A 112871-nucleotide genomic window follows, 5' to 3' on the forward strand; every position below is an offset into this window, starting at 1 on the left:
AGTAGGTGAAGCCGGAGCCCTCATCCAGGGAGAACCAGGTGATCACCTGGGCCATCTTGATCAGGTAATCGGTGAACAGGCCGGACTTGCCCATCACGCTGCACAACCAGGTGGGCGCATTCTCGTGGCGCACACCGCGGAAGCTGGGGGAGTCCAAGTGGCCGGGATCGCGGTTGGCGCACGGACCGTTGATGTTGAACAGCATCATCTCGGGCTTGGCGTACTCGGCATTCCAGTAGCCCTTGGCGTGCTCGATGAAGGCGGCGTTGTAGAAGCAGTCATGCAGTTCGGGATAGAGCACGGTGCCGTAGTTGGCGAGGAACCCTCGGAACGTCGGCGTGAGGAACAGGTCAAGAGACGGTGTGAAACCCTCCGGGAAGGCACCGCTCATGGTGGCCATCAACTCGTCCGCCGAGGCGAAGTGCTGAGCGATGATGAGCTTCCATGGCCCCTGGGTGTGTGCGACGTCGAGAAGTCTCTGCTTTTGGTCGTCGGTGTATACGTCCGTGATCTCCCGCGGAGGCGCGGCGGGGCGCAGGATGTCGGACAGCTCGAGGCGCCGTTCATCGGTCAGCATTGTCGTCTCCTAAAAGGCATTCCATGATCTCGCTGGTGCGAGTCTGGTGGCACCGCGAGACATCGAAAGTGACGGTGACCGCTGATCGGGAGACCAATTCAAGGCGCCACCAGCAAACGCCGGCGCCTGCAGTTACTCGGAGCCTGTTGCTGGGCTGCGGGGAACCGTCGTTGCGCGGCACACCAGCGTCACAAGCGAGTCGATCTCCTCCCGGGTCAGTGCTCGTCCGTCGAACAGAAAGACGGACACGGCCGGCGCTAGCATCATCTGGAGCACGATGGCCGGATCCACATCAGGACTACCTCGCGGTCGGCGTCGCACTCGACCGGAAGCGACAACGCACGGACGAGCGCGTGAGGTACTCGGTATCTAGCCCGACCTTACGGTCGGGAACCCTCGAGACGACAGGAACTCTCGGTGCCACTACGGCTGGGCGGACGCTGACAGTCAGATAGGGACCAGACGGGGTCACCGCTCAAAACTGAATTGGGTGTGCAAACTTGGCCTGCAGCAAAGCACCTACTTCGGCCAAGGCCAACCGCCCGCGCGCGGTGGCGTCGGAGCGCATCAGAAAGCCGTGGTACATACCGGGATACCGGGTCACGGTGGTTTGCACACCCGCGTCTCGCAGACGACCGGCATAGCGCTCGCCCCAATCCCGGATCGGGTCGCACTCCCCGGTGACGACGATCGCCGCCGGAAGGCGGCTCAGGTCGGTCGCATACGCCGGAACCTGATACGTGTTGTGCGGCGATCCGCTGCTGCCGTCCACCAATTCGTGCATGTAGACGATGTCTTCGTGGCGCAGCAGCGGTGCATCGGGCATGGCGACGATCGACGCGGCGCCCATGTCCCGATCCAGGCCGGGGTAGAGCAGCACCTGGGCGCAAATCGATGGACCGGCCCGGTCGCGGGCCGCCAATGCCACTGCGGCAGCCAGTGATCCGCCGGCACTGTCGCCGACAACCGCCAGGCGGTCGGCGTCGAGGTCGAGGTGGCCGGCGTGGCCGGCAATCCATTCAGTGGCCGCGTAGGCATCATCGAACTGTGCCGGTGGCGGCGATTCCGGTGCCAGCCGGTAGTCGACAGCCGCGACAGCGGCGCCGCTGGCGCATGCCAGTTCACGTGCGAGGGGCTCGAACGAGTGGTTGGAGCCCATCACCAGCCCACCGCCGTGCAGGTACACGAGCACGGGCGGACGAATCTCAGCCGTGGGTCGATACAGCCGCACCGGAATCGGTCCGGCCGGACCCGGCACCGTCACGTCGTCGATGCCGGCCATGGGCGGCATATCGGGCCGCGGTGCGGCCTCGATACCGGCGCGTACGGCCGCCAGGCCCCGGTCTCCCATGGGCGTCATCTCACCGAATGATGCCACCCGTGCGGCGGCGTCGGGATCGAGTGGTGGATAGACCATTTCAGTTCTTTGCCGGGTCGAATCGGCGCTGGGTGCGCAGACGGGGAGGCTCTTGGCCGCTCAAGACGCGAGCCCGTTCCACCATGGCCGACCCGACATAGTCTGGTTGGGTGAGCAGGTAGAACCGGCCTTCGGCGGCCTGGTCGAAGACCACCTCTGCTGCGGCCAGCGGGTCCATTGCCTCGGCTTTGATGTCGAGCATCGCCGTGCGTTGTCCTTCGGCCGCGCCGGTGTCCCCCGAGTCCACCCCGCCTGCGGATTCGAAGATGCTCGACACCACAGCGCCCGGCAGGACGGCCTGGACGTGCACGTGGTGGTCATGGCCGGCGGATTGCACTTCCAGATCCAGGCATTCGGTCAGTGCGAGTACCGCGTGCTTGCTCATGATGTACGGCGCCTGCAACGGAACCACAGCGACACCGCCGATCGATGACAGATTCCATACCCACGCCGGGGCGTCGGTGGCCATCATCTTGGGCAGGAATGCTCTGATGCCGTGGAAGACGCCGCTGACGTTGATGTCGACAACACGTTGCCAATTCGATACCGGGATGTCCCACAGATACCCGAACTGCTCGATGCCGGCATTGTTGACCAATAGTCGCACCGGCCCGAGGTCGCGACAGACCTCGTCGGCCAGTGCCTGTACCGCGTCTGCGTCACGAACATCGCAGACCACGTCCCTCGCCGATCCGCCTGCGGCGTTGATTTCTTCGCGGAGGCCCGCGATGGCCTCGGCGTTGATGTCGACCAACACCACCGTCATACCCAACCGGCTGGCATACCGGGCCAGGCCGGCGCCGATTCCGGCGCCGGCCCCCGTGATGACGGCGACGCCGCCGCCGAAGATTTCTCGGGCGCTCACGCGGATTGCGCCGCCGCGGCCTTGGCGGTGTGCTCGGCGAGCGGCACCGAGTCCTCGGCGTCGAGGATCACGTTTAGCGAGGTGAACACCAGTCCGTCGTCCGAGCGTCGGATCCCGGCATCGACGACTCCACTGGACACCGCGAACGGCACATTGTTGGTGATCTGGTTGACGAACAGATAGAAGCGGACAGTGGTGACCTCGCCGTCGGTTCCGGTGCGGAACACGTTCGTCGCGTGATGACGGCACGGGTACGGGTTCTCGTTGCGATGCTCGATGAGCCAGGCCAATGTTTCGGCCTTGCCGTGCAACTCGGCCGCCAGCAGATGCTCGAACGGGCACGCGCCGGAATCGGAGCGGCTCAAGTACTCCATCTCGTCGGCAAGGCGGATGTCCAGCTCGTCGAAGTGGCCCTGGTCGTAGTGGTACCAGAAACCGGAGATGAATTCCTGGACGTCAGGCAGGGTGATCTCGTTGCTCATGTCAGGCAGTCAACCCGGGTTGTGGCGCCGGTAACAGGACCCGTGACCGGTCAGCGGAACACGGCCTGCTCATCATCGGCAATGAGTGCCCAGAGCTGTCGTCCGCCTGCCGCAACGGCTGCTCTGGCCACCTGGCCATCCCAGAAGCGCACCGAGCCGTACTCGGAGCGCCAGGCCAGAGCGGCGCGGGTGTACTCGTGCAGCCGATGCTCGTGGGTCGTGCCGATCGCACCGTGCACTTGGTGCGCGTTGCGGGTCACGACCGAGGCGGCATGGCCGGCGCAGGACCGGGCCGTGGCGATCTGGAAGTCGAGATGCGCTGCTGCCCAACCGGTTCGAATAGCAGTGTCGAGCGCAGCTTCGGTCGCGGCACGGGCGAGCGCGGACTCTGCGGCGGCATCGGAGATCAAATTCTGGATCGCTTGAAATTTCGCCAACGGCCGTCCGAACTGGACACGTGAAGCCACGTGCTCGACGGACATCGCCACCGCACGATCGAGCGCCGCGCAGACTTGGATCGCCCGTGTCATCGCCGACTTCCAGCGAAGCTGGCTCACCAACTCGGCGGACACCGGGTGTCCCTCAAGGTGCTCGGTGTCGAGGGTGATCGTGTCGCGCGGCTCACCGATCAGGTTTGTCCCCGTGCTGATGGACACGTCTGAGGTATCGAGCTCGGTGAGCCGGTACCCGTCGCCACTGGGCAACAGCACGACGATCCGGTCGGCCTCGCCGGCCCACGGGACAGGCGCGGCGGCATCGCCGCTGCGCGGTGCCACGTACACCGTTCGGATGGCATCGTCGGCCGGTTGGCCGGCGGCATCCAACAACCAGCACGCCAGCAGGTCGTGTTCGGCGAGGGGGATCCGCACGCCGTGACGAACTGCGGCACTGAGCAACTCGGCGGCCTCGTGCCAGCCCGCACCGCTGCCGCCGGATTCCTCTGCTCCGGTGAGACGAACCAGTCCGAGGGAGGCGAGGCGTTTCCAGAGGGTGCGGTCACTGGTGATGCGCTCGCCGGGGCCGACGGGTGGGCGGTCCTGACGGTAATCGGCGAAGACCTCGTCCATCATGGTCACCAGAGCGGGATCCACCGTACTCATCGCAAACCCAATCCCCGCGCGATAACACCGCGCAGCACTTCGTTGGTACCGCCGCGCAACGTGAAGCCGGGGCGCTGGTCCACTGCGGTGGCCACCAGTTGAGCCCACTGCGCCTCCGGTACAGCCTCGTCTCCGGTCTGCCGGTCGGCGAAGTCGGCGATGTCGCCCTCGACCGTGGTGCCGAGAACCTTGACGATGGCGGCCGGCACATCCGGACTCTCACCGCGTTGCAGTGCGCCGGCCACCGCGGTCGACATGTGATGCAGGCCGGCGACGCGGGCGATCAGGCGTCCCAGTTCGGCGTCGGGTGACCCATGTTGTGCGGAAGCAGCGCGACTGAGGAGGGGGAACGTGGACAGGAAGCGTTCGGGGCCGCTGCGTTCAAAGCTCAGCTCGGACGTCACCTGTGTCCAGCCCTGGCCGATCGCTCCGAAGACCATGGCATCGGGGATGAACACCTCGTCGAGGACCACCTCGTTGAAGTGGTGTCCGTCGTTCATCGAGATGATGGGACGGACATCCACCCCCGGGGCGCGCAGGTCGACGATGAACTGACTCAGCCCGGCATGGCGATGTGCGGGATCCACCGGTTCGGTGCGGGCCAGCACGATGAACGCGTGAGCGCGGTGAGCTCCCGACGTCCAGACCTTGGTGCCGGTGATGGACCAGCCACCCTCGACCCGCACTGCACGCGTGCGCACGCTGGCGAGATCTGAACCCGAATCCGGCTCGCTCATCCCGATTCCGAAGAAACACTCACCACGCACGATGCGCGGCAGGAATTCTGACTTCTGTTCTTCGGTACCGTACTTCAGCAGCGAGGGCACGATCTGGCGGTCGGCGATCCAGTGTGCGGCGACCGGGGCACCTGCGGCCAGCAGTTCCTCGGTCACCACGAACCGCTCGTGGAAAGAGCGGCCATGACCGCCGTAGTGCACGGGAACTGTCATGCCCAGCCAGCCACGTTGCGCCAACGAGGTGGTGAAGTTTTCGTCCCATCCGCACAACCATGCGTCGACTGATGGTGTGAACGCCCCGGCGGCCAATTGCTCGGCCAGGTATTCGCGTACCTCGTCACGCAGAGCGGTCAGGTGCGAGCCGGTCACGCGGTTCGCCACTTCGCGATGCGCTGTTGGTGCTCGGTATCGTGGTGGGCCAGCGGTTGCATGGCGGCAGCCATGGAGAGCGTGGACTCCAGGGATCCGGTTGTCGATTCCTGCAGCAGTCGCTTGGCCATCCGCAGCGCATGCGCAGGGTTCACCGCGATCCGATCGGCCAACGCACGTGCTTCGGGCATGAGGTCTTCGTGTGGCACGACCCGGCTGACCAGGCCCCACTCCTGTGCGGTGGTCGCATTGATCCGCTCGCCGGTGAAGGTCAGCTCCGCGGCCCGGGCGTAGCCGACGGCGCGAGGAAGGAACCAGGTACCGCCGTCACCCGGGATCAGCCCGAGCTGGACAAAGCTTTCGGCGAAAGATGCGCGTTCGGAGGCGATTCGGATATCGCACATCATCGCCAGGTCGCACCCGGCGCCGATGGCTGCGCCGTTGACCGCGGCGATGAGCGGAACTTCCAAGCGTCCGAGCGCGCGTGGAATCCGTTGGATGCCATCGATGTAGGCCCGCCGTTGGTCGATCGCGTCCAGGCCGAACATGCCCTGTCGATCGGCCATCTCCTTGACGTTGCCGCCGGCGGAGAAGATCTTGCCGGCACCGGTGAGGATGACGGCGCAGACTGTGTTGTCGCAGTTGGCTGCATCGACCTGGGTTTCGAACGCGGCGATGACGTCCTTGCCGGTGATGGCGTTGCCGACGTCGGGCAAGTTGATCGTCCAGAGTTGAACCGGACCGTCGGTGCGGATGTCCAGCGGTGAACTCACACGCGCTCCTTGAGCTGAAGAGATTTGGTCTGCAGGTATTCCTCGAAGCCGAACCGTCCCAGTTCGCGGCCGATCCCGGACTTCTTGTAACCGCCGAACGGGGCGGCCGGGTTGTAGGCCCCGCCGTTGATGTCGAGCTGACCGGTCTGTACCTGCCGGGCGAATGCGATGGCCTCATCGTCGCCGGCGGCCCACACCGCACCGGAAAGCCCGTATGGCGTGCCGTTGGCGATGCGCAATGCATCGTCGGCGTCGGAGTAGGGGATCACGGCCAACACGGGACCGAATACTTCTTCCTGACCGAGTTCGGAGTCCGGGTCGACGTCGGCGAAGACCGTTGGGGCGATGAAGAACCCAGTGTCGCGGACCGGATCGGCGCCGCCGACCAGGAGCCGGGCGCCGTCACGCTGGGCGCGCTCGATGAAACCACGCACCGTCTCGAACTGCGACTGCGACGCCGACGGGCCGATGCGGGTAGCGGGATCCCGCGGGTCGCCGACGGTATAGCGGGACACAGCGGCCTCGATCAGATCCAAGGCCTCGCCGTAGCGGCTCTGCGGCACCAGCATCCGCGTCCACGCCATGCAAGTCTGGCCACCGTTGAGGAATGCGTTGGCCACCCCGACCTTCACTGCGGTGGTGAGGTCGGCACCGTCGAGGATGACGTTCGCCGACTTGCCGCCGAGTTCCAGCGCGACCTTCTTGATCGACTGGCCGGCGAGTTCCCCGACGCGGGCGCCAACCCCGGTGGAGCCGGTGAACGAGACGAAGTCGACGTCTGGGTGCGATGCGAGCCGCTCGCCGATGACCCGGCCCGGCCCGGAGACGACGTTGATTGTTCCGGGTGGCAGGCCCGCCTCCTCGCAGGCTTCGACGAACGCGAACACCGACAGGGGGGCTTCGTTGCTGGGTTTGAGCACGACGGTGCATCCCGCGGCGATGGCCGGCAGTACCTTGGCGACCACCTGATACAGGGGGTAGTTCCACGGCGTGATGGCCCCGACGACGCCGTAAGGCTCCCGCAAGATCAACGAATTGCCGATGCGCTCTTCGAAGTCGAATGTGTCCAGGACGTCGGCGAAGCCTTTGGCCACCGCCAGCGGCACCTGCGTCTGCACCGTCTGGGCGATGCGCACCGGTGCACCCATCTCGGCGGTGATGAGATCGGCAATGTCGGGTAGCCGCTTCTCCATCGCGGCGATCACCCGCTGCAGCCGGTCCCGCCGTTCGGCAACGGTGACAGAGGGATCGAACGCGCGGCGGGCCGCGGCAATGGCGGCGTCGACATCGGCGGCATTGCCATTGGGTACGTAGCCGATCACCGCTCCGGTGGACGGGTCGACGACTTCGATGGCACCGTCGCCCGAGGGCGTGGCCCATCGGCCGTCGATGAACAGTGTGTCGTGTTCGTATGTGGGCACGGTCATCCTTGGTGTGTTCAGGGAGTGATGCTGGCGCGGATATCGCGCTTGCCGTCGGCGGCAGCGAACGCATCGTTGATGTCATCGAGCGAATAAGACGCCGCGGCAAGCCGCTCGAATGGCAACCGGTGTTGATGCCGTTCGAGGAAGCCCAATGCGCGCGACAGCACCGCGGGGTCATACAGGGAGACCCCGACCATGGTCTTGTTGGTGAAGACAAACCGGGACGGGTCGAACGCGAACGTCTGGCCGATGTTGATGTTGCCGATCTCGACGTAACGTCCGAACTGCGCAAGCATCTGCAGACCCTCGTCGATGGCCGATGGATGGCCGACAACCTCGACCACCACGTCGGCGCCCTGGCCGCCGGTCAGCTTGCGCACCGCTTTCGCGCGGTCCTTGGGGGTAGCGACCTCGTTGAGGTCCAACACCGCGTCGGCCCCGAATGCGGTGGCGAGCTCGAGACGTTCGGGCACGCCGTCGATGGCGATCACGTTGGCGGCGCCGCGTGCCTTGGCGACCGCGACGGCGTAGAGGCCGAGTGCGCCTGCGCCTTGGACCACGACGTGTTCACCGAGCTGCAAGTCGACACGTTCAAGTCCGTACATGACCTGTGAGAGAGCGCAATTGGCACCGGCGGCAATCTCGTCGCTCACGCTGTCGGGAACGCTGTAGACCACTGCCCCGGCCGGGATCAGGTAGTAGTCGCCGTAGCCACCGACGAAGTACGGTGGCTCGTCGGCGCGGCCGAGCATGGCCATTTTCAGGTTCAGGCAGGCGTTGCGTCGCCCGGCAAGGCAGTGGCGGCACCGGTGGCAGCAGTAGAAGTAGGGGAACACCACTCTGGTGCCCGCGCTCAGCGGTTTGCCGTTGGAGTCGGTGCTCACTCCGTCGCCCAGTACCTCGACCGCACCGACCATCTCATGGCCCAACACAGTGGGCAGCTGTCCACCCAAGCCGCGAGTGGCGAATGTGCCGTGCCAGGCATGTACGTCCGATCCGCAGATATTGGCGCGCGTGACGCGGATCAGGATTTCGCCCGGCCCCACCTCGGGCAGGGTGACCGTTTCGATCTGGAATGGCTTGCCGGGTTCATCAAAGCGCGCGATGCGGCCCTTATACACGTTGTGTCCCTTCAGTTGTTGTGGCTTCGAGGCTGAACCGCTGTCGCAGATCACGTTTGAGCAGTTTGCCGCTGGGGTTCTTCGGCAGGGAGTCGACGAAGAACACCTGTTTTGGGGTCTTGAAGCCGGCGAGGTGGTCGCGGCAGTGACGAAGCACGTCTTCTTCGGTCAGGCCGCCGCCGGCTCGCGGCACCACCGCGGCGACGACCGCCTCTACCCATACTGGATGGGCCAGACCGAACACCGCGGCCTCCTCGATTCCGCTGTGCCGGTAGAGAACCTCTTCGACCTCGCGGCTCGCGACGTTCTCACCGCCGGTCTTGATCATGTCCTTCTTGCGGTCCACCACGTGCAGCAAGCCATGCTTGTCGTAGAACCCCAAATCACCGGAATGAAACCAGCCGCCGGTGAATGCCTGCGCGGTCTTCTCCTCGGCATCGAGATACCCCAGCATCAGATGTGGGCTGCGGTGGGCGATTTCGCCGACCGTCCCAGCCGCTACTGGCACGTCGTTCTCGTCGAGGATGACAGTCTCGACGTTGACCACCGGCCGGCCGGCTGACCCCGCATGGGCATCCTGCTCATCGGGACCCAGGGCAGAAGCTAGTGGAGCCATCTCTGTCTGGCCGTAGAAATTCCACAGTCGTAGGTTGGGTAGACGCCGGCGCATCTCGTGCAGGATCTCCGTCGGCATCGCAGAAGCGCCGTAGTAGCCCTTGCGCAGACTGGACAGGTCCACCTCATCGAACACCGGGCTGCGTAACAGGCTGATCCATACTGTCGGTGGCGCAAAGTAATTGGTGACACCGTGGCGTTCAATCGTGCGCAGCACCAATTCCGGGTCGGGCCGCGGCACGATGATGCTGGTTGCGCCCAGGTAGATGTCGGTCGCCAGGAAGTTGTCCAGTTGCGCGCAGTGATACAGAGGCAGGGAGTGGATTTCGACATCGTCGCCGGACATGGAACCGGCGACGATGGTGCTGATGTACTGCCACATCAAGCTGCGGCTGCTGTGCATCACGCCTTTGGGTCGTGACTCGGTACCACTGGTGTACATCACCCGCACCAGTTGGTCGTCGTCGGGCCGGCAGTCGGGAGTGGGGGAGGTGGTGGTCAGCCATTGCGCGAAGTCGGGCCAGCCGTCCGGACTGGACTGGCCTGCAGGCATCAGCGCTGCCTTGGTCGTCACCACCGCGAGCTGCATGGCCTGCTCGGCGACCGGAACCAGCTCGCCCTCGACGATGAATCCAGTCGCTCGGCTGTGACCCAGGATGTACGAAATCTCTTCTGGTGTGAGCATGAAATTGATCGGCACCAGCACAGCGCCGGCGCGCGCGGTGGCGAAGGCCAGCACTGCGTATTGCCAGCAATTGCGGGACAACAACGCGATGCGGTCACCGGCAGACAACCCGTTGTCGTGCAACGCGGCTGCCGCGCGATCCACCAGGTGATCGAACTCGGCGAAACTCAGGACGACGTCGCCATCGATGATGGCTGTCTTGTCGGGTTGCTTGCGCGCCGACCGGCGGGGGATATCGGCGAGGCTGTGGCTGCGGGCCTGGGCGATGACGGCGGCGAGGTCGTCAGAATGCATGATCCGGAGGGTAGGCATGTCCGCGATTGGTTCGGGGTTCGTCTCCCGCTCAGTAGACAGGGTGGGGGCGGTTTGCGCCGAAATCCTTCGATACTCGACGCCATGACCGCTATCACTGAATCGTCGTCACTCGCGGATCGCGCTCCAGACCCTGACGTTCTGCGCGCCCATCTCCTGGAGGCTGACCCCGGTGTACTGGTCGCGGTGTTGGCGCAGATGACCGGTGACGCGGCGGTGATCGACCGGTACGCAGCCAAGATCAACCACATTCCCGCTCCCCCCGAGCGGACCGGGGAGACTGACCCGCAGACCGCCGAGGAACTGGCCGACGAGATCATTGCCGCGCTGGGCCGACCGCGCCCGGACGACGCGATCGCTGTCGATGACCGTGATTTCTTCGCCCGGTGTTTGCCGGTCGCACTGGGCGGCGCCGTCGACGACGAACAGGTTGACCTGCTGCTGGAGCAGAGCGGCTTCCGCCCCTCGCAGCCCACGTTGCCGCGCACGACGCCGATTCCCCAGTCCGCCACTGTCGCGATCATCGGTGCCGGCATCGCTGGCCTCGCCGTGGCGCTGGCCGCCGCCGAGGAGGGTGTGCAGTTCGAGATCTTCGACCGCAACGACGAGGTGGGCGGGACCTGGCTGACCACCACCTACCCCGGCATCGGTGTAGACACCCCGTCGGCCTACTACTCGCTGTCGCGGGATGTGAACCCGGACTGGTCGAACTACTATCCGCAGGGCGCGGAATACCAGGCATATCTGGTCTCTCTGGCCGACAAACACGATCTGCGTCGCCACATCCGCTTCGGCACCGAGGTCGAGGCACTGTGGTGGGACGAGCAGCGCGGGCAGTGGCGGATCCAGTCACGCTCCGCCGACGGAACGCAGAGCATCGACTACGCCAGTGTCGTGGTCACCGCTGCCGGCTATTTGAATCGTCCGCGCTTCCCTGACCTCAAAGGCCGAGATACCTTCGCCGGTATCAGCGTTCACTCGGCGCAGTGGGATTCGTCGTTGGATCTGGTGGGCAAGAGGGTGGCAGTCATCGGCGCAGGCTGCACCGCAGTGCAGATCGTCGATGCCTGTGTCGACGAGGTCGAAAACCTGACGGTGTTCCAACGTCAACCGCACTGGGTGGCCCCTCGCAAGCGCCTGACCGATGCGGTCCCAGAACACCGTCGCTATCTGGGACGAGTGCTGCCCTACTACTCGATGTGGCATCGGGCCAAGTCGTACTGGGGTACGGCCGACAACAACTACCCGATCATCCTGCAAGACCCCGAGTGGTCCAAGACTCACCTGTCGATTTCGCCGGCCAACGACGTGCTGCTGCAGATGTGCCTGGACTACATCGACCGGACATTCGGTGCCGGAACCGAATTGGCGCAGAAGGTCACACCTGATTTCGCGCCGTACGGTAAGCGCATCATTCGCGATCCGGGTGGCTACTACGCGGCGTTGACCCGCGACCACGTCGCCGTGGAGGCCAGTGAACCGGCCGAGGTCAACGCAAACGGCATCGTCACCGCTGACGGCCGGCAGATCGACCTGGACGTCATCATCTACGCCACCGGTTATCATCTCGACTTCTTGTCAACCGTCGATATCCGCGGCCGTGACGGCAAGACCCTGGCCCAGGAGTGGGGTGACAGTCCGCGTGCCTACCGGGGCGGGACCGTCGCAGGGTTCCCGAACTTGTTCATCACCTCGGCACCGAACTACAGCCCGGGACACGGTGCAGGCGCCAATTTCTCGATGGAAGTGCTGGCGCATTACATCGTGGAGTGCCTGCAACTGATGGCTCTGCGTGGCGCGTCGACGATGGAAGTCACGCAGAGCGCTTACGAAGATTACGTCGCGGAGATCGACGAGGCGATGCAACGCACCGTCTGGTGCCACACGCCCAATGCCCACACCTACTACCGGTCGGACTCCGGCCGCGTCGTGGTGTCCACACCGTATCGGCTGGTGGACCTCTGGCAACAGCACCGAGCACCGATCGAACAGGACTTCACTCTCCGATGAGCCAGATACTTGCCGGCAGAACGGTATTGGTAACCGGAAGTAGTCGTGGGATCGGTCGGGCGATCGCGCAGCGCCTGGCTGCAGAAGGTGCGACGGTCGCGGTGACCGCGCGCTCCTACACACCCACCCCATCCACGCGTGCCGGCGTCAGCGAGGCAATTCCAGGCACGATCGAGGAGACCGTCGCGCTCATCGAACGGGCAGGCGGGTCGGCATTCGGTCTGGCCGCCGACCTGGAGGACGGTGCTGCCCGCGACACACTGGTCGAGTCCGTCGTCGAGCGCACAGGCCGGCTCGACATCCTGGTCAACAACGCGGGTTTCGCCGACTACGGGGTGGTCGTGGACATGCCCGTGGAGACGTTCGATCGCACTGTCGAGCACTACCTGAAGACGCCGTTCGCATTGACGAAAGCCGCCGTGCCGCACATGCGTACCCAGGGCGCAGGGTGGATCGTCAACATCGGCTCGGTGACCGGGGTGGCCCCGGTGCGGCCGTACCGGGACTACAACAAGACGGCGGGCGACGTGATCTATGCGTCGTGCAAGGCTGCGCTGCACCGGTTCACCCAAGGGGTGGCCGCCGAACTGCTCGATGCCGACATCGCGGTGAACTGCGTCGGACCCTCGACGGCGGTGCGTACGCCCGGTGCGGCGTCGCTGATTCCGGACAGCTTTCCGACCGAACCGGTCGAGTACCTGGCCGAAACAGTATTGGCGATGTGTCACCTACCCGCCGCGGAGCGGACCGGTCTGGTGGCGTTCAGCCTGCACTACCCGTGGTCGCAACAACTTCCGGTGCACTCGCTCGATGGCGCTACGGTGTTACCGCCATTGCAGCCTCCGGCAACGGCGAATCCGCATGTCCTGCCAGCGGGAGTGTAGTAGCGGTTTGTTCGGCGCCGATTTTTGTCGGTGGTCGGTGCGATGATGGGGGCATGTCCTCGGTGACAGCTTCTTTGGACGGCTCCCCGGTGTTGCCGGGTGACCGTTTGGAGGTGCTGTTCGAGGAGTTGTCGCAGCTCTGTGGGCAGCGTAACGCCATCGACGGGCGCATCGTCGACATCGTGGCCGAGATCGACCGCGACGAACTGTGCGGGATCACCGGCGCTCGCTCGGTACCGGCCATGGTGGCCTGGAAAACTGGTGTCTCACCGGCCAACGCCGAAACCCTGGTGGCTGTGGCGCGGCGCCGCGAGGAATTCCCCCGCTGCACCGATGCTTTGCGCGAGGGCCGGCTGTCCCTGGATCAGGTCGGGGTGCTGGCCAAGCGCGCCGCGCCCGGTTCGGATACGCACTACATCCAGTTGGCCGAGAACGCCACCGTGCAACAGCTCCGTACCGCGGTCAAACTCGAGCCATGCTCCGAACCCGAAGCCAAACCTGAACCGCAGTGGTTCTTCAACAAGGCTGAGGGCGACGGGTACACCACGTGGCGGATCCGGCTGCCTCGGGTGGAAGCAGCGAAATTCGACGCCGCGATGCAATCGCACCGCGATGGGTTGATCGCCGACTGGAGACGTGACCACGGCGAGGATGACCGGGACACCGACGGGGATCGCGGCGAGGGTGTTCAGGCGCGACCGTTCCCTGACAATGTCGACGCCTTCATGAGCCTGATCGAAGCCGGCTGGGACACCGAAGTGGCGCGCCGCCCGCACGGTCAACACACCGCCGTCGCGGTGCATCTGGACATCAAGGACCGCATCGCCGCACTACATCTGGGTCCGGTGCTCACCGACGAGGAACGCCAATACCTCTTGTGTGACGCCACCTGCGAGGTATGGCTGGAACGCAACGGTCAGCCCATTGGCGCGGGACGGGCCACGCGGACCATCAGCCGCCGACTGCGCCGCGCCCTGGAACACCGCGACCATTGCTGTGTGGTTCCCGGCTGTGGGGCAACACGCGGCCTTCATGCCCATCACATCGTGCACTGGGAAGACGGCGGCGCCACCGACCTCGAGAACCTCGTGCTCGTCTGCCCGTATCACCACCGGGCACACCATCGTGGCCTCATCGTCATCGCCGGGCTCGCTGACCATCTCGTCGTCACCGATCACACCGGAAAACGATTACCCGGCGGGTCACTGGCCCGCCCGCCGACCACACCCTTACCCGACGTCCCGTCTTACCGCGGCCCGACGGGCGAACGCGCCGACTGGTGGTGGTACACACCGTTCGAACCACCCCCACCCGCAGCCGCTTAGGCGGGAGGTCAGGAGAGCACGGGAGCGGGAAGGTCGCAGAAGCTGTGGCAGACGCGATCACGGACGATGATGTCGGTGGTCTCGGGATCGAACCAGCGGTCGACCACCGCCCAGTGGATCGGGTGCATGAGGTAGGGACCCATCAGTCCGTCGACGTCGGTGAATTCCTGTTCGAAGACGTGGGTCCATTCGCTGGTCCCGATTGCCTGCTCGACCCGGCTGAGCTGCCATGCGGCGATGGTGGGGACGTATCGGGGCATCATCGACAGTTCACTCTCGAATGCTGCGACGGTCTCGGCATCCACCTCCGCGGGTACACGCAGTAGCAGTGCGCGGTACACGGTGCCACTGCCGCGGCGGAGCGGAGCTCCCTGGTAGGTCACACCGTTGACCCGGGAGATCGCCGGGTCGCTCAGTGCGTCGTCGAAATCGCTGTTTTCCCAGGCATCGTCGTCGGCGAAGCGCAGATGCACCAGGATATCGCCACCATTGCGGGATCCCGGTGCGGTCGGCTCGACCAGCACCCGCGACGCCCCGCTGCGCTCGGCCGCCGCGCGCAGTGCGCCCAGCACCCGGCCGCTTTCGGCCTCGGCGACGTCGACCAGACGGGTGACCGCGAGCGTGGCTGCGCCCGGTGCCGGGTCGGGGTTGGAGGCTCCAGGCTCGGCGACGTCGGCAGCGGCGGCGGCAACGCTGCGGCTGCGTTCGACGACCAGATCGGCGATGCTGTGCCACCACTGAGCGATGCCCGGGTCGGGGCGGCCCTGCCAGGTCATCTCCCACCAGGCCTGTGGACTGGGCAGGACCCAGGTGATCGTGACGACGTTGGGTTGGTCGTCGAACCAGATGGGTGGACTGACCAGGACATCGCGCAGGGTCATGCCCCGTGCCCGAGCGCCCGGGGCATATCCGGCCAGGTAGGCGTCGATGAATTCCTGGGCACAGCCCGGGGCGGTGACCACTCGGTCGATGACGAAAACCTCAGCCATGGCGTGAGATTACGACTCGTCACCATGGCGGACCGGCCGCGTTCCCGGCCATCGGGAAACCACCGTTGACGATCGGCAGTGGCAGCGCGAAAGTGTGCCGATGACCGATCCGTTCAGCCCCGCCCAGCTCGGCCCAGTGCGGTTGCGCAACCGCGTGATCAAGGCCGCGACATCTGAAGGTCGATCACCCGACGGACTGGTCACCGATGACCTCATCGCGTTTCACCGGAGTTTCGCCGAAGGCGGGGTCGGCATGACCACCGTGGCCTACTGCTGTGTTTCGCCGCAGGCCGCCAGCGCTCCCGGACAGATCGTGATGGACGCCAACGCGTTGCCCGGCCTGCGCCGGCTCACCGAAGCAGTGCATGCCGCCGGGGCGGCGATCTCGGCGCAGCTGGGGCATGCCGGTGTGGTGGCGCAGAAGAAGCTGACCGGCGTGACGGCCTTGGCGCCGAGCCGGTTCATCAACCCCACCTCATTCGCCTACTGCCGTGAGATCACCCGCAGCGAAATCGACATGGTGATCGATCAGTTCGGTGACGCCGCCAAGATCGCGGTCGATGCCGGATTCGATGCCGTCGAACTGCACTTCGGTCATCTCTACCTACCGAGCTCGTTCCTGAGCCCACTGATCAATCGCCGTAAGGACGAGTACGGCGGTGATATCGACAACCGATCGCGGTTCGTGCGGGAGATCGCGGCGCGGGTGCGCGAGGTGGTCGGCGATCGGGTCGCGGTGATCGCCAAACTCGATATGGACGACGGGCTCCCGGGCAGCATCTGGATCGACGAGGCCCTGCGGACCGCGCAGCTGCTCGACGCCGATGAAACGCTGGATGCGATCGAACTCACCCAGGGTTCGTCGGTGTACAAGCCGATGTACCTGTTTCGCGGTGACGTGCCGGTCAAGGAGTTCGCCAAGGTGATGCCGTCGGCGTTGCGCCCGGCGATCCGGCTGCTCGGGAAACAGACGATGGGTGTCTACCCCTATCAAGACCTCTACATGTTGGAAGCCGCACGACAGTTCGTTCCCGTCATGCGCAACACCAAACTGATTCTGCTGGGCGGCATCACCGACCGAGGGCATGTCGAGACGGGGCTGAGTGAAGGGTTCGATTTCGTCGCCATGGGACGGGCGTTGCTGCGCGAGCCTGACCGGGTCAACACCATGATCGACGAGCCGGCGTCGCGTAGCCGCTGCAACCACAACAACAAGTGCATGGTGACGGTGTTCGGCCGTACGCACTGCGTGCTGGACCCCGACCAACGTTACGGCGTCTCGTCAACGGCCAAGCAGATCACCTAAGGCGCGGCTGGCCTGTCGTCGTGCGCGGTGGGCGATATCGAGCATCGGCATCGTCATGAAACCGTGAATGCCGCCCTCGAAGGCACATCGCACGGTCGGTACACCGGCAGCTTCGAGGGCCTCGGCATAAGCGATGCCCTCGTCGCGTAATGGGTCGTGGCCGGCGATGACCGTGATTGCAGGCGGAAGTCCGGCCAGATCGGCGCGCAGGGGGGATGCGTAGGGGTCTGTGCGATCGCCGACCACTGGCACGTACTGGTCCCAATACCACTGCAGCGCTGGGCGTGGGTTGTAGAAGCCCCGGCCGAACGCCCGGTAGGAGTCGGTGTCGAAATCTGCGGCGATCACCGGATAGAGCAGCAGCTGGGCGGCCAGTGCCGGCCCGCCACGGTCACGAGCCATCAGGGTGGTTACCGCGGCGAGATTGCCGCCTGCGCTGTCGCCGCCCACTGCGATGCGGGACGGGTCGGCGCCGAGTTCGACGGCATGGTGGGCGGCCCAGCAGGTGGCGGCGTAGAGGTCTTCAGCCGCCGTGGGCCAGCGGTGTTCGGGCGCTAATCGGTAATCGACCGAAACCACCACGGCTGGAATGAGATTGGCCAGGCTTCGGCATAATCCGTCGTGGCTGTCGAGATCGCAGAACACGAATCCGCCACCGTGGGCGTAAACCAGCATGGGCAGTGGTTCCGGAGAGTCCGGGCGGTAGACCCGGACACCGATGCTCCCGTTGTCGAGGGCCACTTGGTGGTCGACAACGGAAGCAACCGGCTCAGGCTGGGGGTTGGCGACAAAGCGGGCGCGGATCTCGGCGCGGGCTTGTGCGCCGGTCATCGTGTGTACGGGTGGGAAGCCCGAATCGAGGGCCTCGATCAGACCTGCGATCTGAGGGTCGAGGGTCATGCCGGCAGCAGGGTCGCCGCGGGCCGCGGCCCGGCAGGGGCGGTGCCGCGCAGCGGTCGTAGCGGCTGCAAGGTCGGCACCACTCGGTGGGGGCCGTCTTCGGCGTTGCGCCAGATGCCCATTGCCGTCATCCGCACCGGGGCAGCCAACCGCTGATCGAATGTCATCCGGCTCATCGGGCCACACACCGACACCGCTGCCACGGCTGCCCCGGCCGGGCCGACTGGCGCTGCCACGCAACCGAATCCGGCTAGGGATTCTTCCCGCTCGAACGCCACGCCGTGGGCGCGAACCTTTGCCAGCTCGGCCGCCAGCTGCCGTTCCGTGCTGATCGAGAATCGCGTCTTGCGTACGGTCAAGTCGACCTCGACCGACGAGTTGTCGGCCAGGATCGCCTTGCCGACGGCCGTGCAGTGCGCGGGCTGGCGTCCGCCGATGCGCGTCGGGATGGCAGCCACCATCTGATCGCCGATCTTCTCCAGGTACACCACGTCGGAACCGTCGAGTACCGCCAGCTGGACCACGAGCCCGGTGGCTCGGTGCAGATCGCGCAACAGTGGAATCGCGGCCCGATGGATGCGGTCCTGGTGTAGCGCCAGCGATCCCAACTCGACCAGCCGCATTCCCAGCTCGTAGTCGCGACCGTCACGACGAAGCCAGCGCAAATGCACGAGGCGCTCGAGGATGCGGTGGGCCGACGAGCGCGGCAGGCCGGTGCGGCGGACGATCTCGGCCAGAGTCAGTCGGCCAGGACCGTCGAAGACATCGAGGACCAGGGAAACCCGGTCGATGACGGCGCTGGGCGTCTCGCCCGACTTCTCGACAGCCATTGTCATGAGAGACCTCCAACCCTGAGTCATATACCCGAGCGGCATATGACTATTAGTCATATGACTGTTTGTAGCATAGGAGTGTGGGTGTTGTCACATAAACGGCTGAATGCGAGTCACGACACGACGAAGACCCCCACCCGAGGGCGGGGGTCACGCGGCGCGATGCGCCAGATTTACCGTCGTGAACTGCGGCTATCCCTTGGCAGCGGCCTGCCCGGCGCGGCGACCGTAGAAGCTGCCGTCACCGAGCGAAACACCGCTGGCGTAGCCCCAGGCCGCCAAACCGGCGGTGCAGCGTCCGGCAGCGAAGAGCCCCGGGATCGGGTTGCCGCTGACATGGAGCACCTCGGCATTGAGCGTGGTGTGCAGGCCACCGAGGGTGAAGCCGCCAGTGCTCTCGCGGAGGTCGATGGCAGCCACCGGGGAACCGATTGGGCGCAGCCACTGCTCCTTCTTGTGCAGCAGCGGATCCTCGCCCCGTGCGGCGCCTTCGTTATAGGCCGCGATGGTGGATTGCAGCGACCCGGCAGGCAGGCCGATCTCGGCCTCCAACTCGGCGACCGTCTCGCAGACCCAGGTTGGCGGGCGCATCATCAGCAGCGGCGTCAACGAGGATTGAGCTTCCTGTTGAGCTATGTCGTCGATGATCAGGTATGCGGTGTTGTTCTGGTGGTAGAGCGTGAGCTGGCCGGCCCGGCCGGGGTAGGTGTCCTCGGCGACGTAGCGCTGGCCGCGTTCGTTCACCAGCACCCCACGTACCAGTTGTTGCGGGTCGATGAACAGCGCCACCTCGGTCGCGTCCATATGAGCCAGATCAGCACCCAGCGCTTGAGCCATCCGGATGGCCTGCCCGTCGTGTTGCTCGATCGAGGCGGCCGGCCGGCCGGCGATGCGGGGAGCGTACTGAGCCACCATGGCGTCGTTGTAGGCAAAGCTGCCGGTGGCCAGGACCACGCCCCGACGCGCTCGGATATCGACCGTGGTGCCGTAGCGCCGGGCCCGGATGCCGACGACGCGGCCTTCGGGCTCCACGATCAGAGACTGCACGCGCACGTCGTAGAGCGCACGCGCCCCGGCCGCGGTCGCAGTGTCGACGAGGCCCTTCATCAGCATGAAGCCGGCGCTGGCCTCGCCCTGCTTCTTGTTCTGCATCTGTGGCACGTGGCCACGGGGCGCGGGGGTGGCGATGGTGTTGAACGGGTAGGAATTCTCGCCGCCGCTGTACATGAGTCCCTGATCGCCCATGGGTTCCCAGCCGGGCTCGCCGAAGAACTCGGCTTTGAACGGGACGCCGCAGCCCACGAGCCAGTCGAAGTGCGCGACGCTGCCCTCGCAGTAATCGGCGATGCGGTGCTCATCGGCACCGGGGCCCATGGCGGTGTTGAGGAAGGCCGCCATGTTGTCGACCGAATCCTCGAAGCCGCAGGCCTTTTGGATGTCAGTGCCACCGCCGAGGTAGATGAAGCCGCCCGCCATCGACGCGGCGCCACCCCACGATCCGCTGCGTTCGAGGACCAGGACATCGGCGCCGGCGTGCGCCGCTTCGACCGCGGCTGCTGCGCCGGCCACCCCGTAGCCGGCGATGACCACGTCAGCCTCGTGGTCCCAATTCGCCACGTCGGTCGCAGTGATTGGGTGGGGATCAAATGCCGTATTGGTCACGGCCGCATCGCTTTCGGAAGATCGCTGACCCAATGATGTCCCCAGTAGCTGTCGGCGGTGATCTCTTCTGCGGTGTAGTAGGCCTCGTCGACGCGCATGCCCTCGGTGCCGAACTCGATGTCCCAGTCGCCGGGTGCCCGCACATAGAAGGACACCATCTTGTCGTTGGTGTGCCGGCCCAGCGTGGACGACAGCTGGAAGCCCTCTTCGTTGACCCGATCCAGTGCTTGGCCAACCGCATCGAGGGTGTCGACCTCGACCATGAGGTGGATCAGCCCGGGGTCACGCAGATTCTGCGCGGGGCAGATCGCCAGGCTGTGGTGACGTTGATTGACGCCCATGAACCGCACCCGCACCGGGCCGAACTCCGGTGGAACCGGGACCCGGAAAGCGCCGCGCGACTTGAATCCCAGTACTTCTGTGTAGAACTCGAACAGGCCGTTGACGTCGAGTCCTGGCAGCACGACGTGCCCCAGCCCCTGCTCGCCGGTCACGAACGTCGCGCCGTGCGGTGTGACGACGGGGGAGTGGTCCAGGACCGCGCCGTGGAACACCTCGAGTGCGGTGCCTGCCGGATCCTCGAAGGCGATGACCTCCTCGACCCGGCGCGCGTCCGCCTCGTCCAGCGACAACTGCTTGAACGGCACACCGGCGGCCTCGAGCGCGCTCTTGACCTGCTCCAGGTCCGCGTGGTCGCGCACCTCCCAGCCGACGGTCATGATCTTGTCGACGTCTCCGGGTACGACGATGATGCGGGCCGCGCGTTCGTCCATCCGCAGGTAGAGCGCAGCCTCGTCAGGGCCCTTGCCCTGTGCGAATCCCAGTACGTTGAAAGCAAAGTGGCGCCAGCGTTCGATATCGGAGGCGGCGACGGTGACGTAGCCGAGGCTCTTGATCAGTCCCATGTGTGCTGTCCTCTCAGATCATTGCCCGCAGCGGACCCTGCGGATCGATACCCAACGAACTCAGAGCGGAAGCGTGATAGACCGTGCTCGGAACGTGGATGGCGTGCGCTTGGCCGACGTGCACATCGCGCCAATACCGCTGCAGCGGCTTGTCCATCCGTGCGGCGTTCCCGCCGCAGCGCGCGAAGATCTCGTCGACCGCTGACACGGCCCGCCACACCGCCCGCACCTGAGTGCGCCGGCCGGCGGCGCGGTCCTCGAAGGACACCTCTTTACCCGAGTCGACGATGTCGTAGATGCGGTCGACATTGGAGAGCAATTCCTGTCGGGCGGCATTGATGTCCGCGGCGGCCTCGCCGATCGCGTACATGACGTAGGGGTCGTCCTTGATAGCCACACCGCTGGAGTTCACGCGCTCCCGTTGGTAATCGAGTGCGGCCGCCAGGGCACCCTCGGCGATGCCGATGGTTGCCGAGCTGATGCCGAGCGGGAACATCGTCGACCATGGCATCAGGTAGAGGGTTTCGGTCATCCCAGCCTCGCGCTGCGCGGTTCCGTCCATCACCTTCATCGCGTCCATCGTCCGGTACGACGGCACGAAGGCGTCCTTGACGATGACGTCCTTGGAGCCGGTGCCACGCAGGCCCACGACATTCCATGAGTCATCGACGATCTCGTAGTCCTTGCGCGGCAGGATCATGTGCAGCATCTGTGGCGGCATCAACGGCTTGCCGTCGGCATCGCCGATCATTGCGCCCAGGAAAATCCAGTCGCAATGGTCGGTGCCCGAGCTGAACTGCCAGCGGCCGTTGAAGATGTAACCGCCGTCGACGGGCTTCGCCACGCCCTGCGGCGCGTACGGCGACGCGACCCAGGTGTCGACATCATCGGCCCAGATCTCGGCGGCGACCCGAGGGTCGGCGTACGCCAGCTGATAGGGATGCACACCCACCACGCCGTTGATCCAGCCGGCGGACGGGTCGAGCGCAGCGGTCGCCATCACGGTCTCGGCGAACTCACGCGGATGGACCTCCAAGCCGCCATGAGCCTTGGGCTGCAGCAGGCGGATATTGCCCGCCGACTTCATGAACTTGACCGTCTGGTCAGTGAGCTTGCCGATCTTCTCGGCTTCGGCGCCCTGGTCGCGCAGCTGTTCAGCGTTGTCGCGCACCCGGTCGATTACCTGCTCGGTCATTATTTGGTCCTATCGTCGAGGGCTCTCTTTGATGATGTACCGACTCGTTGCCCGCGATGCGGACAAATCCCGGTCAGCGGAAATCTGGGTGCACATACCGGCTCAGAACTCGATGTGAATGTCGTCGGAGACCGGTCTGGCCTGGCAGCCCAGGATCACACCGTCGGCGATATCCTCCGGCTCGAGGATGTCGCAGGTGGCCATCTCGACCTTTCCGCGCACCACGGTGGCTGCGCACGATCCGCACTGACCTTCTTTGCAGGAGAACGGCACATCCACGCCAGCGGCCACCAGGGCGTCGACCAGGGTCGCGTCCCGGGTCCACCGCAACCGGTGGCTTGCCCCGTCAAGATCGACTTGCAGGGCGGCGTTGTTCCCGTCGTCGGAATCACTTGCAGCGGAAGGAGCATCATCGGTGAACGGGTCGCCGGACAATGACTGGAACACCTCGAGATGGATCTGTCCACGCGGCACCCCGGCCTCGGTGAGCGACTCCTTGATGACCGCCATGAACGGTGCGGGTCCACAGACGAACGACTCCAAGCCCGCAGACCCCGCGAAAACAGTTTGGGTGAATCCGCTCAGCTGAGCGCGGGTCGGCAGGCCCTGGATCGATTCGAGCCAGTGCAGCACCGTCAACCGGCCGGCATAACGGGCCGCGAGTTCACGTAGTTCGCCGGCGAAGATCACCGAACGTTCGTCGCGGTTGGCGTAGCACAGAATCACCCGCCCGGTGCCGGCCGCCAACACCGATTTCAGGATCGACATCACAGGCGTGATACCGCTGCCCGCCGCCCACAAGAGGAAGTCAGCGTCGAGGCCGGCGGGGGTGAACACACCCGATGGTGGCAATACCTCGATGGTGTCACCGACTTTGACGTTGTCGCACAGCCAATTCGAGCCGTAGCCATCGGCGGTGCGCTTTACGGTCACCTTGGGCGCGGGATCGGTGTGCGGCGAACTGGCCAGCGAGTAGCAACGGGCCACCGACCCGGTCAGCTCACTGGGCACCCGCAACGTCAAGAACTGTCCGGGTTTGTACGAGAACCGGTCGCGCTGATCCTCAGGAACGGTGAATACCAGCGACCGGGCGTCGTGGCTCTCGTCGATGACATCGGCCACCGTCACCAGCACACTCCGGCTGCGACCGAGGCCCGCCCCGTCGGCCGCGCCGACTGTTTTGTTGTTGAATTCGACGTCGGTCATGGGCGGAGATTGTGGCGGGCAAGGCTGACGGCGCCAACCCGGCAGTTCCGGTGGCCGGGAGGATCACGGTCGGCGTCCGGTGACCGGGAACAGTTGCGGGCACGCCTGTGAACAACACCTACCGTTCGCGGGGTGAGCAGTGGATCGATGAGCATTACGGATGCCGCCGTCGTGGACGTCGTCGTGGTGGGTGCTGGTTTCGCCGGCCTGTACGCATTGCACAAGTTCCGGTCACAGGGACTGTCGGTACGGGTCTTCGAGGCCGCCCCGGATGTGGGCGGAACCTGGTACTACAACCGCTATCCGGGCGCACGTTGCGATGTCGAGAGCGTGGACTACTGCTACTCGTTCTCCGACGAGCTTCAGCAAGAGTGGACCTGGACCGAGAAATACGCCACCCAGACCGAGATCCTCAAGTACATCAACTGGGTCGCCGACAAGCTCGATCTGCGCTCCGGCATCACTTTCAATACCAGGGTGACCGCCGCAGTGCTCGATGAGCAGAGATTGCGCTGGACCGTCACGACCGACGCCGGAGAGACGGTTGACGCGCGGTTTGTGGTGATGGCCACTGGCCCGCTGTCGGCGGCCATGACTCCCGACATCGCCGGGCTGGACACCTTCGGCGGCGAGATCTACCACACCGCACACTGGCCCCACGAGGGTGCCGACTTCACCGGCAAACGCGTCGCCGTGATCGGCACGGGATCATCTGGGATACAGTCGATTCCGATCATCGCCGAGCAGGCCGAGCGGCTCTACGTTTTCCAGCGGACCGCCAACTACAGCGTGCCGGCCGGTAACCGGCCGCTGACCGGCGACGAGGTCGCCGATATCAAGACGAAATACGCCGAGCGACGCCGGATGTCATGGCGCAGCGGCGGCGGCTCGCCCCACGTGGCGCACCCGAAGCTGACCTTGGAGGCCACCGCCGAGGAACGGCATGCAGCCTTCGAAGAGCGTTGGGAGCTGGGCGGTGTGCTGTTCTCCAAGACGTTCAGCGATCAGATGATCTCCCTGGAAGCCAACGAAGAAGCCCGCAAGTTCTATGAGGACAAGATTCGTGCCGTCATCGACGATCCCGATGTCGCAGAGAACCTGATCCCCAATGACCATCCCATTGGCACGAAACGAATCTGCACTGATTCCAACTACTTTCAGACGTTCAACCGACCCAACGTGACATTGGTGAACGTCCGTAAGTCTCCGATCGAGTCGATATCGGAAACGGGAATCAGCACTTCCGGCGAACACTACGGTATCGATGCGTTGGTGTTGGCAACCGGATTCGATGCGATGACGGGCACTCTGGCCAAGATCGACATCGTCGGCCGCAGCGGAGAAAAGCTGGTTGACGACTGGGCCGACGGACCACGCACTTACCTGGGGTTGGGCACCGATGGCTTCCCCAATCTGTTCCTGGTGTCCGGTCCCGGCGCGCCGGCCGTGCTGGCGAACATGGTGCTGCATGCGGAGGCACACGTGAATTGGATCGCCGACGCCATCAGCTATCTCGACGGACATGGCTACGCCGCAATGGAACCGACCGCCGACGCTGTGGACAGCTGGATCGCCGAGTGCGCCCAGCGCGCCGAAGCAACGTTGTTCACCAAGGCCAACTCCTGGTACATGGGTGCCAACGTGCCCGGCAAGCCGCGGATGTTCATGCTGTTCATCGGAGGCTTCGCGGTCTACCTCGATATCTGCAACGAGGCAGCGGCGGCCGGATACAAGGGTTTTGATCTGCGGAAGACGCCCTAGTGCTGGACCTGCTGGGCAAGGTCGTGCTGGTCACCGGCGCCGGCCGTGGTACCGGGCGGGTGCATTGCGAACGATTCGCCGACGCCGGAGCTGACGTCATCATGCTCGACCGTTCCGATGTTGCCCAAGACCTGCGCGAGACAGCTGCCCGTGTGCAGCAGCGAGGCAGGAGCTGTGTCACCGGCCATGCCGACGTGAGTGAACTCGCGGATGTCACCGCGGCAGTGGACGCGGGCGTCCAGGCGCTGGGCCGACTGGACGTCATCGTCGCGAACGCTGGTATTCACACCACCGGCGGGCCGGCGTGGACGATCAGTGCGCAGGAATGGCAGCGCACCATGGACGTCAATCTCACCGGAGTCTGGCACACCGTGAAAGCGGGTGTTCCGCACATCGGGCCGGATGGGGGATCAGTGGTGATCATCAGCTCCACCAACGGCTTACGAGGTACGAGCGGTACCGCCCATTACACCGCCAGCAAACATGCCGCGGTTGGACTGGCGCGCACGCTGGCAATCGAGCTGGGGCCGCGACGTATCCGGGTCAACACCGTGCATCCTGGTGCCGTCGCCACACCGATGGTGCGAAACGCCGCCACCTACAAGCGTTTGCGGCCAGATCTGGACGACCCCACCGAAGCCGACGCCGTGGAAGTACTCACCGCCCGCAACCTGCTTCCGGTGCCATGGGTGGAGCCCGTCGACGTGGCCAACGCCGCCGTCTTCCTGGCCTCGGATCACGCGCGCTACATCACCGGCACACAACTCGTGGTCGACGCCGGCCTCACCCAGAAGACGACATGACCGGCAGGCTGGCGAACAAGACCGCATTGATCACCGGCGCCGCCCGCGGCATCGGTCGCGCGCAGGCGGTACGTTTCGCTCGGGAGGGCGCGACCATCGTCGCAGTCGACGTGTGCGGACCGATCGAGTCGGTGCAGGTACCGCACAGCACGCCGCAGGATCTCGACGAAACCGCCCGCCTCGTCGAGCAGGCGGGCGGACGGATCGTCACCGACATCGTCGACGTTCGCGACCTCCCGGGATTACAGGCTGCCGCCGACCGCGGCGTAGCGCAGTTCAGTGGGATCGACATCGTCTGCGCCACCGCAGGAATCACCTCCCGAGGTGCTGCCATCGAGCTGTCCGAAGAGGCCTGGCGCACCATGCTCGACCTCAACCTCACGGGTGTGTGGAACACCTGCACCGCCGCGGTGCCTCATCTGATCAACCGTGGTGCGGGCTCGGTGGTGCTGATCAGCTCGATCGCCGGACTTCGTGGCTTGATCGGCGTCGCGCACTACACCGCCGCCAAGCACGGCGTCGTCGGCTTGATGAGAAGCCTGGCCCATGATTTGGCGCCGCACAATATTCGGGTCAACTCCGTGCATCCCACCAATGTCGACACTCCGTTGATCCAGAACGACTCCGTCCGAAGTGGATTCCGACCTGACCTGGACCGGCCACCGACCCGTGACGAGTTCGCCGAAGCCGCCATGGGGATGAACCTGCTCACCGTGCCGTGGGTGGAACCCGTCGACGTCGCGAATGCCAGCTTGTTCTTGGCCTCCGACGAAGCGCGCTACATCACCTCCGTCAGCCTGCCCGTTGACGCGGGAAGTACCCAACGATAGGAGAAGCAATGCCGGATCTGAACAAGTATGGGCCGTGGGCCGTCATCGCCGGAGGTTCCGAAGGGGTGGGTTCCGAGTTCGCCCGTCAACTCGCGGAGTCCGGATTCAACCTGGTGCTCATCGCCCGCAAACCCGAGCCGCTGGAAGAGACTGCGCAGCAGTGCCGGGAGCTCGGTGCTGAGGTGCGCACGATCTCCGTGGACCTGCTGGATCCACAATCGGTTTCGCGCATCGCAGAAGCCACCGCCGATCTCGATGTCGGCCTGTTGATCTACAACGCGGGTGCCAGCACCTGCAACGAGCTGTTCCTGGACACGGACCTCAGTGAGTTCCAGAAGGTCACCGATCTCAACGTGACCCGGATGCTGGAGATGGTGCAGCACTACGGACGCCCGATGGCCGACCGCGGCCGGGGCGGCATCATGATCGTCGGCTCGCTGTCGGGTTACATGGGTGCCTGGCGCCACTCCATCTACGCCGGTGCCAAGGCGTTTTCCCGGATGTTCGCCGAAAGTTTGTGGCTGGAACTGCGCGAGCACAACGTCGATGTTCTAGAGCTGGTGCTCGGTGTGACGCGCACGCCGGCGATGGAGCGTGTCGGTCTGAACTTCGATGCGCCCGGGATTCTGGTGAACGAGCCTCCGGAGGTCGCCGCCGAGGGGCTCGCCCATCTCGCGGATGGCCCGGTGTGGGTGGCCGGCGGGAACGCGGACCGCGCCGAGGCCAACAGTGCCCCGGACCGATCTCGCGTGGTGCTGGAAACACATCAGGCGATCGCGGCGCTCATCGCGGGAGCGCACTGACTGTGCGGCTGGGCCTGTCGACACCGGTTGTGGTACAGGTCCCCGGCGTCGCGTCGCACTGGGAAGCCGACGCCGGGACCGATGATCTGGCCCGGATCGCCTCAGTCGCAGATAATCTCGGCTTCGAATACCTGACGTGTTCTGAGCACGTGGCAATTCCATCCGCCGTTGCCCCCACCCGGGGTGCGGTGTACTGGGACCCGCTCGCCACCTTGGGCTTCCTCGCCGCGCACACCCGACGGATCCGGCTCGCTACCTCGGTGCTCGTGCTGGGCTATCACCACCCGCTCGAGATCGCCAAACGCTACGGCACCCTGGACCGGGTGAGCGGAGGGCGACTGCTTCTCGGTGTCGGTATTGGTTCTCTCACAGAGGAATTCGATCTACTCGGCGCACCGTGGCCACGGCGGGCGGCGCGGGCCGATGATGCTCTTCGCGCGCTACGGACGTCGTTGTCCACCGCCACGCCGCGTTATCACGGGCTGTTCTACGACTACGACGGAATCACCGTCCTTCCACACGCCGAGCAGGAGCGGGTACCGATCTGGGTCGGCGGCAAAAGTTCCGGATCATTGCGCCGGGCTGTCGAGCTTGCCGACGGCTGGATGCCGTTCGGGCTGTCACCCGGCGAAGTGGGTGACATGCTCGCCGACGTCGACCCGCCCACCGGATTCGAGGTATTGCTCTCGGCAATGGTGGATCCCGAAGCTGATCCGGCGGGTACCCGGACACGGCTGGCGACACTGCGCGATGCCGGGGCCACCGTCATCACCTGTGTGGTTCGCGCCGACAGTGCCCACCACTATTGCGACCAACTTGCCCGGTTGCGCGACATTCAGGAGCAGAAATGAGCATCGAACAGCAGGTCCTTGCCCGGCTGCAACGCCTCGAAGACGAACTCGCGATTGCAAAACTCCTTGCGTCCTATGGCCCTTCGGTGGACGCGGGGAATGCCGACAACGCAGCGGAGCTGTGGGCGATCGATGGCACCTATGACGTCGAAGACTGGTTGATGACCGGCCGGGGTGGCGTGCACCAGATGGTCAGCTCGGCCAGCCATCAGGATCTGGTGGCGGCGGGCTGTTGTCACTTTCTCGGCCCAGCCGTGGTCACTGTCAACGGAGACTCCGCAGTCGCCGTCTGTGAATCGTTGGTACTGCTACGCGATAGCGAGGCCGGCTATCGGGTCTGGCGGGCCACCGCCAACCATTTCGCGCTGGAGCGGGTTGACGGACGGTGGCAGATCACCACCCGCACCAGCCGGCTGCTCAGCGGGAATCCATACGCGCATACTCTCCTCAACCTGGGGTTGGCCGGGTCGACAGTCCACGAACAGATCTGAGAGGCCGTCATGTCCGCTGCCGAGTGCCCGCTCGTGTTCTTCTCGTTCGTCGCACTCGATGGGGGAGGAGAAGAGGAACACCGCCGCTACAACGAATGGCATCAACTCGACCACAGGCCGGAAAATCTCGCGCTACCCGGAGTTGCCTGGGGAGACAGGTGGAGCCGTCCAGCCGCGTCCCGTGCGATCTCGAGGGCCGAGCCTGGACAGGCCGATACCGACTATGTCGCGATGTACTGGTTCCGTGCTCCGGTCGAACAGTCGGTGCGGGCGTGGGAGCAACTCGGTGCCGACTCGTTCCAATGGGGCCGCGGACCGATGATCCCCGGTGTGCGCCGCACGGTGCTGGCATTCTTCCGGCCGGTCAAGGGCTACGCGGCGCCGTCGGCGCTGGTGTCACCAGGGGTCATCCCGTACCGGCCCAATCGGGGTCTGCACCTGACGATGACCCGGTTCGCCGACCCGTACGGTGCCGATGCCCACCAGCACCACCAATGGGAGGACCGGGTCGCAATTCCCGCGTTGCTGGATCTTGACGGGGTGGCCGGGGCGTGGACATTCGCACTGCATCACCACCAGGACAACGGACTGGGGCTCCGGTCACTCGAGGCCGCGGACCCGCCCGGCGGGCTGCGTATCCGGCTGCTCTACCTCGACGACGAACCGGTTCGCGTCACCGGGCGGATCACGGACTGGCTGGCCGACAATGCGGCTGAGACCACAGCCGGAGAATGCGTCATCGACACGCCACTGAACACAATCATCCCCTGGCAGGACTGGTGAACATGGGTATCTATGCGGTGACGGGTTCGGCGTCCGGGATGGGGAATGCGGCGGCACGGCGATTGCGGGCCGACGGGCATCGGGTGATTGGTGTCGACCTGCGCGATGCTGACGTGATCGCGGACCTTTCGACAGTGCAAGGCCGTTCGGAAGCGGCCGCCACTGTCCTTGCGCTGGCTGACGGGCGCCTCGACGGCGCGGTTCTGGCCGCAGGCGTCGGGCCATTGCCCGGGGTCGACCAGGTAGGGCTGATCTTGTCGGTCAACTATTTCGGTGTGGTCGACCTATTGCAGGCCTGGCGGCCGGCGTTGGAGTCGCATGGCAACGCGAAAGTTGTGGTCGTCGGTAGCAATTCGAGCACAACGATGCCGATGGTCCCGCACCGCGCGGTGCGGGCATTGTTGCGTGGCGACCTCTCCAGCGCGGTCAAATGTTTGCGACGATACCGTTCGGTCGGGCCGTCGTTGGCCTACGGAGCGTCCAAGATCGCGGTCTCGCGCTGGGTACGCCGCAACGCGGTCCTGCCCGATTGGGCGGGCGCCGGGATCAGGCTCAACGCGATTGCGCCGGGGGCGATCAGGACGCCGCTGCTGGAGAAACAACTGGCCTCACCGCGAGAGGCTAAGGCGGTGCAGTCCTTCCCAGTTCCCGTCGACGGGTTCGGCAACCCTGATCACCTCGCAGAATGGATGGTGTTCATGCTGTCTGACGCAGCAGAGTTCCTCTGCGGCAGTGTCATATTCGTCGACGGCGGGTCTGATGCATATTTCCGTGCCGACGCCTGGCCGCGCCGGGTACCGACCTCTCGACTTCTCGGCTATGCCCTGCGGTACTTGAGGGGTTAGCCTTCGCGCTATTGGTAATCGGCCAGCGCTTCGAGCAGCGGTGCGATCTCGTCGAAGTCGGCGGCGCCGAAGTCAATATAGTTGAGGCCCAAAGTATCGCGCCGATGCACCAGTTGTTCGATACACTCCTCGACCGTGCCCACCAACAGCCCGACGGTGCGCCTCCCGAGGTCGGGGTCCACCCCGTAACGGGCGCAGACCTCGGCCAGCACCTTCGGCGTCTGCGCGATACTGTCCACTACGCGGCACGTCCACGCGATCGACAGGTAGTCCAGCGCATCAGGGTCGCGCCCGGCTCTCTCCGCGGCACCACGTGCCCATTCGATCTTGCGCGCCATTCGGCTGGGCATCATGTCTTCGAGAACGCCTGCATCATAGGCAGTTCCGCGCTTCAGGCTGGCGTGCACGCCCACGATGTCGGCGCGCCGGCCGGCCAACTCGAGCATCCGCCGCCCACCTCCCCCGATCACCAACGGTGGGTGGGGCCGCTGCACCGGTGACGGTGAACCGGCCAGTCCATTGATGCGGTAGTGCTGCCCTGCGTGATGGACGGGCGCGCCAACGAACAGCGCGCGGATCACGTCGACCGCCTCCTCAAGACGGTCGACTCGGGTGGCCGGTGGGTCTAATGCGATACCGGCAGCGGCGTATTCGGACGCAAGGTAGCCGGCGCCTAAGCCGAGATCGAACCGACCGCCCGAGATCACGTCGATGGTTGCGGCCGCCTTGTGGGTGATCACCGGATGGCGATAATCGTTGGCTAGGAGCAACGACATCACGCGCACCCGGTCGGTGTTGGATGCGATGGCCGCGAGCGCAGGTAGTGGGTCCTGACTGGCCACCATGAAGTGGTCGGACACCGTCACCGCGGTCAGTGGGCTCACGTCCATCCGTTGGATGAGATTCCGCCAGCGCACCATGTCAGGTTCGACCGGAGGCGCATACAGCGCAGTCTTGACAGGACGCAAGGGTTCAGCTGGCCATCTCGTACCGGATCGGCACGTTCTCTGGACCGGCGATGACGCCGCCGGCAGTCACGTCCACTGGACCGTCGAGCCGGACGTTGCGCCACCTGCGGGTAAGGACAGCCAGGCCCTCCTCCATCTCTGCCTTGGCCACCGCGTGTCCGAGGCAGTAGTGACCGCCATAGCCGAAACCGATGTCGAACAGCGGCGACTTGCGGTGGCAATTGAACCGGTCAGGTTCACGGAAATGTGCTGGATCGCGCCCTGCACCGGTGATGTTGAGGGTGACGGTCTCGCCTGGCGAGAAGTCGATGCCCTCGACAGTCATCGGGTGCTGTACCACCTTGACCTGCCGCGGGGTGGCCGGGTAAAGGCGCAACGACTCGTTGATGGCGGGGCTGATCAGCTCCGGCTCGTCACGCAGCGTTTCCCATTGGTCCGCCTCGACGATCACACGCACCGCCGAGGCAAGCTGGTAGCGGGTAGTGTCGTGGCCGGCCAATAGCACTCCTGCGATGTGCCAGATGATCTCGGCGTCGGAGATGTCTGCGTTCTCGGACTCCTTGACCGCGATGAGGTCGCTGATGAAGTCTTCGCGAGGCTCTGCCCGACGCTGGACGACCAGTTCCTCGCAGTAGGCGTGCACAGCCGACAGCGCGTCTTCGAGGTCGGCGACTCCCGGCCAGATGGGCTCCTGGCCAAGCAGGCGCAGCTTTACCGTGGCGTTGGCGAACGCGTCGATCTCGTCGAATGGAATGCCGATGAAACCGGCCACCACGCCGATGGCCAGGTGATGGCTGTAGTCGGCGACGAAGTTCATTCGGTCACCGCCCGCGAGCCGGTCCACCAACTGCTCTGCCAGATCGCGCATCATCTCGCGGGCCGCCGCAATGCGACTGGGCCGAAAGCCCTTCATCAGGATCGGTCGTAGCCGGTCGTGGCTGGCGGTCCATGTCAGGTTCAGGTTTCCGCCCACCAGGTAGTCGATGATCGGGCCCGTCGTCAATCCCTTGTCCAGGAAGAACTGTGGGTCGCGCGGGGTGACCCGCGCATCCCGGTACAGCTTCCGTACGGTGTCGTAGGCATAGAATTCCGCGCCCGTGCGCCCGTCGGACACGCGGCGTCGGTCGGGCCCGGAACCCAAGAGGCCGTTGGGGTGCTCGAGGAATTCCGGAACGTGGGTGTCGATGTAGGGCAACTGCTCTGAGGTCAATGCGTTGGGCATCGTGGCGCCCCTATCGGGATACGGGGGTGTAGCGGGCCGCGAATGCGTGGATAGACGCGACGACGTGCTCGAGTTCCTCGTCGGTCATACCGTGACTCATACCCAACGACATACCGCGCTCGAACACCTCGTCCGCGTTGGGCAGACCGTCGTCGGGCACGCGGTGCTCGACGCCAGCCATCATCGGGTGGCGAGTGATGTTGCCACTCCATACCGTTCGGGTGTCGATACCGGCCGTTTCGAGGTGAGTCTGCAGGTCAGCTCGGTCAAAACCGGCGTCTGGCTGCACCGTGATGGGATAGCACAGCCAGGCGGTGTGGAAGTCGGGGTTCTGTCGGGGCAGCCGGAACAACTCGGGGTAGCTGCCGAACGCCGAGCTGAACGCCTCGAAAATCTCTGCGCGGCGGGCATAGTTCTTGCCCAGCTTGGCCAGCTGCACCAGCCCGAAGGCCGCACCCAGTTCGGACGGTTCGAAGTTCCACGGCAACACGTCGAAGATGAAGTCGTTGTCGTAGGCAACGCCGTCCAGCTCTTCGCGGAACACCCGGCCGGCGCCCGCTGACCCGAACAGGTGCGGTTCCGAACGACGGCCCCACCGGCGCAGCATCAGACCCCGATCGCGCAAGGCTTCGTCATTCAGGCACACCATTCCGCCGTTCCCCGCGCAGGTGATGATGTGCGACATGGCAAAACTCGTCACCGTGATGTCCGACCGAGTACCGGTCTTGGTGCCCCGCAACGTCGTACCGATGCAGTCGCAGGAGTCCTCGATGACTTTGAGACCGTGCAGGTCGGCGATCGCGCGTACCCCATCCCAATCCGGCGCGTTGCCAGCCAGGTTGGGCAGCAGGATTGCGCCGGTCTTGTCGGTGATCAGCTCTTCGATCTTCGACGCGTCGACGTTGTACGTGTCGGGTTCGACGTCGACGAAAACCGGAACCCAACCGCCACGCACAATCGGCGCAACGTCGGTCGAGAACGTAAGCGGAGAGGTGATGACCTCAGCACCCTTGGGCAACCCCAGCAGCTCGAGCGCCAGATATAGCGCCGACGAACCCGAATTGCACATCAGACCAAGCGTCTTGCCGTAGAGCTCGGCGACTGAACGTTCCATCTCGGCAACGTTCTTGCCGATCTTCATCGCGTACGGCCCGCCGCGAAGTACCTCCAGACAAGCCTGGATTTCAGCTTCGTCATGGACGCTTCTGGCATAGATCACACGGGTCACGGTGGAGTCCTCCTCTAGATGGCGCACGCCGCCCGGAGTGGCACCGGGCGCCTCACCATCCCAGTCTGGATCTATGAAAGTGGCTGCAGGAGAAACGTTCCGCCAGGCGGACGGTCAAGTCTTGGCCATCAACCCGGCGTCGACGACGAGCTGCGTGCCGGTGACGTACCGGGCGCCGTCGGAAGCCAGAAACACCACCGCATTGCTGACGTCGACCGGGTCTACCCAGGGCACCGGGAGCAGATGCCGCGCCGCGAGCACGTCGGAGACGTCCTCGGCGGTCGGGTTCTGCAGGTCGGGGCGCAGCCGACGGAACGTCTCCTCGTTGATCACCATCCCGGTGCCTACTGCGCCCGGGTGAACTGTGTTGACGCGGATCATTTTGGGACCCAGTTCATTCGCCAACGATTGCATCAGACCCACGACTGCGTGCTTGGTGGCCGAGTAGTGCGCAGAGTTCGCACTGCCCCGTAACCCACTGGTGGAACTGACCAGCACGATCGAACCGCCGTCGGCGCCGATGTGCTTGACCGTTGCCGCGACGGTGTGCCACACGCCGGTGAGGTTGACGGCCACCGTCTGGTCCCACGCCTGCTCGGTCAACTCCGAAGCTGGGGCCCGGCCGATGTGGATGCCGGCGTTGGCCACCACCACGTCCAGACGGCCCAACTCCGCGACTGCGGAGTCGATGGCGTGTTTCATGGCGGCCAGGTCCCGTACGTCCGTCACAGCGCTGACGCAACGGCTGCCACGGCGACGGACCTCGGCCGCTGTCTCGTCTAAACCTTCTGCGGCCGAGCCGATGTCAAGGGCGATCACGTCGGCGCCCTCATCGGCGAATCGGGTGCAGTGCACCCGGCCGGTGCCGTGTGCAGCCCCGGTGACGACGACAACCTTGCCTCGTAAGCCAGTCGTGTCGTACTCGTGCGCAGGGTTGGCGGAGGTATCCATGCTTCGGAAGCTAGCCGCCGAAGCCGCGCCGGAGGGCTTCATGTTCCGGCCACTGGACGCCGCGTTCAGACCCGAAATCCGCCTACACGTGCGGCCATCCGCCGCGCCGCCGAACCATCCATGAGCTCGATGACCTGCCCCAGCGGATCCCGGTGGTAGACGGCGTTGTTGCCCGCGCCACCGTCCTTGGCGCCACGCATCCACAGTGGCGCTCCGCGACGGGCCAGGGCGGCCGAGGCGGCGGGCACGTCGACGGCGACGAAGCCGATGTGATGAATGCCTGTGGTGGGCCGCCACACCGGGGAGTCGGGCACTGCCCGGATGAGTTCCACATGCGGTGGGCCGCTGGATAATCCAATGCGCTGCACGGTGTCGTGCAGCACGCCGTCGATGACGCAGGGATAGTGCGTCTCGTCGAATAGCGTGACCGCGACGCCGTGCACGTGAAGCATGTCCCGAGCGGCGCGCTCGAGATCCTCGACGACGAAGCCAAGATGATGAGGGGTACCCAATCCATACATTGTGGTCACCTACCTCCGATGGCAGCCACGGTGGCCTCACCGGGCCGTTGGACCATGGTCGGCGTCACCGCGCGGTGCGCTGCTCGCGCCTGGCTTGCGCTGTTGCGCGGGACGTCTGACAGGGCGTGCCAGATTGCCCACGACGCGCTGCGCACCGTGGCGATGACAGGTTCGACGCGCGTCGACCTGGCGGGTCCGCACAGTGACAGCGTGAACCGGTTGCCGCCCTCGGATACGCCGATGGCGGCGGCCACGACGGTGACGCCTAGTTCACAGCCCTCAGCATCGACGGCGACCCCGCCGCGGGCGCGCACCTTGTCCAGGTTTCGATCCAACTCCGTCCGGTTCCGAATTCCGTATGGTGAGGTCACCGCGTACCGCAACTCCGGCCATGCTGACTCGTCGATCTGCGCCAGCAGCGCACGGCCGGGTGCACTTTGTTCCACGGCTTGTTTGAAACCGGCCTGCCAACAAGCGCCGGTGCTGGGCCACACCCCGAAGCGTTCGACGTGCAGCACGTGCGCATTCGCGAGGATGCTCAGATGCGCCGTCAGCCCGGTGCGCCGGTGCAGGTCCGCCATTACCGGCAATGCGGCATCGGGAACCCGACGTTGTCGCACGGCTTGGCTGCCGAGTTCGAACATCCTCAGCCCCAGCGCGTATTCGACGCCCTGACGTTCGACCCAGCCGAGCTGGACCAGGCCCTGCAGGATGCGATGAGCCGACGAGCGGGGAACGCTCGAATAACGGCTGATCTCCGCCAGCGTGAGCGTTTGCCGTGCACCGAAGACCTCCAGAAGCGAAGCCACCCGATTGAGCATCGCGATGGGAGCCCCGTCGTCGTGCGACGTTGACACAACACCCTCCGTACCTGTCATAATATGTACATGTGGCGCAAACTGACAGGTGTGAGTCTAAGCACAACGAGGCGGCGAAGTAAAGTGGTCCAGCACCCGGCGGGCGGCGGACCGGCTCGACGCGGCACCACGTCGAATGCCCAGAGGTAAAGGGCCGACGCTCACCGAGCGTCGTGCAGAGGAACTGCGGCTGAGCATCGCTACGGCCGCCCGTGACATCTTTATCGCTGACGGTGACACCTCGGCCACCGTGGAGCGCATCTGCGCCGAAGTCGGCATCGCGACGCGTACGTTCTACCGGCACTTCCCGGTCAAGGAAGACGTGCTGGGACCGTTGTTCCGGCGAAGCGAGGGCGAGATGCGCGGCGTGTTGGCCTGCGCTGCAGCGGACGCTGATCCCGTAGACGTCCTCGTCGACATGTTCACGGGCGAGGTCCAAAACCGGCAGACGGTCGAAATGGACCGAAAGTTCATGTCGCTCATGGCCGATACTCCGCAGTACCGCTTGCGCTGGATGGAATGGAGCGGAAACCTCGCCGAGGCCGTCACCGAGTTTCTGGCGGGACACTTCGAACTGGGTGACGACGCGTTCACCCGGTCGTTGCCGGCCAGGCTTGTTCTCCACGTCAGCAGCAATGCGTACGTCTGGTGGACCGACGCCAAGGAACCGCACGAACTCGACGAGTTGGTGGTCGCACACCGGCGCGGAATTGACTTGGCGCTGGCGGGTCTTCAGCGGTTGGGCGCAGCCTGACGGTCAGTCCCGCACGCCCATCGCCCCGCACACCGGTGCCGACCAGGCCAGGCGGCTGGAGGTTGCAATGCTTCGGTCGATGGCCGCCGCGATGTTCTCAGGCATTTCGACGGGCCGCCGCGAGTCCAGGTTCACGTGCACCAGCACGATCTCCAACGTGCAGGCCAACTGCTGACGGGCGCAGTCCACTACGAACGTCATCAGGTGCACCACCTTGGCACTGCGTTTGAGGAACCTTCCGTGGATGGCGAATTCATCGCCTTCAAGCAGTTCGCCGTAGTAACGCAGATGGTGCTCGGCGGTGAACACTCCCATCCGTCGATCTGACCGGTACTCATCGTCGATCCCGATACGGCGCACAGCCCTGTCCGCACCCAACGACGCGAATTCCAGATAGTGCAGCACGTTCATGTGGCCGTTCGAGTCGATAAAACTACTGGTGACGGTAGCGGTCATCGGGTCAGGCAGGGCGGCGATCTCCGCGGCGGTAGGCAAGTGCTTCATTCCCTCTACTCATACTCGTCCGGCCCGTCTCTCGATCCGCGCGTTCCGCACAGTGAGACCGGAGTTGCCGTTTACGCCAACATGTTCCAGCCTGCGGACACCTCGCCCCTGCGGTCGCGCCTGCGGCGTTCAATCGGGAACACCAACCCTCGGGCTAACACAGGAGGTATCGACTCGATGACTACCACGCAACTCGACGACGACCACATCCGGCACATCGAAGCCGCCGCACTGCCACAGCGCTTCGCGCGGGGCTGGCACTGCCTCGGCCTGAGCAAGCACTTCGAGGGCGGAAAGCCGCAAGCTGTAGCGGCGTTCGGGCAGCGGCTCGTCGTGTTCCGCGACCGTGCCGGCGTGCTGCAGGTGTTGGACGCCTACTGCAGGCACATGGGCGGTGATTTGTCCGAGGGTGAAGTGAAGGGCGATGAGGTGGCGTGCCCCTTCCACGATTGGCGATGGGGCGGAGACGGCCGCTGCAAGGCAGTACCGTACTCGAAACGCACTCCGCGCCTTGCCCGTACCGCCAGGTGGCAGACCATGGAGCAGGACGGCATGGTGTTCGTCTGGAATGACCCGGAAGGCAACCCACCGTCGGCCGACGTGGCCATCCCGCGCATTCCCGGTGCGGGTACCGGAGGTTGGACCGACTGGTACTGGCACTCGACCGTCATCGAGACCAACTGTCGCGAGATCGTCGACAACTTGGTCGATATGGCGCACTTCTTCTACATCCATGGCAGCGTCCCCGACCAATTCAAGAACATCTTCGAAGGCCACGTCGCGACGCAGTTCATGTCCAGCGGGATCCGCCAAGACTTCGCCGCAGATACCGACGCGCCGATGATGCTGGGCACCACGTCCGTTGCGTCGTACTGGGGTCCGTCGTTCATGATCGACGATCTGACCTACCACCTCGAGCACGGCGACCAGAAGACGGTGCTGCTGAACTGTCACTACCCCATCGATGCGAACTCGTTCGTGCTGCAGTACGGCATCATCGTCGAGAAGTCACCTCTGGTTCCTGACGAGCAGGCGGCAGCGACGGCCGTCGCGCTCGGCGATTGGGTGAAGAAGGGTTTCGACGAGGACATCGAGATCTGGCGCAACAAGGCCCGCATCGACAATCCGTTGTTGTGCGAGGAGGACGGCCCCGTCTACCAGCTGCGCCGGTGGTACGAGCAGTTCTACGTCGATATCGCGGACGTCACACCCGACATGGTGGACCGGTTCGAGTTTGAGGTCGATGTGACACATCCGCGCGAGGTGTGGACGCAACATATGGCTGCGGGCGAGGCTGTGCCTGCGCTGGGCTGAGGGGTTCCAGGCGGTGCCGACGCCGATGAGCTCGGCACCGCCAGTCCCGCTAGTCCGCGCGGTTCAAGAATGCAGAAACCACCGACTCGAAGGCATCTTTTGCCTCGATCATCGCCCAGTGCCCGCAGTTGGGGAACACGTGCAGCTCTGCGTTGGGGATGGTGCGCATCGGAATCAGGGCCATATCAAGCGGACTCACGCGATCGTCGCGTCCCCAGGTCAGCAGCGTGGGCGCAGAAACCTTGTGCATCCGTGCCCACGGCATAGGCAGATCCGACGCGGCCATCGATGCCATCATCGCCGCGAACGCGGCCTTTCCGTACATGCGGCGCGCGGCGGTCAATGTCTCCGGATCGGTGGCCAGTGTCCACCGCTCCTCGATCAATTCCTCGGTGACCAGCGATTGGTCATAAACCATGGAGTGCAGCCAGTCGATGAGGCGCTGCCGCGTCGGGTCCTCGGTGAACTCCTGGAGCAGACGGATGCCTTCGCTGGGCCCGGGGGAGAAGATGGTGGTGCCGATCCCGCCGATCGTCACGAGCCGGCCGACCCGTTCAGGTGCAGTGATCGCCGTGTTGATGCCGACGCCGCCGCCCATCGAGTTGCCGACGATGTCCACTCGTTCGACCCCGAGTGCGTCCAGGAACGGCGTGACTGTCCCTTGAGCGGTCACCATGGGGTGCCCGCCCCAGTCATCTGAGACGCCGAAGCCGGGGAACTCCAGGACCAGACACCGGAAGCGTTCGGCGAAGGTCGGCAGCACTCCACGGAAGTTGCGCCAGCCGGTGACTCCGGGTCCCGATCCGTGCAGGAACAGGACGGTCGGACCGTCGCCGACATCGTAGTAGCGCAAATTGCCGGCACTGGTCTGGATCTCACGCAGCGCGTGCCCCGTACCGGCGCCATTGGTGACCGAAGCGGAATTCGACACAGGCCTTCTTTCGTCTCGCTGACTGGTTGCGTCCACCATCACACGCTCGCGCCGGAGCGGCAATGGCGCGTTCCGCTGACCGGGTGGCCGCCGAGATTTGACGCGCACGGAGTCAAACTCCCGGTGGGTGGGACACCCGGTGGCGCGACCGGTGGCGAACTGTGAGTGTTCCCGGTCGAGGCGTGTGGTCCGGGTCATACCAACCCGCGGATGTGTTTCAGGCAAAGAACGGAGAACCCGATGTTGCAGCGACAACTCGCCGGCCCACTCGAGGGGGTGGGTGGGTTGTTCGCCATGTCCGTGGACGCCGCACGGTTCGTGGTGCGCCGGCCGTTCCAATGGCGCGAATTCCTTGACCAGTCCTGGTTCGTGGCACGGGTATCCGTGGCACCGACGCTCCTGGTGGCGATCCCGTTCACCGTCCTGGTGTCGTTCACGTTGAACATTCTCCTTCGCGAACTGGGTGCGGCGGATCTCTCCGGGGCAGGTGCGGCGTTCGGCGCCGTGACCCAGGTCGGGCCGATGGTGACGGTGTTGATCGTCGCCGGCGCCGGAGCCACCGCGATGTGTGCCGATCTGGGATCGCGCACCGTCCGTGAAGAGATCGACGCCATGGAGGTTCTGGGCATCAACCCGATACAGCGTCTGGTCACTCCACGGATGCTGGCCTCGGGTCTGGTGGCGCTGCTGCTCAACAGCGTCGTGGTGATCATCGGAATCCTTGGCGGATACCTGTTCTCGGTGTTCGTCCAGGATGTCAACCCCGGCGCGTTCGCCGCAGGTATCACCCTGCTCACCGGCATTCCGGAGGTCGTCATTTCCTGCGTCAAAGCGGCACTGTTCGGCCTGATCGCCGGACTGGTCGCCTGCTACCGCGGTCTGACCGTCTCGGGCGGGGGCGCCAAGGCGGTCGGTAATGCCGTCAACGAGACCGTCGTCTACGCGTTCATGGCGCTGTTCGTGGTCAACGTGGTGGTCACCGCCATCGGCATCCAGATGACGACCCGATGAGCGCAGCACTTCAATCGGCCTACCCGCGTCTGTCCCGAGCTGTACGACGGCCCGGTGCCGTGCTGAGCGGCATCGGTGACCACGTTCTGTTCTACGGCCGGGCCCTGGCGGGCATGCCCTTCGCCGCCGCGCACTACCGGAAGGAAGTTGTCCGGCTGATCGCCGAAATCAGCATGGGTGCAGGAACATTGGCCATGATCGGCGGAACCGTCGTCATCGTCGGATTCCTGACCCTGGCGACCGGCGGGGTGCTGGCCATCCAGGGCTACAGCTCGCTGGGCAACATCGGCATCGAAGCGCTGACCGGATTCCTGGCGGCCTTCATCAACGTCCGGATCTCGGCGCCCATCGTGGCCGGCATCGGTCTGGCCGCCACCTTCGGCGCCGGCGTGACCGCCCAACTCGGCGCGATGCGGATCAACGAAGAGGTCGACGCGCTCGAAGCCATGGCGATCCGGCCTGTCGAGTATCTGGTGTCCACGCGCATCGTGGCCGGGATGATCGCGATCACGCCGCTGTACTCGATCGCGGTCATCCTGTCGTTTGTGGCCAGCCAGTTCACCACCGTCGTGCTGCTCGGGCAGTCCGGTGGTCTGTACGGGCACTACTTCAGCACGTTCCTCAACCCGATCGACCTGCTCTGGTCGTTCTTGCAGGCACTGCTGATGGCGTTGGCGATCCTGCTGGTGCACACCTACTTCGGCTTCTTCGCCACCGGCGGCCCGGCCGGGGTGGGGGTGGCGGTCGGAAATGCAGTGCGGACGTCGCTGATCGTCGTCGTCTCGATCACCCTGCTGATCTCGCTGGCCGTCTACGGCTCCAACGGCAACTTCAACCTCTCCGGCTAAAGAAGGCATCCGATGTCGCGTGACGCTAAACGTCAACTGGCCGGTCTGGCCACGGTCGTGGTGATCGCCGCGATCGTCGCCGGCTCCATCGTGCTGTTCCGCGGAGGAGTGGCGCCCACCGCTTCGGTGACCGTCATCTCTCCACGGGCCGGTCTGGTGATGAACCCCGAGGCCAAGGTCAAACTGCACGGTGCGCAGGTCGGCAAGGTCGTCGCCATCGACGCGCTGCCCGACGGACAGGCGGCGCTGCGGCTGGTGATGAATCCCGATGACCTGCAACTGATTCCCGCCAACACCGGGGTGGAGATCGCATCGAGCACGGTATTCGGCGCCAAGTTCGTCCAGCTTGTCCCGCCGCCGGAGCCGTCGCAGAAGGCGATGTACGCCGGCCAGGTCCTCGACGCCACTCACACCACCGTCGAGATCAACACGGTGTTCGAGCAATTGGTGTCGGTGCTGGCGCAGATCCAGCCGGAGAAGCTGAACCAGACACTCGGCGCGATGGCTCAGGCCATCGACGGCCGCGGCGACAAACTGGGTCAGACCCTGGTCGACCTCGACGCCCTGCTGGCCAAGATCGCCCCCAGCCTTCAAACGATGAGTCATGAGATTGCCGTCGCGCCACAGGTGTTCAACGCCTACGCCGACGCCGGACCGGATCTGATGGACACCATTCGCAATGCGACGCAGCTCAGCGACACAGTCTACGATCGCCGCGACGATCTGGACGCGTTGCTGATCAGCGCGATCGGGCTGGCCGATGTCGGCAACGACGTGGTTGCGACCAACAGTGCCGCGGTGACCGACGCGATGCGGCTGCTGGTGCCGACGACGAACCTGCTCAATCAGTACAACCCGGCGCTCACCTGCGCACTCAAGGGAATGGAGCCACTTGCTCTTGGCCCGCCGCAGCCATTGCCCGGCGTGATGCTGCTGGACTCGTTCCTGTTGGGCACCGAACGGTACCGCTATCCGGGGAACCTGCCGAAGGTAGCCGCCACTGGTGGCCCGCAATGCATGGGCCTGCCCGACGTCGGTTTCCAGAACCGGCCACCGTTCCTGGTGACCGATATCGATGCCAACCCAGCGCAATACGGAAACCAGGGAATCCTGTTGAACTCCGAGGGGCTCAAGCAAGCGCTGTACGGCCCGCTCGACGGCCCGCCCCGCAACACCATGCAGATAGGACAGCCGGGATGATGCGCAGCAGCGGCACCGCCATCAAGTTCGGCGTGTTCGGAGTGACGATGTTGCTCTTGACCGGAGCGCTGTTCGCCATCATGGGGCAGTACCGGACTGGGTCGACCAACGGCTATTCGGCGGTGTTCACCGACGCCTCCAGCCTGAAGGCCGGTGATTCTGTCCGGGTGGCCGGTATCCGCGTCGGCACGGTCAATAACGTTGCGCTGCAACCCGATAACACGGTGCTGGTGCACTTCGATTCGGACCGTGAAGTCGTCATGACGACCGCCACCAAGATTGCGGTGCGTTACCTGGACCTGGTCGGCAACCGCTATCTGGAACTGCTCGAGGGCCCGGGATCGACCAAGATCCAGCCGCCGGGTTCGCAGATCCCGCTCGGGCGCACCGAGCCGGCGCTGGATCTCGACCTCCTCCTCGGCGGGCTCAAGCCGGTCATCCAGGGTCTCAACGCCCAGAATGTCAACGCCTTGACGAACTCGTTGATCCAGATACTGCAGGGCCAGGGTGGCACGGTGGAATCGCTGATGTCCCATACGACGTCGTTCACCCAGGCTCTCGCCGACAACGGCCAGACAGTGCAACAGCTGATTGACAACCTGAAAACCACCGTGGCAACGGTTGCCAAGGACGGCGACAAATTCTCGGGCGCCGTCGAACAACTTCAACAGCTGGTCACCGGTCTGTCGCAGGAGCGAGATCCCATCGGAGAAGCCATCACCGCTCTGGACAACGGGACCGCGTCCCTGACGGATCTGATGACGCAGGCCAGACCGCCCCTGTCGGGCACGGTGGACCAACTGACACGCCTCGCACCCCTGCTGTCCAATGAGGACGACATGGCGCGGATGGATCTGTCGTTGCAGAACGCGCCCAAGAACTACCGCAAGCTCGTCCGGCTGGGCGCTTACGGCAGTTTCATCAACCAGTACCTGTGCGGCATGAATGTCCGGGTCACCGACCTGCAGGGGCGCACCGCGTACTTCCCGTGGATCATGCAGAACACCGGCCGCTGTGGGGAGCCCTGATGCTGAAATACCGTGGATCGCATCTCATCCGGAGCGGACTCATTGGCATCGTGCTGATCGCGATGATCATCGCGGTCGGACTTCAGCCGCAGGCGCTGTGGTCCTGGGGCACGTCGGTCAAATACCACGCGGTGTTCGCCGAGGCAGGTGGGCTCACCACCGGTAACGACGTCAAGGTCTCCGGGGTCACCAAGGGCCTGGTCACCGATGTCAGTTTGAGCCACGGCAAGGCTCTGGTGACCTTCACCCTCGACAGCAAGGTGCGCCTCGGCTCCGACACCACCGCGCACATCCGCACCGGGACAATGCTCGGTGCCCGGATGCTCACCCTGGAACCGGCCGGTGCGGGCACCCTGCACTCGTCGGGCACCATCCCCATCACCAGGACGGCGTCGCCGTATTCGCTGACCAACGCCGTCGGTGACTTCACGAACAACACCGCCGGCACCGACACCGCGGCGCTCACGCAGTCCCTGGATACGTTGTCGGACACCATCGATCGGATGGCGCCCCAGCTGGGGCCGACGTTCGAGGGCCTGTCCCGGTTGTCGGAGACACTGAACAGTCGCAACGAATCGCTGTCCAACCTGCTCAAGAGCGCCGCCGACGTGACCGGCATCCTGTCGAAGCGCAGCGAGCAGGTCAACACGCTGCTGCTGGACGCGAACGCGTTGACCGGGGTACTCGACCAACGCCGGTACGCGATCGTCAACCTGCTGGCCAACACCTCGGCGCTGTCCCAGCAGCTCTCCGGACTCGTCCACGACAACGAAGAAGAGCTCGCACCCACCCTGAAGCAGCTCAACGCCGTGACCGCGATGCTGGAGAAGAACCGCGACAACATCGCCGGCGCCCTGGCGGGTCTCGCCAAATACCAGGTCACCCAGGGCGAATCAGTGAACAACGGGTGGTACTACAACGCCTTCGTCGGGAACCTGCTGCCCTCGCAGACACTGCAGCCCTTCCTCGACTATGCGTTCGGATTCCGGCGCGGTACCAACGCCGGGCAACCACCGGACAACGCCGGCCCCCGCGCCGAGTTCCCCTGGCCCCACAACGGCATTCCTGGAGGAAGTCGATGATCGCCCGTAATCGGAAGCGGATCAGCCGCACCGTGCTGGTGCTGCTGGCCGCGTTGGCTCTGGCCGCAACGGTGGTGGTCGTGCGGCAGACCGTCTTCAAGCCGACCACCATCACCGCGTACTTCACCTCGGCCACCGCGGTCTACCCCGGCGACGAGGTTCGCGTCGCCGGGGTCAAGGTCGGCTCCATCAAGAGCATCGACCCGGTCGGCGGTCAGGCGCGGATGACCCTCGCGATCGATCATGACGTGTTGATCCCGGCCGATGCCAAGGCGATCCTCATGGCGCAGAACCTGGTTGCCGCACGGTATGTGCAGCTGACGCCGGCCTATGAAGACGCTGGGCCGACGATGGCCGACGGTGCGCAGATCGGGGTGGAGCGCACGGCTGTGCCCGTGGAGTGGGACCAGGTCAAGGACCAGTTGATGCGCTTGGCGAGCGATCTGGGACCGATCAACGGCGCGTCGGCCACCTCGCTGAGCCGCTTTGTCGACAGTGCCGCCGCAGCCATGAACGGCAACGGCGAGAAACTGCACGAGGCGATCAGCCAGTTGTCCGGTGTCGCAAAGATTCTGGGCCAGGGGAGCGGCGACGTCGTCGGCATCATCAAGAACCTGCAGGTCTTCGTCACGGCCCTGCGCGACAGCAACGCCCAGATCGTGGAATTCCAGGGGCATCTCGCCAATGTCACCAGTGTCGTCGACGGTAGCCGCTCCGATCTGGACGGGGCCCTGACGAACCTGGCGGATGCCGTGGGCAACGTTCGGAGATTCATCGCCGGCAGCCGCGACCAGACCGCCGAGCAGCTGCAGCGGTTGAACAACGTCACCCAGAATCTGGTGGACAACAAGACCAAGCTCGAGAACGTCCTGCACGTCGCACCCAATGCGATCGCCAACGGCTACAACATCTACAACCCCGACAGCGGCACGGCAGTCGGCGCGTTCGCACTGTCAAACTTCTCCGATCCGGTGTCGGTGGTGTGCTCGGCCATCGCTGCGGTGAAGAATGCCACCGCAGCGGAATCGTCGAAGCTGTGCTCGCAGTACCTCGGACCCGCCCTGTCGTTGATCAACTTCAACTACATGCCGATGCCGTTCAACGCCTATCTGAGGAAAGCGCCCAGCCCGGAGAACCTGGTGTACACCGACCCCAACCTGGCACCTGGCGGGACCGGCGGGCGTCCGCAGCCGTACGCAGATCAACCGCCGGCCGTGTCGGCCTACACAGGTGCTGGTGACGTGGCACCGCCGGCCGGCTGGGGCACGCCCCCCGGGGCGCCCGGTGCGTACGCACCCAACGGATTCCCTGCGACTCCCGCTCCCGCGTTGTTCCCGGGCGCACCGATTCCTCCCGGCCCGCCCGCGCCGGGCGGTGCACCGAAGACGTTGCAGGACATGTTGCTTCCTGCAGAAGCCGCCCCGAACCCCGCACCGCCGGCCCCAGGAGGCAACCCATGATCACTCGGCGGTCGCTGACCCGCCTAACTGCGGTAGCCGCCTGTTCGGTGGTGGCGCTGACAGGCTGTGCGTTCCACGGGCTGAATTCACTGCCGCTGCCCGGCACCGTGGGCCGCGGGTCTGACGCGACGGTCTACCACGTCGAACTCGCCAACGTCGGTACGCTGGAATCTAATTCGCCCGTCATGATCAGTGACGTCATCGTGGGCAGTGTCTCCCGGATGGTGGTGAAGGGCTGGCACGCGGATGTGGAGGTGTCGGTCAAACCCGACATCGTCATTCCGGCCAACGCCGTCGCCACCGTCGGGCAGACCAGTTTGTTGGGCTCCATGCACATCGCGCTCGATCCTCCGGCGGGACAGTCCCCGTCGGGTCGGCTGGCTCCGGGGACCACCCTCGAGCTCAACCGCACGTCGACCTACCCATCGACCGAACAGACCCTGTCGTCACTGTCGGTGCTCGTCAACGGTGGAGGCCTGGGCAAGATCGGTGACCTGGTCACCGAATTCAACGCCGCGCTCAGCGGGCGCGAAGACAAGATCCGCGATCTGCTCACCCGACTCGATGACATCGTCGGGATGTTCGCCGACCAGCGGGACGACATCAACGCCTCGGTCACAGCACTGAACCGGTTGGCCGGCACGCTGTCCGGACAACAGGAAGTGATCACCACCGCGCTGCAACGGATCCCTCCGGCGCTGGACATCCTGGTCAAGCAGCGCCCCCGCATCACCACTGCGTTGGAGAAGTTCGGTCGGTTCAGCGACACCGCAACCAATCTCGTCAACGCCACGCGGGACGACCTGCTGACCAACCTTCGCAACCTCGAACCGACGGTGAAGGCACTGGCCGACGTTGGACCGAACCTGGGCACCGTGCTGGCATATGCGCCGGCGTATCCCTACCCGCAGAACTTCATCGACCGGGCGATCCGCGGGGATTACCTCAACGAGTTCATCACCTTCGACTTCACCGTTCCGCGGCTGAAGCGGGGATTGTTCCTGGGCACCCGATGGGGCCAGGAGGGAATGCCTCTGACCCCGGCGCCGGGCGATCCCTGGTTTGCCAACTACACGAAGGACCCGCTGGGCATGCCGCTGACGCCGACACCGCCGGCGGTCGCCACGATGCCGCCGCTGGTCGACCCCGCGCCGGCGGACGGACAGTCCGCTCAAGCGGCTCCGGTTGCGCAGTCGGCAGCCCCTGCGGATCCGGCGGCAGCGCCTGAACCGCAGCCTGACTTGCCTGTCGCCGCTGTGCCTTCCGAACCTGTAGCGCCAAATGAAGGTGGCAACTGATGCTCACCCGTTTCATCCGAATCCAGCTGGGCATCTTCGCGGTGGCCTCAGTCATCGGCATGGCGCTGATGGGCATCGTCTACATGCAGGCCCCCACTCTGCTGGGGATCGGGCGGATGACGGTGACCCTGCAACTGCCCGGAACCGGTGGGCTCTACCAGTTCTCGAACGTGACCTATCGCGGCGTACAGATGGGGAAGGTCACCGAGGTGCGGCCCACCCGCGAGGGAGCGGAAGCCACCCTGTCGCTCAACACCTCACCCAAGGTGCCCGCTGATCTGCACGCCGCGGTGCTCAGCGTGTCGGCCGTCGGCGAGCAGTACGTCGACCTGCAGCCCCGCAACGAATCGGGACCGTATCTGCACGACGGCTCGGTGATCCCGGCTTCCAACACATCGATCCCTCAGGCCGTGGGGCCGATGCTCGATCAGGTCTCCTCACTCATGGGCAGCATCCCCAAGGACAAGATCAGCCCGCTGCTCGACGAAACCTTCAAAGCCTTCAACGGTTCTGGAAACGACATGGGGTCGTTGCTCGATTCATCGTCGAGACTGATCGCCGAGGCGAGCGCCGCCTCCGACCAGTCCCGTGCCCTCATCGACGACGGTGCGCCCCTCCTCGACGGGCAGGCCGAATCGGTTGACGCAATACGTACCTGGGCGCGCAGCATGGCCGGCATCACCAAGCAGGTCGCCGACGACGACCAGCACGTGCGCACCCTGCTCAAAGATGGGCCAGGTGCCGCCGACGAAGCGTCCCGTCTGTTCAATCAGGTCAAGCCCACCTTGCCGCTGCTACTGGCCAATCTGTCCAGCCTCGGCCAGGTCGGGGTGACCTATCGCCCCGCGCTGGAGCAGCTCCTCGTGCTGCTGCCGCCGTCCATCGCCGCCACACAGTCATACGGTGCGCCGAAGAACAACCCGGTCGGAATGTCGTTGGGCGACTTCACCCTGAACATAGGTGACCCGCCGGCCTGCACCGTCGGTTTCCTGCCGCCGTCGTCGTGGCGGTCTCCGGAGGACACCAGCGACATCGACACCCCCGACGGGCTGTACTGCAAGCTGCCGCAGGATTCACCGATCGGTGTGCGCGGCGCACGCAACTACCCGTGCATGGGTAAGCCGGGAAAGCGCGCTCCCACAGTCGAAATCTGTGACAGTGACCGGCCCTACGAGCCACTGGCGATGCGCCAGCACGCCCTCGGTCCCTACCCGATCGATCCCAACCTGCTCGCCCAGGGGATCGCGCCGGACTCCCGCGTCGACCGGGACACCTTCATCCACGGCCCCATAGAGGGCACACCGGGTCCCCCTGCCGCCCTGCCGCCGGGTGAAGCGCCGCCAGCCGCACCGACTGGGGAGGCGCCGCCGAGCGACGGCGGAGCGCCGACGATGGCGCCGAGTGCGTTCACCCCCAACGGATCCGGCGGACCCTCGGTGGCCATCGCCACTTATGACCTGCAGACGGGCCGGTACGCCACACCGGACGGGAAGGTGTATCGGCAGGCCGATCTCGTGCCGCGCACCGGTGAGGAGACCTGGAAGGATCTGTTCACCACCTGATCCGGGGTCGATCACAAACACCCACGCACAGCCACTTTCCTATCGCAACGATGATGCAGGCCAACCTCAACTGCGCTGCAACAGTTCTACGATCGAGGATCGGTGGTCCGATGTGTATCCGCCGGCAAACAGGTCGGCAGCGAGATCAGGCTTGCGGGTGAACTGTTGTAGCGCAGGGTATCTGGACCGTTGTGATCAGGCCGTTTTCACCAGCTTGAACGGCATCGTGATGAACACGACCCGGCTGCTGCCGCATGACCCGCTGACGCCGGTCGTCGAATCCTCACCCAGCAATGTCGTCGACGCCGGGTCGGTTGCGGTGGCGTCCGCATTCGATGGGAAGAAACGGAACACTTGCAGACCCGGGCCCGAAGTGCCGTCCCCGCATGGCTGCCAGTTGTCTACCGTCTTCTTGACGAACCAGACGCCGCTCTTCTGGTAGATCGGGGCGCTCCAGCCCCAGTCGGTGTCGACCGTGCCGGTGCACTCGCTCGGGTAGCTGCAGGTCGTCGAGATGGTCCAGGTGCCACGAATGCTGGCCTCATCGTGGAAGATGTCGTTCGTCTTCGCCCATTCACCGTTCGACGTCGCGACGTAGGTGCCGTTGAGCCCCCAACTCGGGGACGCTCCGGCGACGGGGCTGCCGATACTGCCCATTGCAACGGCGGTGAGTAACCCTGCGCCAACAAATGCCGTCGACACCCGCATGACCCTGCTCCTCTGAACGCCGGCCACGGGCGGTCGCCGTGGCAGTGTTCACTGTCCAGCTTCTGGCGTGTTTTTACAGTCGATGTCCCACCCAGTGGGTTATCCACCGGCAGGTGGATTCAGTCGTGCCACAGTGTCGTTCGTGCGGATACCGGTGGCAGCCACGGCAGGGCTGCTTGTCGCGGCGGCGATGGTCGCCCCAGCCCCAGCGGGTGCAGAACCTGTCGGATGCAGTGAACCCTCGTGCGTGCCCGGGATCACCGGGGGAGTCGTGCTCGGTGCGCCGTGTGCGGATACGGCGTACTACGTCTTCGGCACCACCTCGTGGGGCCGGTTGGTCTTCTGCGGGTCGCCGCGCCGATACGAGCCCCGTTATTTCCGGTCACCGCCGATGAAAGGCATCCGTGAGGAGAGCGCGCCATGCACAGCGGCCGAAAAGAGCTCTGTCGCACAGGCGCCCGACGGGCTCTTCTTGAGCTGCGTGGCAAGTGACGGATCGAGCAGGTGGCTTCGTGGCGACCTCTGACGCGCGGGACCGCGCGGTGTTGAAGCGGCGGCGCAAGGGCGCGGTCGGCGTGTTGATTGCTGTCGCACTCGGCGCCGGCGTTCCCTTGGCGACACCAGCACACGCGGACGAGGACCCGATGCTGCATCGGGTGACCTACACGGTCACCGCCGAGCAGCCGACGACCGTCGGCATCTATTTCCGTGAGGTTGATCCACCGACGTGGGCGGACTACAGCCACAACCCGTACGAGTTCAGTCCCAAGGACGATCTCACGCTGGAACCGGGCAAGCCATGGATCCGCGAGACCACGCTCGCCGACCCCATGAAATGGGCCATGGTCACGGTCACCACGGCCGGACTGGCTCCCCACGACGCAGGCACCTTGCGGTGCGAATTGGCCATCGACGGAATCGTCGTGCACCGTGCCGCCGGTTCCAAGGGAGCTTTGTGTTCGCTGCGGACCTGGTGACGGTCGTCAGTTCCGTCGGGAGCCGATTTGTCCACTGGGTGGGACGGCTGCGTCGACGTTGATTGCTGCCGCACTAGCGTGTGGCAGCAATCACATCGGCCTTGAGGCGGCGGCAGTAACTGGTGCCATCCGCGACTGGCCGAGACAACCGGAGGTGCACTATGCGGTTACTCAGCCGCTCCGACGAGGCAACTGAGGCAGCCGTGCTCGATGACGCCGACTCGCAGCTGAGCGACGACGATCTGGAATCCTTGGATCAGGCTGAACCCGATGCTGACGGGACCGACCCCGAGTGTGACGGCAACACCGAATCTACGGGCGAGGACGGCAACCAACCGTCGGACGCAGACGAGAAGCGTAGGTGGCGTCCGAAACTCGCGACGGTGCTGGCAGGTCTGGCCATCCTCGTCAGCGCCGCTCTGCTGGCTGCCGGCGGATACATGGTCTGGTTCCACCTGCAGGTCGACCGTGAGCAACAGCGCCGCGCGGAATTCTCGGCAGCGGCGTCGCAAGCCGCCGTCACATTGATGTCGATCGACAGCGCCAAGGCGGAGGAGAACGTCCGGCAGATCGTCGACAACTCGACCGGACAGTTCAGAGAGGACATGGAATCGTCGGCCGAAGACCTGGTGAGAGCCGCGCAGGATTCGAAGGCGACGACGAAGGCGACGGCAAAGGCCACGGCGGTTCAGTCGATGGACGCGGACTCCGCAGTCGTTCTCGTCAGTACGGCGACCACGGTGAGCAACTCGGCCGGCGCCAATCAGCAGCCGCGCAACTGGCGGCTGAGCGTCACGATGGTCAAAGACGGAGGGCAGATCAAGATGTCGAAGGTGGAGTTCGTCCCGTGAGTACCAACACAGCAGAACCAGACGTCGAAATCCCTTCGGACACCGAATCAATCATCGAGGAACCACAGGCCGGCGCAGTCGACGCGCATGCCGACAACCCGGAGCGGTGGACCCGACGCATCGCGCGGCGGTGGCGACCGATTGCCGTTGTGTGCGTACTGTTGGCGTCGGCAGGTTCGGCAGCGGCACTTTACTTCGGCGCCTATCGGGCCGAACATCAGGCCGCCCAAGCGTCCACGACGGTGATTGACGCGGCCAGCGAAGGTTCGGTGGCGTTGTTGTCCTATGCACCAAACAGTTTGGATCAGGACTTCGCTACGGCGAAGTCCAAACTGACCGGTGACTTCCTGGATTACTACAGCGCGTTCGCCGACAAGTTCGTTGCGCCGGCAGCCAAGCAGAAGGATATTCAGGCCACCGCCGCGGTCGTTCGCGCTGCCCCGGTCGACGTGCAATCCGACACCGCGGAGGTGCTGGTCTACCTTAATCAGGCGACTACCAGCCGCGACAATCCTGAACCGGCGCAGGCTGCCAGCGCCGTGAAGGTCGGGCTTACGAAAGTCGATGGTAGTTGGCTGATCTCGTCCTTCGATCCGATCTAGCTACCTCGACCTCAAAAAGGCTTTTTCAGGTCGAAGTAGCTAGGGTCCGCGTACTCGCGTGACTTCGTCAGCGCAGTCGTTGCCGATGGGTTGCCAGGGGTCGGGGTCGTCGTATGTGTATGTGTCCTCGCGGGATTCGATCGGCGGTAGGCCGTCATCGAGCAGCATCCACTCGGGCGGTAGGTCTGGGTCGCACGCTTCTGTGTCCCAGAGGTGTTCGACGTTGGGTGCGATGGGTGTGGGTTGGTCGAAGTCGTTGAACCACTCCAGGTTCCACTCCGGGTCCCAGTGTGTATCCCACTCCGGGACGCGCTCGAGGCTACATTCCAGTTCCCACTCCGGGGCGTGCGCTAGGTTCCATTCCAGTTCCTGTTCAGGGTGCAGTGTCAGGTCTGGCTCCGGTTCCCATTCGGGGCCTGGCTGCGGGTCCCGCGCCAGTTCCTGTTCTGGTGCGCGCGTCGATTCGGGCGCGGGATCGTGGGTCGGGTTCTGCGCCGGTGGTGCCGGTGCCGGTTCCGGGCCTGCGTCTGATTCCGGCTCCTCGTCGGGTGGTGGTTGGTCCTCGGGTGGGGCCAGGAGCAGTTCGGGGCGGTGGTGGTAGTTGATGCGGTTCTGGCCGTGGTCCAGCCCCGGCGGCGGCTGCCATTCGACTTCCCCGCGGTCGTTGATGGTGGTGGTGTAACCGCCGTCGGCGTCGACCAGGCGATTGTCGGGCCCACACGCCAGGGCCATCTCATCGACGTTGGTATGCCCGCCGGCAGCCCAGTCGGCCTCGCCGTGATGGGCCTGGCAGCCGTAAGCACCGACGGTGCAGCCCGGTTTCGTGCAACCCCCGTCACGAGCGATCAACACGATCCGCTGCGCCGGGCTGGCGACACGGCGGGCCCGGAAATAGTCGAGAGCTGATCCGGTGGCCTGGTCGAACACCACCAGATGATGATTCGCGTGCGATCCCATCCGGATGACGTCCTTGATCGGAACCTTGGTGCCGCCACCGCTCACCCCGATCCCGGCACGCGATTCCAGATCCTGCAGAGTCGTGCGAATGATGATCGACACCGGTAAACCGTTGAGCTGACCCAGATCACCGCTCATCAACGCGATCCGCCCGACGACGATCAGCGCGTCGTGCTGGCGTTGGGCCAGGGTGCGCTGATCGTTGTCGATCTGCGCCTGGGTCGGGGTGCCGGAGGTGCAGGGTTCCTCATCGTCGGGGTTGCACATGCCGGGGGCAGCGAACTTGGCGAACAGCACCTCCCACACCGCAGCAGCTTCCGGGGTCAGATTCGCCGTCAGCGCCGTCATCGCATCCCGGCCCTGCTTGCCGACACTGGCCCCGCGTTTGCGGGCACGTTCGGTGTCGTCGGGTTCGGGGCCGTCCTGATCGAGCAGGAACAGGCGCAACTCCGCGGTGTCTTTGAGTTCCTTGGGCCCTACCCCGACAGCGACCCGCACCAGGTCGCCTTCGAACTGCTCGCGGGTCACCTGGTCGACGAACCCCGGAAGCCGGTTGATCGCATCACGCAGCACCCGCACGTGATCGGCGTTGATCTGCCCGGCCGACTGTGCGGCGGCGACCGCCGCCAGTACCGGGGGCAGGGCTTCACCGGTCAGCGCGCGGCGCGGCCCCAGTTCGGCGGCCTCTGCCAGGCGCCGGCCGGCGTCCGAGCCCGACAACCGCCAGCGGATCCGCAGCACCTCATTCCACGACTTGGCGCCCATCTCGCGGGGTGTGGTCTCGGCCTGCAACTGCGCCAACATCCGATGGGACAGCGCAGGCAGCTGACACGTCAGGGCCTCGTACTCGTCCATGACCGCGACCAGTTCGGCCCGGGTCAGCGAGGAGAAGTCACCGGCGGCGAACGCGTCGAACGCGGCCCGCAACGCCGCTACTGCCTGGACCGCACCCGCCTGCATGATTCGAACATACATTCGACCACCGACAAGTATGGCCGCAGTCTTCTAGGCCCGCAATCGACTCAGGGTCAGTGCGTGTCGTGCTTGGGCAGCAATGTCTCGTGTGCCGAAGACGTTGCGGCGCGGAACAACACCGCGATCAGGGCTAGCGCCCCGACTGCGACAACCGGGATGGTCCACAGCCGGCGGGTCATCACGGCCGACCCGCACTTGTCCGCGTACTCCTGGCCGGCGGCGTTGGCCTGCACCAGGTGCGCCGAATACCCGGAACCGCAGGGGATCTGCATACCGAACTGATCGAAGTCATCGAGGTAGACCGGCAGGCTCAGCAGGTACAGCCCGATGGCGAGCACCACTGCCCCGGCGATTCCGATATAGACGGCACGAAAACTCACCGTTCCCCCTTCACGTCATACATACGTCGGTGAACAACAACACCGGCCACGAGACGATCGCCCCCAGGAAGGACACCACCGCGTCGAGGCCGCCCATCGATGGCAGATGGTCGGTGTGCGTGCCGGACCAGACGGTACCGATCAACAGGTAGGGCACGCCGAGCACCACAGCTACGACGATCAGTTCGCCGAGAGCGACGCGGTGGGCCAGCAACCTCCGTAACTTGGCAAACACGTGACCCCCGTCTGGCCTCAACGCCATCTATGTTAACGCCTATTCTCTACCGAACTACCATTTTGACCCGGCTGTTCGGTCCGTTAGTGTGACGGAATGGCGCGCATCTCGCCCCGGTCGATCGGCAGCGGTGGCGATGGTGTGCGGCGTCGCCCCAAAGACCGAAAGGCGCAGATAGCGCGGGCCTCGGCGGAGTCTTTCAGCGCTCTGGGCTATCACGGCGTGAGCATGGAGGCCATTGCCTCGCGGGTCGGGATTTCTGCGGCCGCGTTGTACCGGCACTATTCGAGCAAGTACGAACTGTTCCGCGACGCCGTGCTGAACCTCAGTCAGCAACTTGTCGACGGGACGGCGTTCGCCGACGACGCCGAGGGCGACCCGCGGGAGCGGTTGCGCCTCATCGTCGCTGCGCTCAGTGACACTGCTTTGGTTAATCGCGAATCCGGCGGTCTGTACCGCTGGGAGGCGCGTTATCTGCGTGGCGACGACCAGAGCACCCTGGACGCGCAGGTGCGGACGGTGCACCGGCGGATTCACCGCCCGCTGATGGAATTGCGGCCCGAAATGAGCTCGCGGGCCCGCTGGACCCTGTCGACTGCGGTGCTCGGCGTAATCGGCAGCGTCGTCGACCACAGGTCCAAACTGCCCGCCGGCCAGGTCCGCGCACTGCTCGCCGATATCTGCGACACCGTGCTGGCAGCCGAGCTGCCAGAGTTCCCCAACGCGACGGACCCCGTGGTGACGCCGCCGCCGGTCGTGACGGCGACGAAATACGAAGCGCTGCTGACCGAATCGATGCGGCTGTTCAATCAGAACGGCTATCGCGACACCACGATGGAGGACATCGCCGCAGCGGTAGGCATGCCCGCCTCGGGGATCTACCGGTATTTCTCCGGCAAGTCCGACATCCTGGCGGCCGGGTTCCGCCGCGCCGCCGACCGATTGTCGGGCGACATGGCCGAGGTGCTCGGCGCGGCGACGGACCCGGAGCAGGCGCTGGGTGCCCTCATCGACGGCTACGTGGCAAGATCCTTCGACCGCCCCGAGCTCGACTACGTCTACTACACCGAACGCCTCAACATGACGCCCGCCGACCAGAAGATCCTGCGCGACCTGCAGCGGGCGGCCGTGGAATCGTGGGTCGAGGTGGTCATGCCGGTACGCCCGCTGTGGAACGCGGGGCAGGCGCGCTTCGCCGTTCATGCGGCGATGGCGTTGGTGATCGACTTGGGCCGACTCATGAACTATGAGAATTCGGAGCAGGCCCGAGCCGTCGTCGCGGTCATGGTCGATATGACGCTGCTGGGCCGTTACCGGTTACGAACGGCGTTGCCGGCCAGGTAGGCCAGATAGCCGAGCGTGCCGACGGCGGCCAGCTTGCGGGTCTTGGGCAGCAGGAGACCCAGGCCGATGGCGGTCTCGATACCGCCATTGGTGTAGATGTGCTTCTGCGTGTCCGTGGGGAACGCCGACTTGGTGACCGACTCGAACAGCTGCGGCTTCACAAAATGTGAGACGCCAGCGCCGGCCACGCTGAGGCCGACGAGCTTGGTCAGTTTGGAGTTCTTGCCCTCTGCCATGTGTGATCCTCTCTGATCAGGCAAATGTGTAGTCGCTCAACGGGAACCGCGAAGCTTCGGAGACGGCCCGGCGGGTCGTCATCGGCCGGAGCAGCGTTGCCTCGCCGCTCGGATTGAAATAGTACGACCGTGCCGATGCGCAGTTTCCGAGGGTGAACAGGGAGTCGCCCAGCGCCTCGGTCATCCGATCCAGATATCGGGAGTTGGCCTGTTCGGTGACCTCGAACGTCGTCGCCTTCCGGCGCTTGAGTTCGCCGAACAACCGGTCCATCAGGTGCATCTGATACTCCATGGTGTTGAAGAAGTTCAGACCCAGGAACGCGTATGGACTGGCCAGGCTCAGGTAATTCGGAAAGTTCGGCATCGAGACGCCCTGGTAGGCCTGGAACCGGGTTTCGCGCCACCACTTTCCGAGATTGCGGCCGTCGCGTCCGATCACCTCGATGGCCGGGAAGTTGGCGTCCCACAGATCGAATCCGGTCGCCAGCACCAGGGTGTCGATGTCCGTCCGGGTGCCGTCTGAGTTGACGATCGCCCCTGGTTCTATCCGGTCGATTCCGCTTGCCTGCAGGTGCACGTGCGGTTTGGTGAAGGCGCGGTAGTAGCCGTTGGAGAACGTCGGGCGCTTGCAACCGAAGTCGTAGTCGGGGGTCAGCTTGCGGCGCAGTTCGGGGTCGCGGATCGAGGCGAACCGATGCAGCTTGGCGAGGTCGGCCGCGGCGATGTTGAACCGCCGGAAGTACCGGTGCTTGAGCACGGCGGTATCGACCATGAATGCGTAGATGGCGTCGGTGACCGCACGCACGGCCCGCTGGGTCAGCGGGACCCGGGCGAACAGCGCCTTGACCCGCTCGGAGAATCGCAGGTCGATCTTGGGGACGACCCAGATCGGCGTGCGTTGGTAGACCGTCAGGTCCGCGGCCTTGCGGGCCAGCTCTGGGATGAGCTGCACGGCAGTGGCGCCCGTGCCGATGATCGCGATCCGGCGGCCGTCGGGCTGGTAGCCGTCATCCCAGTCGGTGGTGTGGATGACCTTGCCGGTGAAGTCGGCGATACCGGGGATGTCGGGCGTGTGGGGCTGGGACAGGAAGCCGGTGGCGGTGAGCAGGAAGCGTGTACTCACGGTCTCGCCACCGGCCAGGTTCACGTGCCAGAGGGCGGCCTCGTCATCCCAGTGGGCACCCTCGACGGTGGTGTTGAACCGGATGTGGCGGCGCACGCCGTACTTGTCGGCGACATCGTCGGCGTACTGCTTGATCTCGGTGCCGGTGGAGAACAGCCTCGACCAGTTCGGATTCGGCTCGAAGAAGTACGAGTACGTCGTGGTCGGCACGTCCACGGCCAGGCCGGGGTAGTGGTTGACGTACCAGGTGCCGCCCAGGTCGTCCTCGCGATCCAGGATCACGAAGTTCTCGATGCCCAGCCGTTTGAGCTGGATGGCGGCGCCGATGCCGGCGAATCCCGCGCCGACGATTACTGCCTCATACCCCGGGCTCATGCTGCAGACAGTACCGCAGGTATCGGGTACTTTGTCGAGGGCCTGATCGTGGCTGGTCAGGTACTGGCGGCGGACTGGCTGGCCATCCCGGCCACCTGATGCGCGGCACGCACAAAGGCCGGCTTCACCGTGTTGATCCCGTCGAGATAGCTGCCGACCAGGGCGGCGTCGCGCAGCAGCATCAGCGATGCGGCGATCTCATCCGGCTTGCCACGGCCGGTGGCCGCCTGTTCCAGGGCGCCGCGAAACCAGTTGCGGTGGGTGGTGATGAGTCGCCGGATCCGGCTGTCGGGGTCGGGATATTCGGCGGCGGCGTTGATGAAGGGGCAGCCGCGCGTGTGATAGCGCGCGACATCTTCCGCGATGCCCTCGATCACCAGCTCGAGCATGTCGGTGTCCGGCCCGGCGTGGGCCGCGGCCTCATCGAAATAGCCGCGGATAGTCGCGTCCTCGGCGGCGAGGTAGGCCTCGACGAGGTCCTCCTTGCCCCTGAAATGCCGGTACATGGTCGCTCGAGTGACCTTGGCCTCGGCGAGGATGCGGTCCACGCCGACGGAGTGGATGCCCTCGCGATAGAAGAGTTCGGTGGCGACGCGCAGGAGGCGCTCCCGCGCCGCGGAGGTCGGCGTCGATGTGGTCATGCCCACCACGGTACGCCGGGCTAGAACGTTCTTTCTGATCGCCGGGAATAGTTCGTCGGCGGCAGCGGTTAAGGGGAGAAGAACGATCGTTCTTTCTATGTAACGAGGAGACCGTAATGACCACCATCACCGCCCGCGAGCTGGCCGAACTGCAACGAGCCAATGCCTCCGATGCCCAACCGGTCGTCTTCGTTCACGGCCTCTGGCTGCTGCCGAGCAGCTGGGACACCTGGCGGGCGCTGTTCGAGGACCGTGGTTACGTCACTCTCGCACCGGGCTGGCCCGATGACCCGGAAAGCGTGGCCGACGCACGCCGCGACCCGTCGGTGTTCGCGCGCAAGACGGTTGCCGAGATCACCGAGCACTACGCCGAAGTGATCCGAGAGCTTGACCGGAAGCCCATCATCATCGGTCACTCCTTCGGCGGGTTGATCACCCAGAAACTCGCCGGCCTCGGGCTGTCGAAGGCGGCGGTCGCCATCGACCCGGCGCCGGGGCGCGGTGTGCTGCCACTCCCGGTATCGGCGCTGCGGGCGGCATTTCCCGTCCTCGGAAACCCCTTCAACTACGGCCGTGCGGTTCCCCTGACCCGCAAGCAGTTCCGGTTCTCGTTCGGTAACGCGGTTTCCGAGGAAGAGTCGAATCGGCTCTACAACGAGTACTCGGTGGCCGGCTCTGCCATACCGTTGTTCCAGGCCGCGCTGGCCAACTTCAACCCCGCATCCGAAACCAAGGTGGACAACAAGGCGCTGGATCGCGGTCCGCTGCTGATCATTTCGGGCGAAAAGGACAACACCGTGCCACGGGCCATCTCCCACGCCGCGTTCAAGCGGCAGACGAAGAACCCGGACGTCACCGAGTTCGTCGAGATTCCGGACCGCGGGCACTCGCTGGTGATCGACAGCGGCTGGCGCGCCGTGGCCGAGACGGCGCTCGACTTCATCAAGCGGGCCTGACCCGGCCGGCCCGACCGGACCCCGTCACCTCAGCGTGGCGGGGTTCAGTCGTCGATGTGCGTCGGCGGGTCGGCGAAGGTGGAATCCGTGGGCGCGTACTCATGGCCAGGACCCATCAGATCGCAGCGCTTGACCGGCACCAGGTGGGAGCTGAAGCCACTGGGCACGTAGCCCCAGGTTCCCACGCACCGTTCCCAGGTGCCGTCGGGCTGGACGGGTTTGTCGCACTTACTGATCACCGGACCGCCGTACTGGCACCCGGCGCCGGCTGGTGGCGCCGCGGCGAGCAACCCCCCGGCCAGCAGCGCGACAGCTACGCCGCCGACGATGTAGAGCTTCATGAAGATCTCCCTGTCCTATCCGTGTGGGTGTCGCCAGCGCTGTGGATCGCATTCCAAACCTGCTCGGTCCCAACTGGCCAGATCTGCCGCAGCAGTGTAGGTCGATTGCAGGAAATCCATCAGGGCGGTGCGCCTGGACCAGTTGACGCCAGAACAAGGGGCTTGCCGAGATTCGCGTTACAATGCCCAGTTGTTGCAGGGCGGTGAAGGTTTCGTCGTAGAAGGTCACCTGCCACCAATGATTGATCAGTGGTGATTGCGTCAGCCGGATCTTCCCTACGATCTGTGTCCACATGTGCAGGGTGTCGCGGGTGGGCTCCCAATCCGATACCCGTAGCGCGGGCCAAGCGTTGCCTGGACGAGCGTTCATGGGACAGATGCCACCTTCCGCGTCGACGATTCGTCGATCTCCAACCTCGGTGACGCAAGCCTAGCCGCGCGTCACCGAGGATTACCGCGGAATGGTGGCACTCCTCCTTGTGATGCGAGCCAGGATGGGCTCGGCGGCGATGACGGTGAAGGGGGTCTCCACCGGAAAGTCGTCCTGCAGTGAAGTCACACCGGCCTCGCGCACGATGGTCGCCAGGGCCAGGGTGGCCTCGAGCATGGCGAAGTGATCGCCGACGCAGGACCGCGGGCCACCGCCGAAAGGCAGGTATTGCCAACGGTTTCGGCCGGCCGAGCGCTCAGGGCTGAACCGGTCCGGGTCGAAGGTCAGCGGATCATCCCACAGCGCCGGATCGCGGTGCATGACGTAGAAGTTGACCATCGCCATCGTGCCGGCCTCGGCGCGGTAGCCGTCGACCGTCATCTCCTCGTTGAGCATCCGCGGCGTACCGGCGCCGGGCGGGCACAGGCGCAATGCCTCGTGCAGGACCCGCACAGTGTGTTCGAGGTGCGGCACATCCTCGGGAGTCAGTGTTCGTTCGCCCAGCGCCGCGACTTCGTCGTACACGCGGGACTGCAGATCGGGATCGCGGCCCAGCGCCCACAGCGAATAGCACAGCGTCGTCGAGGTGGTGTCGTGCCCGGCGAGCATGAAAAGCACCAGTTCATCGCAGATTTCGTCGTCAGTCAGTGCTCGGCCGGTGTCCGGGTCACGGGCCTCGATGAGCGCGCGCACGAGCGGCGCATCCCGATCGGGATCCGCGCGCACCGCGGCGAGGATCTCGGCGGCCAGGCGATGCAGGCAGGCATTGGCCGCTTTGGCCCGGCGTTGACCGCCGGTGGGCACCCACTGCGGAAAGTTGACCGGACGGACCGACCGATCGGAGATCCACGACAACGCGGTACGTAGCGCGGGGCCCACATCGTCGGCGCGCTCGTCGAGATCCAACCCGAACACCGAGCGGCCCAGCGCACGCAGCGTGAGCGCCCGGCAGGCGACGTCCAGATCGACCGTCGTCCCGTCGCGCCAGCCGTCTGCGATCGAGTGCGCCGCGGCGGCCATGTGCCCCGCATAGCGCGGGACGTTCTGCTTGGTGAACATCGGCTGTAGCGTCCGCCGCCGGGGCAGCCAGCGCTCATGCGGCAGATTCAACAGGTTGCCGCCCATCAGCCGGCGCAGCTCGACCATGTTGAGGGCGCTGCCGCGATCGGCGACCGAATCGCGGCGGCCGAGGACATCGCGGGCCCCTTGCGGGGAGGTGACCAACAGGACCGGGGGGATCAGCCAGCGCGGGCCCAGCACCAGCCGGCTGACGGGACCGCCTGCGTCGCGCAGCCGCTGATGTCCCTCGATGAAGGACCGCATCGCCCTGATCAACTGGCGGTAAGGCAAGGGATTGCGCGGAGCCAGCGGCAGCGTGGCTGTCGCCGGAGCGGGCTGAATCTCGACCATGTGCCGAGTGTCTGCCCGCCCGGTCAGCGGCCACTAGAGTAGTGCGTTACCCGATTTTCCCGGTGCGGGGGTTCTTGCTGGTAGCGATGCATGTCACGGTGCGGTCCCCACGTTGCCAGGAGTCCACGGTCGGGTACAGGACGAACAGCTGGATCCCGGTTTCGCCATTCGCGTCGGGGGCGTACTGGGCCAGCGCCGGCGCACATTTGTCGGCGTACTTCACCACCGCGGCATCGCCAGGGAAATCCCCATCGGGCAGTGGCAGCACGGCGAACACCTCACCTTTGTGCGGCTGATCGCAACCCACTGTCTTGACGTACAACACCCGGCTGCTGTCGGGTATCTCGGTCAGGCAATCACCCGAACGGACCTGGCTGGCCTCGGTGGCGCCGCGGTCCCGGGCCAGGTAGAACACCGCGCCGGCGGCGATCACGATTGCGACCAGCACCACGACCGCCAACAGCACCCACTTGAGCGCCGGGGACTTCTTCGGTGTCGCTGAGAACTGGTCGGGGCCGGTGGAATACGGCTGCGGCGGGGGTGGCGGGTAACCGTGAGGCGGCGGGCCCTGCGGTCCAGGGGGACCGGACGGGTAGGTCATGGCTCGACGATATCGAGTGCCCGCAGCGCCGCGTCGACCGCAAGGGCCGGCACGTTCAGGCGCTTCGATCCGAGGTCGTGACGGGCACCCTCGATGACGACGAGTTCGGTCGGGCCGCTCACCAAAGCCGCGGCGGCCGTGAGCTCCTCGATCGTGCCGAACGGGTCGGAGGTGCCGTGGGTGAATACCGTGGGCACGGTGATGCCGGGCAGATGTTCGGTGCGGGCGCGTTCCGGCTTGCCCGGCGGATGCAGCGGGTAGGAGAAGAGGGCCAGCACGTCCGGGCCTGCCCCCGGTTCATTTCCTGCGCTGGCGACCATCGAGGTCATCCGCCCGCCGTAGGAATGCCCACCGGCGATCACAGGGCCGCCGGTGCGGCTGCGGGCCAGTGCGATCGCCTCAGCGATGCCTTCCTGGTCGCCTGCCGCCGATCCCGACGGCGGTCCCTTGGGCCGGCGGCGGCGGTAGGGCAGGTTGTAGCGGATGGCCAGCCAGCCGCGGGAGGCCCACTCGTCGCAGATCTTGACCAGCATCGCGGAGTCCCGGTTGCCGCCGGCTCCGTGGGTGAGGACCACAATTCCCCGCGCCGGTCCCTCGGGTTCGTGGGCGACCCCCGCAATCGCGTCGAGGTTCATGACTGCAGCCGGAACAGGGCGTTCACCGGGCCGTGGCCGTGGCCCAGCGGATAGGCGGACCGGATACCTTCGGTCACCCAGGCCTTGCCGAACTCCACCGCCTGGGGCACCGAATAGCCGTGTGCCAGTGCACAAGCCGTTGCGGCCGCCAGGGTGTCGCCGGCTCCGTGGTCGTTGCCGGTATCGATCCGCGGCGCGGCGAACTCGTGGAACTCGGTGCCGTCGAACAGCAGATCCGGACTGGCCGACGACGAGCGCAGGTGCCCGCCCTTGACCAGCGCCCACTGCGGACCCAGCGCGTGCAGTGCGCGCGCCGCGTCCCGCTGCGAGGCCTCGTCGACGACCTCGATGTCGACCAGCAACCGGACCTCATCGAGATTCGGGGTGACCAGTGTGGCCAGCGGGAACAGCTCGGTGCGCAACGCGTCGAGGGCGCTGTGGTGGAGCAACGGATCGCCGTGCATCGAAGCGCACACCGGGTCGACGACCAGTGGCACTGCTCCGGCCAGGCCTTCTGAACGCCACGTCTCGGCGATCGTGGTGATGATCTCCGAGGACGCCAGCATGCCGGTCTTGGCGGCCTGGATCCCGATATCAGTGACGACCGCGCGCATCTGATCCGAAACTATATCGATCGGGATCTCGTGAAAACCCTTGACGCCGACGGAGTTCTGCACCGTCACCGCGGTGACGGCGACGCAGCCGTGCAGGCCGAGCATTGCGAAGGTCCGCATGTCGGCCTGGATCCCGGCGCCACCGCCGGAATCGGACCCGGCGATGGTCATCACCCGCAGCGGGGTGTCACCCGCGGGCACCAATGGCAAGAAGTTCACGTCGGCCTCACGTGGTCAAGGGTAGATAGACACGGTTCCCGTGGTCGGCGAACTCCTGGGATTTCTCGGCCATCCCGCGTTGGATGTCCTCGGGGGCCACCCCGTCCGGATAGGCATCCCGGATGTCCTGTGTGATGCGCATCGAACAGAACTTGGGGCCACACATCGAGCAGAAGTGCGCGGTCTTGGCCGGTTCGGCGGGCAGCGTCTCGTCGTGGAACTCGCGCGCGGTGTCGGGATCCAGTGACAACGCGAACTGATCGTGCCAACGGAACTCGAAGCGCGCCTTCGAGAGTGCGTCGTCTCTTTCCTGTGCCCGCGGATGCTGCTTGGCCAGGTCCGCGGCGTGCGCAGCGATCTTGTAGGCGATCACGCCGTCCTTGACGTCCTTGCGGTCGGGCAGGCCCAGGTGTTCCTTGGGCGTGACATAACACAGCATCGCGGTGCCGGCCTGGGCGATGATGGCCGCCCCGATCGCCGAGGTGATGTGGTCGTAGGCCGGGGCGATGTCGGTGGCCAGCGGGCCGAGAGTGTAGAACGGCGCTTCCTCGCACCATTCCTCCTCCAGACGCACGTTTTCGACGATCTTGTGCATCGGGACATGGCCCGGGCCTTCGATCATCACCTGCACGCCATGGGATTTCGCGATCTTGGTCAGCTCACCCAGGGTGCGGAGCTCGGCGAACTGGGCCTCGTCGTTGGCGTCGGCGATCGACCCGGGTCGCAGCCCGTCGCCCAGCGAGAACGTCACGTCGTAGCGGGCCAGGATCTCGCAGAGTTCCTCGAAGTGGGTGTACAGGAACGACTCGGTGTGATGCGCCAGGCACCAGGCCGCCATGATCGACCCGCCGCGGGACACGATGCCGGTGACACGCTTGACCGTCAGGGGGATGTAGCGCAACAGCACTCCGGCATGCACCGTCATGTAGTCGACACCCTGCTCGCACTGCTCGATCACGGTGTCGCGGTACATCTCCCACGTCAACTTGGTGGGGTCGCCGTTGACCTTCTCCAGTGCCTGATAGATCGGCACGGTCCCGACGGGGGCCGGGGAGTTGCGCAGAATCCACTCTCGGGTCAGGTGGATGTCCTTGCCGGTCGACAAGTCCATGATGGTGTCGGCGCCCCATCGGGTGGCCCACACCATCTTGTCGACCTCCTCGCCGATCGACGAGGTGACTGCCGAATTACCGATATTGGCATTGACTTTCACCCCGAATGCCTTGCCGATGATCATCGGCTCGATCTCGGGGTGATTGTGGTTGGCGGGTATCACGGCGCGCCCCCGTGCTACTTCGGCACGCACCAATTCAGCCGAAACACCTTCGCGCTCAGCGATGTACGCCATTTCGGCGGTGATCTCCCCGGCGCGGGCCCGCTGCAGCTGGGTGCCGCGATCTTTGTGTACTCCGGGCCTTGGCGGCAGGCCGGTGCTCAGGTCGATCACCGCACGCTCATCGGTGTACGGGCCCGAGGTGTCGTACAGGTCCAGATGCTCGGAGTTGGTGAGGTTCACCCGGCGAAACGGCACCTGGAGCGTCGTGCCGTCATGGTTGACCTCGCGATAGACCTTGGTGCTTCCGGTGATCGGGCCGGTGGTCACCGATGGGTCGACCGTGCCCCCGGAAGAGGCGTCAATAAAACTACTCATTTATTCATCTCCCTACGCCGGCATTACCCGGTCAGGTTCGTACGGTCGACGGGCGTACCCGTCCTCTCAGTGCGCTCGTGCGCACTCCCGCGTGTGGTTTGCAGGGCCCAACCTAGCGCAGAGGGGGCGGCGGAGGGAACCGGATGCCACCGTTTCCGACGTCAGGGCTGTATTGAGCGTGGCGGCACGACCCTGGTGTCGAAACCGGTGAAGCGGAGGCACCGTGGAGTTGCCCCGGCTTGATTTGCATAGCTAATATATGTGTTTTGCACGTTTTGGGTCGCCCGCTGGCCCTGGATATAGCCCTTGAAGCGATACGAGATGCGAACACCACATGACGACTGAAGCTGAACACAGCAGCCCGCCAGGCGCGGGCGGCACCGCCGAGGCCGAGACCGCCGACAGGCGCAAACGGATGGATCATGACCACCCGTTCTACAAGTGGGTGGTGCTGTCCAACACCACGTTGGGCATCCTGCTGGCTTCCATCAACGCCTCGATCGTGTTGATCTCGCTGCCGGCGATCTTCCGCGGCATCGGGTTGAACCCGCTGGCCCCCGGCAACGTCAGCTATCTGCTGTGGATGCTGATGGGCTACCTGGTGGTGACAGCCGTGCTGGTCGTGCCGTTCGGACGTCTCGGCGACATGTACGGCCGGGTCCGCATCTACAACCTCGGCTTCGTGGTCTTCACCCTGGCGGCGATCGCGCTGTCCTTCGACCCGTTCCAACTCGGTGGCGGTGCGGTCTGGTTGATCGGTTGGCGCGTGATCCAGGGCGTCGGCGGCGCCATGCTGATGGCCTCGTCGTCGGCGATCCTCACCGACGCCTTCCCGGCCAACCAGCGCGGCATGGCGCTGGGCACCAACATGGTGGCCGCCGTCGCCGGGTCGTTTCTCGGGTTGCTGATCGGCGGCTTCCTGTCCGAGTGGCATTGGAAGGCCATCTTCTGGGTGGGTGTCCCGATCGGCATCATCGGCACCATCTGGAGCTACCGCTCACTCAAAGAACTCGGTGTCCGCACCGCCGGACGGCTCGACTGGGCCGGCACGCTGACCTTCGGGCTGGGCCTGACGGTGCTGCTGATCGGCATCACCTACGGCATCCAGCCCTACGGTGACTCGACCACCGGTTGGACCAGCCCGTGGGTGCTGGGCTCCATCGCCGTCGGACTGTTGCTGTTGGTGGCGTTCTGCATCGTCGAGCTGAAGGTGTCGTCGCCCATGGTCGACGTCCGGTTGTTCAAATCGGCCGCGTTCGGGATGGGCAACCTGGCCGGGCTGATGTCCTCGGTGGGCCGTGGCGGGCTGCAGTTCATGCTCATCATCTGGTTGCAGGGCATCTGGCTGCCGCTGCACGGCTACAGCTTCGAGTCCACGCCGCTGTGGGCCGGCATCTACCTGTTGCCGGTCACCATCGGGTTCCTGGTCGCCGCGCCGATCGCCGGATCGCTGTCCGATCGCATCGGCGCGCGGCCGCTGACCGTCGGCGGCATGCTGCTGATGGCAGCCACCTTCGTGGCGCTCCTGCTCATCCCGGTCAACTTCGACTACTGGGTGTTCGCCATCCTGGTGTTCCTCAACGGCCTCGGCGGCGGCATCTTCACCGCCCCCAACACCGCGGCCATCATGTCGAGCGTGCCGGCCGATCAGCGTGGGGCGGCCTCCGGTGTGCGGTCCACCTTCTTCAACGCCGGCAACTCGCTGTCGATCGGCATCTTCTTCTCACTGATGATCGTCGGGCTGGCCAACACGTTGCCCGCGGCATTGACCACCGGCCTGACAGGGCAAGGTGTTTCGGCCTCGGTGGCCCACGACGTGGCGAACCTGCCCCCGGTCGGCAGCCTGTTCGCGGCCTTCCTGGGCTACAACCCGATGGCCGAACTGCTCGCGCCTTCCGACGCGCTGCACCAGCCGGGCGTGAACGCCGACGTCATCACCGGACAGACGTTCTTCCCACAGCTGATCACCGAGCCGTTCCATTCCGGCCTGACGGTGGTGTTCGCTGCCGCGGCGGTGATGATGGTGATCGGCGCGGTGGCGTCGATGTTCAGTGCGGGCCGCTATGGGACGGAGGCTGGAGCCGACAATCAGGCCTGAGAGGCCGGAGCCGACAACGAGGTCTGAGACACCGACCTACACTCGGGCTCGTGACCACCACACAGCGCCGCGGATTCAACGACGCCATCACGCGCTTCTGGAGTTTCGCCGCACCGGCCTACGACCAGGGCTGCCTCCAGCGGTGGGTGTACCGACCCGCCCAGGATGAGGTGATCGCCCAGCTGCAGCAGCGCGGTGCCCGTCAGATCGCCGATGTCGCCTGCGGTACCGGCATCCTGGCCGACCGTATCCAGCGCGAACTACTCCCTGATGAGGTCTACGGGCTGGACATGTCCGAGGGCATGCTCACTCAGGCCGGCAAGCGGACCGATGAAGTGCGGTGGAAGTCGGCCCCTGCCGAGGAACTGCCATTCCAAGACGGCTTCCTGGACGCGGTGGTGACGACCTCGGCATTCCACTTCTTCGACCAGCCTGCCGCACTTGCGGAGTTCTACCGGGTGCTGGCCCCCGGCGGCATGGCGGCGGTGGCGACGATGAGCCCACGTCGTACCTTCCTGCCGCTGCACGCGTTGTCGGCCGACCTGGGGGCACCCGCGCACAGCCCCACCGAGAAGGAGATGCGCGCGCTCTTCGAGGCGGCCGGATTCACCGTCGCAGAACAGCATCGGGTACGCCGGCCGATATGGACGCCGATCTCCGACGCCATCACTGTGGGCGTGAAGCCGTCGTGACCGAGAACGACGACAGCCAGCCTCAGATCAGCGGTTCGGTGCAACTGCGCCGCGATCGCTGTGCCACTACGACCGCCGACCAACGGATGCTGGACCGGCGCGGCCCCACCGATTGGGTGCACACCGATCCGTGGCGGGTGATGCGCATCCAGGGCGAGTTCGTCGACGGTTTCGACGCCCTCGCTGAAATGCCAAGGGCTGTCACGGTTTTCGGATCGGCCCGCACGGTTCCGCATTCACCCGAGTACCGGTTGGGTGAGGAGCTGGGCATCGCGCTGGTGCAAGCGGGCTATGCGGTGATCACCGGGGGCGGACCGGGCTCGATGGAGGCGGCCAACCGCGGGGCCAGTGAGTCCGGCGGCTACTCCGTCGGACTCGGCATCGAACTGCCCTTCGAGCAGCACCTCAACCACTGGGTCGATCTGGGTATCAACTTCCGCTACTTCTTCGTCCGCAAAACCATGTTCGTGAAATACGCGCAGGCATTCGTGTGCCTGCCGGGCGGATTCGGCACCCTCGACGAACTGTTCGAAGCGCTGACCCTGGTGCAGACCCACAAGGTCACCAGGTTTCCGATCATCCTGCTGGGCGTCGACTACTGGTCGGGCCTGATCGACTGGATCCGCAACACCGTTCTGCGCGAAGGAAAGATCTCCGAATCCGACCTGGCCCTGATCCACTGCACCGACAGCGTGGCCGAAGCCGTGGAGCTCATCGCCGCGTCGGCGGGGTAGCCGACGAGTAGCGGCGCGGCTTCCCGGGCCCCAGCTCGGCCAACGTCGCCACCCGGGTCACCTCGACCGGGTGCCCGAGCAGAAGATCCAGCGCCTCGCGCACCCGGTGCTGGTCGCCGGACGCGATCACCGCCGAGACGCGGCCCTCCGCGTCCTGGCTGACGCTCCACCCGCGGGCGCCCGCGGCCTGCAGTTGCTGGGTGAGGTCGACGCAGGGCACCGCGACGCCCGTCGTCGACACGAAAACCGTTGCCTCCCTGCCCTCCAGCTCAGCCAGGGCGGGACGACCGCGATGGGTGACCAACCGCGCGTAGTCGCCGGTGCGGTAGCGCACCAGCGGCAGAAACTGGTTCTCTCCGCACGTCACCACGACCTCACCGGCCAGCACCTCGACGTGCACGCGGCGTTCGGCCACCACGAACGGTCCGCCGTCGTCGCTGACCGCGATGGGCCGGGTCTCGTGCAGGCCGTAGACATCCAGGACCGGGCAGTCGTACGCCGCCACGAGGGCCCGGCGCAACGGGGTGGTCAGCGTCATCGCCCCGGAGATCAGCGCCAGCGGCCGCAATACTGTGGCGAGCCCGGGTTCCAGCAGCACCTCCAGCGAGGTGGGCGTCCCGCTGATCACCTGTGGATCGGTGTGCCGCAGATAGGCATCGCGCTGCGTGCCGCCACCCGCCCACGCAGCCGGATGCAGGTTCAGCCGGGCCATCAACGCCTCGTCGAAACCCGGGACCACCGAGGCGTAGGTAAACGCCTGCCGCTGAAATACCGTCTGCACCAATGCCACCCGATGGTTCACCGGCACCCAGTCGGCACCCACCAGGCCGCGCAGCCAGTGAAATCCGCGAGCCAGCTCGTCCGGGTCGTCGGGCATCACCAGGGCGGCGCCGGTGCTGCCCGAGCTCGTACCGTGCAGCATCCGGCTCAGGTCGGCGTGCGGCGGGACGAACGCCGCGATGTCGTCGACCAGGTCTTCACGCCCGATCAGTGGGAAGTCGGTGAGGCTGTCCAGTGGGCCCGTTCGGTGTCGATAGGCAGGCAGGGTGCGGGCCAGTGCGAGATGCTGCGGCAGCCAATCATCAAGCGGCAGTTGACGGGTGGCTGCCTGCTGTTGGCCAGGGGTGAGCCGGTGCCCGACGCGATGACACCAGGCCGGCGCGAGGGGGTGCTGTTCCAGGGCGGCCAGCCGGTCCCGCCCGGCCGTCGACAGGCCCGGCCAGCGCTGCTCGTCGGTCAACGCCACCTGGCCGAACGGCACATAGTCGTCGAGCCGCAGCGGATCGTCACTCACTGTTGTACCGTGCCGCAGCTTCTTTCGCCTGGGCGTCGGCCAGGCGGCGTTGTACGGCCATGCGGTGCTCGTGATCGGCCAATGCCTGAGCCAGCGCACCCTCGCGTCGCACCGAATCGCGCATCTCGAACAGCGCACGGGCCTGCGTTGCGTCCTCGCCGTGCGGCAGCAGACCGTTCCACAGCAGAAAAGTGCGCACCGCCTCGTCGCGGCGTTCCGCATCGCTGAGCCAGCGGCCGGGGTCGACCAGCGGTGCCACCCGAAATGCCAATGCCAGCAATGCCGTCGCTGCCTTGCGGTCATCGAGCGGCGCGGTGAGCGGCCCGATGAGCTCGGTACTGGCGAACAACCACAGCCCGATGGCGGCACCGCGTCGCGAAGCGGGCGTGCCCCGCTCGGCGATGCGCTGGGCCGCTGCCGCGCAACCGGTGTGGTTGAACACGTCGCATGCCAGCGCCACCACGTCGACGGTGTCGGCGAGAAATGGTTGCGGCGTGCTCGCCATCCGGGCGGCGACCTCGTCGACGCCTGCGCCGGGCTTCAGCGTCGACCACACCGCCTGCTCGTCCAATCCCTCGGCGAACCAGTTCGCCAATTCCTGGCCGGTTTCCCGGCTTGCTTCCTCAGCCATGCGGCACCGCCCGCCGATACCCGGCGATGTGCGCCGCCAACCTCGCGCAGACCGCCGGTGCGTCGGACATGTTGTCCAGATAGTCGACGTCGTAACCCGCTTCGGCGGCCGGAGCGGCCACCGAACGGGAACGGTTCTGCACCAGCAGGGTCGCGGTGTCGAGTTGCCGCCGTACCGCGGCCGCCACTCCGGCGTACTCTTCCTGACCGGCACCGAACAGCGACATCAAACCGTCGTCGGACAGCACCACCAGGTGGCGCAGTTCATCATGGCCGCAGTCGCCGGGTGGGTACCGGTGCGCCAGCAGATCGAGGGGAAACACGGTGCTACCGCCGAAGAACGTGGTCAGCTGGCGCATGATCTCCAACCGGTCGCGGGTGTACACGCTGTCCCCGGCCACCTGACCCGGGCCCGACCATGACGTGACCCGAACCCGCCCACCGCCTTTGAGCACCGACAGGACGAGGATCATGCCGGCCAGCACGGCCGGGGAGCCCCGTTCGGGGCGCGCCATCGAGCCGGACGAGTCGATGTAGAGATCCAGGGTCACCGCTTCGGTGGTGACGACCGGGTCGTCGGGCAGTTGACTGCGACGACGTGTCGTCACCCCGGGCACCACTGCCGGGTTCACGGCGAGGGTGGCGGGCCAGTCCAGCTCGGTGGCATCGTCGCCGAGCTCCCACGTCTCCAACGGCCCGGGAATCCCGTGAGCGGCGACGCCGCGGCCGGACTGCAGCAGCGGGCGGATCCAGGGCCGGGCCTGCGCCTCGTACCAGGCCAGCATCACGGCACCGGGGTCGGATCCGGCGAAGAGGTCCAAGGTCTGTGCGACACCGTAACTTTGACCCGATGCCTGGCCCGCCGAGGGCGCGCCGACAGCGGCCGCCGCCGGGTGCACCGCAGGCTCGTTGAGCCGCGGATCGGCCAGCACCTGGCCCAGTTCGGCCGTGGTGGCCGGTGCTCCGCCCTGCTCGGCGCATCCGCCCCCGGGGAGAGCGGCGCCGTCGGAAATCATGGATTCCAGTACCAGGTAGGGCACCAGCACCATGCCGAACGTCAGGGCGCCGCTCACCGGGTCCGCGCCGAAGGTGCGGATCGCCTGTGCCACATACTCGGCGTCGGAGACGGGTTGCACCGGCTGGCTCAGCAGCAACTCGTCCTGGAGTGCGCGTACCCGCATGGCCGCGGCCCGGTGGACGCGTTCCTTCTCCCGCAGATCCTCGCGGACCATCGACACGTCGAGCGTGGCGGGGTCGATGTGCTGGCGGGCTCGCACCTCTTCTCGAACGCCCTGGGGCACTGCGGGAGGGTCTTTGGGGCACAACGTGTTCGACGGCAACGACCACAGCAGCTCGTAGGCGCGCATCAGCACCCACCAGGCCGCGTTCGACACCGGCTCCCTGGCGGTCAGTGTGCGCCACAGGGCGATCATGTCCGGTTCGGTGCCCGGGTGCTGCCTGCGCTGCATGCGGACCACCCGGTCGTTGATCAGCAGATCCGACCACAGATTGGACAGGCGCCGGGCCGTGGCCGTGACAGGAATGGCACGTCGCGGATCGCTGGCCACGATCGCCCGGGCCATCTGTTGCAGCAGTTTGAACGAGACGATGCGGGTGCTCGGGGACAGCACGTGATGGCCGATCTCGTGGGCGAAGACGCTCACCAGGTGGTGCTGGGCGCCCTGGCGGGCCAGCTCGTCGACGTCGATCGAGATCGACGGCGGGAACGAGAACCAGGCGAACGTACCGGTTGCACGGTCGCGCACCATGTTCGGCGGATGAAGTTGCACACCCCATAGATCGAGTGCGGCCCGCCAGGCCACCAGCTCGGGGTCGGTGGGTGTCCGCCCGGTCATGCCGGCCAGATCTCGGCCAGGTAGGAGGTCGGGCGCACCACCAGTTGCGCCGGGCCGGGTCGGTCGATCTGCGGGCCGGCCGCGGGCGCATCGGAGATCACGTGGCCGAATACGTCGGCGTCGATCTGCCAGCGCTGCGCACCGACGTGCACCGTCCACCTGCCCGGCCCTCGCGGTGTGGGATCGGTGGGCGGCTGATCCCACCTGCCACCGAGACCGGTGAAACCGCCGATCCGGGCGATCAACTGGCCCGGCTGGCGCAATGGCCAGTAGAACCGGTCGACCGCCTGCCCATCGGTGAATGGGACGACCGCGTCGACCGGCAGGCCCAGCACCGAGGCCGCGAGATCGATTGGTAACAGCTGTAAACGGGACAACGCATCGTCGCGGATCCCCAGCACCCCGGCCCGCCAGGCAGCCACCGCCGCGACGTTGACCACCGCCTCCGGCGCCCCGGAGATGCCGCTCAGGGCATGGCGGTACCGCCGCGGATCACCGCCGAAGCGGGCCACGTTGTCGGCCGACAGCGCCAGGTCGAGTCCGGGCACCGCCGGAAGGTCGGCGGGCGCGGGCAGGCCGAGGTTGACCTGGTGATACGCCCGGGCAATCACCGGCCGCTCTCCAGCCAGTGCAGATAGTTCGAATACCGTTGGTAGAGATACTTCAACGCGACCAGATCATCGAAATCCCGGCCGTACACCTTGCCGACGCCGGAGACCGACGAGATGCGGGCCTCGATGGTGGTGAGGCGTCGCGACACCTCGAGCGCGTCCAAACCGTCCAGGCCGTGGCTGAACTCGTCGAGCAGCTCAGCCACCGGATCCTCGCCATCCCGCGCCAGCGCGACGAACTCCCGGCACGAGGTGTCGAATAGGTCGGTCAGCCAACTCGCCGGGTCCGACGCCAGTTCCCGGTCTGCTCCGGTGTCGAACCGGGGATGGGCGGTGTTCGGTAACAGCTTGCCGCGCAAGGCAAACGGAACCATCGCCCGCACATCCTCAAGCGTGACGGCGTCGTTGCCGCGGAACCACGCCAGCGCCTTGGCATAGAGCACCAGATTCTGCAGCGAGCGCACCGACACCCCGTTGACCGTCTGTGCGCCGAGATCGACCTGCAGATCGGCACCCGAGTTGGCGTCGATGACCTGCTCCACCTCCAGACCGGCGGTGGCCACCACATCTTTGGTCCGGTACTCGAAGCGGCGCCCACCGTGCTGGACGAACTCGAAGTGGCTGACGAAAAATTCCAACCGGCGGCGCACGTCGGTGGGCACCGGAATTCCGCGGATCATCTCGACCATCGCCGCCTGCTCGGCGGCGCCGAACACCAACTCGGCGGGCACGTTGTCCTCCGGGCGGTCACCGGCCTCCACCCGGCTCACCAGCTCGTCGAGAAATCTGCTGTTGAACCCGAACGCCTGCACCGTCACGTCGATGCGGTCCCGCAGGGCCTGGATCACCGGGAAGGTGCCGCCACCGCCGTCGTCGTTGGCGGTGAAAAACCAGCTCTGCACACCGTGTTCGGGTGCGGTGACGTGCATCTGGTCGTGGCTTTCGACGTAGCCCTCGGCGACCATGGTCAGCAGCGCCGACTGGGTCTTGGTGGGAATCCGGTTGTACTCGTCGACGATCTTGACCGGCGCGGTCAGCCAGCTCTTCCAGGCGATGGTGATCTCGGCCAGGCTGCCGGCCTGCACCAGATCGCGCGGCAACGGGATCCCGACCAGATCACCCACGGTCAGCTGCGGCTGGCCCTGCTGGACATGGCGACGCACATCGGCGGGGGTGGACCCGGCCAGCACCCCCATCAGTACCGCCAGGGTGGTCTTGCCGCGGCCCGGGCCGCCGATCAGCAGGCACCGTCCGCCGACGGCGAAAGTCAGCAGCGGGACAAGGACATTGGAGGAATAGGCGGGTTGTTTGGGGAGGCTCAAGGATGCGCCCGCATCGCCGAGCGGGTAGTTGACGGTGGTGTCAGAACCGAATTCGACGTCGTAGAACGGGGAGATCACGGCCTTGTTGATCAGCCAGAAGTAGGCACGGCGCAGCTTCTCGTCGAGAGTGACCGTCGGCTCCGTCGGCGGCGTGAACAGGTCGGCGGCGGTGAGGCCGGCCGCCGGAGCGTGGCCCACGGGCAAGGTCGGCGATTTCGATACCGCACTCCACCTGGTGGTCATCCGCCCCCTCCCGTCGGGCCAATGTTAACCGTCCGAAGCGTGCCGCCCATGCGTTGATTCTGCGGCCAGGGCACGGCTCACTCGAACTTTCTCGCCGTGGCCGCAGAATCAACTGAGAGTCTCAGCCGAGCTCGACCACGACCGGGGCGTGATCACTGGGCGCGGTGGTGCCCTTCTTGGGGCGACGCTCGTCCTTCGCGATCTCGGCATGCGTGACGCGTGATGCCAGGCCGGGGGAGCCGAGGATGAAGTCGATGCGCATCCCGCGGCGCTTCTGGAAAGCCAGCTGGGTGTAATCCCAGTAGGTGTAGATCCCCGGCCCAGGCGTGAAAGACCGGACCACATCGGTGAATTGGGCGTCGTGCATGGCCTGGAAGGCGGCCCGCTCGGGCTCGGACACATGGGTGCGGCCGGCAAAAGCCGCCATGTCCCAGACGTCCTCGTCCCTAGGTGCGATGTTCCAGTCGCCGACCAGTGCGATGGGCTTCTCCGGGTCGTCCTTCAGCCAGCCGGAGGCGGTATCCCGCAGGGCGGCAAGCCAATCCAGCTTGTAAGCGTAGTGCGGATCGGCCAGTGTGCGGCCGTTGGGCACGTACAGGCTCCACACCCGCACCCCGCCGCAGGTGGCTCCCAGCGCGCGGGCCTCGGCGATGGCCTCTTCCTCCGGTTTGCTGCTCCAGGTCGGTTGGCCCGGAAACCCGATCTCGACGTCGTCGAGGCCGACCCGCGAGGCGATGGCCACGCCGTTCCACTGGTTGAGTCCGATGTGCGCGACCTCGTAGCCCAACGCCGCGAACGGCATCATCGGGAACTGCGCGTCGGTGCACTTGGTTTCCTGCATGGCCAGCACGTCGACGTCAGCGCGCTCCAGCCAGTCGACCACGCGGTCCACTCGGGTTCGGATCGAGTTGACGTTCCAGGTGGCCAGGCGCATGGGGGTAGAGACTACGGGTCAGCGTGAGCCGAGGACATCGTCGGCCGCGACATAACGGGTTTGGTGGTGCAGCCGGAAACCCAGCGAGGTGTACAACGCGATGGCGGCGTGATTGTCGACTTCCACCTGGACATAGGCCTGCCGGGCACCGGCCTCCGCGCCCCAGGCCAACAGCGCTTCGCACACCGTCCGGGCGTGGCCCTGCCCGCGATGGGCGGAGGAGACCCGAACCGATGAGATACCGAGCCAGGCGGACCCGTCTGGCGCCGTCGTCACCGCACCGCGGCCGACGGCACAACCGGGCACCGACGCGAAGGTCAGCCGCCCCTCGACCACGGCCGTCAGGACGTCAGCAGGCACCGCGCGTTCGTAGATCTGGAACCACTGTGCGCCCGGTTGCTGCGCCAGCGTGACACTCGAGGTCGAGGGTTGCGCCGGCGTGACAGTGGGTTGTCGTGGCGTGCCCGCGGCGGGCAGCGGGCGCACCATGACCCGGGCCGGTTTGATACCCGGCGTGCGAATCGGCAGCAGCCGTTCGGGCAGGGCCAGCCAGGCCGGCAGGTCACGGGCCCGGTACCAGTCGCGCACCTCGGAAAGGTCGGCGATCTGCGCCGACATGTCCAACGGGATAGCCGAATTGGCGCGGCTGGTGACCCCGTGCCCGGCGCGCAGTAGCCAGCCGCCCAGCCAGTGCTGCTCGACGCCCGGCCACGCCAGTGCCGCCGCATGTTCGAGCGCGCGGATCTCCGAGGCCCGCACCGGGGCGTGCGACAACTCGCGCACGCTGACGATGTCGGCCGGCGCGACGTCGACCAGTTCACCGTCCTTGGTGCGGATCAGCACCGTCGGCTCCAGGCGCTCCAGGTGCCCGATGACGTCGGTGAGCGGTTTGGCCGACCCCATGGGCAGCTGATAACGCAGGCTGACCCGGGACCCGAGCGCAGGTAACTCAGGCATCGGTGAACATCAGTGACCGAAGGGGTCGGGAACCTCGCCCGGCATCCAGGACAGGCCGGGAACGCCCCAGCCGTTCCGCTTGACGGTCTTCTTCGCGGCCCGCGCGTGCCGGCCGACGAGCCGGTCGATGTAGAGGAATCCGTCGAGGTGCCCGGTCTCGTGCTGCAGCATCCGGGCAAACAAGTCGGTGCCCTCGAGAGTGACCGGAGAACCGTCGGCATCGAGGCCCGTGACCCGTGCCCAGTCGGCCCGACCGGTCGGGAAATTCTCGCCCGGCACGGACAGGCAGCCTTCCTCGTCGTCGTCGGGGTCGGGCATCGTCTCGGGAACCTCGGAGGTCTCGAGTACCGGGTTGATGACGACCCCGCGACGCCGCGTGGCCTGGCCGCGCGTCGGGGCGCAGTCGTACACGAACAACCGCTTGGCCACGCCGATCTGGTTGGCGGCCAAGCCAACGCCGTTCGCGGCATCCATGGTGTCGAACATGGTCTGGATGAGCTCGGGTAGGTCTGCGGGCAGCGAGCCGTCGGGGCCGACGGGCACCGGTTCGGTCGGTGTGTGCAGAACGGGATCCCCGACGATGCAGATCGGTACGACAGCCATGGGGGAAGCTTAAGGTGGCAATCCTTCTCACCCGACTCGCGGGTTTATGTGTCAGCTCAACCCAGCAAGCCGTGGTTGAATAATCGCCGAACCACAGCGATGTTATTTCTCACGTGTCGGAAGGGTCCAGGGAGCAATATGGACGGCGCCATGGCGCGGACTGAGCAATCCGGGGACGACTCTGACCTGAGTGATGGGCTCACCCGGCGCGAGCACGATATTTTGGCCTTCGAGCGCCAGTGGTGGAAGTACGCCGGCAGCAAGGAAGACGCGATCAAAGAGCTCTTCTCCATGTCGGCCACGCGGTACTACCAGGTGCTCAACGCCCTGGTGGACCGCCCCGAGGCGCTGGCCGCCGACCCGATGCTGGTCAAGCGGCTGCGGCGGATGCGCGCGACCAGGCAGAAGGCGCGTGCTGCGCGGCGGCTCGGCTTCGATATCAGCACCTAAAGGCCGCCCCCGCACGCGAGGAGGACAAATGGCCTGGGTGAGGCATCGAGCCGTTCGCTCGATACAGTGGTGGCGATGAATCAGCGAGACTCCTCCGGGTTACCCCTGCGCGCCATGGTGATGGTGCTGTTGTTCCTCGGGGTCGTGTTCCTGCTGGTCGGTTTCCAGGCGCTCGGCTCCGATGACGACTCAGCGGATCAGTCGTCGTCCGTGGCCACCACGAGCGCGACGACCACCACGAAGCCATCGGCGAAGGCCGAACCCGCCCCCGAGGTCAAGGCCGACGTGCGGGTGTACAACATCTCCGATGTCCCAGGTGCGGCCGAGACCACGGCCAACCGTCTGCGTGAGGCGCACTGGAATGTCACCGAGACCGGCAACCTGACGCTGGAAGGTGTCGCCGGCACCACCGTGTTCTTCGGTGAGACTTCGGGTGAGAAGGACGCCGCCGAAGCCGTTGGCAAGGCAATCCAGGCGCCCGTCGAACCCCGACGCCCCGAACTTCTCGAGCAACCACCGGGCGTGATCGTGGTAGTCACCGGCTAGGCTTTGGGCATGCTGAAGTCCGTCAGTGTTGCCGTCCTGTTCGCTGCCCCGGTTGTTGCGCTGAGCGCCTGCAGCCCTCCCGGTCAGGTGCCCTCCGACACGCCCGGTACCACCCCGGCGATCTGGACCGGATCGCCCTCGCCCTCGGCGGCCGCTCCCGGTGAGCACGGCAGCGGGCACGGTGCGCAGGGCACCACTGGCGGCGAGACCCTGACCGCGGAGCTCAAGACCGCCGACGGCACGGCCGTGGCAACCGCCGACTTCCAGTTCGCCGACGGCTTCGCGACCGTGACCATCGAGACCACCACTCCGGGCAAGCTGGCTCCGGGATTCCACGGTCTGCACATCCACTCCGTCGGCAAGTGTGAAGCCAACTCGGTGGCCCCCACCGGCGGTGCGCCCGGTGACTTCAACTCCGCCGGCGGCCATTTCCAGGTACCCGGACACAGCGGTCATCCCTCCAGCGGTGACCTGAGCTCGCTGCAGATCCGCGCTGACGGCTCGGGCAAGCTGGTGACCACCACCGACGCGTTCACCGCCGAGGATCTGCTGGCCGGCACCAAGACCGCGATCATGATCCACGAGAAGGCGGACAACTTCGCCAACATCCCGCCGGAGAAGTACCAGCAGGTCGTCGGCGGAGCCCCCGGCCCCGATCAGGCGACCATGGCCACCGGCGACGCCGGAAGCCGGGTGGCGTGCGGTGTTATCGGCGCAGGCTGACAGCCGCATCGATTTCGCCGGGTCGCCCCGGCCCACCGTCGGCGTCGAGTGGGAGTTCGCTCTCGTCGACGCCGACACTCGCGACCTGAGCAACGGCGCCGCCGAGGTGATCGCCGAAGTCGGCGAGAGCCCGCACGTGCACAAGGAGTTGCTGCGCAACACCATCGAGATCGTCACCGGAATCTGTGACAACACCGGTGAAGCGATGGATGACCTGCGCGGCACTCTCGGCTCCGTACGCAAGATCGTGCATGACCGCGGCATGGAGTTGTTCTGCGCGGGGACGCATCCGTTCGCGAAATGGTCGGTACAGCAGCTGACCGACGCGCCCCGCTACGCCGAGCTGATCAAGCGCACCCAGTGGTGGGGCCGGCAGATGACGATCTGGGGTGTGCACGTGCACGTCGGGATCTCGTCGGCGCACAAGGTGATGCCGATCATCTCCTCGCTGCTCAACCAATACCCGCATCTGCTGGCGCTCTCGGCGTCCTCACCCTTCTGGGAAGGCGAGGACACCGGATACGCGAGCAACCGGGCGATGATGTTTCAGCAGCTGCCTACCGCCGGCCTGCCCTTCCAGTTTCAGGCCTGGTCCGAGTTCGAGGGTTTCGTCCACGATCAGAAGAAGACCGGCATCATCGACCACCTCAACGAGATTCGTTGGGACATCAGGCCGTCGCCGCACCTGGGCACCATCGAGGTGCGGATCTTCGACGGGGTGTCGAATGTGCGTGAGCTCGGCGCGCTGGTCGCGCTGACCCACTGCCTGATCGTCGATCTGGACCGCAGGCTCGACGCGGGTGAACAGTTGCCGACCATGCCCCCGTGGCACGTGCAGGAGAACAAGTGGCGTGCCGCCCGCTACGGACTGGACGCGGTGATCATCCTGGACGCCGACAGCAATGAGCGGCTGGTCACCGAAGACCTCGACGAACTACTGAATCACCTTGAGCCGGTGGCCAAGTCATTGGGATGTGCAGACGAGCTGGCCTCGGTGGCCGACATCTACCGCGGCGGCGGCTCCTATCAACGGCAGCGTCGCGTGGCCGAGGAGAGCGACGGCGACCTGCGCGAAGTCGTCGACGCCTTGGTAAGCGAACTCCAACTTTGAGGATGAGGGCTATGCGGCGGATCGTGGCGGGGATTGTCGTGGCGGGCTTCGCACTCTCGGGCTGCAGCACCGTCACCGCCGGAACGCCGATGGGCGATCCCGATCAGACCGGCATCTCCACCACGACGACCACCAAGCGCCGCCCCACCAACACAGCGGCGCCCTCGACCCCGGTCGTCCCGCGTCCCGGGACCAGCAGCGGGGCCAGCACCCCGCCGCCCAACGGGATGTCGACCACCTGCCGGGAGTACTCCTCGATGAACGAGGCGACCCAACTCGGGATGGTCGAGCTGCTGGTGGAGAACGGCTATGCGGGAATGAAGAAGAATCCGTTCCTGTGGACATCGTTCATCGGAGCCATGTGCGTGTTGGCCGACCGCGATTCGACTGTGGTCGACGCAATCAACAAAAAGGTGCCGGGCTGACATCTCTGGGATGAATTGCCTTGTAGTGCACCGAGATATAAGGCCAGGCCTGCATCGCGGTGACACCGTCCAGGCCGCGGATGCTCTCATCGAGCACGTTCAGCAGATCCTCGTCGCGGGCGGTCACCACCTCGGCCAGGACATCCCAACGCCCGGCGGTCAGCGCCACATACGACACCGTCTCCACGCGGGTCAGCGCCTCGGCGACCTTCTGGGCGCCGGCCCGGCCGTCGGTGCGGATCGCCACCCAGCTGCTGTGGCGGTAACCGAGGCGCAGCGGGTTGGCGATACACATCACCCGGGCCGCGCCCGTGTCCACCATCCGGCTGTAGCGCGACCGGATGGTGGTCTCGGATAAGCCCAGGGCTGAAGCGAAGTCGCGGAATGCCGCACGGCCGTCGACGGCGAGCCGGGTGAGGATCGCCCGGTCGATGTCATCGAGCGGACGCGGCCGCACGGCACCACCCGCGAGCGCACCGGACAGCCGGGCCTGCTGATAGTGCAGCCGCAGGTAGGGGAGCAGCTCCACCGAGCGCACCCCCGGCAGCGTCGCGATCCGGCCGAAGGCCACATCGTGAAGTTCCCGGGCGTCGGTGCAGACCAGCTCCAGCACCACCCCGTACGGCCCCGTCGTCGCCGTCACGTAATCAGCCTGGGGCAGGTGGGCGATCTCCGCGGCCAGCTCGACCGGGGTACGCGATCCATCGACGGTCAGCAGGGCCAGACCCAGCGCGCCGAACCCGAGGACGGCCGGATCGGTGACGGCGGCGATGGTCATGTACCCCTCGCTCAACAACCGCGAAACACGGCGGCGCGCAGTCTTTTCCGTGATGTCTGCCCGACGGCCCAACTCTGCGTAGGGGATGCGGCCGTCGGCCTGTAACAGTTCGATCAACTGGCGGTCGACCGCGTCGAGGTCGGTGTAGCCCGGATCGGACAGCAGCGTGCGGGCCGTCTCAAGCTCCGCTGACCGTGGCATCACCCGAGGCTACCGGCTCGTGCGCATTGACCAAACCGGAGGCGAGGACGATTCTGGCCCCATGACGGTCTCACCGATGTTTCCCCTCGAAGTGGCGATGCTGCCAGGTCAGGAACTGCCGCTGCGGATCTTCGAACCCCGCTATGTGGCGATGGTGGGCGACTGTATGGCCATGTCGGAGCCGTCTTTCGGGGCGGTGCTGATCTCGGCCGGTCGCGAGGTGGGCGGCGGTGACCGTCGATGCGACGTCGGGGCGCGGGCCTTGATAGTGGACTGCCAGGAGTTCGGGGTCGGCAAGTACCGGCTGTTGTGTGTGATGGGTGAGCGAATTCGGGTGCAGCGCTGGCTCGACGACGATCCGTATCCGCGCGCCGAGATCGAACTCTGGCCCGACGAACCGGGCGACCCGGCGGACACCGCCCGCATCAGCGACGTCGAAGACCGGATGGTGTCGTTGCTCGACCGGATCGGCGAGGCTCGTGGCACACCGATCCGCAGCCGCGAGATCGTGGAGTCCGCCGGCGTCGACCCGGAGAACCGCTTGTACGCCTTGGCGGCTCGGCTACCCATGGGGCAGGCCGACCGCTATTCACTGTTGGCCGCACCGTCGGAGGCCGCCCGCGTCGAGGTGCTCAGCGATGCCGTGGAATCCGTCACCGCAATGGTGGAGTTCCAGCTTTCGGAGTAGCGGAGCAGAATTGGACACGCGATGAGGGTGCTGTCTCCGGGGTGTCGTCGGCCGGGCTTCGCCAGGAAGGCCGTGGCCCACGATCACGGCGATCTTTATCAGCGATTTCTCGTCGAAGCCCTGTCACTGTGTGGCATCGGCGTGGCAACCACGCTTCGGGAGAGTTGAGGAGAGTTCGATGCACCCACAGGAAATGCCGCGCCACCGGCTGAAGATGTTGGCAGCCGTGACCGGAATGGGCGCCATGGCGGTGCTGGGCGGGGTAGCCGTCATCGATGCAGCCACGCCGGGGCCGACCGAGTCGTTGGCGACGAAGTTCAGCAGCACCACGACCGTGAAGCCGCCGCCGACAGTGCCCGAGATCTCATTCGCTGCGCCGACGGTCAAGGCACCGCACAAGTAGCAGCTTTTGGGGCTAGGCCCGGAATACTCAGGGCATGGCTTCTGTGCTGACAGCCCCCGACGGTACCGATCTGGCGTTGGAGACGACGGGAACCGGACCTCCGGTGGTTTTCGTGCACGGGTCCAACGGGGGTCTGGATTCCTGGGCCGACGTCGCTCAACGGGTCACTGGTTTCCAGGTCGTGCGGTATGCGCGCCGAAACCACCCGCCGAGCGCAGTTGGCGCCTCGCCCAACAGCTTTGCGGTGGAGGCCGCGGATCTGAAGTGCGTGCTGAGGTCGGTGACCGATGCGTCCGGAGCGGGCGCGCACATCGTCGGTGGTTCCTACGGGGCGACGGTGGCCCTTCATGCCGCGCTGGCCGACACCGATCACATCGCTTCGCTGGCGCTGTTCGAGCCGCCTTTGTTGTTGTCCGGCGCGCACCTGTTGCCGGTCCTGGAGCGCTACCGGCGGTTGTGCACCGAAGCCCGCTATGCGGATGCGGTGGCCCTTTTCGCCCGCGAGGTCGCCTGCGTACCTTCTGAACTGGTGGAGGCGGCCTCGTTCGAGCCCGAAAGCGAAGAAATCGGCCGGATCACTACGCTGTCTGCCGGGGCAGATCTGGAAGCGATGGCCCATGACGGTCGTGACGTCGACCGGTGGGGGGCCATCACCGTGCCGGTGTTGCTCATGCAAGGCGGCCTGAGTTGGCCGCCACTGCCTGAGGGCATGGAGCGCTTGGCCGCGGTACTTCGCCGCGCGCGGCGAGTGGTTTGGCCCGACCAGTCCCACTTCGCCACCGCCGTGGTGCCCGACCGTGTTGCCGAGGCACTGCAGGATTTCTATGCAACGGTGTGACTCTCCGCGTTTGTAACCGGATGGCGAAGATTTCGCGATTCGGCCGCCACCAGGTTACGAACGTGAACGCCGGATTTCCGTCACCCAGAATATTTCTCGGTCAGAACACCCTCGACGAATTCGGTGGCCATGGTGCCCTCGGTGGTGTCGGCGGGCAGGGACCGGTGGTAACGCGCCATCAGATCGTCGGCAGGCAGCGCCGCCACGTCCCAGCAGTGTTCACCGAGCCAGTCGGGCACATGAGGGCGGTCCTCGATGAACCACAGCTGTGCGGGATCGGGCATGTCCACTCCGTCCTCGGTGTCCTCGCCCGCTTCGACGACCTCGGCGCGCATCTTCTCGATGAGCTCACGGCGACGAGCCAGGTGCTCCTCGGAGAAGAACCCGGCACTGAATGCCTCGACCCCGATCCGGCTGTCCCGCGCGGACAGTTCGGTGATGCGCTCGAACAGCAGGTCCTGCGCCTCGGCGGGCAGGTAGGGCAGTAGCCCCTCGACTGACCAGGCCGTCGGTTGGGTGGCGTCGAAACCCGCATCCCGCAAGGCTTTCGGCCAATCCTGACGCAGATCGACGGGCACCGCGACATACCGGGTCTTCGGTACTGCCCCGCGGGCCGTCAGGACTTCCTCCTTGAACTGCAGCACCTGCGGTTGGTCGATCTCGAACACCACGCTCTCGTGGATCCAAGGCAACCGCCAGGCCCGGGCATCCAGGCCGGCCGCCAGGATCACCGACTGACGGATACCCGCTGCGCCTGCGGCGACGAAGAACTCGTCGAACCACTTGGTCCGGGAAGCGGCGTAATTGCCGATGGCGCGGATCCGTTGAGCCATCACGCCGGTGGGTGGACGCCAGCCCCGCGCGGCCGCGGCATCGAGGAACATCTGGGCATACGGGTCGGTGAACAACGGAGAGTCCCCGGTGGTCTCGTCGGCACGAGCCATCGCCACCCCGAGCGCGGTGGCACCCACGCTCTCGGTGATATCCCAGCTGTCGTCGTCAGTTCTGGTCATCGCTGTCAGTCTCCACGAATTCGGCCATCTCGTCGCGGGTCAGCAGGTCATCGCGGATGTTCTGCTCGTGATAGGCCAACTGCCCGACGCGATTGGCGATCACCGGCGCGGTGATCAAGGTGAACAACCCGGTGAGGATGACCATGCCGATATCGGCATGGCCGCGCAGTCGTATCGCCGCACCCGCCAGTACCAGCAGCAGACCGAGTACCTGCGGCTTGGTGGCCGCATGCATGCGTGACAACGTGTCGGGGAATCGGACCACGCCGATCGCCGCGGTCAATGCCAGTGTCGAACCACTGAGAATCAGTACAGCGGTCAGGATGTCGAGGATGTTCATCGCTGCACCCGCCGGGGCCGGGGGTCGTCGATGTCGCGCACGCGGAATCGCGCCACACTGACCGAGCCGACGAAGCTGATCAATGCCAGCGCCGTCAGGCTGTAGGTGACGGTCGTGTCGAGGCTGAACGCTGCCCATGTGCCGATACCGCACATCGTCACCGCGATCAGGGTGTCCAGCGCGACCAGTCGATCCAGGGTGCTCGGCCCGGCCAACACCCGGAACATGGTGATCGCCGCCGCGGCAGTCAGCATGACCGCCGCGATGATCCAGATGGTCATCATGGGTGACCCGCCTCCCGCTCGGCCGACGGCTGCCAATCGCTTTCCCGCTCGAAGGCCGCCACCAGCAGGCGCTGAATCTGGTCGACCTGGCGGTAGAACCGCTGCACCGTGCTCTCCGAGCCGACGTCGATGACGTGCATGTAGAGAATGCGGCGGGCCTGATCGATCTCCAGCACGATCGTGCCGGGAATCACGTTGAAGATGTTGACGGCCAGGGCCAGCACCAGATCTGATTTCAGGGCAGGCAGGTTGGCGCGCAGCACGGCGACCAGTGGTGGCGGGCCGGGCCGGATCGCCATCCAGGCCACCTGGAACGACGACAACACCAGGTAATAGCCGACCACCACAATCAGTTTCAGCAGTGACAGCGGATGGAGCTTGCCCTCGACGGGCACCGACGGCATCGGCAGCAGCACAGTGATGACGAGGGCGACCGCCAGCCCACTGGCCACATTGCCGGCCGTGGCGTGCCCCCACAACAGAACCCAGACCAGAATCAGGAAACACACCAGCCAGATCCGCAGCACGAAGTGCCTCATCGAGACGTTCCTCCCAGCACCGCAGAGACATACTGCCCGCGGTCGAGCACCTCGGCGGCCGAGCGTTCCGCATAGCCGAAGATCGGACCGGCCGCGATCGTCAACGCCAAACCCACTCCGATCAATGCGGCGGTCGGCACCAGCATGCCTGCGGGCATCCGTCCCACGCTGTCACGGTCGGCGAACTCGATGTCCTCGGTATCGTCGAGTAGCACCGCAGGAGCATGCCCGGACAGGTGGCCTTCGGGCGCGTCGGCTCGGGCCCGCCAGAACGCCTTCGTCCACACCCTGGCCACCACATACAGGGTCAGCAGGCTGGTGACGACGCCACCGGCGACCAGGATCCAGGCCAGCGCCGACCCGTTCTCGGCCCCGGCCTCCATCAGCGCCACCTTTCCGATGAAGCCCGAGAACGGCGGGATACCACCCAGATTGAGTGCGGGAACGACGAATACGAAGGCCAGCACCGGACTGGCGGCGGCCAGTCCGCCGAGCCGGTTCAGAGTGGAGGCCCCGGCCTGCCGCTCGATCAATCCGACCACGAGAAACAGCGTGGTCTGTACGACGATGTGGTGGGCGACGTAGTAGATGGCCCCGGACATACCCAGCTCGTTGCCCAGCGCGACACCGAACACCATGTAGCCGATGTGGCTGACGAGGGTGAACGACAGCAACCGCTTGATGTCGTTCTGCGCGATGGCACCCAGGATGCCGATGACCATCGTGAGCAGCCCGGCCACCAGCAACACCGAGTCCAGGCTGCCGCCGGGGAACAACAATGCGTGGGCCCGGATGATCGCGTACACACCGACTTTCGTCAGCAATCCGGCGAACACCGCGGTGACCGGTGCCGGCGCGGTCGGGTACGAATCCGGCAGCCACGTCGACAAGGGGAACACCGCCGCCTTGATGCCGAACGCCACCAGCAGCACCGCGAACAACGCGTTGCGCGTGCCGGCGGGCACGTCGTCGAGGCGCACAGCCAACTCGGCCAGGTTCAGGGTTCCGGTGGCGGCGTAGATCAGGGCGATGCCGATCAGGAAGATCAGCGACGACACCATCGACACCATCACGTACGAGATGCCGGCCCGGACCCGCTCCTCGCTGGCGCCGATGGTCAACAGCACGAAGCTCGCCGACAGCAGTACCTCGAAACCGACGAACAGGTTGAACAGGTCTCCGGCCAGGAATGCCGTGCACACACCGGCCGAGAGCACCAGGTAGGTGGGCATGAAGATCGACACCGGCTGGCGTTCGTCGCCGTCGCGGATACCCTGCCCGATGGCGTAGGCGACGACCGCCAGCAGCACGATCGACGAGACCACCAGCATCAGCGCGGAGAGCCGGTCGACGACCAGGGTGATGCCCAGCGGGCCCATCCCGGGCACGCTCTGCCCCCACCCGCCGACGTGCAGCACCAGCGTCCCGTGCCGGTCGGCCAGATACACCAGGGCTGCGCACACTCCGACCACCGCCACCAGCGCGACCTGGGTGATGATCCGCTGGAGCTGCGGGCGGCGCCCGGCCACCAGGGTGATCGCCGCGGCCAGCGCCGGGATGAGCACCGGCAGCGGGATCAGCGCTTGCGCGATCATTTGGAACCTTCGAATCCGGGTAGCGCATCGAGCTCGTCGGGGGCGTCGGTGTCGAGGCGGGTGTCGGGCTGCAGGATCTCCTCGGCCGTGCCGGTGTCGTCGAGCCCGTCGGCGCCGGCCTGCTGCGAGACACGGGTGTCCTCGGGGTCGTTGCTGACCTCTTCGACCGTGGTCAACCGATAGGACCGGTAGGCCAGCGCCAGGACGAACGCCGCGATGCCCATGCTGATGACGATCGCGGTCAGGATCATGCCCTGGGCCAGAGGATCGGCTGTGGTGGACGCACCGTTGCTGGAGCGTCCGCGGATCGGCGGATTGCCGCCTCGGCCTCCCGAAGTCAGGATCAGCAGGTTGACCGCGTTGCCGATCAGCAACAGCCCCAACAACATTCGGGTCAGGTTGCGTTCCAGCAGCAGATACACCCCGGCGCTGGTCAGGCCGCCGACGAGGATCAACGGAATCAGGTAGGTCGTCATCGCGTCACCGCCTTCGAGGTTGTGGGGCCGACGGCCGTTTCCACGTCCACCCGCGCGCCGAGGCTGCGGAGTACGTCGAGGACCAGGCCGACCACGATCAGGTAGACGCCCAAGTCGAAGAACAGCGCGGTCACCAGCTTGACGTGGCCGAACAGCGGAAGGTCGAACTCCAGTACCGCCGAAGACAGTGCGGGAGCGCCCAGCAGGATCGAGGTGACGGCCGTCCCGGCGGACAGCCCCAGCCCGGTGCCCAGAATCTTGCCCGCATCCAGCGGCAGGGTCTCGCCGAGTTCGTAACGCCCGCCGGCCAGATATCGCAGCACCAGCGCCAGGCCTGCGGTGAGCCCGCCGGCGAATCCGCCGCCGGGGGTGTTGTGTCCGGCGAAGAAGAAATAGGCCGACAGCACCATGATGAGCGGGAAGATCATCCGGGTGGCGACTTCCAGCACCAGCGACCGATACCGCGGATCGCGCATTTCCGAGCCCCGCAGCCAGGTGACGTCGCCGAAGGCCGGGGTGTATGCGCCGACCGGTCCGATGTCGGGCTGACCGACGGCCGTGCTGACCCGCGGTGCCGCGCCGAACCGGCGGTGCCGGAACACCAGTGAGGCCACGCCGGTCGCGGCCACCAGCAGCACCATGATCTCGCCCATGGTGTCCCAGGCCCGGATGTCGACCAGCAGCACGTTGACGGTGTTGGCGCCCTGCCCGCGGTAGTAGGCGGCATCCGGCAGCAGCTCGGCAACGCCTGCACCGGTGCGGGCCGCCATCGCGTACACCGCCAAAGATGTGACGGCAGCGCCGACAGCCAGGGCCAGCAGCGCGCGGGGTAGCCGGTTGCGGTTGATGTTGGTGGCGTCGGCCTCGGCCGGCAGGGTGCGCAGCACCAGCACGAAGATCACCAAAACCAGTGTCTCCACCAGGAATTGGGTCAGCGCCAGATCGGGTGCGCCGTGGAAGGCGAAGATCGCGCCGCATCCGTAGCCGGTCACGCCGACCAGTAGCACCGCGGCCAGGCGGTTGCGCATCACGACCGCGCCCAACGCAGCGGCCAGCATCAGCAACCCGACCACCACCTGTAGCGGCGAGTCCCACAGTGCGAAATCTGGATGGTCACGGGCGCCGAGCGCCAGTGTCGCGATCGGCAGGGCCACCAGCGTGCACAGGATCACCGACTGGGTGGCAGGCAGCGAGCCGCGCTGGGTCGACCCGGTGAGCCGCAGTGAAAGAATGTCCAGGCCGCGGATGGTGGCGTCGTAGATGCGGTCGGCGTTGCCCAGCGGCTGGTAGGCCAATCGGGTGCGGGGCAGGCGGCGGCGGACCAGGAACGCCGCGGTGCCGACGGCCAGGACCAGTGCCGACAAGTAGAGCGGCAGGCCCAGGCCGTGCCACAACGCCAGGTGATAGCCGGACCCGCCCGGCATGGTGTCGGCGTACTCGTCGAGCGCCGAGTCGAGTCCGGCCGGCCACAATCCGAACAGCAGGCCCGCTGAGGCCAGGACGGCCGGCGCGGCCAGGAAAGCCGCTGGGGGACGGTGCATATCGGCAACCCGGGCGCTGGGTTGCGACATTCCCTTGCCGGCGAATGCGCCCCACATGAACCGCAGGCTGTAGATGGTGGTGAATACCGAGCCGATCACGATGCAGGCCAACACATATGGCGCAGCGGAGCCGAGAGCAGGGCTGTGCGCCACCGTCTCCAGATCGGCTTCCTTGGCGACGAACCCGAAGAACGGCGGCAGGGCGGCCATGCTCGCGGTGGCCCCGATGGCGATGGCGAACAACGGTCTGTGGTGGCGTCCCAGCCCGGCCAGCCGGCGGATGTCGCGAGTGCCGGTGGCGTGGTCGATGACGCCCACGACCATGAACAGCGCCGCCTTGAACATCGCGTGCGCGCACAACATGGCTAGCCCGGCCAGCATCATGTCGCTGCCGCCGGCGCCGACCATCACGGTGATCAGGCCCAGCTGGCTCACCGTGCCGAACGCCAGGATCAATTTGAGGTCGTACTCGCGGACCGCGCGCCAGCCCGCCAGCAGCATGGTCACCAGCCCGAGGCCGACCACCATGGGACGCCAGAACGACGTGTCGGCGAACCCGGGCGTCATCCGGGCCACCAGATAGACACCGGCCTTCACCATCGCCGCGGCGTGCAGATAGGCGCTCACCGGCGTGGGGGCGGCCATGGCGCCGGGCAGCCAGAAATGCAGAGGCACGATGGCCGATTTCGACAGGGCACCGACGAGGATCAGCGCCACTCCCACCGCGGCGGCCGTGCCACCCGGCGGCGCGGCGATCAACTCGGACAGCAGGTAGGTGCCGGCCATGTTGCCCAGCACGACGATGCCGACCAGCATGGCCAGACCGCCGAACGTCGTCACCAACAGGGCCTGGGTGGCGGCCCGGCGACTGGTGGCCCGCTCGGCGTAGTGGCCGACCAGCAGGAACGACAGCACGGTGGTGGTTTCCCAGAAGATGTAGAGAATCAGCATGTTGTCGCTGATCACCAGGCCGAACATGGCCCCGGAGAACGCGACCAGTTCGGCAGCGAAGCTGGGCAGCCGTTTCTCGATCTTGCCGTCGTGGTGGTGGAAGTACTCGGCGCAGTAGAAGAGCACGAGCGCCCCGATGCCCAGCACCAGCATGCTCATGATCGCCGCGAGAGAGTCGAACCGCAGCGTGATGTTCATCGACAGCCCGTCCACCCACGGGATGTTCAGGGTGGGAACACGATCATCGTTGGGCCAGTTCAGAGCGACCCAGACCAGCGAACCCAGCGGCACAAGGGCCAGTGGGTAAAACGCCATCCGCCCCCATTTGGCCACCAGAAGCGGCGCCAGCGCGGTCGCGACCGCGTGGGCGAGCAGAACGGCGAGCATGGCACTCCGATCGGGTTGGGGTCGGGGTGTCGGCTACCGATGAGCGCTTGCGCGAAGAGCATCGGCATGAGTGGCTATGGCTTTTGCGCATTCTACGTGGGCCGTTGTGGCCGGCTCAGCGCGCACTCAGAAGTACCGCAGCCAGATATACACCCAGGCCAGCGCCGTGCTGAGAGCAGTGACCACGATGCCGTAGCGGGTGAACCGCCAGAAACTGATCGGATGCCCGGCCCGCTTGGCGATGCCGATGGCCACCACATTGGCGCTGGCCGCAATGGCGGTGCCGTTGCCGCTGAAGCAGGCGCCGAGTGCGAACGCCCACCACAGCGCCTGGCCGGTCTGCGCGTCCGGAGCCTGGGCCACCATGTCCTCCACCACCGGCGTCATCGTCGCGGTGTAGGGGATGTTGTCGACGAATGCGCCGACCACCGACGAACCGAACAGCAGTGCCGTCGCCGCCCCGAACCAGTTGTCGCCGAACGCCGACTCGGCCACCGATCCAAGGGCGCCGATGACGCCGGTGTGCACCAATCCAGCGACCATCACGAACAGGCCCATGAAGAAGACCAGCGTGGGCCACTCCACTTCGGGCAGTACCTCGGCCACGTCGATGTCGGTGACCAGCAGCATCGCCCCGGCGCCCAGCAGCGCCACGATCGACGGAGCCACGTGCAACACCGAATGGAACGCGAACCCGACGATCACCACGTTGAGCACCAGCAGCGAACGGATCAGCAGTCTTCGGTCCTTGATCGCCCGACGCTCCTGCAGGGCCATCACTTCCTCGATGTGCATCTCGTCGGCGCGCAGGTCCGAACGGAACAACACCCGGGTGAACAGGACGAACAACGCAAAGATGATGATGACGATCGGCGCCATGTGGATCAGGAAGTCGTTGAAGGTCAGTCCGGCGCGACTGCCGATGATGATGTTGGGCGGATCCCCGATCAGGGTGGCGGCGCCGCCGATGTTGGAGGCCAGCACCTCGGCGATCAGATAGGGCTGCGGTGCGATGCGCAGCCGGTCGCAGATCACCAGGGTCACCGGTGCGATCAGCAGGATGATCGTAACGTTGTCGAGTACCGGCGAGGCGAATGCGGTGATCGCCATCAACATGACCATCAACCGGAACGGATTGCCGCGAGAACGCTTGGCGGCCCAGATCGCGAGGAAATCGAAAAGCCCGGTCTGCTTGATGACGCCGACGATCACCATCATCCCGAGCAACAGGAAGATGACGTTCCAGTCGATGCCCTGGTGCTCGGAATGGAACACCTCGGCGCCGGGGATCAGCCCGAGCAGGGCCATCAGGCCGGCGGCGACCAGGACAGTCTTGACCTTGTCGGCTCGTTCGGTGGCGATGAACCAGAAGGCGACGACGAAGATCGTCAGCGCCAGGACCGGAGCCAACATGGCTCAGGGGGTCAGTCGCCGGGACCGGCGACCGCAAGGCTGGTCAGTAGCCGCTCGAGAGTGACTGCTCCGGTGAGCCGGCCGCTGCGGTCGACGACGGCGATCAGCGGACTGCGCTTGTTGGCCATCACGGTGGCGATCTCCAACAGCGTCGCGTCGGGCGTCACGGTCGCGGGCTTGGTCGCGGGTCCGGGCAGGCAGTCGCCGACGGTGAGCTTGCCCGGCCCGTGCCAGAACAGGTCGGCGTGAATCTCGTCGACGGTGCGGACCAACGCCGGATCTTCTTGGTAGGACTCGGGGATCGCCAAACGCAGCACCTGAGTTCCCGGTAGCACTGCCACCGGGTGGTCGTCATCGTCGACCACCACCAGGCCGGGCAGCCGGTTGACCACCATCAGCTGAACGGCTTTCGAGACCGGGTCATCGATCCGCACAGTCGGCAGGTGGGCGGCGATTTCATGTGCCTGCATGAGCTCGTTCCAATGCGTCGCTAGTGTCATCGTCCTCGTTCTCCGATCAATTCGGGACGGCTGTGCGCAATGCCAGTGCGAGCTGGCGGACCGATTTCGCCTCGGCTCCGGTGGGGTGGCTGCCAGTGTGGGCGCCCCGGTGGTCGGTGACCATCGGGGCTGACACCCATTCCGTGGGGGGTACAGCCTGTATGGACAACACCGCTGGTCGCGGGTCAGGCTGGAGGGGTGAAACCGGCGCGCACCCCGGCGGCCGCGTTGTTCCGCCGGGTGTTCCTGATCAACGGGTTGATCTTCACGCTGGGCACGCTGATCCTCGCGCTTTCCCCGGCCTCGGTGTCTTCACGGATAAAACTCACCGAAATCCCAGTTTTGGTCGTAGGTCTGGCGATTATCCTGACTGCTAACGCACTGCTCTTGAGGTCCAGTCTTGCCCCATTGGATCGGCTCGCCGCGTCAATGCGGCGAGTCGATCCGCCCAAGCGCAGCGACCGCGTGGACGACCGTGGCAGCGGTGATCTGCAGCACCTCATCGAGTCGTTCAACGCGATGCTCGATCGGTTGGAGACCGAACGGACCACCGCGAGCGCATCGGCGCTGGCGGCCCAGGAGAACGAACGCCAGCGCATCGCACGAGAACTGCACGACGAGATCGGTCAGACCCTGACCGTCGCACTGCTCACCCTGAAGCGGGCGGTCGACCGGTCGCCGGAATCGATCCACGCCGAACTGGCCGATGCCCAGGAGATCGTGCGATCCAGTCTCGACGAGGTGCGGGACATCGCCCGGCGGCTGCGTCCGGACGCATTGGAAGACCTCGGACTGCGCAGTGCGCTGAACGCCCTCTGCAACGACTTCGCCCAGGCATCCGGTATTGCGGTGGTCAAACACATTGCACTGCAAGAGGACCGGCTCAAGTCTGATGTCGAGCTGGTCTGTTACCGGATCGCCCAGGAAGGCCTGACCAATGTGGCGCGCCACTCCGGGGCGCGCAAGGTGTGGGTGGACCTCCATATTGCAGACGACGAACTCACGCTGCGGGTGGCCGACGACGGCCGCGGCGGCATCCCCACCGAAACGATGCGGGAAGGTGCAGGCATCAATGGAATGCGCGAACGGGCGCTGCTGGTGAACGCCGCGCTGACCATCAGCTCGCCGCCGGGCGGCGGCACCGAGGTGCGGCTGGTGATTCCGCTGCGGGGCATCTGATGCCGGCCCGCATCCTGCTCGCCGATGATCACGCCCTGGTGCGCAGCGGGCTGCGGATGATCATCGATGCCGAATCCGATCTGCAGGTGGTGGCCGAGGCTGCCGACGGGGCCGAGGCACTCGCGGCGCTGGAGACGACGCCGGTGGACCTGGCGATCCTGGACATCGCGATGCCGCGGATGACGGGGCTGCAGGCCGCGCGCGAGATCAACCGAACCCACCCGCACGTGCGGATCCTGATCCTGTCGATGTACGACAACGAGCAGTACTTTTTCGAGGCACTCAAGGCCGGGGCATCGGGGTACGTGCTGAAATCCGTGGCCGACCGCGACCTGCTCGAGGCTTGTCGGGCGACCATGCGCGGCGAGCCCTTCCTGTACGCCGGCGCCGTGACGGCGCTGATCCGCGATTATCTGCACCGGTCACGTCAGGGCGGTGAGTTGCCGGACACCATCCTCACACCGCGGGAGGAGGAGGTGCTCAAACTGATCGCCGAGGGCTACTCGACCCGGGAGATCGCGGCGACGCTGACCATCAGCGCCAAGACCGTCGACCGGCACCGGACCAACATCCTGGCGAAACTCGGCCTGCGAGATCGGCTGGCGCTGACGCGCTACGCGATCCGCGCCGGGCTCATCGAACCGTGAGTCCACACCGGAATGGCATGTGACGCAACGCCGATGCCCCAGCCCATGATCGGCCAGACCGGCCAGAAGTACCAGCCGCCACCGCCGAACCCGACGGCAAGCCAGATGCCGAGCATCAGCAGGGCGCCGGCGAGGTAGGCGGCCAGGTGGATCCTGACGCTCAGCCGGGCGGCCCGCTGCTGGGCGGCGTGACGCCGGGGATCGTGACGCCGGAGCCGGCTGACGGGTAGATCGGCGACGAGTCGACGCAGCTCGTCTGCGGTCTGCGCCTGGAAGGTCGACTGCAGCCGATCCTCGTATTCGGGCATCGTCAGGTAGCCCTGGGTGAGGGCCTGGCCGAGGTCGTTAGCGGTCCGTTCGCGCTCCCGGTCGCCGGCGCGGGCGGTTTCAACGGTGTGTAGGGCGGTGTCGGCCATGTCAACTCCCGTGAATCTAGTCAGTGACAAGTTGGACTATGCCACCGGAACTAGTCACCGTCAAGATATTGATGCGGCTTCCTGTCTGGCAAGCTCGCGCACGGTGAGTAGCTGCTTGCGCATCATCACGACGTCGCCCGCTGCCAACGCCCAGCCGATGATCCGCGGACCGCCGAAGCGCACCCGTACGTGCAGGCGGCTGCCCTTGGCGTGATCCCGAACCGCGTAGGTGACGGTGACCTTCCCGGATTGCAATGTGACGTGCTCATTCTCGGTGAACGAGTGCAGGGTGAACAGCTGCATGAAGCGCTGACCGACCTCGAGCCGGGCGAGTCCCGGGTCCCGGGTGCGCGGACTGTGCCGGCCGAAATTGTCGAGAAGGTCGTAGCTGTAGGGCGCGACACGCAGCTGGCACAGCCAACCGAACACGGTCGTCGTTGGTGCGTCGATGGTGATCGCGCGGTCCGCCGAGACCGCGGTGGTGGGGGATAGTGCGTCGCATGGGAGGGTGACCGCGCGTTCATCTTCGGTCGCGCCCCAGTTCAGGATCACGCCGCCACGCCTGGCCGTGGACGTAGCTGTCCGGCAATGCGTTTGAGCGCATGGCGCACGGCCACCGCGTGGGCTCCGGAGCTGATCACCAGTGCGCGGTAGATCTTTCCGTGGATGCCTGGGAAGGCTGCCCAGGTTTGCGAGCGCACCCGGGTGCGATGGGGTCCCAGGTCGTCCAGCTCGAAGACCCACTTGTAGACCGAGAAGGGGTGGCGGCCCTTGAGGACCAGGCGTTCGCGCGGCGTGCACTCGCCGATGGCGAACCCGAACGGGGCGCGAGGCTTGGCCGGATCGCCGCACAGCGTGCGCAGGACGGCGGCCCATGTCGTGGCAGCGTCAGTGTCGAGGGTTATGGCATGCTCATCGATATAGGGTAAACGTTCCATATAGAAGGACTGTACTAGATCATGGCGCCTCCGCGGAAGCATGAAACCGATGCGATTTTGGATGCGACGCGGGCACTGGTGCTCGCCGAAGGGCCCAGGGCCGCAAGTGTTGCGGCAATTGCCAAGGTCAGCGGTGCGCCGGCGGGCACGCTGTATCACCGGTTCGGCAATCGCAACGGAGTGCTGACCGCGGCCTGGCTGCGGGCACTGGAGCGGTTTCAGTCCCGTGCGATGGCGGCGTCCGGGGGAAACGCCGTGGAGGCGGCGGCGGCGATGGGCGTCGCTGCCGTCGGTTTCGCCCGCGACGTCCCCGACGACGCCCGGTTGCTGCTGACCATCCGGCCCAGCGACCTGCTCGACGGTGCTCCGGATGCGGAGTTCACCGCGACGCTGGCCGCGATGAACGCGCCACTCATCGAGCGGTTACGCGAGTTGGCGCGCGGCATCTATGGCGACGACGACGCCCGCACGATGGACGCCATGTCGCGAGCCGTCGTCGATCTGCCCTATGCGATGGTGCGACGTCACGCCAACGATGCCGAACTGCCGCCCTGGATGGAGGAAGACCTGGCCGATGCTATCCGGAAGTTGTTGACCGCGCGGTGAATCCGGTTTGGGTATGGTCGGGCCTATGGATGACAAGGCCGACGTGTCAAGGGTTGTCGCAGCCAGTCGTGAGATCGCCGCACCGGCGGAGGTCATCTTCGAGCTGATCGCCGACCCATTCCAGCAACCACGCTGGGATGGCAATGAGAACCTGGCGCAGGCCGCGTCCGGGCAGCGGGTGCGTGCGGTCGGGGATGTGTTCGTCATGACGATCACGCAGGGCGGTGACCGCGAGAACCACGTCGTGGAGTTCGAGGAAAGCCGGTGTATCGCCTGGCGGCCATCGGAGGTCGGCAAAGAACCGCCCGGCCACCTCTGGCGCTGGGAGCTGGAACCGTTGGGCGACAACCGAACTCTGGTGACCCACACCTATGACTGGTCGCAGCTTACCGATACGAAGCGGCTGGTTCGCGCACGTGCGACCACCGCGGACAAACTCTTGGCATCGACCGACCGATTGGCCGCGCTCGCCGAAACATAGGAGCTGTCAGAGCGGGTTCGCTGTCACAGCAGTCTCAATAGCCACGGCTCGGCGAGTGGGTATCGTCGTGCCCGCCTGTCAGCGAGCCGGATGCGACTAGCGGTCGTGGGGGCGGTGTTACGCAGGTGGTTCTGGAGGCGATTGTCGCTCGATTGTCGCGCGCAGGCGGGCACTTCGAGTAGTGCTCTCTGGCGGTGGCCGAGGGGCAGGTGTGACTCGCGGCGGGGCGACCTGACGGCAAACGTCGGTGAACAGGCGCGAAACCTGGCGGTCAGCCAAAGAATCTCAGCGACCGGCGGCGAAGTCCCGCAAAGTGGCGACTTGTGCCGCATCCAGTGACGGCCGCACGGTCTCGCGAGCTTTGGCGACATCAGCGGCAGTGACATCGGCCGCATCGATCGACCTGCGCATCGCCGTCAAGGCCGCCTCCCGCAGCAGCGCCACACAGTCGGCCGCGCTGTAGCCGTCCAACGCGGAAGCCAGGGCATCGAGATCGACGTCCGGAGCCAGGGGAATGGATTTGCCGCTGGTCCGCAGGATCTCGCGACGGGCGTCGGCGTCGGGCGGTTCGACGAACACGAGCCGCTCCAGCCGGCCCGGCCGCAGCAGCGCGGGGTCGATGAGGTCGGGACGGTTGGTCGCACCCAGCACCACCACGTCGCGCATCGGTTCGATGCCGTCGAGTTCGGTCAGCAGGGCCGCCACCACGCGGTCGGTCACCCCGGAATCGAAGCTCTGCCCGCGTCGCGGAGCCAGCGCGTCGATCTCATCGAGAAAGACCAGTGACGGTGCCGAATCCCTGGCGCGGGCGAACAGCTCGCGCACGGCCTTCTCCGACGAGCCGACCCACTTGTCCATCAGCTCAGCACCTTTGACCGCGTGCACAGAGAGCTTCCCCGAGCTGGCCAGGGCCCGCACCACGAAGGTCTTGCCGCAACCGGGCGGACCGTACAGCAGCACACCACGTGGGGGCTCCACGCCGAGGCGCTGGAACGTGTCCGGGTGCTGCAGCGGCCACAACACCGCCTCGGTGAGTGCCTGTTTGGTCTCGACCATGTCGCCGACGTCGTCGAGCGTGACGGAGCCGACCGACACCTCCTGCGATGCGGACCGCGACAACGGCCGGATCACGGTCAGGGCTCCGGTCAGGTCCTCCTGCCACAGCACCGGCTCGTTGCCGTCAGCGCTGGCTCGCGAGGCTGCCCGCAACGCGCCCTCGCGGACCAGGGCCGCCAGGTCGGCGACCACGAAACCCGGTGTACGGTCAGAAATTTCGCCGAGGTTCAGCTCGGCGGACGGAACGCCGCGCAGCAGCACCTCCAACAGTGCCTTGCGGGTGGCGGCATCGGGCAGGGTCAGGGCGAGCTCGCGGTCACACAGATCCGGTGCCCGCAGCCGGGGATCCACCCCGATGGGCATCGCCGACGTCGCGACGAACGCCACGCCCCGGGTGGCGACGGCATCACGCAGTTCGCCGATGATCAGAGCGGCGACCGGCTCGGGAGCCCGGTCGGTGGCGGCGGCCGGCAGCAGCGCGTCGACATCGGAGATCAGCAGCACCCCGCCGCCGTCGCGCACGGAAGCGACCGCGTCGGACACCCGGCTGAACCGGTCGTCGGCGGCCAGCGCCCCCACTTCCGGACCGTCGAGCTCCACCAACCGCCGCTCGGTACACACGGTCCGCACCATGGTGGCCTTGCCGACACCGGCGGGACCGGACACCAGGACGCCGAGATTCGGTGTGGCACCTAGGGTTTCGAGAAGCTGGGGTTCGTCGAGTGAAAGCTTGAGCCATTCGGCGAGCTTGCCGGCCTGGGTATGAGATCCCTTGAGATCATCGAAGCTGACCGCAGGCTCGGCCCGGGCGGGGCTGATCGTGTGCGCGCCGGTGGAATCCGACGGCCCAGACCCCACACCTTCGAGGCCCGACCCCCAGGACACCACCGAATTCGGTTGAATACTCACAGGTCCGGCCGGATCGATCCCGGTCACCGTCAGCAGTTCCGAGGTCCAGGTGATGCCCACCGACGAGCCCAGCGCCGCGGTGGCCTGCGACGTCGAGGTGCCTGGCCCCAGATCACGGGGCAGCAGCGACACCGTGTCGCCGACCGTCATCACCTTGCCCAGCAGCGCCTGGCGCAGCGTCGCCGACGAGATCGAATCGGTCGCCAGTTTGGACCCGGTCACCGTGACCGCCCGGGCGCCGTACACCGTCACCGGCGCCACGATCACGGTGGCGTTCTCCCGCACCCCGGCATTGGACAGCGTCACGTCGTCGAGCAGGGCGGTACCGGTCGGGGTACCGCCGGGGGCCAGGCCGATGACGGCGGCAGTAGTACGGGATCCGGTCAGTGACACCGCGTCCCACTCGCGGATCCCTAGGGCGGCGATCGCTTCGGGATGCAGCCGGACCACCCCACGGCGCGAGTCGAGTGCGGCGGTGTTCAGCCGTGCGGTCAGGCGCAGATGCCCGAGCGGTTGATCTTCTTCGGCCTCGAGCTGCGACACGTCAGCGCCCCGGCTTCCGCAGCCCCAGTCGCGCCATGGACCGCCGGTGCGGCTGGGCCCGGCGAATCGCGCGTCGGGTGGCGCGGCGCTGCTGCGGCTTGTCGTCCCAGGATTCGGGGTGGCTGGCCACCCACTTCTTGGTGCGTATCGCGAACGGGATGTGGATCACGTAGGCCACGATGATCACCATGATCACGATGTAGCCGTAGAACACCGACGCAGCCACACCGATGGCGACCAGTGCGAGCAAGGGCGCCACCATGTTCGGCGGCACCGCGAAGGTGTGGATCTTGCGCATCGGGATCCGGCTGACCACCAGGAGCGAGACACCGATGATCCAGATCGACACCGCCCACTCGCTGGTCCACCACCCTTCGCCGAACTGCATCTTGGCGGCCAGCAGACCGATCGCGCCGATGGCGCCCGCCGGGGCGGGCATGCCGACGAAGTACTCCTTCTCGTACGCGGGCTGATCCACGTCGAGCAGCGCGTTGAACCGCGCCAACCGCAACACGATGCACACCGCGTACAGCAGCACCACGATCCACCCGATGCGCGAATGCGAAAGCATGGTGCCATAGATGATGAGCGCCGGTGCCACACCGAAATTCACCGCATCGGCGAGCGAATCGATCTCCTCGCCCATCTTGGAGGTGGCGTTGAGCATCCGGGCGACCCGGCCATCCAGTGCATCGAGGATCGCCGCGACCGCCAGAAACGCCATCGACTCGGTGGGCCGGTTGTCGAGCGCCATCTTGATCGCCGACAGGCCCAGACAGATCGCGGCCACCGTCATCGCGCTCGGCAGCATTCGCACGGAGAACGGCGGTGGCTTCATGCGGCCCTTGATCAACGACGGGGGCCTCATGCGCGGCTTGATCATGGCAACTCCGCCAGGACGGTTTCTCCGGCCAGCGTCCGCTGACCCCGAGTGACGAGCAGTTTCGAACCAGCAGGAAGGTAGGTGTCCAGCCGGGAGCCATACCGGATCAGGCCGTACGTCTCACCGATGGCGAGCTTGTCGCCGACATGGGCGTTGCACACGATGCGCCGGGCGATCAGACCGGCGATCTGCACGGCGATCACCTCGGTGCCCTCGGGGGTGCGGATGACGACGCTGTTGCGTTCGTTGTGCTCGCTGGCGGCTTCGAGCTCGGCCGAGTGGAAACGCCCGGGGCGGTGCTGGACGGCGACGACGTCACCGCCGATCGGGGCGCGCTGCACGTGCGCGTCGAGCACCGACAGGAAGATGCTGACCCGGGGCAGCGGGGTGGCGGGCAACCCCAACTCCGCCGGCGGCACCGCCTCTTCGATCAGGCACACCAGCCCGTCTGCGGGGGCGACCACCACGCCGGGGCGGGTGGGCGCCACCCGGGCCGGGTGGCGGAAGAACGCGGCGTTCGCGCCGGCGGCCAGCAGGCCGGCCCGGCGTACCCAGCGGCGCTTGCGGCCCAAGGCCGCTACGGCGAGGCTGGCGCCGACGAACGGTAATCCCGCCGAATGCATCGGCGGAACACTGGATCGCACCAGCGCCACGAGGCGTTCTGGTCCGGACTGCTGGAGGTCGGGGCGTCTGGCCATCGGGAGGATTCTACGTGCGGGCGGTGTCGGAATTGCTAGGTCAGGTCCCACACGGGAACAGTCGACCCGGCCGAGAGTTCGGCGATGTCCTCGGCGATCTCCAACAGGCAGTTCGCCGAAGCGAGCCAGCGAAGGTGATGCGAGGCCGGGGGACCGTAGCTGCTGACCGAGTCCCCGGTCAGCACACCCCGCCGGAACTGCCGTTTTCCGCGCGGCGAGGTCAGATCCTCGGTCAGCTGCGCGGTGCGCCGTGGCCGATCCGGTTCGGTGAGGCCCATCGCGGCACGCAGCGGCGAGCGGACGAACACCTCGAAGGACACCAGCGCGCTGACCGGGTTGCCGGGCAGCGTGATGATCGGAACACCGTCGACCGTGCCCGCGCCCTGCGGCATGCCGGGCTGCATCGCGACTTTGACGAACTCGACCTGATCCGACAACGAGTCTTTGACCACCTCGTATGCACCGGCGCTGACCCCACCGGTGGTGATGATCAGATCCGCGTCGGTGCCGTGCTCAGCCAGCGCGGCGCGGAAGGCGTCGACGTCGTCGGCGGACATCGGGGCGATGGTCGCCTGCGCGCCGGCATCGCGGACTGCCGCGGCCAGCATCACCGCATTCGACTCATAGATCTGCCCCGGCTGCAGTTCGGTGCCCGGGGCCACCAGTTCGGTGCCGGTGGACATCACCATGACGCGCTGCGGCGGCACCACGGGCAGGGTGGCCAGTCCGAGTGCCGCGGCCAGCCCGAGCGCGGCCGGGGTGATCACCTGACCGGCACGCAGCACGGCGGTGCCCGCGGTGACGTCCTCGCCGGCGCGGCGGATGTGCTGACCCTCCCGGGACGCCGCACGGATCGTCACGGTGTCCGTCGCGCCGTCGGTGGCCTCGACCGGAACCACCGCGGTGGCACCCGACGGCAGCGGCGCCCCGGTCATGATGCGATGTGCGGTCCCGGGCTGCAGCGTCAGCAGGTCGGTGCGGCCGGCCGGGATGTCCTCGGCGACCGGCAGAAGCACTGGCCTGTCCTCGGTGGCGGCGGCGACATCGTCGGCGACAACCGCGTAGCCGTCCATCGCGGAGTTGTCGAAGCCGGGCAGCGACAGCGGGGCGACGACATCGGCGGCCAACGTCAGTCCGAGTGTGTCGTTCAGCGGAAGATCTTGTGGGGCGCGGGCTTTGATCAGTCCGGCCACGACCTTCTGGTGTTCTTCGACGGTCCGCATGATCACACCGGGAAGCTGACGCCGGTGAGCTCTTCGGACACGGTCCAGAGCCGGCGCTGCAGGTCCTCGTCGTGGGACTGCTTGCTGGAGGTCACGAGCTTCGGATTGCCGACCATCTCGCGGAAACCGGATGGGCCGTAGTACTGGCCGCCACGAACATCGGGAGCGGTGGCGGCCCGCAACGTGGCCAGCGCCCCCTTGGCGGGGCTGTTGGTGAACAGGCCCGCGAGCTGGTTGTAACCGGGCAGGCCGGTTCCCGGGATGTGGCGCATGAGTTCGGTGTTGGACAGGCCGGGGTGGGCGGCCACCGCGATGGTCGGCTCGTTCTTGGCGGCCAGACGCCGCTGAAGCTCGTAGGTGAACAGCAGGTTCGACAGCTTGGATTGTCCGTAGGCGGCGACGCGGTTGTAGCTGCGCTCCCACTGCAGGTCGTCGAAGTGGATGGCCGCCTGGATGCGGTGTGCGACGCTGGCGACCGCGACGACGCGTGACCCGTCGACCGGCAGCAGGTGATCCAGCAGCAGGCCCGTCAGCGCGAACGCGCCGAGATGGTTGGTGCCGAACTGCAATTCGAAGCCGTCGACGGTGGTCTGTTTGGGCGGGTACATCACCCCGGCGTTGTTGATCAGCAGGTCGATGCGCGGGTAGGCGGTCCTGAGTTCATCAGCAGCGGTACGGACCGACTCCAGCGAACCCACATCCAGCTGCTGCACCCTGAGATCCGCCGTCGGCACGGCGGCGGTGATCCGGTCGACGGCCTCGCGGCCCTTGTCCAGGTTGCGTACCGCGACAACGACGTGCGCGCCCCGGGCGGCGAGCACACGGGCGGTCTCATAGCCCAGCCCGGTGTTGGAGCCGGTGACGATCGCGATCCGGCCGGACTGATCGGGGACGTCGGCCTCGGTCCACTTGGAATTGGCGCTCATGGGTTGAACATACGGAACGCGGGTGCTGGACGGCACCCCGGCGCCATAGCAGTCTGGGAACATGCGCACTCTGCTGGTCGATCCCGCGAATCCACCCAGCCGTAAGGCTCCGCTGGTGTGGGCCTTGAGCGCGGCCATTCCATGGGCGGTTCTGATCCTGGCACAGGTGATCTGGTTCGCGATCGACCAGCGGATGCTGTGGGTGCACGTTGCGGTCGCGGCTGTCACGGTGCTGGGCGCGGCGCTGTTTGTCGTCGTTGTCCCGATGTGGCGCTACCGGGTCCACCGGTGGGACATCAACATCGGCTCCGGGACGCCCGCGGTGTACACCCGCACGGGGTGGCTGGTGCAGGAACGGCGGATCGCACCGATCTCGCGCGTGCAGACCGTGGACACCTACCGGGGCCCGCTGGATCGGCTGTTCGGGCTGGCCAACGTGACGGTGACGACGGCGTCCTCGGCCGGGGCCGTGCGGATCGTGGCACTCGATGACGACGTGGCCGAGCGCGTGGTGGCGCAGTTGACCGACATCGCGGCGATCGGCGAACAGGACGCCACGTGACGCCGCCGGCTGAGCCGGCCATCGGGCCGCCGCCGGCCGAGCCGGCCATCCAGCGGCAGTGGCAGCGGCTGAGCCCGCGGATGCTGGTGGTCCACCCGGTACATGAAGTGCTGCAACAGATTCCGCTGCTGATCGGCGCGGTGGTGCTGGGCTCGGCGACCGGGAACCAGGGTTGGACGATCGCGGCGATCGTGCTCACCATCGCCGTCGGTCTGGCACGGTGGTTCACCACCAGCTACCGCATCGAGCTGGACGAGGTGCAACTGCGCACCGGGCTGCTGCAACGCAAAACGTTGTCGGTGCCGCGCAACCGGATTCGATCCGTATCGACCGATGCCCGGCTGTTGCACCGGTTGCTCGGACTGACCGTCCTGCGGATCAGCACCGGTCAGGAAGCCAAGGGCGACACCGAATTCGCCTTGGACGCGGTGGAGGCGCAGCAGGTGCCCCGGCTGCGGGCGATCCTGCTTGCCGATGCCGTACCCGTCGCCGAGGCACCGGCAGGACGCGAGCTGGCCCGCTGGCAGCCGTCTTGGCTGCGCTACAGCCCCCTGAGTTTCACCGGTCTGGCCATGATCGCGGCCGCGGCCGGAGTGATCTACCAAGCCAGTGCCGGTGCCGCGCTGCGGAACTCAGAGCTTGCGCAGTCCGGGATCGCGGTGGCCGAACACTTCGGAATCCTGGTCAGCGTGGTGGTCGGCGTCGTGATGGTGGTGCTGGCCTCGGTGGTGTTGTCGGTGCTGAGGTCGTTGCTCACGTACGGGAACCTGGTGCTGACCCGCAGGGACATTCCTGGACGGGGAGGAGCGCTGCACCTGCAACACGGTCTGCTGCGACTGCGCGAGCACACCTACGACATGCGGCGGCTCCGCGGCGGAACACTGCGTGAGCCGCTGCTGGTACGGGCCTTCGGTGGCGCCCGCCTGGATGCGGTGATGACCGGCGTCGGCGGCGAAGGGGAGGCCTCACTGTTGCTGCCACCGTGTCCCGCCGGCACCGCCAGGGGAGTGCTGACAGAGTTGATCGCGAGTCCTGGTGCCGTCGACGCACCGCTGGTCGCCCACGGTCCGGCGGCCGTGCGGCGACGCTGGACCCGTGCAATGACGCTGCCCGTGCTGGCGGCCGCGGTGTTGCTGGTGCTCGGGGTGCCGGTGTGGACGTGGGTGCTGTGGATGTTGTTGGTCGGGTGCGCCGGTCTCCTCGCCATGGACCGGGCCCGGTCCCTCGGACATCTGGTGCGCGACGGCTGGCTGGTCGCCCGCTCCGGCAGCCTGGAGCGGCGCCGCGATCACCTGGATGCTGCCGGGATCATCGGATGGACGGTGCGGCAGACGTTCTTTCAGCGCCGCGCCGGCGTGGCCACCCTGATCGCAGCGACCGCTGCGGGGGAGAAGCGCTATGCCGTGCTCGACATCCCGGCGACACGAGCGTGGTCCGTGGCGGCGGCCGCCTCGCCATGGGTGGCCGACAACGGGTGGGCAGTCGGTCCGGCAGGCCCCGAGTTGCGCTGAATTCGCGGACGTTTACTGTCGCTGCATGGCTATCGGTGGAGTGCTGTTCGACATCGATGGTGTGCTGGTGACCTCCTGGCAGCCCATTGACGGTGCGGCGCAGACGCTGCGGATATTGGCCGAGCAGCAGATCGCCCGGTCCTATCTGACGAACACCACCACCCGTACCCGCGCGCAGATCGCCGACCTGCTGACCGCCGCCGGTATGGACGTGGCGGCTGACGAGGTGATCACCGCGGCGGCCCTGACCGCCGAGTACGTGCGGGACCGGTATCCGGGCGCCCGATGTTTTCTGGTCAACAGCGGGCAGATCGGTGAGGACATGCCCGGCGTCGACGTGGTGTATTCGAGTGAATTCACCGGGCCTGCCGCACCCGAAACCCCTGACGTGGTGCTGCTCGGCGGGGCCGGGCCGGAGTACAACCACCTCACGCTCAGCTGGGTGTACGACTGGATGGCCCAGGGTGTGCCGGTCGTGGCGATGCACCGCAGCACCGCCTGGAACACCACCGACGGACTGCGGGTCGACACCGGCATGTATCTGGCCGGCATGGAGGAGACCTCGGGCCGCAAGGCCACGGCCGTCGGCAAGCCTGCTCCGGAAGGGTTTTTGGCCGCAGCCAACCGCCTCGGCGTCGACCCCGAGGAGATGTACATGATCGGCGACGACCTCAACAACGACGTGCTGGCCGCCCAGGTGGTGGGGATGGCCGGGGTGCTGGTGCGCACCGGAAAGTTCCGCCAGGCCACGTTGGAACGTTGGGCCGCAGACGAATTCACGATGCAACCCAACCATGTCATCGACTCGGTGGCGGATCTGCCCGAGTTGTTGGGCCTGTAGGCATCTGGGGCCCGGCCCGCCGCACCGTTTTCGACACTGGGTCGTGGTTTTTCGACGGGCACGACCCCCAGGTAGAAATCGGCGCGCAGGCGTCCGACTGAAACGCGCTCCTACACCGTGTAGCGGCGGTCGTACCCGGCCTGGCGGTCGGCGATCTGCTGCGCGCGGTCGTAGTCGAGCTGCTCGGGGTTGTAGTTGGGATCACTCGGGTCGTTGACGATGCCCGCGACCTCCGACGCCTTCACTACTCGCGTCGTCACCGTCGGCATGTTCGTGGCATCCGGGTCCACGCCCTGGAAACGCATGGAGATGGTGCCCTGATTCAGGCCGCCGGTGGACACCCAATTCGCCACGCCGGGGTCGCTTTTGGACACCACGATGGTGTACGTGCCGTCCGCGTTCTTGATGGCCTGGCTGTTGTTCAGGCTGGTCTGCTGATTGCGGGTGTCGCCGGTGATGGTCCAGTCGTTGGTCACCGGCACCACGAAGTACTCCGCATCACCGGGATCGACGGTGATGACCATCGCCTCGTCGTCCTTGAGCTGGAAGTAGCCGGCGCTCTGCAACTGGGTGGAGAGGAACTGCGCGTTGTGCTGTGGCTGGGACAGCACGTTGGGCTGGCCGGTGGCGGTTGCCACGGACATGTAGGTGTTCTCGCCGTTGATTCCGGTGACCAGCATCAGGATGGCCGTCTCGGCGGACGACAACAGCAGCGGTGCCTTGTCGAATGCCGGGACGATCGACACCAGGCTCATCAGTAGCGGGTTCTTCACCACCGTTTCGCCGATGACCGGGATGGCGAACCCGCCGATCTGGCTGAACAAACTGCTGGGCGGCCCGGCGGTCTTCTCGATGGTCAGCGTCATGGGAGTCTCGGTGTTCCAGTCCCCCAGGGTGTTTCGGGTGGCGAGGATGGTCGAGTTGGCCGGGGCCTGAATGTAGTTCATGCCCTTCTCGGCATTGGCCGGCGCCCCGTCGGGACTCACCACGATGGTGAAGGTCCCGTCGTCCCTGATGCTGAGGTCCTCGCCGTTGAGGTTGGCGGCGGTGACCCCGTTGATTCCGGTGAGCACACTGAAATTGGTGTTGGCAGAAGTGGGGTGGGTGCTCGGGTCGGCCGGGTCATACCCCGCGACCTTGCCCTCGATGTGGTAGGTCGAGGCGCCGTTGATGCCGGTGAAGCGGTAGACGGTGTCGGGGTTGTCGTACCAGATCCGGGTGCCGCCGGCGTCCTGCCCGTTCCAACTGTGTGGCGGGTTGACCTGCAGCAGCAGCTTGGGATCGTTCGAATTCAGTAGCAGGAACTCGGTTGCCGATTGGTTGGCGAACTCGGTCGCGGCCTGGTTGAGCTGCGAGAGGTTCGTGAAGTCGGGGCCACCGACCGTGGCGAAGTTCTTGGCCGCCTCGACGTACCAGGCCGCCATCAGGACCACCTTGGCCAACTGGACGAACGGTGTGTTGACGATCTGGCCGACCTGTTGTTCGGCCGCAAGCTGGTCCTCGGTGGCCAGCGTGCTCGTTGCCTCCGTGGTCGCTTCGGAGGTCACCTGCGACGTCGCTTCCGGTGTGGTGACGCGTCCGATGGGGACGAGCCCCTGCCGGCCATCACGGCGTGACCAGCCCAGCATCGCGGCCAGGCCGAGGTCCTGGATCGGGCTTACCGGCGATTCCGGGAGACGTGGCTTGAGCCGTTGCGTCACCGCCGCCACCATCTCCGGAATGGCCTGTGGCGTCGGAGCCTGGGTGCGGGGTGTCGACTCCGGAATGAGGTGATCCACAACGTCTTTCGCCACCCTCTTGGTGACGACTGTGAGCGTTTCCAGGGGAGCGGCGGTATCAGCCTCGGCGGCCGGTGGGCGGCTGTCCAGCGTGGCCCGCCGATTGCGGGGTGCGTCAGTTGTTTTGGTGATTGCCCGCGACACCGACTGCCGCGCGTTGTCGACTGCGGTTTCGACGGCTGCCTTGCCGTCCTTGTTGTCAGATTTCCGGTCGGGCGATGCGGCCGGCGATCGGCGTTCGCCGGCCTTGGAGCTACCGAGCGCGGACTCCACTTTGGCGGTCACGTCGCTGACTCGTTTGGACAGCTTCTGCGGGCCTGCCAAGGACGGCTTCCGGGGACCCTTCTTCGGGGTCGAGCTATTGGTCTTCGGGCCGTCCGCTGTTTTTGAATGCGTCCCCGACGAGTCCGAACCACCGGTCTCCGCGGATGCGATCGCGGTGCCGTTGACCGCCGCCACCCCGATGCCCAGGGCAACGGCGAGCGCGCCCACCCGCCCGATGAATCGTGCGCCTCCAGCGGTATCGGACGTCGTCGGCATAGCCTCTCCCCCAACTGTTCTGGCTGCAACAGAACGCAATTGGCCGACTGTAACAAGTTCCAGTTGAATCTCGGGGGAGTTTGGGGGACTCTGATTTTTTGTTGTGCGGGGCGGCCGTCAGGCCTTCAGATCCCTTATGGCTTCGATGCGTGCCTTCAACTGATCGGTGGTCGCGGCGGCCACCGGAGGCCCGCCGCAGATGCGTCGCAGCTCGTTGTGGATCCAACCGTGCGGCTTACCGGTGCGGTGATGGGTGATGGTCACCAACGCGTTGAGTTCACGACGCAATTCCCGCAACTGGCCGTGCGTGGTGCGCGGGGGCGGCGGACCGCCCGATACCGCGGCCTCGGCCGTGCGTTTGGTGATCTGCGCATCCTGCCTGCGCCGCAACAGATCTCGCATCTGTGAGGCGTCGAGCAGGCCGGGGATGCCGAGATAGTCGGCTTCCTCGTCACTGCCGGCCGCCGCCGCCGTGCCGAACGACGAGCCGTCGAAGATGACCTGGTCCAGTTCGGCGTCGGCGCCCAGGGACTCGAAGCCGTTCTCCAGCTCGCTCTTCTCGTCCTTGCGCTTCTCGGCAGCTTCGAGCGCCTCGTCATCCAGCCCGTCGGATTCCCGGTGCGGCTTGCCCAGCACATGGTTGCGCTGGGCTTCCATCTCGCTGGCCAGCAGCAACAGATTCGGTACCGAAGGCAGGAAGATGCTGGCGGTCTCACCGGCGCGGCGCGACCGCACGAACCGGCCGATGGCCTGCGCGAAGAACAAGGGGGTGGACGCGCTCGTCGCGTACACGCCGACCGAGAGTCGTGGCACGTCGACGCCCTCGGACACCATGCGGACCGCGACCAGCCAGCGGCTGGTGCCTTCCGAGAACCGGCTGATCCGGTCCGAGGCGCCGGGATCGTCGGAGAGCACCACGGTGGGCACCTCGCCGGTGATCTTGGTGAGCAGATCGGCGTAGGAGCGGGCGGTGGTCTGGTTGGTGGCGATGATCATGCCGCCGGCGTCGGGCACATGCTGACGCTTCTGCTGCAACCGCTTGTCGGCGGCCGCGATGACCGCTGGCATCCACTCGCCCGTCGGGTTCAGCGCGGTGCGCCAGGCCCGTGCGGTGTGCTCGGCGGTCAGCGGCTCGCCGAGGCGCGCCGCGTGCTCCTCGCCGGCACTGTCACGCCAGCGGGCCTCACCCGAATACGCCAGGAACACCACGGGCCGGACCACGCCGTCGGCCAGCGCGTCGGAATAGCCGTACACGTGGTCGGCCTGCGAGCGCTGGAACCCGGCCTCGTCGGGCTCGTAGTTGACGAACGGGATCGGGCTGTCGTCGCTGCGGAACGGGGTACCGGTCAGGGAGAGGCGCCGTGTCGCGTCATCGAAGGCTTCGCGCATCGCGTCGCCCCAACTCTTCGCGTCACCGCCGTGGTGGATCTCATCGAAGATGACGAGCGTCCTGCGGTTCTCGGTGCGCACCCGGTGCCGGGTGGGGTGGCTGGCGACCTGGGCATAGGTGACGACGACGCCGTGGTACTCGGCCGAGGTCTGGGAGTCGGAGTTGCTGAACTTCGGATCCAGTGCGATGCCGTTACGTGCCGCCGCCTGCGCCCACTGGATCTTGAGGTGCTCGGTCGGCACCACCACGGTGATCGCGTCGACCGTGCGGTCGTTGAGCAGTTCGGCCGCGATCCGCAGCGCAAACGTCGTCTTCCCCGCGCCAGGGGTGGCGACGGCCAGGTAGTCCCGCGGTTTGGCGGTCAAATACTTCACCAGCGCCTTGCGCTGCCAGCCCCGAAGTGCCTGGGTGCTGGGCGCTGCTTCAGCCCGCACCCTGGGACTCCTCTCCGTCGGAAAGCAGTCTAGGCCAGCGCGTTCCGTTGGCGCATCTCTGCAGGAGAATGCCGGGCGTGTCGCTAGACGAAGTGGTTGTCGTTCTTGACGAACCACTCGGCGCGTTCGGTGTCGGTGAGGTCGGCCAGCTGGGCGAGCCCCTCGAAATAGGCCTCCCGCGGCGCGCCGGGAGCAAACAGCATCAGCAACGACGTCGGCGCATCGGCCTCATTGCGGAAACCGTGGATCCCGCCCGGTGGGACATACAGGAAATCGCCCTGGTTACTGTCCGTCCAGTCGTTCCCGTCGTAGAGCTTGACGGTGCCTGACAGGACGAAGAAGGCCTCGGACATGCCCCGGTGAAAATGCGGACCGGGGCCGCCGGCCTGTGGGCTGATGTCGACGCGGTACAGACCGTAGTCCCCATTGGTCTGCTGTTGATTGGCGAGGTAGTGGTACTTCACCAATCCGAAGGAGTCGTAATCGGACGGCTCGTCCCCGCGCCTGACCCACGCGCTGACCTCCGGGTCGTCCTTCGTGTAGCGGGCCGGGGGATAGGGCGGCACATTCTTGGGGTCCCAGAGCGACACGGGGGCCAGCCTAGTCGCGACGCGGCTGTTGGTGCCGAGATCGACGCCAGGGTTGTTCGCGCCGCGCCGCAGCAGCCTTGGTGTCGAAAGTGGCGACGGGAATTCAGGCCCGCGAGTCCTGCAAGGCGGGGTACGTCACACCGGTCAGCTCCTCGGACACCGTCCACAACCGGCGCTGCAGCTCAAAGTCATGCGACTGGTCGCTGGACGGCACCACCTTGGGGTAGCCGCGTGACCCGCCGGGGCCGTCGGGGCCGAAGTACTGCCCGCCCAGCGCGCCCGGATCCGTCGCCGCACGCAACGTCGGCAGGGCGCCGGCCGCGGCGTCCTGAAAGAGCGGCTTGAGCAACGGGATGGCTCGTTGCAGGGCGCCAGGCAGGTGGCGCATCAGCTCGGTATCCGAACCGCCCGGGTGGGCGGCCAGGGCAGTGGTCTTCTCGCCGGTGAGCCGGCGCTGCAGCTCGTAGGTGAACAGCAGGTTGGCCAACTTGGACTGGCCATAGGCGCCGACCCGGCTGTAGCGCCGCTCCCACTGCAGGTCGTCGAAGTGGATCGTGGCGTTGATGCGGTGGCCGATGCTGCTGACCGTCACGACGCGCGAACCCGTCACCGGCAGCAGGCGATCCAGCAGCAGACCGGTGAGCGCGAAGTGGCCAAGATGGTTGGTGCCGAACTGCAGCTCGAACCCGTCGGCGGTGGTCTCCTTCGGCGGGTACATCACACCGGCGTTGTTGATCAGCAGGTCGATGCGCTCGTGCTTCTCTCTGAGCTCGTCGGCCGCTTCGCGTACTGACGCCAGCGATCCCAGGTCGAGGCGCTGCAGCTCCAGGTCGGCGTCCGGCACCGACCGTGAGATCCACTCGACGGCGGCCTCTCCTTTGTCCAGGTTGCGGACGGCGAGTACGACGTGGGCTCCCTTGGCGGCCAGGGCCCTGGCGGTCTCGAGCCCGAGTCCGGTGTTGGCGCCGGTGATGACGGCCGTGCGGCCCGATTGGTCCGGAATCTTGGCGGTGGTCCACTTGGTCATGGGAGACTCCTCGTGAGGCTAAGCGGAGTGGATACTCCGGTTGCGTTCGACTATACGGAACGCGCGCCCCGCTTTGTCAATGGTGTGTCTGCGTTTATCGACGGTTGTGTGAGGTGATGAAGAATGCGTGCGGATGCGGCGCGGAACCGTGCCCGGGTGCTCGAGGTCGCTTACGACACCTTCGCGGCCGATGGACTGTCCGTGCCCATCGACGAGATCGCCCGCCGGGCCGGCGTCGGCGCAGGCACCGTCTACCGCCACTTCCCGACCAAAGACGCGTTGTTCCAGGCCGTTATCGCCGAACGCATCCGCGGCGTCGTCGAGGAGGGGCGGACCCTGCTTGCCGAGGCCGATCCGGCCGAGGCGATGTTCACGTTCCTGCGGTCGATGGTGCTGCAATGGGGCGTCGCCGACCGCGGCCTGGTCGACGCACTGGCCGGATCGGGCATCGACGTCAACGCCGTGGTTCCCGAGGCCGAGGGCGAATACCTCGCCGTCCTCGGTGATCTGCTGACCGCAGCGCAATGCTCGGGTACGGCGCGAGACGACGTGACGGTCGCGGACGTGAAGGCAATTCTGGTCGGCTGCCAGGCCATGCAGAGTTACAACGCGGACGTGGCCGAGCGGGTCACTTCGGTGGTGTTCGACGGACTGCGGG

At 66.1% G+C, this 112871-nt stretch carries 115 protein-coding genes, 2 pseudogenes and 1 riboswitch (2 of these 118 only partly in view); of the genes and pseudogenes, 47 read left to right on the forward strand and 70 right to left on the reverse strand.

Annotation, left to right across the window (positions count from 1 at the left end):
• The 10 genes from HBE63_RS29700 to HBE63_RS29745 form a co-directional block, all read right to left on the reverse strand.
• Positions 1-577: the 5' portion of a hypothetical protein gene (locus HBE63_RS29700; protein WP_166908659.1), read on the reverse strand. 500 nt of this gene lie to the left of the window's left edge; the window shows 577 of its 1077 coding nt (coding positions 1-577); it begins with the start codon at positions 575-577; the stop codon falls past the left edge of the window.
• Positions 578-1052: 475 nt separating this feature from the next.
• Positions 1053-1994, reverse strand: a complete 942-nt coding sequence (locus HBE63_RS29705; protein WP_166908661.1) for an alpha/beta hydrolase — start codon at positions 1992-1994, stop codon at positions 1053-1055.
• A 1-nt stretch (position 1995) separates the two neighbouring features.
• A complete protein-coding gene (locus HBE63_RS29710; protein WP_166908663.1) occupies positions 1996-2859 on the reverse strand; it encodes an SDR family NAD(P)-dependent oxidoreductase in 864 nt (287 codons plus the stop codon).
• Entirely contained in the window at positions 2856-3341 is a 486-nt protein-coding gene (locus HBE63_RS29715; RefSeq protein WP_166908665.1) for a polyketide cyclase, read from the reverse strand. Before HBE63_RS29715 ends, HBE63_RS29710 begins: the two co-directional genes overlap by 4 nt.
• 50 nt (positions 3342-3391) lie before the next feature.
• Positions 3392-4441 (reverse strand): acyl-CoA dehydrogenase family protein, encoded by a 1050-nt coding sequence (locus tag HBE63_RS29720; RefSeq protein WP_166908666.1) that lies wholly within the window; start codon positions 4439-4441, stop codon positions 3392-3394.
• Positions 4438-5547 (reverse strand): acyl-CoA dehydrogenase family protein, encoded by a 1110-nt coding sequence (locus HBE63_RS29725; RefSeq protein WP_243858373.1) that lies wholly within the window; start codon positions 5545-5547, stop codon positions 4438-4440. The genes HBE63_RS29720 and HBE63_RS29725 overlap by 4 nt, the downstream gene beginning before the upstream one ends.
• A complete protein-coding gene (locus HBE63_RS29730) occupies positions 5544-6320 on the reverse strand; it encodes a crotonase/enoyl-CoA hydratase family protein (protein WP_166908671.1) in 777 nt (258 codons plus the stop codon). The genes HBE63_RS29725 and HBE63_RS29730 overlap by 4 nt, the downstream gene beginning before the upstream one ends.
• Positions 6317-7747 carry an aldehyde dehydrogenase family protein gene (locus tag HBE63_RS29735; RefSeq protein WP_166908673.1) on the reverse strand — a complete coding sequence of 477 codons (1431 nt, stop codon included), beginning with the start codon at positions 7745-7747 and terminating at the stop codon, positions 6317-6319. Before HBE63_RS29735 ends, HBE63_RS29730 begins: the two co-directional genes overlap by 4 nt.
• Positions 7748-7758: 11 nt before the next feature.
• Complete coding sequence (locus tag HBE63_RS29740; RefSeq protein WP_166908675.1) at positions 7759-8865, reverse strand: zinc-binding dehydrogenase; 1107 nt, start codon at positions 8863-8865, stop codon at positions 7759-7761.
• The gene (locus HBE63_RS29745; protein ID WP_166908677.1) at positions 8858-10459 is read right to left on the reverse strand and encodes an acyl-CoA synthetase; all 1602 of its coding nucleotides are present in this window, start codon (positions 10457-10459) and stop codon (positions 8858-8860) included. Before HBE63_RS29745 ends, HBE63_RS29740 begins: the two co-directional genes overlap by 8 nt.
• Before the next feature lie 102 nt (positions 10460-10561).
• Between HBE63_RS29745 and HBE63_RS29750 the strand changes: the two genes are divergently transcribed.
• Genes HBE63_RS29750 through HBE63_RS29760 form a run of 3 tightly spaced genes read left to right on the forward strand, consistent with a single transcriptional unit; the run spans position 10562 to position 14696 of the window.
• The gene (locus tag HBE63_RS29750) at positions 10562-12487 is read left to right on the forward strand and encodes an NAD(P)/FAD-dependent oxidoreductase (RefSeq protein ID WP_166908687.1); all 1926 of its coding nucleotides are present in this window, start codon (positions 10562-10564) and stop codon (positions 12485-12487) included.
• A complete protein-coding gene (locus tag HBE63_RS29755) occupies positions 12484-13371 on the forward strand; it encodes an SDR family NAD(P)-dependent oxidoreductase (protein WP_166908689.1) in 888 nt (295 codons plus the stop codon). Before HBE63_RS29750 ends, HBE63_RS29755 begins: the two co-directional genes overlap by 4 nt.
• A 53-nt stretch (positions 13372-13424) precedes the next feature.
• Positions 13425-14696 carry an HNH endonuclease signature motif containing protein gene (locus tag HBE63_RS29760; protein WP_166908691.1) on the forward strand — a complete coding sequence of 424 codons (1272 nt, stop codon included), beginning with the start codon at positions 13425-13427 and terminating at the stop codon, positions 14694-14696.
• An 8-nt stretch (positions 14697-14704) separates the two neighbouring features.
• On the opposite strand, the gene HBE63_RS29765 is transcribed toward HBE63_RS29760, so the two are convergent.
• Positions 14705-15685: a Dabb family protein gene (locus HBE63_RS29765; protein ID WP_166908693.1), complete on the reverse strand. Its 981-nt coding sequence runs from the start codon at positions 15683-15685 to the stop codon at positions 14705-14707.
• A gap of 100 nt (positions 15686-15785) precedes the next feature.
• Between HBE63_RS29765 and HBE63_RS29770 the strand changes: the two genes are divergently transcribed.
• Entirely contained in the window at positions 15786-16991 is a 1206-nt protein-coding gene (locus HBE63_RS29770) for an NADH:flavin oxidoreductase (protein ID WP_166908695.1), read from the forward strand.
• Here HBE63_RS29770 and HBE63_RS29775 read toward each other — a convergent pair.
• The 6 genes from HBE63_RS29775 to HBE63_RS29800 form a co-directional block, all read right to left on the reverse strand.
• Positions 16968-17891, reverse strand: a complete 924-nt coding sequence (locus HBE63_RS29775) for an alpha/beta hydrolase (protein ID WP_166908697.1) — start codon at positions 17889-17891, stop codon at positions 16968-16970. The two genes, HBE63_RS29770 and HBE63_RS29775, sit on opposite strands and share 24 nt — an antisense overlap.
• Positions 17888-18727 (reverse strand): IclR family transcriptional regulator, encoded by an 840-nt coding sequence (locus tag HBE63_RS29780; protein WP_166908699.1) that lies wholly within the window; start codon positions 18725-18727, stop codon positions 17888-17890. Before HBE63_RS29780 ends, HBE63_RS29775 begins: the two co-directional genes overlap by 4 nt.
• 189 nt (positions 18728-18916) lie before the next feature.
• The gene (locus HBE63_RS29785; RefSeq protein ID WP_243858374.1) at positions 18917-20341 is read right to left on the reverse strand and encodes an FAD-dependent oxidoreductase; all 1425 of its coding nucleotides are present in this window, start codon (positions 20339-20341) and stop codon (positions 18917-18919) included.
• Between the two features lie 41 nt (positions 20342-20382).
• Complete coding sequence (gene bphC, locus HBE63_RS29790; protein WP_166908703.1) at positions 20383-21291, reverse strand: biphenyl-2,3-diol 1,2-dioxygenase; 909 nt, start codon at positions 21289-21291, stop codon at positions 20383-20385.
• 13 nt (positions 21292-21304) lie between these two features.
• Entirely contained in the window at positions 21305-22486 is a 1182-nt protein-coding gene (locus HBE63_RS29795) for an acyl-CoA dehydrogenase family protein (RefSeq protein WP_166908705.1), read from the reverse strand.
• Positions 22487-22588: 102 nt separating this feature from the next.
• A complete protein-coding gene (locus HBE63_RS29800; RefSeq protein WP_166908707.1) occupies positions 22589-23692 on the reverse strand; it encodes a ferredoxin--NADP reductase in 1104 nt (367 codons plus the stop codon).
• A gap of 147 nt (positions 23693-23839) precedes the next feature.
• Between HBE63_RS29800 and HBE63_RS29805 the strand changes: the two genes are divergently transcribed.
• From HBE63_RS29805 to HBE63_RS29840, 8 genes are read left to right on the forward strand one after another with little or no spacing between them, the layout of a single operon-like run.
• On the forward strand, positions 23840-25453 hold the full coding sequence (locus HBE63_RS29805; protein ID WP_166908709.1) for an NAD(P)/FAD-dependent oxidoreductase: 1614 nt from the start codon (positions 23840-23842) through the stop codon (positions 25451-25453).
• Positions 25453-26256 (forward strand): mycofactocin-coupled SDR family oxidoreductase, encoded by an 804-nt coding sequence (locus tag HBE63_RS29810; protein WP_166908711.1) that lies wholly within the window; start codon positions 25453-25455, stop codon positions 26254-26256. Before HBE63_RS29805 ends, HBE63_RS29810 begins: the two co-directional genes overlap by 1 nt.
• Entirely contained in the window at positions 26253-27086 is an 834-nt protein-coding gene (locus tag HBE63_RS29815; RefSeq protein WP_166908713.1) for a mycofactocin-coupled SDR family oxidoreductase, read from the forward strand. The genes HBE63_RS29810 and HBE63_RS29815 overlap by 4 nt, the downstream gene beginning before the upstream one ends.
• Positions 27087-27094: 8 nt before the next feature.
• Positions 27095-27889 (forward strand): SDR family oxidoreductase, encoded by a 795-nt coding sequence (locus HBE63_RS29820; RefSeq protein WP_166908715.1) that lies wholly within the window; start codon positions 27095-27097, stop codon positions 27887-27889.
• A gap of 2 nt (positions 27890-27891) precedes the next feature.
• Positions 27892-28740, forward strand: coding sequence for a TIGR03619 family F420-dependent LLM class oxidoreductase (locus tag HBE63_RS29825; protein WP_166908717.1), 849 nt, complete (start codon positions 27892-27894; stop codon positions 28738-28740).
• Positions 28737-29231, forward strand: coding sequence for a nuclear transport factor 2 family protein (locus HBE63_RS29830; protein ID WP_166908719.1), 495 nt, complete (start codon positions 28737-28739; stop codon positions 29229-29231). The genes HBE63_RS29825 and HBE63_RS29830 overlap by 4 nt, the downstream gene beginning before the upstream one ends.
• Positions 29232-29240: 9 nt before the next feature.
• Positions 29241-30014 (forward strand): hypothetical protein, encoded by a 774-nt coding sequence (locus HBE63_RS29835; protein WP_166908721.1) that lies wholly within the window; start codon positions 29241-29243, stop codon positions 30012-30014.
• Positions 30015-30016: 2 nt separating this feature from the next.
• Positions 30017-30859 carry an SDR family oxidoreductase gene (locus HBE63_RS29840; protein ID WP_166908723.1) on the forward strand — a complete coding sequence of 281 codons (843 nt, stop codon included), beginning with the start codon at positions 30017-30019 and terminating at the stop codon, positions 30857-30859.
• Positions 30860-30867: 8 nt separating this feature from the next.
• Here the strand turns inward: HBE63_RS29840 and HBE63_RS29845 are convergent, their stop codons facing one another.
• From HBE63_RS29845 to HBE63_RS29870, 6 genes are all read right to left on the reverse strand, one after another.
• Positions 30868-31743, reverse strand: a complete 876-nt coding sequence (locus tag HBE63_RS29845) for a TIGR03621 family F420-dependent LLM class oxidoreductase (RefSeq protein ID WP_166908726.1) — start codon at positions 31741-31743, stop codon at positions 30868-30870.
• 88 nt (positions 31744-31831) lie between these two features.
• Complete coding sequence (locus HBE63_RS29850) at positions 31832-33049, reverse strand: cytochrome P450 (RefSeq protein WP_166908728.1); 1218 nt, start codon at positions 33047-33049, stop codon at positions 31832-31834.
• Between the two features lie 10 nt (positions 33050-33059).
• Positions 33060-34277, reverse strand: a complete 1218-nt coding sequence (locus HBE63_RS29855) for a DegT/DnrJ/EryC1/StrS aminotransferase family protein (RefSeq protein WP_166908731.1) — start codon at positions 34275-34277, stop codon at positions 33060-33062.
• Between the two features lie 114 nt (positions 34278-34391).
• Positions 34392-35228, reverse strand: coding sequence for a mycofactocin-coupled SDR family oxidoreductase (locus HBE63_RS29860; protein WP_166908732.1), 837 nt, complete (start codon positions 35226-35228; stop codon positions 34392-34394).
• A 65-nt stretch (positions 35229-35293) separates the two neighbouring features.
• Positions 35294-35749 carry a VOC family protein gene (locus HBE63_RS29865; protein ID WP_166910401.1) on the reverse strand — a complete coding sequence of 152 codons (456 nt, stop codon included), beginning with the start codon at positions 35747-35749 and terminating at the stop codon, positions 35294-35296.
• Between the two features lie 5 nt (positions 35750-35754).
• Positions 35755-36606: an IclR family transcriptional regulator gene (locus HBE63_RS29870; RefSeq protein ID WP_166908734.1), complete on the reverse strand. Its 852-nt coding sequence runs from the start codon at positions 36604-36606 to the stop codon at positions 35755-35757.
• 136 nt (positions 36607-36742) lie between these two features.
• Between HBE63_RS29870 and HBE63_RS29875 the strand changes: the two genes are divergently transcribed.
• Positions 36743-37360, forward strand: a complete 618-nt coding sequence (locus HBE63_RS29875) for a TetR/AcrR family transcriptional regulator (protein ID WP_166908736.1) — start codon at positions 36743-36745, stop codon at positions 37358-37360.
• A gap of 3 nt (positions 37361-37363) precedes the next feature.
• Here the strand turns inward: HBE63_RS29875 and HBE63_RS29880 are convergent, their stop codons facing one another.
• The gene (locus tag HBE63_RS29880) at positions 37364-37864 is read right to left on the reverse strand and encodes a thioesterase family protein (protein ID WP_166908738.1); all 501 of its coding nucleotides are present in this window, start codon (positions 37862-37864) and stop codon (positions 37364-37366) included.
• Between the two features lie 177 nt (positions 37865-38041).
• Between HBE63_RS29880 and HBE63_RS29885 the strand changes: the two genes are divergently transcribed.
• Positions 38042-39178: a Rieske 2Fe-2S domain-containing protein gene (locus HBE63_RS29885; RefSeq protein ID WP_166908740.1), complete on the forward strand. Its 1137-nt coding sequence runs from the start codon at positions 38042-38044 to the stop codon at positions 39176-39178.
• Positions 39179-39227: 49 nt separating this feature from the next.
• On the opposite strand, the gene HBE63_RS29890 is transcribed toward HBE63_RS29885, so the two are convergent.
• Complete coding sequence (locus tag HBE63_RS29890; RefSeq protein ID WP_166908742.1) at positions 39228-40109, reverse strand: alpha/beta fold hydrolase; 882 nt, start codon at positions 40107-40109, stop codon at positions 39228-39230.
• 240 nt (positions 40110-40349) lie between these two features.
• Here HBE63_RS29890 and HBE63_RS29895 point away from each other — a divergent pair, with 240 nt between their 5' ends.
• Genes HBE63_RS29895 through HBE63_RS29930 form a run of 8 tightly spaced genes read left to right on the forward strand, consistent with a single transcriptional unit; the run spans position 40350 to position 49598 of the window.
• The gene (locus HBE63_RS29895; protein ID WP_166908744.1) at positions 40350-41120 is read left to right on the forward strand and encodes an ABC transporter permease; all 771 of its coding nucleotides are present in this window, start codon (positions 40350-40352) and stop codon (positions 41118-41120) included.
• The gene (locus tag HBE63_RS29900; protein ID WP_166908746.1) at positions 41117-41968 is read left to right on the forward strand and encodes an ABC transporter permease; all 852 of its coding nucleotides are present in this window, start codon (positions 41117-41119) and stop codon (positions 41966-41968) included. Before HBE63_RS29895 ends, HBE63_RS29900 begins: the two co-directional genes overlap by 4 nt.
• 12 nt (positions 41969-41980) lie before the next feature.
• Positions 41981-43168: an MCE family protein gene (locus HBE63_RS29905; protein ID WP_166908748.1), complete on the forward strand. Its 1188-nt coding sequence runs from the start codon at positions 41981-41983 to the stop codon at positions 43166-43168.
• A complete protein-coding gene (locus tag HBE63_RS29910) occupies positions 43165-44196 on the forward strand; it encodes an MCE family protein (RefSeq protein WP_166908750.1) in 1032 nt (343 codons plus the stop codon). The genes HBE63_RS29905 and HBE63_RS29910 overlap by 4 nt, the downstream gene beginning before the upstream one ends.
• Positions 44196-45278 (forward strand): MCE family protein, encoded by a 1083-nt coding sequence (locus HBE63_RS29915; RefSeq protein ID WP_166908752.1) that lies wholly within the window; start codon positions 44196-44198, stop codon positions 45276-45278. Before HBE63_RS29910 ends, HBE63_RS29915 begins: the two co-directional genes overlap by 1 nt.
• Positions 45275-46738, forward strand: coding sequence for an MCE family protein (locus HBE63_RS29920; RefSeq protein WP_166908754.1), 1464 nt, complete (start codon positions 45275-45277; stop codon positions 46736-46738). The genes HBE63_RS29915 and HBE63_RS29920 overlap by 4 nt, the downstream gene beginning before the upstream one ends.
• Positions 46735-48036 carry an MCE family protein gene (locus HBE63_RS29925; protein ID WP_243858375.1) on the forward strand — a complete coding sequence of 434 codons (1302 nt, stop codon included), beginning with the start codon at positions 46735-46737 and terminating at the stop codon, positions 48034-48036. Before HBE63_RS29920 ends, HBE63_RS29925 begins: the two co-directional genes overlap by 4 nt.
• Positions 48036-49598 carry an MCE family protein gene (locus HBE63_RS29930; protein WP_166908756.1) on the forward strand — a complete coding sequence of 521 codons (1563 nt, stop codon included), beginning with the start codon at positions 48036-48038 and terminating at the stop codon, positions 49596-49598. The genes HBE63_RS29925 and HBE63_RS29930 overlap by 1 nt, the downstream gene beginning before the upstream one ends.
• A 195-nt stretch (positions 49599-49793) precedes the next feature.
• Here HBE63_RS29930 and HBE63_RS29935 read toward each other — a convergent pair whose 3' ends face one another.
• The gene (locus tag HBE63_RS29935) at positions 49794-50306 is read right to left on the reverse strand and encodes a hypothetical protein (RefSeq protein ID WP_166908757.1); all 513 of its coding nucleotides are present in this window, start codon (positions 50304-50306) and stop codon (positions 49794-49796) included.
• Positions 50307-50496: 190 nt separating this feature from the next.
• Between HBE63_RS29935 and HBE63_RS31645 the strand changes: the two genes are divergently transcribed.
• The 4 genes from HBE63_RS31645 to HBE63_RS29955 all read left to right on the forward strand — a co-directional run bounded on the left by HBE63_RS31645 (position 50497) and on the right by HBE63_RS29955 (position 52736).
• The gene (locus HBE63_RS31645; RefSeq protein WP_166910403.1) at positions 50497-50832 is read left to right on the forward strand and encodes a hypothetical protein; all 336 of its coding nucleotides are present in this window, start codon (positions 50497-50499) and stop codon (positions 50830-50832) included.
• Complete coding sequence (locus HBE63_RS29945; protein ID WP_243858376.1) at positions 50819-51283, forward strand: hypothetical protein; 465 nt, start codon at positions 50819-50821, stop codon at positions 51281-51283. The genes HBE63_RS31645 and HBE63_RS29945 overlap by 14 nt, the downstream gene beginning before the upstream one ends.
• A gap of 161 nt (positions 51284-51444) precedes the next feature.
• Positions 51445-52134, forward strand: coding sequence for a hypothetical protein (locus HBE63_RS31230; protein ID WP_208301252.1), 690 nt, complete (start codon positions 51445-51447; stop codon positions 52132-52134).
• 161 nt (positions 52135-52295) lie between these two features.
• The gene (locus HBE63_RS29955; protein WP_243858377.1) at positions 52296-52736 is read left to right on the forward strand and encodes a twin-arginine translocation pathway signal; all 441 of its coding nucleotides are present in this window, start codon (positions 52296-52298) and stop codon (positions 52734-52736) included.
• A 447-nt stretch (positions 52737-53183) separates the two neighbouring features.
• Here the strand turns inward: HBE63_RS29955 and HBE63_RS29960 are convergent.
• The 3 genes and pseudogenes from HBE63_RS29960 to HBE63_RS29970 form a co-directional block, all read right to left on the reverse strand.
• Positions 53184-54668 (reverse strand): annotated as a pseudogene (locus HBE63_RS29960) (DUF222 domain-containing protein); the annotation flags it as partial.
• A 53-nt stretch (positions 54669-54721) separates the two neighbouring features.
• A complete protein-coding gene (locus HBE63_RS29965; RefSeq protein ID WP_166908760.1) occupies positions 54722-55048 on the reverse strand; it encodes a hypothetical protein in 327 nt (108 codons plus the stop codon).
• 10 nt (positions 55049-55058) lie between these two features.
• Positions 55059-55283 carry a hypothetical protein gene (locus tag HBE63_RS29970; RefSeq protein ID WP_208301253.1) on the reverse strand — a complete coding sequence of 75 codons (225 nt, stop codon included), beginning with the start codon at positions 55281-55283 and terminating at the stop codon, positions 55059-55061.
• A 96-nt stretch (positions 55284-55379) separates the two neighbouring features.
• Here HBE63_RS29970 and HBE63_RS29975 point away from each other — a divergent pair, with 96 nt between their 5' ends.
• Complete coding sequence (locus HBE63_RS29975; protein ID WP_166908762.1) at positions 55380-56627, forward strand: TetR/AcrR family transcriptional regulator; 1248 nt, start codon at positions 55380-55382, stop codon at positions 56625-56627.
• On the opposite strand, the gene HBE63_RS29980 is transcribed toward HBE63_RS29975, so the two are convergent.
• The 3 genes from HBE63_RS29980 to HBE63_RS29990 are packed head-to-tail and all read right to left on the reverse strand — an operon-like array spanning position 56594 to position 59002.
• Entirely contained in the window at positions 56594-56863 is a 270-nt protein-coding gene (locus HBE63_RS29980) for a hypothetical protein (protein WP_166908763.1), read from the reverse strand. The genes HBE63_RS29975 and HBE63_RS29980 overlap by 34 nt on opposite strands.
• A gap of 16 nt (positions 56864-56879) precedes the next feature.
• Positions 56880-58361: an NAD(P)/FAD-dependent oxidoreductase gene (locus HBE63_RS29985; protein ID WP_166908765.1), complete on the reverse strand. Its 1482-nt coding sequence runs from the start codon at positions 58359-58361 to the stop codon at positions 56880-56882.
• 56 nt (positions 58362-58417) lie between these two features.
• On the reverse strand, positions 58418-59002 hold the full coding sequence (locus HBE63_RS29990; protein WP_166908767.1) for a TetR/AcrR family transcriptional regulator: 585 nt from the start codon (positions 59000-59002) through the stop codon (positions 58418-58420).
• A gap of 116 nt (positions 59003-59118) precedes the next feature.
• On the opposite strand from HBE63_RS29990, the gene HBE63_RS29995 reads away from it, so the two are divergent.
• Positions 59119-59958, forward strand: a complete 840-nt coding sequence (locus HBE63_RS29995; protein ID WP_166908769.1) for an alpha/beta hydrolase — start codon at positions 59119-59121, stop codon at positions 59956-59958.
• A gap of 44 nt (positions 59959-60002) precedes the next feature.
• On the opposite strand, the gene HBE63_RS30000 is transcribed toward HBE63_RS29995, so the two are convergent.
• The 8 genes and pseudogenes from HBE63_RS30000 to thiC form a co-directional block, all read right to left on the reverse strand.
• Positions 60003-60299, reverse strand: coding sequence for a hypothetical protein (locus HBE63_RS30000; RefSeq protein ID WP_166908771.1), 297 nt, complete (start codon positions 60297-60299; stop codon positions 60003-60005).
• 15 nt (positions 60300-60314) lie between these two features.
• Positions 60315-60419: a DUF5996 family protein gene (locus tag HBE63_RS31995; protein WP_371814838.1), complete on the reverse strand. Its 105-nt coding sequence runs from the start codon at positions 60417-60419 to the stop codon at positions 60315-60317.
• Between the two features lie 97 nt (positions 60420-60516).
• Positions 60517-60669, reverse strand: a pseudogene (locus HBE63_RS31650) (DUF5996 family protein); the annotation flags it as partial.
• Between the two features lie 81 nt (positions 60670-60750).
• Positions 60751-62139 (reverse strand): cytochrome P450, encoded by a 1389-nt coding sequence (locus HBE63_RS30005; RefSeq protein WP_166908773.1) that lies wholly within the window; start codon positions 62137-62139, stop codon positions 60751-60753.
• Between the two features lie 46 nt (positions 62140-62185).
• Positions 62186-62740, reverse strand: coding sequence for a septum formation family protein (locus HBE63_RS30010; protein WP_166908775.1), 555 nt, complete (start codon positions 62738-62740; stop codon positions 62186-62188).
• Positions 62737-63375, reverse strand: coding sequence for an alpha/beta family hydrolase (locus tag HBE63_RS30015; protein ID WP_166908777.1), 639 nt, complete (start codon positions 63373-63375; stop codon positions 62737-62739). The genes HBE63_RS30010 and HBE63_RS30015 overlap by 4 nt, the downstream gene beginning before the upstream one ends.
• Positions 63372-64208, reverse strand: a complete 837-nt coding sequence (gene thiD / locus HBE63_RS30020) for a bifunctional hydroxymethylpyrimidine kinase/phosphomethylpyrimidine kinase (protein WP_208301254.1) — start codon at positions 64206-64208, stop codon at positions 63372-63374. Before thiD ends, HBE63_RS30015 begins: the two co-directional genes overlap by 4 nt.
• A gap of 7 nt (positions 64209-64215) precedes the next feature.
• Positions 64216-65859 (reverse strand): phosphomethylpyrimidine synthase ThiC, encoded by a 1644-nt coding sequence (gene thiC, locus HBE63_RS30025; RefSeq protein WP_166908779.1) that lies wholly within the window; start codon positions 65857-65859, stop codon positions 64216-64218.
• A riboswitch (TPP riboswitch) is annotated at positions 65852-65959 on the reverse strand. Its footprint overlaps the gene before it by 8 nt.
• Before the next feature lie 234 nt (positions 65960-66193).
• Between thiC and HBE63_RS30030 the strand changes: the two genes are divergently transcribed.
• Genes HBE63_RS30030 through HBE63_RS30040 form a run of 3 tightly spaced genes read left to right on the forward strand, consistent with a single transcriptional unit; the run spans position 66194 to position 69383 of the window.
• A complete protein-coding gene (locus HBE63_RS30030) occupies positions 66194-67957 on the forward strand; it encodes an MFS transporter (protein ID WP_166908780.1) in 1764 nt (587 codons plus the stop codon).
• Between the two features lie 50 nt (positions 67958-68007).
• A complete protein-coding gene (locus HBE63_RS30035; RefSeq protein WP_166908782.1) occupies positions 68008-68649 on the forward strand; it encodes a class I SAM-dependent methyltransferase in 642 nt (213 codons plus the stop codon).
• Positions 68646-69383, forward strand: a complete 738-nt coding sequence (locus tag HBE63_RS30040; RefSeq protein ID WP_166908784.1) for a TIGR00730 family Rossman fold protein — start codon at positions 68646-68648, stop codon at positions 69381-69383. The genes HBE63_RS30035 and HBE63_RS30040 overlap by 4 nt, the downstream gene beginning before the upstream one ends.
• On the opposite strand, the gene HBE63_RS30045 is transcribed toward HBE63_RS30040, so the two are convergent.
• From HBE63_RS30045 to HBE63_RS30080, 8 genes are all read right to left on the reverse strand, one after another.
• Positions 69361-70677: a CoF synthetase gene (locus tag HBE63_RS30045; protein WP_166908786.1), complete on the reverse strand. Its 1317-nt coding sequence runs from the start codon at positions 70675-70677 to the stop codon at positions 69361-69363. The genes HBE63_RS30040 and HBE63_RS30045 overlap by 23 nt on opposite strands.
• Positions 70670-71308 carry a phosphohydrolase gene (locus HBE63_RS30050; RefSeq protein WP_166908788.1) on the reverse strand — a complete coding sequence of 213 codons (639 nt, stop codon included), beginning with the start codon at positions 71306-71308 and terminating at the stop codon, positions 70670-70672. The genes HBE63_RS30045 and HBE63_RS30050 overlap by 8 nt, the downstream gene beginning before the upstream one ends.
• Positions 71301-73163, reverse strand: a complete 1863-nt coding sequence (locus tag HBE63_RS30055; protein ID WP_166908790.1) for a VWA domain-containing protein — start codon at positions 73161-73163, stop codon at positions 71301-71303. Before HBE63_RS30055 ends, HBE63_RS30050 begins: the two co-directional genes overlap by 8 nt.
• On the reverse strand, positions 73160-73774 hold the full coding sequence (locus HBE63_RS30060; protein WP_166908792.1) for a potassium transporter Kef: 615 nt from the start codon (positions 73772-73774) through the stop codon (positions 73160-73162). The genes HBE63_RS30055 and HBE63_RS30060 overlap by 4 nt, the downstream gene beginning before the upstream one ends.
• On the reverse strand, positions 73771-75339 hold the full coding sequence (locus HBE63_RS30065; protein ID WP_166908794.1) for a MoxR family ATPase: 1569 nt from the start codon (positions 75337-75339) through the stop codon (positions 73771-73773). The genes HBE63_RS30060 and HBE63_RS30065 overlap by 4 nt, the downstream gene beginning before the upstream one ends.
• 121 nt (positions 75340-75460) lie before the next feature.
• Positions 75461-76273, reverse strand: a complete 813-nt coding sequence (locus HBE63_RS30070) for an exodeoxyribonuclease III (RefSeq protein ID WP_166908796.1) — start codon at positions 76271-76273, stop codon at positions 75461-75463.
• A gap of 18 nt (positions 76274-76291) precedes the next feature.
• Complete coding sequence (locus tag HBE63_RS30075; protein ID WP_166908798.1) at positions 76292-77230, reverse strand: N-acetyltransferase; 939 nt, start codon at positions 77228-77230, stop codon at positions 76292-76294.
• Between the two features lie 9 nt (positions 77231-77239).
• Positions 77240-77833: a peptide deformylase gene (locus tag HBE63_RS30080; protein ID WP_166908800.1), complete on the reverse strand. Its 594-nt coding sequence runs from the start codon at positions 77831-77833 to the stop codon at positions 77240-77242.
• A gap of 138 nt (positions 77834-77971) precedes the next feature.
• Here HBE63_RS30080 and HBE63_RS30085 point away from each other — a divergent pair, with 138 nt between their 5' ends.
• The 5 genes from HBE63_RS30085 (at position 77972) to HBE63_RS30105 (ending at position 81088) form a co-directional block, all read left to right on the forward strand.
• Positions 77972-78283, forward strand: coding sequence for a DUF3263 domain-containing protein (locus tag HBE63_RS30085; RefSeq protein WP_166908802.1), 312 nt, complete (start codon positions 77972-77974; stop codon positions 78281-78283).
• A gap of 75 nt (positions 78284-78358) precedes the next feature.
• Complete coding sequence (locus tag HBE63_RS30090; RefSeq protein ID WP_166908804.1) at positions 78359-78829, forward strand: LytR C-terminal domain-containing protein; 471 nt, start codon at positions 78359-78361, stop codon at positions 78827-78829.
• A 9-nt stretch (positions 78830-78838) separates the two neighbouring features.
• The gene (locus HBE63_RS30095; RefSeq protein ID WP_166908805.1) at positions 78839-79552 is read left to right on the forward strand and encodes a superoxide dismutase family protein; all 714 of its coding nucleotides are present in this window, start codon (positions 78839-78841) and stop codon (positions 79550-79552) included.
• Positions 79533-80663, forward strand: a complete 1131-nt coding sequence (locus tag HBE63_RS30100; RefSeq protein ID WP_166908807.1) for a glutamate--cysteine ligase — start codon at positions 79533-79535, stop codon at positions 80661-80663. Before HBE63_RS30095 ends, HBE63_RS30100 begins: the two co-directional genes overlap by 20 nt.
• 11 nt (positions 80664-80674) lie before the next feature.
• Positions 80675-81088 (forward strand): hypothetical protein, encoded by a 414-nt coding sequence (locus HBE63_RS30105; RefSeq protein ID WP_166908809.1) that lies wholly within the window; start codon positions 80675-80677, stop codon positions 81086-81088.
• Here HBE63_RS30105 and HBE63_RS30110 read toward each other — a convergent pair.
• A complete protein-coding gene (locus HBE63_RS30110; RefSeq protein ID WP_166908811.1) occupies positions 81066-82067 on the reverse strand; it encodes an Lrp/AsnC family transcriptional regulator in 1002 nt (333 codons plus the stop codon). The two genes, HBE63_RS30105 and HBE63_RS30110, sit on opposite strands and share 23 nt — an antisense overlap.
• Before the next feature lie 61 nt (positions 82068-82128).
• Between HBE63_RS30110 and HBE63_RS30115 the strand changes: the two genes are divergently transcribed.
• From HBE63_RS30115 to HBE63_RS30125, 3 genes are all read left to right on the forward strand, one after another.
• Complete coding sequence (locus tag HBE63_RS30115) at positions 82129-82755, forward strand: LON peptidase substrate-binding domain-containing protein (protein ID WP_166908813.1); 627 nt, start codon at positions 82129-82131, stop codon at positions 82753-82755.
• A 178-nt stretch (positions 82756-82933) separates the two neighbouring features.
• A complete protein-coding gene (locus HBE63_RS30120) occupies positions 82934-83158 on the forward strand; it encodes a hypothetical protein (RefSeq protein ID WP_243858378.1) in 225 nt (74 codons plus the stop codon).
• A gap of 34 nt (positions 83159-83192) precedes the next feature.
• On the forward strand, positions 83193-83996 hold the full coding sequence (locus HBE63_RS30125; RefSeq protein ID WP_166908814.1) for an alpha/beta fold hydrolase: 804 nt from the start codon (positions 83193-83195) through the stop codon (positions 83994-83996).
• Positions 83997-84076: 80 nt separating this feature from the next.
• On the opposite strand, the gene HBE63_RS30130 is transcribed toward HBE63_RS30125, so the two are convergent.
• From HBE63_RS30130 to HBE63_RS30170, 9 genes are all read right to left on the reverse strand, one after another.
• Positions 84077-85009, reverse strand: coding sequence for an SAM-dependent methyltransferase (locus HBE63_RS30130; RefSeq protein WP_166908816.1), 933 nt, complete (start codon positions 85007-85009; stop codon positions 84077-84079).
• Positions 84996-85349, reverse strand: a complete 354-nt coding sequence (gene mnhG, locus HBE63_RS30135) for a monovalent cation/H(+) antiporter subunit G (RefSeq protein WP_166908818.1) — start codon at positions 85347-85349, stop codon at positions 84996-84998. The genes HBE63_RS30130 and mnhG overlap by 14 nt, the downstream gene beginning before the upstream one ends.
• Entirely contained in the window at positions 85346-85633 is a 288-nt protein-coding gene (locus HBE63_RS30140; protein ID WP_166908826.1) for a monovalent cation/H+ antiporter complex subunit F, read from the reverse strand. The genes mnhG and HBE63_RS30140 overlap by 4 nt, the downstream gene beginning before the upstream one ends.
• The gene (locus tag HBE63_RS30145; RefSeq protein WP_166908828.1) at positions 85630-86172 is read right to left on the reverse strand and encodes a Na+/H+ antiporter subunit E; all 543 of its coding nucleotides are present in this window, start codon (positions 86170-86172) and stop codon (positions 85630-85632) included. Before HBE63_RS30145 ends, HBE63_RS30140 begins: the two co-directional genes overlap by 4 nt.
• The gene (locus HBE63_RS30150) at positions 86169-87767 is read right to left on the reverse strand and encodes a Na+/H+ antiporter subunit D (RefSeq protein ID WP_166908830.1); all 1599 of its coding nucleotides are present in this window, start codon (positions 87765-87767) and stop codon (positions 86169-86171) included. The genes HBE63_RS30145 and HBE63_RS30150 overlap by 4 nt, the downstream gene beginning before the upstream one ends.
• Positions 87764-88243, reverse strand: coding sequence for a Na(+)/H(+) antiporter subunit C (locus tag HBE63_RS30155; protein ID WP_166908832.1), 480 nt, complete (start codon positions 88241-88243; stop codon positions 87764-87766). The genes HBE63_RS30150 and HBE63_RS30155 overlap by 4 nt, the downstream gene beginning before the upstream one ends.
• Positions 88240-91122 (reverse strand): Na+/H+ antiporter subunit A, encoded by a 2883-nt coding sequence (locus HBE63_RS30160; RefSeq protein WP_166908834.1) that lies wholly within the window; start codon positions 91120-91122, stop codon positions 88240-88242. The genes HBE63_RS30155 and HBE63_RS30160 overlap by 4 nt, the downstream gene beginning before the upstream one ends.
• Before the next feature lie 126 nt (positions 91123-91248).
• On the reverse strand, positions 91249-92535 hold the full coding sequence (locus tag HBE63_RS30165; RefSeq protein ID WP_166908836.1) for an SLC13 family permease: 1287 nt from the start codon (positions 92533-92535) through the stop codon (positions 91249-91251).
• 11 nt (positions 92536-92546) lie between these two features.
• A complete protein-coding gene (locus tag HBE63_RS30170; protein ID WP_243858379.1) occupies positions 92547-93035 on the reverse strand; it encodes a CBS domain-containing protein in 489 nt (162 codons plus the stop codon).
• A 198-nt stretch (positions 93036-93233) separates the two neighbouring features.
• Between HBE63_RS30170 and HBE63_RS30175 the strand changes: the two genes are divergently transcribed.
• Together HBE63_RS30175 and HBE63_RS30180 are read left to right on the forward strand one after the other, a co-directional pair.
• Positions 93234-94214 carry a histidine kinase gene (locus HBE63_RS30175; protein WP_166908839.1) on the forward strand — a complete coding sequence of 327 codons (981 nt, stop codon included), beginning with the start codon at positions 93234-93236 and terminating at the stop codon, positions 94212-94214.
• Positions 94214-94861 (forward strand): response regulator transcription factor, encoded by a 648-nt coding sequence (locus tag HBE63_RS30180; RefSeq protein WP_166908841.1) that lies wholly within the window; start codon positions 94214-94216, stop codon positions 94859-94861. Before HBE63_RS30175 ends, HBE63_RS30180 begins: the two co-directional genes overlap by 1 nt.
• On the opposite strand, the gene HBE63_RS30185 is transcribed toward HBE63_RS30180, so the two are convergent.
• The 3 genes from HBE63_RS30185 to HBE63_RS30195 are packed head-to-tail and all read right to left on the reverse strand — an operon-like array spanning position 94828 to position 96215.
• A complete protein-coding gene (locus HBE63_RS30185; RefSeq protein ID WP_166908843.1) occupies positions 94828-95277 on the reverse strand; it encodes a DUF1707 domain-containing protein in 450 nt (149 codons plus the stop codon). The two genes, HBE63_RS30180 and HBE63_RS30185, sit on opposite strands and share 34 nt — an antisense overlap.
• Positions 95278-95337: 60 nt before the next feature.
• Complete coding sequence (locus tag HBE63_RS30190) at positions 95338-95829, reverse strand: hypothetical protein (protein ID WP_166908845.1); 492 nt, start codon at positions 95827-95829, stop codon at positions 95338-95340.
• Positions 95826-96215: a hypothetical protein gene (locus tag HBE63_RS30195; RefSeq protein WP_166908847.1), complete on the reverse strand. Its 390-nt coding sequence runs from the start codon at positions 96213-96215 to the stop codon at positions 95826-95828. Before HBE63_RS30195 ends, HBE63_RS30190 begins: the two co-directional genes overlap by 4 nt.
• Before the next feature lie 21 nt (positions 96216-96236).
• On the opposite strand from HBE63_RS30195, the gene HBE63_RS30200 reads away from it, so the two are divergent.
• Both HBE63_RS30200 and HBE63_RS30205 read left to right on the forward strand, forming a co-directional pair.
• Positions 96237-96821: a TetR/AcrR family transcriptional regulator gene (locus HBE63_RS30200; RefSeq protein WP_166908849.1), complete on the forward strand. Its 585-nt coding sequence runs from the start codon at positions 96237-96239 to the stop codon at positions 96819-96821.
• A 25-nt stretch (positions 96822-96846) separates the two neighbouring features.
• A complete protein-coding gene (locus tag HBE63_RS30205) occupies positions 96847-97302 on the forward strand; it encodes an SRPBCC family protein (protein WP_166908851.1) in 456 nt (151 codons plus the stop codon).
• Between the two features lie 285 nt (positions 97303-97587).
• Here HBE63_RS30205 and HBE63_RS30210 read toward each other — a convergent pair whose 3' ends face one another.
• From HBE63_RS30210 to HBE63_RS30230, 5 genes are read right to left on the reverse strand one after another with little or no spacing between them, the layout of a single operon-like run.
• Positions 97588-99810 (reverse strand): AAA family ATPase, encoded by a 2223-nt coding sequence (locus HBE63_RS30210; RefSeq protein ID WP_166908853.1) that lies wholly within the window; start codon positions 99808-99810, stop codon positions 97588-97590.
• A gap of 1 nt (position 99811) precedes the next feature.
• A complete protein-coding gene (gene pssA / locus HBE63_RS30215) occupies positions 99812-100693 on the reverse strand; it encodes a CDP-diacylglycerol--serine O-phosphatidyltransferase (protein ID WP_243858380.1) in 882 nt (293 codons plus the stop codon).
• Positions 100690-101391, reverse strand: coding sequence for a phosphatidylserine decarboxylase (locus tag HBE63_RS30220; RefSeq protein WP_166908855.1), 702 nt, complete (start codon positions 101389-101391; stop codon positions 100690-100692). The genes pssA and HBE63_RS30220 overlap by 4 nt, the downstream gene beginning before the upstream one ends.
• A 35-nt stretch (positions 101392-101426) precedes the next feature.
• A complete protein-coding gene (gene glp, locus HBE63_RS30225; RefSeq protein ID WP_166908857.1) occupies positions 101427-102614 on the reverse strand; it encodes a gephyrin-like molybdotransferase Glp in 1188 nt (395 codons plus the stop codon).
• A 2-nt stretch (positions 102615-102616) separates the two neighbouring features.
• Positions 102617-103540, reverse strand: coding sequence for an SDR family NAD(P)-dependent oxidoreductase (locus tag HBE63_RS30230; protein ID WP_166908859.1), 924 nt, complete (start codon positions 103538-103540; stop codon positions 102617-102619).
• Between the two features lie 61 nt (positions 103541-103601).
• Here HBE63_RS30230 and HBE63_RS30235 point away from each other — a divergent pair, with 61 nt between their 5' ends.
• The 3 genes from HBE63_RS30235 (at position 103602) to HBE63_RS30245 (ending at position 106454) form a co-directional block, all read left to right on the forward strand.
• A complete protein-coding gene (locus HBE63_RS30235; RefSeq protein ID WP_166908861.1) occupies positions 103602-104102 on the forward strand; it encodes a PH domain-containing protein in 501 nt (166 codons plus the stop codon).
• Between the two features lie 80 nt (positions 104103-104182).
• A complete protein-coding gene (locus HBE63_RS30240; protein WP_166910415.1) occupies positions 104183-105613 on the forward strand; it encodes a PH domain-containing protein in 1431 nt (476 codons plus the stop codon).
• 25 nt (positions 105614-105638) lie between these two features.
• Positions 105639-106454: an HAD-IIA family hydrolase gene (locus HBE63_RS30245; protein ID WP_166908864.1), complete on the forward strand. Its 816-nt coding sequence runs from the start codon at positions 105639-105641 to the stop codon at positions 106452-106454.
• A 110-nt stretch (positions 106455-106564) separates the two neighbouring features.
• On the opposite strand, the gene HBE63_RS30250 is transcribed toward HBE63_RS30245, so the two are convergent.
• From HBE63_RS30250 to HBE63_RS30265, 4 genes are all read right to left on the reverse strand, one after another.
• Positions 106565-108772: a DUF1214 domain-containing protein gene (locus HBE63_RS30250; RefSeq protein ID WP_166908866.1), complete on the reverse strand. Its 2208-nt coding sequence runs from the start codon at positions 108770-108772 to the stop codon at positions 106565-106567.
• Positions 108773-108889: 117 nt separating this feature from the next.
• On the reverse strand, positions 108890-110596 hold the full coding sequence (locus HBE63_RS30255) for a DEAD/DEAH box helicase (RefSeq protein WP_166908867.1): 1707 nt from the start codon (positions 110594-110596) through the stop codon (positions 108890-108892).
• 83 nt (positions 110597-110679) lie between these two features.
• Positions 110680-111186 (reverse strand): cupin domain-containing protein, encoded by a 507-nt coding sequence (locus HBE63_RS30260; RefSeq protein WP_166908869.1) that lies wholly within the window; start codon positions 111184-111186, stop codon positions 110680-110682.
• A 103-nt stretch (positions 111187-111289) separates the two neighbouring features.
• Entirely contained in the window at positions 111290-112213 is a 924-nt protein-coding gene (locus HBE63_RS30265) for an SDR family NAD(P)-dependent oxidoreductase (protein WP_166908871.1), read from the reverse strand.
• 123 nt (positions 112214-112336) lie between these two features.
• On the opposite strand from HBE63_RS30265, the gene HBE63_RS30270 reads away from it, so the two are divergent.
• Positions 112337-112871, forward strand: the 5' portion of a protein-coding gene (locus HBE63_RS30270) for a TetR/AcrR family transcriptional regulator (protein WP_166908873.1). Its footprint extends 17 nt past the window's final position; only the first 535 of its 552 coding nucleotides appear in the window; its start codon is at positions 112337-112339; its stop codon lies off the right edge, out of view.

The organism is Mycobacterium sp. DL440 (assembly GCF_011745145.1).
In the GTDB taxonomy this organism is placed as follows: Bacteria; Actinomycetota; Actinomycetes; order Mycobacteriales; family Mycobacteriaceae; genus Mycobacterium.

Bases quoted from the DNA above. Each gene is read 5' to 3' on its own strand.
- HBE63_RS30125 (WP_166908814.1), top strand. From the start codon at position 83,193: ATGGCTTCTGTGCTGACAGCCCCCGACGGTACCGATCTGGCGTTGGAG.
- HBE63_RS30155 (WP_166908832.1), bottom strand. From the start codon at position 88,243: ATGACGACCTACCTGATTCCGTTGATCCTCGTCGGCGGCCTGACCAGC.
- HBE63_RS29850 (WP_166908728.1), bottom strand. From the start codon at position 33,049: ATGCCCAACGCATTGACCTCAGAGCAGTTGCCCTACATCGACACCCAC.
- HBE63_RS30220 (WP_166908855.1), bottom strand. From the start codon at position 101,391: ATGGCCAGACGCCCCGACCTCCAGCAGTCCGGACCAGAACGCCTCGTG.
- HBE63_RS30150 (WP_166908830.1), bottom strand. From the start codon at position 87,767: ATGATCGCGCAAGCGCTGATCCCGCTGCCGGTGCTCATCCCGGCGCTG.
- HBE63_RS29985 (WP_166908765.1), bottom strand. From the start codon at position 58,361: ATGAGCCCGGGGTATGAGGCAGTAATCGTCGGCGCGGGATTCGCCGGC.
- HBE63_RS30075 (WP_166908798.1), bottom strand. From the start codon at position 77,230: ATGCCTGAGTTACCTGCGCTCGGGTCCCGGGTCAGCCTGCGTTATCAG.
- HBE63_RS29990 (WP_166908767.1), bottom strand. From the start codon at position 59,002: ATGACCACATCGACGCCGACCTCCGCGGCGCGGGAGCGCCTCCTGCGC.
- HBE63_RS29835 (WP_166908721.1), top strand. From the start codon at position 29,241: ATGTCCGCTGCCGAGTGCCCGCTCGTGTTCTTCTCGTTCGTCGCACTC.
- HBE63_RS30080 (WP_166908800.1), bottom strand. From the start codon at position 77,833: ATGGCTGTCGTACCGATCTGCATCGTCGGGGATCCCGTTCTGCACACA.
- bphC (WP_166908703.1), bottom strand. From the start codon at position 21,291: ATGGGACTGATCAAGAGCCTCGGCTACGTCACCGTCGCCGCCTCCGAT.
- HBE63_RS30105 (WP_166908809.1), top strand. From the start codon at position 80,675: ATGCGGCGGATCGTGGCGGGGATTGTCGTGGCGGGCTTCGCACTCTCG.
- thiC (WP_166908779.1), bottom strand. From the start codon at position 65,859: ATGAGTAGTTTTATTGACGCCTCTTCCGGGGGCACGGTCGACCCATCG.
- HBE63_RS29795 (WP_166908705.1), bottom strand. From the start codon at position 22,486: ATGACCGAGCAGGTAATCGACCGGGTGCGCGACAACGCTGAACAGCTG.
- HBE63_RS30115 (WP_166908813.1), top strand. From the start codon at position 82,129: ATGACGGTCTCACCGATGTTTCCCCTCGAAGTGGCGATGCTGCCAGGT.
- HBE63_RS30110 (WP_166908811.1), bottom strand. From the start codon at position 82,067: ATGCCACGGTCAGCGGAGCTTGAGACGGCCCGCACGCTGCTGTCCGAT.
- HBE63_RS29910 (WP_166908750.1), top strand. From the start codon at position 43,165: ATGATGCGCAGCAGCGGCACCGCCATCAAGTTCGGCGTGTTCGGAGTG.
- HBE63_RS30085 (WP_166908802.1), top strand. From the start codon at position 77,972: ATGGACGGCGCCATGGCGCGGACTGAGCAATCCGGGGACGACTCTGAC.
- HBE63_RS30030 (WP_166908780.1), top strand. From the start codon at position 66,194: ATGACGACTGAAGCTGAACACAGCAGCCCGCCAGGCGCGGGCGGCACC.
- HBE63_RS31645 (WP_166910403.1), top strand. From the start codon at position 50,497: ATGGTCGCCCCAGCCCCAGCGGGTGCAGAACCTGTCGGATGCAGTGAA.
- HBE63_RS29865 (WP_166910401.1), bottom strand. From the start codon at position 35,749: ATGTATGGATTGGGTACCCCTCATCATCTTGGCTTCGTCGTCGAGGAT.
- HBE63_RS29995 (WP_166908769.1), top strand. From the start codon at position 59,119: ATGACCACCATCACCGCCCGCGAGCTGGCCGAACTGCAACGAGCCAAT.
- HBE63_RS29930 (WP_166908756.1), top strand. From the start codon at position 48,036: ATGCTCACCCGTTTCATCCGAATCCAGCTGGGCATCTTCGCGGTGGCC.
- HBE63_RS29935 (WP_166908757.1), bottom strand. From the start codon at position 50,306: ATGCGGGTGTCGACGGCATTTGTTGGCGCAGGGTTACTCACCGCCGTT.
- HBE63_RS31230 (WP_208301252.1), top strand. From the start codon at position 51,445: ATGCGGTTACTCAGCCGCTCCGACGAGGCAACTGAGGCAGCCGTGCTC.
- mnhG (WP_166908818.1), bottom strand. From the start codon at position 85,349: ATGAACATCCTCGACATCCTGACCGCTGTACTGATTCTCAGTGGTTCG.
- HBE63_RS29840 (WP_166908723.1), top strand. From the start codon at position 30,017: ATGGGTATCTATGCGGTGACGGGTTCGGCGTCCGGGATGGGGAATGCG.
- HBE63_RS30200 (WP_166908849.1), top strand. From the start codon at position 96,237: ATGGCGCCTCCGCGGAAGCATGAAACCGATGCGATTTTGGATGCGACG.
- HBE63_RS30055 (WP_166908790.1), bottom strand. From the start codon at position 73,163: ATGACCGGGCGGACACCCACCGACCCCGAGCTGGTGGCCTGGCGGGCC.
- HBE63_RS30145 (WP_166908828.1), bottom strand. From the start codon at position 86,172: ATGAGGCACTTCGTGCTGCGGATCTGGCTGGTGTGTTTCCTGATTCTG.
- HBE63_RS29925 (WP_243858375.1), top strand. From the start codon at position 46,735: ATGATCACTCGGCGGTCGCTGACCCGCCTAACTGCGGTAGCCGCCTGT.
- HBE63_RS30005 (WP_166908773.1), bottom strand. From the start codon at position 62,139: ATGGTCGAGATTCAGCCCGCTCCGGCGACAGCCACGCTGCCGCTGGCT.
- HBE63_RS29770 (WP_166908695.1), top strand. From the start codon at position 15,786: ATGACCGATCCGTTCAGCCCCGCCCAGCTCGGCCCAGTGCGGTTGCGC.
- HBE63_RS29735 (WP_166908673.1), bottom strand. From the start codon at position 7,747: ATGACCGTGCCCACATACGAACACGACACACTGTTCATCGACGGCCGA.
- HBE63_RS30250 (WP_166908866.1), bottom strand. From the start codon at position 108,772: ATGCCGACGACGTCCGATACCGCTGGAGGCGCACGATTCATCGGGCGG.
- HBE63_RS29775 (WP_166908697.1), bottom strand. From the start codon at position 17,891: ATGACCCTCGACCCTCAGATCGCAGGTCTGATCGAGGCCCTCGATTCG.
- HBE63_RS30265 (WP_166908871.1), bottom strand. From the start codon at position 112,213: ATGACCAAGTGGACCACCGCCAAGATTCCGGACCAATCGGGCCGCACG.
- HBE63_RS29765 (WP_166908693.1), bottom strand. From the start codon at position 15,685: ATGGCTGAGGTTTTCGTCATCGACCGAGTGGTCACCGCCCCGGGCTGT.
- HBE63_RS30230 (WP_166908859.1), bottom strand. From the start codon at position 103,540: ATGAGCGCCAATTCCAAGTGGACCGAGGCCGACGTCCCCGATCAGTCC.
- HBE63_RS30065 (WP_166908794.1), bottom strand. From the start codon at position 75,339: ATGACCACCAGGTGGAGTGCGGTATCGAAATCGCCGACCTTGCCCGTG.
- HBE63_RS30235 (WP_166908861.1), top strand. From the start codon at position 103,602: ATGCGCACTCTGCTGGTCGATCCCGCGAATCCACCCAGCCGTAAGGCT.
- HBE63_RS30095 (WP_166908805.1), top strand. From the start codon at position 78,839: ATGCTGAAGTCCGTCAGTGTTGCCGTCCTGTTCGCTGCCCCGGTTGTT.
- HBE63_RS30015 (WP_166908777.1), bottom strand. From the start codon at position 63,375: ATGAACCTCGACGCGATTGCGGGGGTCGCCCACGAACCCGAGGGACCG.
- HBE63_RS30180 (WP_166908841.1), top strand. From the start codon at position 94,214: ATGCCGGCCCGCATCCTGCTCGCCGATGATCACGCCCTGGTGCGCAGC.
- HBE63_RS30090 (WP_166908804.1), top strand. From the start codon at position 78,359: ATGAATCAGCGAGACTCCTCCGGGTTACCCCTGCGCGCCATGGTGATG.
- HBE63_RS29880 (WP_166908738.1), bottom strand. From the start codon at position 37,864: ATGAAGCACTTGCCTACCGCCGCGGAGATCGCCGCCCTGCCTGACCCG.
- HBE63_RS29975 (WP_166908762.1), top strand. From the start codon at position 55,380: ATGGCGCGCATCTCGCCCCGGTCGATCGGCAGCGGTGGCGATGGTGTG.
- pssA (WP_243858380.1), bottom strand. From the start codon at position 100,693: ATGATCAAGCCGCGCATGAGGCCCCCGTCGTTGATCAAGGGCCGCATG.
- HBE63_RS29875 (WP_166908736.1), top strand. From the start codon at position 36,743: ATGCCCAGAGGTAAAGGGCCGACGCTCACCGAGCGTCGTGCAGAGGAA.
- HBE63_RS29705 (WP_166908661.1), bottom strand. From the start codon at position 1,994: ATGGTCTATCCACCACTCGATCCCGACGCCGCCGCACGGGTGGCATCA.
- HBE63_RS30185 (WP_166908843.1), bottom strand. From the start codon at position 95,277: ATGGCCGACACCGCCCTACACACCGTTGAAACCGCCCGCGCCGGCGAC.
- HBE63_RS29780 (WP_166908699.1), bottom strand. From the start codon at position 18,727: ATGACAATGGCTGTCGAGAAGTCGGGCGAGACGCCCAGCGCCGTCATC.
- HBE63_RS30205 (WP_166908851.1), top strand. From the start codon at position 96,847: ATGGATGACAAGGCCGACGTGTCAAGGGTTGTCGCAGCCAGTCGTGAG.
- HBE63_RS30195 (WP_166908847.1), bottom strand. From the start codon at position 96,215: ATGGAACGTTTACCCTATATCGATGAGCATGCCATAACCCTCGACACT.
- HBE63_RS29820 (WP_166908715.1), top strand. From the start codon at position 27,095: ATGCCGGATCTGAACAAGTATGGGCCGTGGGCCGTCATCGCCGGAGGT.
- HBE63_RS29830 (WP_166908719.1), top strand. From the start codon at position 28,737: ATGAGCATCGAACAGCAGGTCCTTGCCCGGCTGCAACGCCTCGAAGAC.
- HBE63_RS30120 (WP_243858378.1), top strand. From the start codon at position 82,934: ATGCACCCACAGGAAATGCCGCGCCACCGGCTGAAGATGTTGGCAGCC.
- glp (WP_166908857.1), bottom strand. From the start codon at position 102,614: ATGCGGACCGTCGAAGAACACCAGAAGGTCGTGGCCGGACTGATCAAA.
- HBE63_RS29920 (WP_166908754.1), top strand. From the start codon at position 45,275: ATGATCGCCCGTAATCGGAAGCGGATCAGCCGCACCGTGCTGGTGCTG.
- HBE63_RS29715 (WP_166908665.1), bottom strand. From the start codon at position 3,341: ATGAGCAACGAGATCACCCTGCCTGACGTCCAGGAATTCATCTCCGGT.
- HBE63_RS29915 (WP_166908752.1), top strand. From the start codon at position 44,196: ATGCTGAAATACCGTGGATCGCATCTCATCCGGAGCGGACTCATTGGC.
- HBE63_RS29720 (WP_166908666.1), bottom strand. From the start codon at position 4,441: ATGAGTACGGTGGATCCCGCTCTGGTGACCATGATGGACGAGGTCTTC.
- HBE63_RS30160 (WP_166908834.1), bottom strand. From the start codon at position 91,122: ATGCTCGCCGTTCTGCTCGCCCACGCGGTCGCGACCGCGCTGGCGCCG.
- HBE63_RS29860 (WP_166908732.1), bottom strand. From the start codon at position 35,228: ATGGATACCTCCGCCAACCCTGCGCACGAGTACGACACGACTGGCTTA.
- HBE63_RS29760 (WP_166908691.1), top strand. From the start codon at position 13,425: ATGTCCTCGGTGACAGCTTCTTTGGACGGCTCCCCGGTGTTGCCGGGT.
- HBE63_RS30165 (WP_166908836.1), bottom strand. From the start codon at position 92,535: ATGTTGGCTCCGGTCCTGGCGCTGACGATCTTCGTCGTCGCCTTCTGG.
- HBE63_RS29900 (WP_166908746.1), top strand. From the start codon at position 41,117: ATGAGCGCAGCACTTCAATCGGCCTACCCGCGTCTGTCCCGAGCTGTA.
- HBE63_RS29755 (WP_166908689.1), top strand. From the start codon at position 12,484: ATGAGCCAGATACTTGCCGGCAGAACGGTATTGGTAACCGGAAGTAGT.
- HBE63_RS29885 (WP_166908740.1), top strand. From the start codon at position 38,042: ATGACTACCACGCAACTCGACGACGACCACATCCGGCACATCGAAGCC.
- HBE63_RS29895 (WP_166908744.1), top strand. From the start codon at position 40,350: ATGTTGCAGCGACAACTCGCCGGCCCACTCGAGGGGGTGGGTGGGTTG.
- HBE63_RS30245 (WP_166908864.1), top strand. From the start codon at position 105,639: ATGGCTATCGGTGGAGTGCTGTTCGACATCGATGGTGTGCTGGTGACC.
- HBE63_RS30130 (WP_166908816.1), bottom strand. From the start codon at position 85,009: ATGACCAGAACTGACGACGACAGCTGGGATATCACCGAGAGCGTGGGT.
- HBE63_RS29800 (WP_166908707.1), bottom strand. From the start codon at position 23,692: ATGACCGACGTCGAATTCAACAACAAAACAGTCGGCGCGGCCGACGGG.
- HBE63_RS29905 (WP_166908748.1), top strand. From the start codon at position 41,981: ATGTCGCGTGACGCTAAACGTCAACTGGCCGGTCTGGCCACGGTCGTG.
- HBE63_RS29980 (WP_166908763.1), bottom strand. From the start codon at position 56,863: ATGGCAGAGGGCAAGAACTCCAAACTGACCAAGCTCGTCGGCCTCAGC.
- HBE63_RS30000 (WP_166908771.1), bottom strand. From the start codon at position 60,299: ATGAAGCTCTACATCGTCGGCGGCGTAGCTGTCGCGCTGCTGGCCGGG.
- HBE63_RS30010 (WP_166908775.1), bottom strand. From the start codon at position 62,740: ATGACCTACCCGTCCGGTCCCCCTGGACCGCAGGGCCCGCCGCCTCAC.
- HBE63_RS29745 (WP_166908677.1), bottom strand. From the start codon at position 10,459: ATGCATTCTGACGACCTCGCCGCCGTCATCGCCCAGGCCCGCAGCCAC.
- HBE63_RS29805 (WP_166908709.1), top strand. From the start codon at position 23,840: ATGAGCATTACGGATGCCGCCGTCGTGGACGTCGTCGTGGTGGGTGCT.
- HBE63_RS29815 (WP_166908713.1), top strand. From the start codon at position 26,253: ATGACCGGCAGGCTGGCGAACAAGACCGCATTGATCACCGGCGCCGCC.
- HBE63_RS30170 (WP_243858379.1), bottom strand. From the start codon at position 93,035: ATGACACTAGCGACGCATTGGAACGAGCTCATGCAGGCACATGAAATC.
- HBE63_RS30070 (WP_166908796.1), bottom strand. From the start codon at position 76,273: ATGCGCCTGGCCACCTGGAACGTCAACTCGATCCGAACCCGAGTGGAC.
- HBE63_RS31995 (WP_371814838.1), bottom strand. From the start codon at position 60,419: ATGGATTTCCTGCAATCGACCTACACTGCTGCGGCAGATCTGGCCAGT.
- HBE63_RS30050 (WP_166908788.1), bottom strand. From the start codon at position 71,308: ATGGCTGAGGAAGCAAGCCGGGAAACCGGCCAGGAATTGGCGAACTGG.
- HBE63_RS30140 (WP_166908826.1), bottom strand. From the start codon at position 85,633: ATGATGACCATCTGGATCATCGCGGCGGTCATGCTGACTGCCGCGGCG.
- HBE63_RS29750 (WP_166908687.1), top strand. From the start codon at position 10,562: ATGACCGCTATCACTGAATCGTCGTCACTCGCGGATCGCGCTCCAGAC.
- HBE63_RS30240 (WP_166910415.1), top strand. From the start codon at position 104,183: ATGCTGGTGGTCCACCCGGTACATGAAGTGCTGCAACAGATTCCGCTG.